This window comes from Bacillus sp. FSL W7-1354, from assembly GCF_038002405.1.
GTDB classification, from domain to species: domain Bacteria; phylum Bacillota; class Bacilli; order Bacillales; family Bacillaceae; genus Bacillus; species Bacillus paralicheniformis.
In genome coordinates, this window is sequence record NZ_JBBOCL010000001.1 from 1 (window position 1) to 114280 (window position 114280).

A 114280-nucleotide genomic window follows, 5' to 3' on the forward strand; every position below is an offset into this window, starting at 1 on the left:
TAATTTCTCGAAAAATGCACTTGCATTTTTTCAAATACATAGTATAATGATCTTTGTCACTAAATTGTCTGGTGATGATGGCGAAGAGGTCACACCCGTTCCCATGCCGAACACGGAAGTTAAGCTCTTCAGCGCCGATGGTAGTTGGGGGATTCCCCCTGCGAGAGTAGGACATCGCCAGGCAGGCATTATTCCGCAGTAGCTCAGTGGTAGAGCTATCGGCTGTTAACCGATCGGTCGCAGGTTCGAATCCTGCCTGCGGAGCCATTTATTGGAGAGCTGTCCGAGTGGTCGAAGGAGCACGATTGGAAATCGTGTAGGCGGCCAACGCCGTCTCAAGGGTTCGAATCCCTTGCTCTCCGCCACTTTAAATACATCTGGCCCGTTGGTCAAGTGGTTAAGACACCGCCCTTTCACGGCGGTAACACGGGTTCGAATCCCGTACGGGTCACCATTCTTTTTGGACAGCACGCTAAAAAGCATCAGGTTTACACCGAAGCTTTTTAAAGGAAGGCATGCTAAGATCACAACGTCCTGTTGCAACGCATGCACTTGTACGTCCTGTACTTCGGAGGATTAGCTCAGCTGGGAGAGCATCTGCCTTACAAGCAGAGGGTCGGCGGTTCGATCCCGTCATCCTCCACCATTTCTATGAAAATCATATTATCGCGGGGTGGAGCAGTTCGGTAGCTCGTCGGGCTCATAACCCGAAGGTCGCAGGTTCAAATCCTGCCCCCGCAACCAAATTAAATTCATTGCCAAAATGGTCCGGTAGTTCAGTTGGTTAGAATGCCTGCCTGTCACGCAGGAGGTCGCGGGTTCGAGTCCCGTCCGGACCGCCATTTAAATAAAGGCTCGGTAGCTCAGTTGGTAGAGCAACGGACTGAAAATCCGTGTGTCGGCGGTTCGATTCCGTCCCGAGCCACCATTTGCCGGTCTAGCTCAATTGGTAGAGCAACTGACTTGTAATCAGTAGGTTGGGGGTTCAAGTCCTCTGGCCGGCACTGTTTTGGAGGGGTAGCGAAGTGGCTAAACGCGGCGGACTGTAAATCCGCTCCCTCAGGGTTCGGCGGTTCGAATCCGTCCCCCTCCACCATGTTTTTAGGGGCATAGTTTAACGGTAGAACAGAGGTCTCCAAAACCTCCGGTGTGGGTTCGATTCCTACTGCCCCTGCCAATTTTAATTCACAATTTATGGCGGTTGTGGCGAAGTGGTTAACGCACCAGATTGTGGCTCTGGCACTCGTGGGTTCGATTCCCATCAATCGCCCTTCATATTGGGCTATAGCCAAGCGGTAAGGCAACGGACTTTGACTCCGTCATGCGCTGGTTCGAATCCAGCTAGCCCAGTTTTCATCTTTCTTTATCATCCTGCATATGATAAGATGAATATTAGTTAAAATGCGGAAGTAGTTCAGTGGTAGAACACCACCTTGCCAAGGTGGGGGTCGCGGGTTCGAATCCCGTCTTCCGCTCCAATTCTTAAAATGATGGCGGCATAGCCAAGTGGTAAGGCAGAGGTCTGCAAAACCTTTATCCCCGGTTCGAATCCGGGTGTCGCCTTATTTGCCTCGTGCCGGGGTGGTGGAATTGGCAGACACACAGGACTTAAAATCCTGCGGTAGGTGACTACCGTGCCGGTTCAAGTCCGGCCCTCGGCACCATTGATCACACACATGCCGGTGTGGCGGAATTGGCAGACGCGCACGACTCAAAATCGTGTTCCTTCGGGAGTGTCGGTTCGACCCCGACCACCGGTATCACTAAACATCGTATTGCCAAACGATGAAAGAGCGTTCCTTACAAAGGAACGCTCTTTTTATTTATTCTTTATCTTGGAACAAGTCCGTAAGAATTTTTTTTAAAGGACTGCGAGCTCCGGAAGCTGCGCTGCTGGCGGCTGTCTACTATGATCTCGGCTTTTTAAAAATTCAAAAGGATAAACACGAAGAAGCACTCGAGTATTTCGGCCTCTCATTTAAAACGGATGATATCGAAAAAATGCGCCTATTATGTACATGCAATGCATATACGAGTCAGCTAGGTCAACTTATAAGATAGGTGAGGTTGATAAGGCGCTTAAGTGGGTTCATTTTGTTTTTGAGTTTGCTCAGAAAACGAATAATATCAACTTTTCGCTCAAATTCTCGATTCTAAATATATGCTATAGCGCTCCTTTTCGCTGGTTAAAACGAGTCCAAGCGATGTAGTAAGGAAAGCAGTTACAATAAGTTTATTAAGAAGCCGTAGATGAACGAAAAAGGGCGCCGTAATTGGCGCCTTCTCATTTTATTGTTGTTTTCGGTTTAAAAGATTCATAATGACTATACACATCAAAATGAGGCCAATAAATGTTCCGCTACTATCTGGTTCTATGTTAAAAAAAGTTGGAAAAGCGAAATAGTTTATGACGAAAATTAGGATCGCCATTTTTAATAAAACTCTATATAACACTTAATTTTCCTCCCGCTCTATTGTCGCCAAGGCACACCGATGCCCTCGATAACCTCTCCGGTGAATGGATTCCTCGCGAAGTGGAAACCTATTCCATATTTTCCGTCCCCGGAAATCGCCCTAAAACCAGCACCTACTGCCCAAAGCGCTCCGGAAATCGCGCTTACGTAAGGTACAAATTTAGCGACTTTGATCAAGACTGCTCCAATTCCTGCTATAGCGGATGTTGCATCTTTAGTTTCGTTTATTACATTAACTATTTTTTTGGTTATACAAGAGCTGAGATAAAGGCTGTACCTAGTGCCAGCCCAACTCACTTTAGACCCCGTTACACCATGACAGCCAGCCAGCGCATTCGCACTGCTCTCTTTGTGAGCAGAAGCGGTTGAGCTTTCTAAAAGTGTTTTCTTTCCGTCCTTAGATACAGAATATTTCTTTGCCCGGACCTTCATATCCTTAGTATTTGCATTTAAGGTTTCTACTACGTATTCGTATATTTTACCGCCTTCTTCTATTCTGAATGATGATGCGTTTTCGGATATTTTGGTGAATTTAATCCCTTCTAAAGGATTCGGATCTTCAAATGTTTCTTTAGCGAAAACATTTGATGGAAAAGTGGCGACTAGTAAGATAATCGAACAAAGAGCCATAGTGAATAAAAATAATTTCCTTTTTAGCATGCTTATTCCTTCCTTGGTTTACAATTCTACCAGAGGGAGGATATTCAGTTAATGACTAGTTTTAATTTGGTGAATTTATCCTAGAGAGGGGGTGAAAAACGCCCAGTCTCTGACTAATTAGAATACGTTAATTGTCCGGTGTTTAAATGGAAGAACGAAGACGCCGTGGCTGGCGTCATTGAAACAGTTTGCCCAGGCTTTTCCGGTCTGCTTTCCGGCTGTTCCTTTCTTAATCGCGTTCACATCGCCAAGCAGTCGAGATAGTCCGTAGAATTTTATCTTGGACGACCTGTACAGAACGATTGTGTTGATACTCATTTTTCTTCGCCTATGCAGCTGTACGTATTATTAGCAATTTAAAATTTTTGCGCCAAATTTTGTACAAAGGCAGACAAAAACCTTGATATATCAATGGTTCTCTGGGTATATTCACCCTGACCACTGATATCGCTGAAAACCGTATTGCCAAACGACGAAAGAGCGTTCCATATAAAAGGAACGCTCTTTTTGTTTATTCCTCATCAAAAAGGAGAGCCGCCAACATAAACGCAATGACCAACTGTTGTCCGCACTCTTCATTCATCGCACCGTGAAATAAGGCACCTTGTCATCAGCAAGGTGCTTTTCTTTATGCAATGATATGTCCCGATCCTCCGATCGCCTTTTTACGTTTTGTTTACAAGTTGATCAAACTTTAGCGACATCTGCCCGCTATATTGAATACAGCCAGATCTCATCCAGATATAGACAAAGGAACAATGGAACACGTAAAGGATTAATTTTTTGAGGAGGAATACAGTTGTCAATTCGCATTAAATTGCCTGACGGGTCCGTCAGAGAATTTGAGGAGGAAGCAAGCATTGAAGATGTCGCTGCTTCTATTAGCTGTGGCCTGGAAAATGCGGTTGCAGGTAAATTAAACGGAAAGCTTGTAGATTTATCAACTCCGCTTCAGGACGGTGCGCTCGTTGAAATTGTCACCCGGGACTCGGCTGAAGGTCAGAAGTTCAAGCGTGAAAAAGCGCGGGGGACAGGGCGTATTGTGGCACTTGATGCAGCTCGGGGGCTGGCGGTCATCGGGATGTATTTGCAGCACTTCGCCTTGAACGAAACGAACGGTTCAATCGTTTCCGGGAATACGACGCTTCTATTTGTGCTTTGCGGCGGCATCTCCTATTCGATCATGGCCGGGCGCATGTTGGATCGAGGAATGGAGCCGGCCGCATTTCGGACGCGGATGCTTGCCCGCGCGGTATTTATCGATATTATAGGATACCTTCTCATCATGCTGAATACTCCGTTCGGGGTGATTTTGCCAGCTTATGCGGCACTGTTTGTGCTGGCGTTGGTGCTGATTCGTCGTTCGACACGTGTGTTAGTTACAACAGCAGCTGTTTTGCTTGCAGTGAGCCCGCCGCTGATGATTCTCGGAGGCAGCGTCCTGTCGAAAGCATACTTACTTGGTGATATGGCAGGCGGCCCGATGTCGGCGCTCGCACTTGCACCCGCTTTTGTCGCCGGTATGGCAATCGGGCGCTTCGATTTGACCAGGATGCGGACCGCACTCTCGCTAGTGGGCAGCGGCACAATCATGGTTATCGTCTCTAAAGTTTTGGGCACTTTCGTTCTTCCGGGGCTGAGCCGTTCATTCGAAGAGTGGCTCGTAAGTGTTCAAGGCACCGCCGGCGCTGAGCCGGATCAGTATGCAATCTGGCCGCACAACGTGGCACCGCCGTTGTGGCACAATCTTCTTTCGATCGCTCCGCACAGTGCGTCAACTTTCCAGACGATGCTGGGGCTTGGGGTTGCCTTTCTGGTGCTTGGATTGGTATGTCTCGTGCCGCAGAAAAACTCTGCCGTGTTAAAGCCGTTCGCGGGAGTCGGACGTGTGGCGTTGACGATGTATGCAGCTCAGTTTGTTGTTATATGGGCTCTTGAAATCTCGGGGGCCAAGTATGATATCGGGGCCATTCCATTCAGTGATCTGTTCGTCGCGGCCATGGTGACGGTGACAGGGTGGCTGATTGCACGGCTTCCTGCCGGTCCGCTTGAGACAGCGATGCGCCGCTTTGACCGGGCCTTCAGCACCTTGGGACCCGTCACGGGAACGACGACATCCAGGTAGGCGGTCTTTAACATTTTACCAGAAGAAACCGTCTAAGGAGGCAGTTCCTTCAGGCTGTTAGCCTGTCGGGAGCTCCGGAAGATATTGGAGGAGGAGGGCATGCTGAATCAGAGTGTGAGGCAGGCAAATGAAATGCAGCCAGAACTCCTCACTCTTGTAATGGTTTTCTCTTATCAAGTTTGCAATTTGAAAATATCACGAAATGGGGATGGCATTTTTCTATGTTTAAGAAATCGTTCACAAAGTGTTATCTGATCTTGGTTTTGTCGCTTATGATGCTGCTTGGAGCGATAACCCCCGGTGTTGCTATGGCGCAGACTGGCAAGGGGACGGCGTCCGGTCAGCAGACAAAAGTAAAGACTAAAAAATCTCAGAAGCTAAAACTGGACAACAATGTTGCTTCGATGACAGAGAAACGAACGCTTCATGCTGCGTTTAAGCTTCCGCAAGGTGTTGATGTGAAGAGCTTAAGCTGGACGTATGACGGCAAACCGCTGTCTCAATGGAAAAAATATAAGGTCCGGGATTACAGCGGTGCACCTTTCATTACTGTTAGCCATGTAAAAGTGACCAACGGCAAGGTTCATGCTAACATCAATTTCGATCTTCCATACGATACAGACAACCTGTCAGAGCCGCGATTGCAACGTCCGCTATACGCATCGCTGATGGGCACATATGATTTGGCGGCAACAGTGAACGGACGAGTCGTTGCCCATGCTCCCGTAAAATTGACGCCATATGACAGCTTCCGCACTTACGATGAGCTGAAACCGGAGATCGATGCCGTTACAGCAAAAGCTGCGCAAAAAAACAACAGATATATCAAAACGACTTCTATTGGAAAATCGGTCGAAGGCCGTGATATCTATTTGACAGTGCTTGCCAAAGATAAAGCCGCTGTCGATAAGTATCAGAAGGTGACTCACCCTGCCATGCTCAATGACCCGAAGAAATTGCAGGCCGACATTAAATCCGGCGCATTTGGCGACTATCAGGTGCCGATCTGGTTGAACAATATTCATCCGAATGAAGCGCCTGGAGTCGATGCGATCATGAATTACTTTAAGTCAATGGCATTGGATAAGAGCATGACGTACGATACAGTCCTGCCGAATGGCAAGAAAAGCAAGACAACGTTGAATATAGACGATGCATTGGAACATGTTTTTTTCCTGTTCGTTTATACGGACAACCCGGATGGCCGGGTTCATACAACACGTTCCAATGCTGAGGATTTCGATTTGAACCGGGATAATTCTTATCAAACCCAGCCTGAAACGCGCAGCGTAACGGAACAAATCGCGAAGTGGTCGCCGCTGTCTTTTCTGGATATGCACGGGTTCGATGCCAATTTCCTGATTGAGCCTTCTACTCCGCCTCATAACCCGAATGTTGAGTATGACCTTTTGATTGACCACATGGTGGAACAGGCAAAGGCTATGGGTGAGGCCGGGATTGCTAATACGAAGTATGACTACTATCACATCCCTTATGAAGAACATCGGAAAACTGCGAAAGATCCAAATTATGTGTCAAAAGGCACGGCTTCGGGATGGGATGATGCATCTGCAGCATATACCGCTGCATTCGCCATGTATCACGGTGCGATGGGTCACACGCTGGAAACGCCCGAGTCGAATGAAGAGTCTACCAAAGCTCTGTATTACAGTTCTGCGGCAGCTGCAAAATATGTAGCGGAAAAAAAAGAAGAGCTGTTCCTGAACCAATTAAAAATATTCGAGCGCGGCGTGGACAATATCGATGATCGCGCTGTCGATCATTACTTGGTCAACGCCAAAAACGAAGAGATCGGCCGACCGCGGCAAGGCAATCAAAACTTCTTCCCGGAATATTACGTACTGCCGGTCGATAAAAATATTCAAAAGAATGTGTTGGAAACCTATAAGATGGTTGAGTACTTCCTTCGCAACGGCGTAAAGATTGAACGATCAACAAAAGCGGTAACCGTTGACGGAAAAACATATCCGGCAGGATCATTTATTGTAAACATGCACCAGGCAAACCGCGGCCTCGCGAACTTGGTCTTGTATGATGGAATAGATGTATCTGATTATGAAATGATAGCCGGTGAGATGATTCAAAATTTCCATGATATGCGAGGTTTTGACCGTTATGTAATTCGAGATGCCGGGGTGTTCAAACGCAAGACTTCTGCCATCACCTCCGTGTCGTTTCCGGGGACTAAAATGCCAAAACGCTCAGCTTATGTGCTGATCCAGAACACAAGCAATGATGCGATAAAGGCAGTCAACGAGTTACTGGCAGCCGGCAAGACCGTTACAATGCTCACCAAGAGCGGATCAGGCTATCAAGCCGGCGACTTCGCGGTTGCCTACAAGGACCTGGCCCCATTGGCTTCCAAGTACTATCTCGACGTGAGCGCATCCGGCCATAAGAAACCAAGCGGCAAAGTCCTCAAGGCTTCTACTGTAGGAGCACTGGGTGAAGCGGCATATGTACTGAAAAATCTGGGCTTTAACGTCACCCCAGAACAGGCGGGCGCAGATGTGCTTGTCAATACGTTCGACTCTTCTAAATATGTTAATAAAGGAAAGCCTTACATTGCATTTGGAAACATGGGGATGACGAATGTTCAGAAGTGGATCCCCGGATTTTCTTTTAAAGGACCTGAATGGGAGAGATACGAAGGCGTCTTCTTGGCAAATGTCATGCAAGATCATGCTATTACAGCTCCTTACAATAAACAGGAATACTTCTACACAGTCACTGGTTCTTATATTACCGCTGTTCCTAAAACGGCAAAAGTGCTGGCCGTGATCGCTGATCAAGACCATTTCTTTAAGGCAGGCTGGTGGCCTGGACATGATGCTGCCAAAGGAAAGATTATGGCTTTCACGTATAAAGATCACAACAAGAACTTAACTGTTTTCGCTAACGATCTAACCAATGACGATCATCCGCAGCATCAATATCGGTTGCTGGCGAATTCGATTTTCAATGCCGGTCCCGGAAAAACCGAAAATGCTCCATCATCAAAACGATGAGAGGCTGAACAGCTGAAGTGCAAGCGGCTCCCGCTGTGGAGGCGCCTCTAAACAGCTGGATAGACAAGCTTTGGAACGAACATTGAACCATCGTTAGCAGTGCCATGATTTTAGATCATGCTGCCTTTCTTTTGAAGGGCAGTTTTTTCGTGTCTGACGGGTCTTCATCGTTTGCTTTGCTTCTAGTCAAAGGGCCGGAAGCTTTCCGTAAGTGCCTGCTTTTCATGTGCGACCATATGCTTCCAGCCTTTCTTCAATCCTTCCCATTTTTTTATGCAGAAACTTAAGGTTAATAAAGACGATAAGTGTTCCGGATATGACTGATAAGATCATCGCAGGAAAACTGAATTTTTCTATCTCTGCGGCAGCGGTCAGCAGATAGCAACAAAATGGCAGCATCAAGATCGACGTTAATATGCCGGGTACATAATGTTTAAATTTCAACCATAGGACGATGTGAACAAGGAAATGAACAGTAAAAGCAAAAAAGAAACCAAACCAGACGATATATTGATTAAAATAAATACTGATGACAGTTACACCAACAGCTAGTAAAAATTCTTCGAGCACAGCGCAAACAAAAGAAGCGGTTTTGGCATGTCCGAATGGAGCTTTTTTCAGTTGTTTCAGCTCGCTTCGATATCTTTTGCCCCATGCCTCGACCATCACCATCTCTTCAAAATCATGCAGTATAAATAATATCGGCAGCATCCAAGCCATAAATTGCATATTCTCCATTTACATTCCCCCTCTTATGTGCCACAATTGTGACATTTCATAGAGAACAAAGTCAATGAGCCAACGAAAAGTGCTACATTGCCATAAAAAGTGCGACAGGAGAGAGAATATGAAGCAAATGCCCTCAAAAACAGCTCAGCAATCTAAAAGCTGGCTGACGCTATCATTGTTGGAGCTTATGAAGGAAAAAAGCTTTTCAGACATCACCATTACAGAGATAGCAGAAAAAGCGCAGCTTGACAGAAGAACATTTTATCGGCATTTCCATTCAAAAAAAGATATATTAGACCGCTATTTTGAGCAGCTTTGCAGTGAGTATTCCAATTACATTGTTCAGGAAAAACATATTGACTTATCCAGTCTTGGACATGCATACTTCAACTTTTGGAGCCGACATGCCGATTTTTTACAAGCCCTTTATCAGAACCATTTGTTTTATTTGATTGTTGAGAAATATAATGAACTTCTACCGGATCTTCATAAAAAATTTAAAGAAGAAACCTTTCATTTTAAAAGCAAAATCGACTTGGAGTACGGGCTTTCATTCAGCGCAGGGGGCTTTTGGAACATCCTTTCAAAATGGTTTGAGAGAGGCCGGAAGGAAACTCCTGAAGAAATGAGTCATATTCTGCAAGGAATAGTAGATTCATTTTTAAACAAGCAAGCTTTCGAAAGGTGATCTCATATTGGTATATGAGTGGTTTAAGCGTTTAGCCTTCTTTCTTAATTTCTGCTTGTGCTTACGGCCAATCTTCGGTACCGTTAATGCAAAGACCCTTGGAATATAGAGAACAGGAGTGAGGCCGTTGGTGAATACGGTGAAGATACGAGGGGTGGCCATCGGAGAAGGAGCCCCGAAAATTTGCGTGCCGCTCATCGGAAAAACGCATGAACAATTGAAAGAAGAAGCTGCTTTTCTTCTAACTATTAATCCGGATCTTGCCGAATGGCGGGCGGATTTTTTTGAAGATGTCGAAGACGTTGACAAAGTGAAAAAGGTATTGGCTGACATCCGGGAGATCTTAAAGGATATCCCGTTGATATTTACATTTCGCAGCGCGGAGGAAGGCGGCGAAAAAGAAGTCAGTAAGGAATTTTACTTTTCCTTGAATCATGCCGTAGTAAAAACAGGGCTGGCAGATGTGATTGATGTCGAGCTGTTCAATGAAGAGCATCATGTGGAAAAACTGGTTCAAGCGGCTCATATGCAGCATGTCTTTGTCATTATATCCAACCACGATTTCGGGAAGACGCCGAGAGCGGAAGAGATCGTTTCCCGTCTCCGAAAAGCCCAGGATCTTGGCGCCGATTTCCCTAAGATCGCGGTGATGCCTGAAACACCGGCAGATGTGCTGGTGTTGCTTGAGGCGACTCATATGATGCATGAGCGGTATGCGAAGCGGCCGATTATCACGATGTCGATGGCCGGAAAAGGCTTGATCAGCCGGCTCGCCGGAGAGGTATTTGGCTCGGCCGTGACGTTCGGCGCAGCGAAAAAAGCATCCGCACCTGGCCAAATTGAGGCGACGGATTTGAAACATATACTTGATGTGCTTCATCGCAATTTATAATCATTGGGTGCGCCGCTCTGATCCCTTTTATAGTGAAAAAGATTCATATATTTTTCCATCCTTTTCACTTGCCAAATCGGTGTGTTACGATAAAAAATGAATTGAATAGCTTTACTAGGGGTGCCCGACTGCGGGCTGAGAGAGAAACATGTGTTTCTTAACCCTTTGGACCTGATCTGGTTCGTACCAGCGTGGGGAAGTAAAAAGGATTCGGGAGAAGATGGGGAATGGGTATGGTCCGTCTGTCTTCCAGTGATTTTACTGACTGTAAAACCAGGTTCATCATATGATCCTGGTTTTTTTGTGCTGGTGCTGTTCCGGAGTTTCGTCCTGATCAATTTTTTAGAGGGGAAGGATTTTTACATGAAACAGGAGTCAGTACAGCAAAAAAACATCTCGATTATGTCAAGTTTTTCAGGGAGCCGCAAAGTGTATGTCGAAGGGGCGCGACCTGACATTCAAGTGCCGATGAGAGAAATTTCGCTAAGTCCGACGACGGGTTCATTTGGCGCCGAAGAAAATCAGCCTGTCCGCGTCTACGACACGAGCGGTCCCTATACGGACGCGAATGCAGAGGTTGATATTCTTAAGGGGCTGAAACCTTTGCGGGCGACCTGGATCAGGGAGCGCGGCGATACCGAAGAATATGAAGGCAGAGAAATCAGACCGGAGGATAACGGTTATAAAAGCAAAGAGAAAGCGAGCAACAGCTATCCAGGGTTGAAACGAAAACCGCTGCGCGCGAAAAAAAGTCAAAATGTCACCCAGCTGCATTACGCAAGAAAGGGGATCATTACGCCCGAGATGGAATTTATCGCGATCCGAGAGCATGTATCTCCCGAATTTGTTCGTGATGAAGTGGCAAGCGGACGGGCGATTATTCCGTCAAATATCAACCATCCGGAAAGCGAACCGATGATTATCGGCCGCAACTTCCACGTGAAAATCAATGCCAACATCGGTAATTCCGCTGTCACCTCTTCGATTGAAGAAGAAGTAGAAAAAATGACATGGGCCATCCGCTGGGGCGCCGATACGATGATGGACTTGTCCACAGGTAAAGATATTCATACAACGAGGGAGTGGATCATCCGCAATTGTCCAGTTCCTGTAGGGACTGTGCCAATTTATCAGGCGCTTGAAAAAGTAAACGGCGTCGCGGAAGATCTCACTTGGGAGATTTACCGCGATACATTAATCGAGCAGGCTGAGCAAGGCGTTGATTATTTTACGATTCATGCCGGCGTCCTTCTTCGGTATGTGCCGCTGACGGCAAAGCGCGTCACTGGAATCGTATCCCGCGGCGGGGCAATTATGGCGCAATGGTGTTTGGCTCATCATGAGGAAAGCTTTCTGTACACGCATTTTGAAGAGATTTGCGAGATTATGAAAACATACGATATCGCATTTTCGCTCGGGGACGGCCTTCGGCCCGGCTCGATTGCGGATGCGAATGATGAGGCCCAATTTGCCGAATTGGAGACGCTCGGCGAGCTGACGGAAATCGCCTGGAAGCATGATGTTCAAGTGATGATCGAAGGACCGGGACACGTGCCGATGCATAAAATTAAAGAGAATGTCGACAAGCAGATGGAAATTTGCAAAGAGGCGCCGTTTTACACGCTCGGCCCGCTGACGACCGATATTGCACCGGGCTACGATCATATTACATCGGCAATCGGAGCGGCGATGATCGGCTGGTACGGCACGGCCATGCTTTGCTATGTGACGCCGAAGGAGCATTTGGGACTGCCGAACAAAGACGATGTCCGCGAAGGCGTCATAACATACAAAATCGCGGCCCATGCGGCTGACCTTGCCAAAGGGCACCCTGGCGCGCAAATCCGCGATGACGCGCTTTCGAAGGCGCGCTTTGAATTCCGCTGGCGGGACCAGTTCAATTTGTCGCTCGATCCGGAAAGAGCGCTTGAATACCATGATGAAACCCTTCCGGCGGAAGGCGCCAAAACAGCACACTTTTGTTCAATGTGCGGGCCTAAATTTTGCAGTATGAGAATTTCCCAGGATATTCGCGACTATGCCAAGGAAAACGACCTTGATGAACAAAAGGCAATTCAAAAAGGATTGGAAGAGAAGGCGAAGGAATTTAAAAAAGCAGGCGGCAGCATTTACAGTTAAAAACGGGCAATACTGCAGATGAAAGGGGAACCTTTCATCTGTTTTTTTATAATATGGGGTTGACAGGTCGGAATAATATGAATTAGTATGTTGTTTAATATTTCGGAAAATTTCATCAGCGCTGATCGGTCAACCGAAGGCTCTTATCTCAATTGGGATAAGAGTTTTTTATTTTCAGTTTAGAAAAGAAAGGGGAACAAGATGTCTTTATCAATTCGTGTAAATGAAAAAGCATTTGGAAGCGGCAACCTTAAAACAAGCGTGCTTCAAGACGTGAAACTGACGGTCGAAAACGGCGAATTTCTGACTGTCATCGGTCCAAGCGGATGCGGGAAAAGCACGCTCTTAAAAATCGCTGCCGGTCTTGACGGGAATTATGAAGGGCGAATCAGCATGAACGGAAGAGAAATCAAGGGCCCGGGGATTCATCAAGGTTTCATCTTTCAGGAGCATCGGCTTTTTCCATGGCTGACGGTCGAGCAAAATATCGCCGCAGATTTAAGCCTGAAAGAACCGGCGGTGCGAAAAAAAGTCGATGAATTGATTGAAACGGTGCGGCTGAAAGGCGCGGAGAAACAGTATCCGCGCGAGCTGTCCGGAGGTATGTCGCAGCGGGTCGCGATTGCCAGGGCTTTGCTCAGGGAGCCTGAGATTTTGCTGCTTGATGAACCCTTCGGCGCCTTGGACGCCTTTACGAGAAAGCATCTCCAGGATGTACTGACAGACATTTGGCGAGAAAAGAAGATGACGATGATCCTCGTGACGCACGATATTGACGAATCGGTTTATTTAGCCAACCGGGTCGCGATTCTTACCGCAAAGCCGGGGAGAATCCACAAGCTGATTCCGGTCGATCTGCCATTTCCGCGCAGCAGAACATCGCCCGTTTTTCAATCAATCAGACAAAAAGTTCTGAAAGAATTCGAGACAACGGAAACATTCAGCTTTCAGGAAGGTTCAGGGATTTGAGCAGAAAGGAGCGGAAAAACGTGAAAAAATGGCCGTTGTATATGCTGGGCTGCCTGATGCTTCTTGCGGGCTGTTCAGCAGCCCAATCAAGCGGAGGGGGCGGAGATTTAAAAGAGATCAACATCGGAGTGCAGCAAAGCTTAAGCCCGTTGCTCCTTGCGAAAGAAAAAGGCTGGTTTGAAAAAGAGTTCGCAAAAGAAGGGATTCAAGTGAAATGGACAGAGTTTCAAAGCGGTCCGCCGCAGTTTGAAGGTCTTGCCGCAGGTAAACTTGATTTTTCCCAGGTTGGAAATTCACCGGTGATCGCAGGGCAGGCGGCCGGCATTGATTTTAAAGAAATCGGTCTTTCGCAAGACGGTTTAAAGGCGAACGGCATTCTTGTGAAAAAAGGGAGCGGCATCGATGACATAAAAGATTTGAAAGGAAAGAAGGTGGCGGTGGCAAAAGGCAGCAGCGGGTTCGATTTTCTGTATAAAGTGATCGATAAAGCAGGTCTGGAGCCAACAGACGTCAACATCATTCAGCTTCAGCCTGACGAAGCCATGCCGGCATTTGACAGCGGCGCGATTGATGCATGGTCGATTTGGGAGCCGTTTTTGTCTCTTAAAACGATCAAAAGTGACGCGGCAATATTGGTTGACGGGGAACAAATCGACAAGTATTCCCCGGGTTTTACGCTTGTACGAAGCGAATTTGCCGAGAAGTATCCTGATGAGGTGATCCGTTTTCTGAAGGTGTATGACAAGGCCGTGAAATGGCATAAAAACCATAAGAAAGAAGCGGTTGAAGCGTATGCGAAAATTAAAAATCTCGACAAAAAGGTCGTTGAAAACGTGCTGAATAACACCGAACCGTTAAATGAGCCGATCACAGACCGCATTATTGAAACGCAGCAGGAGACTGCCGATTTTCAATTTAAATTAAAAGCGATTAACAAAGAGATTGATGTAAAAGAAGTGGTTGACAATTCATTTATTAAAAAAGCGCTGAAAGGAGGAGATGACAGATGAGGGCTGTTTCATCAAGCACCCCCTCGATCCAGCCGAAAGCAGGCGCAAAACTGAGACCGGCCGCTTTTCGGCTGGCATGGGGGAAGGGAATTGTATTACCTGTGATATTGATTTTATTATGGCAGCTTGTCGGGACATTTGAGCTCATATCAAAAACCGTGCTTCCGGCTCCTTTAGATATATTGCTTACATTTCGGGATCTCATCGTATCAGGAGAGCTTTTCACTCATTTAGGCATCAGCATTCAGCGCGCCGCGCTCGGCTTTTTCCTGGGAGCCGGACTCGGGCTCCTGCTGGGGCTTGTAATCGGCTTTTCAAAAATCGCCGAGGATTATCTCGATCCCTCTCTGCAAATGCTGAGAACCGTTCCGCATCTCGCCGTCACGCCGCTGTTTATCTTATGGTTCGGTTTCGACGAACTGTCAAAGGTGCTCTTGATCGCGCTCGGCGCCTTCTTCCCGGTATATATCAACACATTTTCAGGAATTAGGGGCGTCGATTCGAAACTGTTCGATGTGGCGAGAGTATTGGAGTTCCATTGGCTGAAGCAGGTGACTAAGCTGATTCTTCCCGCGTCGCTTCCGAACATCCTCTTAGGCATCCGCCTGTCGCTCGGTGTTTCGTGGCTGGGCCTTGTTGTTGCCGAACTGATGGGATCAAGCGCGGGAGTCGGCTATATGATTATGGATGCCAGACAGTTTTCACAAACCGATAAGGTGTTTGTCGGAATTTTGATTTTCGCAGCCGTCGGCAAGCTGACGGATTCATTCGTCAGAATTCTGGAGAAAAAGTGCCTTGGCTGGAGAAACAGCTATCAAGGTAATCAAAAGTAAAGGGGAGATCTTTTTGGACATTTTATGGTTTATTCCTACTCATGGGGACGGACGTTATCTCGGCACAGACACGGGAGGCAGAGCCGCAGATCACACCTATTTTCAGCAGGTAGCGCAAGCGGCTGACCGGCTTGGGTATACAGGGGTTCTTTTGCCGACGGGAAGATCGTGCGAAGATCCGTGGATTACCGCCGCCGCTCTGGCGTCAGTCACGAAAAATCTGAAGTTTTTAGTCGCTGTAAGACCCGGTTTGATGCAGCCGTCGGTTGCGGCGCGGATGGCTTCCACATTCGACCGGCTTGCAGAGGGCAGACTCCTCATCAATGTGGTCGCCGGCGGTGATCCGTATGAATTAGCCGGCGACGGCCTGTTTATCAGCCATGATGAACGGTATGAAGCGACAAATGAGTTTCTCGACATATGGCGGTCGCTTTTAAAAGGCGAGACTGTCAGCTATTCGGGGAAACACTTGAAGACCGAAAACGGCCGCTTACTCTTTCCGCCCGCCCAACACCCTCATCCGACGATCTATTTTGGGGGCTCGTCAAAGGCCGGGCAGGAGACTGCCGCCAAACACGCGGATGTCTATTTAACATGGGGAGAGCCGCCCCATCTCGTTAAAGAAAAAATCCAATCTGTCAAAAGACAGGCTGAAAAAGAAGGGAGGAACGTCCGTTTTGGAATTAGACTGCACGTAATCGTCAGAGAAACGGAACAAGAGGCGTGGCAGGCGGCAAATAGACTGATCAGCCACTTGGATGATGAAACGATTGCCGCAGCCCAAAACGCGATGAAACGGACGGATTCATCAGGGCAAAAGAGGATGGTTCAGCTTCATCAGGGAAACAGAACCAATCTTGAGATCAGCCCGAATCTTTGGGCGGGCATCGGACTGGTCAGAGGCGGAGCGGGGACAGCGCTCGTCGGTGATCCGGAAACGGTGGCCTGCCGGATAAAAGAATATGCTGACCTCGGCATCGAATCCTTTATCTTCTCAGGTTATCCTCATCTTGAAGAAGCGTACCATTTTGCCGAAAAGGTCTTTCCGCTCCTTCCGTTTCGCCCGAAACTTCAAAGAAAAGCGTCTGGCGAAGTCATCGGAAATGACCATTTTCCGACGAGGCAAAAGGAAAAAACGATTTAAATAAAAAAACTCCAGACATTCTGGAGTTTTTTATCTGTTTTTATAAAATGAAAACATATACGAAAGATGCTGAATAATGATCAGCACAAAGATGACGATGATCGGGAAATACGGGATCCTGGCTTGGAAAAACGGGTAAAAGATCAATAGAAGCGCTGCGACTGGCATCGCCACATACAGCACGATATAAGATGTTCTGCATGCTTTTGCGGTAATCATCTGTTCTCTTTCATCCTGTTCTTTAAATTCGTCAGGAACGAGCATAAAGCGCTGCTTGCGTGAACCGCTTTTTTTCTCCAAGTATGTGTAAATCGAAAGCACGAGCCCAAAGAGAAGGATGGGAATCAGGTTAAAAACAAAATGGAGCTCTGAAGCGTTTGTTTTCAAGCTTTTGGCGATTTGTTCCGATGTGTGAAAAAAGGTTATAAACGTCCAGCATGCGAGTCCGAACAGAAGGATGTGAAAGAAAGTCCGTGTGATCATATTCATTCGTGTTTGCCTCCCTCTAACCAAAATACGTCTTCCATTTTTAATTGAAATTCCTCGCAAATTTTCAAAGCCAAAAGAAGCGACGGGATGTAATTGCCTTTTTCAATGGCCGCAACTGTCTGCCTTGTAACTCCGATCGCGTTTGCAAGGGCTTCCTGTGAATACCCGTACCTTGCTCTCAATTCTCTAACCCTGTTGTTCATCCTACCACCTGCAATTCTTCGTTTATATAGTATATTTGACATATTGTTAAATGGGTTTGACATAATGTTAACTTGATTTTACAATGTAATCAACATCTTTTGATCTAGGATCGCCAGGTTATTAACTGTAACATTTAAATTTATACATAAAATTAACAGAAATGGAATAGAGAAAATAGAATTATCTCACTTTTTGAAAAAAGGGACTTTGAGGGTATTTTGGGGTTCGGATTTCAGGAGAAGGAGGGTCTTATTAGCTGGTTCTTTTTCCTTAACATCCTTGAAAGACACGAGATTTATAAAAAGAAAAAATGAGAGAGAAAGAAGGAGGAGAAATAAGACAAAAAGATTATAAAGACATCATAAAGTGGAAACGGGGCTTTCATCTTCTCTTCCAAGCCGAAAAGCGTGGGCCATTAGATTGAAAAACCGCGAGATCCTTAAATAAATAGTTGGAACGTAGTGTTTATGAAATAGGAAATTTCATAGATTTCAGTATGATTTTGGATATGTTACTCTTTGGTTACTTGATAGAAAGGAGGGGGAAAAATGACATACGCAGCACCTCAGGTTGACTATTCTGTCAATCCGTCGATCGAAGATCAGGCTTGGTTCTTGGTGTTTGTTGCAGTGCTTTTGGCACTTGGCGCAACTGTTGTTCTTGGCGCCGCTGTATGGTGTGTAGTTAACGGAAACGGCAGCTTCACAGGATCCGTCCAATGGGTCAGCGGTTTGAAAGTCAACATTGAATGTAGGAAATAGCCATACTTAACGTATCTGTTCACAACAAGAGACATATTTGATGAGGCTTAACCGTCTGTGGGGGGCGGTTAAGTCTTCCTGACATTAATCATACCCTGGAGGCATTATGTTTATTATAGATAACCTATCTAAAACATATAAAAACAATGTGACTGCCGTTAGCGGGTTTCATATAAAGATTGAAAAAAACCAGATTGTCGCGATAGCGGGTCCGAACGGTTCAGGAAAGACGTCGATTATTAATTCCATTTTAGGAATCATTACGCCTAGTGAAGGAACCATTTTTTTGGATGACCTGCAGAACACGACGGCGGAATTCAAGCAAAAGCTGGCGTATGTTCCCGATGAACTGCTTTTGCCGGATGCCCTTTCAGCTGCCGAATATTTGGATTTTGTTTCTTCTATGTATAATTGTACATCAAATGAAAAGCGGAGACAATTAATTGAGCTTTTCGATATGAAAGAGGCTTTGCAGGAGCCGATTGAAACGTACTCACACGGAATGAAAAAAAAGACGCAGCTGATCGCTGCTTTTATGCTGGAGAGCGAATTTGTCATCATGGATGAGCCGTTTCGCGGGCTTGATATTGAAGCGGTCATCAATACGAAAAAGCTGATGAAGCGCTATGCGGCCACACAAGGATCGATACTGCTTGCGACTCATGACATGCTTTCTGCGGAAGAATTGTGCGATAAGATTGCGATTATTTCCAAAGGCGTCAAGATGGATGAAGGAAAAGTCAAAGAATTAAAGGTTAAATACAGCTGTAATTCGCTTGAAGAAGTGTTCTTGAAAGCTTCGATGCTGAGTGATAGGGGTGCGCATTTTGATCAAATCATTCGAAATTTCTAAAATGATGCTGAAAATGTGGCAGAAGGAAATGGGCAAGCTCTTAAATACCGGCACCAAAAAAATGATCGCCGCCCTTTTTTTAATTTTGGCGGTTGCGATGGGGAGCATCATTGGCTACAGCTTTACGGGGATGTTTTTAAGCGCTTTTCTGAATGGAGAAATTCGCTCACTCGGGTTGTTCGTGATTTCAATGTTCATGAACGTCTCGATTTTTACGTTTGTTTTCTTCATTTTATTTAAAGTAAGGACGCCTGAACAGAACAGCTTCTCCATGCAGCTGAGCTGGTTCCCGCTGACGGCTTTCGAGAGGAGTCTCGGATATTTTATTCCGTTTGCCGGCGCGGTTTCATTCCTTGTCCTGTTTATCATGTCTATTCTGCTGATTCCGAATTTTGTCGCCAGCGGTGTAGGCTTTTGGTTCGCTTTTACGTTTTTTGCCCTGCTTTTTGTGCAGATCATTTTTTTCTTTTCGCTTCTCAACCTTGTTTATAACCTGGTGTATATGGTGATCTTGAAATTCGGTTTTCCGCTGCAAAAATTTTTTTCAATGTTTGTTCTTGTCGTATTAGCTGTTATTTACGGATTCACCTCTTTTGATCTGGGGAAGATTCAGAACGCTTATTCAACCTTTGATTATAATCTGACATATTTTGCAGCGCCGCTGTTTCTCGTGCTGAACGGTCAGTCGGCAGGCGCCGGAATCATACTGGTGGTGCTGATCTTGGCAACCGCAGTAACTGCTTCGTTTATGTCGCTGAATGTTGTGCCGATCCTCACTGAAAAAAAATCATCCAAACTGTTTTCATTTATTAAAATCCCGTCGTCAAAACCGCTGTCTTTGGCGGTGAAAGAAATAAAATCACAGGCCAGAAATGAAGAAAATATTTTAAACTTCATTTTTTTACTTTTGGCTCTATGCTTTTTAAAATACAAATTTCAGTTCGGATTTACCGGGGAGAGCTATTTGGTGCTTGGAGGCGTGACGGGCATCATCGCCTTCAATTCATATGGGAATGATCTGCGGATGATGCAGGTGTACAAGGCGATGCACTTGAAAATAACAACGGTTTTGTGGTCAAAGTATCTCGGGCTGTGTGTGCTTGGCCTCATTCAACTCTGCTTGTTTTCCGTGTTGACGTGGACTTTTCCTGAGAGCTTTGCGGTCTTTGTAAAGACGATTGCCGTGCTATTAAACGCAATTGCGATGTTCTATTTAGCGGGCATTATTTTTCCGCTTGACCGCAACAACCCTTATATGGGGATCTTCTCTTTCGGAATGCTCCTCATCTTTATGATTCCGCTGTTTTTCATCGTGAATTATGCGGTCGATAAAGTCACGGGCGAAGCGCTGCTGTTTCTCATACCGTGTCTCGAATTACTGCTGATCCTGCTGTTATACGGAGGGTTTAAATGGAGGTACCATTATGATCATTAGGATGTTGAAAGCATTGGTCGGAATCAAAAAAATTCCCTATTTTCCAGAGCATGTGAAGCTGGATCGGAAGCATATTTCAGATCGTGATCTCGATGCGGATTTTCCCATCAACCCGACAGCCTATCAAATGCTGAAAGAAGTCGACGGAAAAAAAGACGAACTGGAGATAGCCGGGGATCTGGCCGGCGTCTTTCGCGTCAGTGAAGAGGTGTTGCTAAAGGATTTGCACCAATTGCTGACAGGGCTCAACCGCAACTATTTAATCAATTGGAAGTACGGTGAACGCCCGTCTTTCCTCGGTTTTCTCTATCAGTTTTTCGGCCAGTACCATATTCGCTACAAGGAAAGGTTTTCAAGCGATTCTGATTCATTTCTGTTTTTGTACATGAAATTTCTTCATGTGATTTCTAAGAAAATTATTGTTTTCTGGCTCGTCTTTTTGATGCTGTCGCTTTCGGCTTACATTTTCGTTCCGGACGGTTCAATCATCAGCATTGCCGCTTATTTTTCCGTCATCTATTTCGGGTTGATCACCGGCACAGCACTTCATGAAGTGGTGCACGGCATCGCGCACCGGAAATTTGTCGGAAAAAACGGGCCTCAAGGGTTTTTAGCGGCTGATATGATGTCCGTCAAATTTATCAGGCCTGTCATATCGCCGTATGATAAAAAGTCGATTTGGATTACGGCGTTGGGGCCGCTTATACCAGGGGCGCTCGGAATAGCCGGCGTGCTGTTTACGATCTTTTTTCTTCAGGAAAACGCGGTCTCGGTCGGCATGCTTCTGTTCTTTTCCACTTATGCTCTGCATATGATGTATCTGCTTCCGTTTATGGGTGACGGAAAGTCGATTATGAAACAGCTGATGATCAGAGGAATTGGAGGTAAATCATCATGAATACAAACTCTTTAAAGCAGGGACTAATCTTTGCCAGTTTCTCAAGCTTTCTCGCATTTCCGATGCTTGCGGCTGCGCTTTTGTTTTATCATCTTTTTTCAAATCAAACGAGCAACGATATCCTGTTTAACAGTTTGTCGTTTGTCATGGAGAGCGAATCGGCTTTTTCATTCCAGGTGAAGCCCAACTTTTTCTTCATTATGATCGGGCTGTTTATCGGCATTTTTATTATAACGGCCGCGATTTCATCAATTTATCAGAAAAAAAAGGGTGAATCTTAAAAGAGCTTGCTACTTGAGGCAGGCTTTTTTTATTTGCATCGGAAGACGGGTTGTGATAAATTTAAATCGTAATCATTACGCTTTATTGAGAAGGAGGATACTCAGAGTGGCCAAGAAATCAAAAATTGCTAAAGAAAAAAAGCGCCAAAAGCTTGTTGAACAATATGCGGAACTCAGAAAAGAACTAAAAGAAAAAGGCGATTACAGAGCTTTTAGCAAGCTTCCGCGCGACTCGGCGCCATCAAGGCTGCATAACCGCTGCGAAGTGACCGGAAGGCCGAGAGGATATATGAGAAAGTTTAAAATGTCGCGGATCGCGTTCAGAGAGTTAGCGTATAAAGGCCAGGTACCAGGTGTGAAGAAATCCAGCTGGTAATCTGTCAATGTCCGGAAAAAAGCTGCCGATGTTCATATCGGCGGCTTTTTTTCGACAAATTTTTAATATACCCTTGACGAAATTTTAATAAACGTGTAACATAATAAAAGTCAAAACGATGATGTTGTTTTTAGAGATCATATGCGGGTGTAGTTTAGTGGTAAAACCTCAGCCTTCCAAGCTGATGTCGTGGGTTCGATTCCCATCACCCGCTCCATACATACTGTTTATAACGCAGTGTTTCGTTTCTCAGATTAAACGAAGCATTGCGTTTTTTCATGTATGAAATCATCGTAAAAAACCTGCTCTCTTTAAGAACAGGTTTTTAAGGAAAGACGGTTGAGATATGTTCGCCGCCGTGAATTTGTTCGAACATTTTTGTTAAAGACTCGAGCAGGTGGCGGGATTCTTCTATAGATAATGAGGGCCTGAAAAAGACGAGCTGCAAGGCATCTTTTGTATCCGTTCCTGCATGATGAAAGCTGAGGTTTCCGGTGATCGTGCCGAATGCTCCAGCATCATCGGAGAACGTGATGATCTCGCCGGGACTTCCGGGTTCGATTTTGATCGGACCGTTTAATTTCCGGGCATCATATATATGAACCGGTATCAAATATTTGAGGGAGAAAAAACGGCTCAAATCAATCGCTGAATTTTCCGGCTCAACAAAGCGCTGTTCTTTGATATCTTTCAGCATCCGTTCGAGTCCGCTTTCCCGTCCTGAATAAGACGGGTTCAGCTCACGGAAGGCATCATGCCATTCTTTAACGGCCGATTCATCTTCGGGACTGCGATCGGCATAGTCAAAAAACAGCGATTCCTGAAAAAGGCGGAGCCGGCCTTTGAGCATTTGCGGGGAGCCGGTGATCTCAATATCTTGATATAACACAGCGCCAACCTTAAATGAAGGAATGCGGTTTAAAATAGCAGGCGCGATTTGCAAACGAAGTTCCAATTTAAATTCATCTCCCGTGTCATGGTACACTCTATTATACAGAGAGCGAAAACGAAAACAAAGAAAGGAGGCTCTGCACGATGGATGTGAAAAAACTGAAACAGGATGTCATCGAATTCGCACAGGAAATCGGCATCGATAAAATCCGGTTCGCCAGTGCAGATACTTTTGAAACATTAAAAGAACGATTGATTGAGAACCGGACCCTCGGCTATGAATCAGGCTTTGAAGAACCCGATCTTGAAAAGCGGACGAACCCGGATCTGCTTTTGCCGAAGGCGAAATCGATCATCGCCATCGCCCTTGCTTACCCTTCAAAAATGAAAGATGCGCCGAGAAGCAAGAAAGGCGAACGGAGGGGCATCTTTTGCAGAGCTTCCTGGGGAAAGGATTATCATCATGTCCTGAGGGAAAAGCTTGATCAGCTGGAAGAATTTTTGAAAGCGCAGCGCAGCGATGTCAGAACGAAATCGATGGTTGACACCGGTGAGCTGTCAGACAGAGCTGTCGCAGAGCGCGCGGGCATCGGCTGGAGCGGAAAGAACTGCATGATCATTACGCCTGAATTCGGGTCTTACGTTTACTTGGCGGAAATGATTACGAATATTCCGTTCGAGCCTGATGAGAGAATCGAAGATCAATGCGGCTCATGCAACAAATGTATCGAGGCATGCCCGACCGGTGCGCTCGTCAACCCCGGGCAGCTCAACTCCCAGCGCTGCATCGCTTTTCAGACGCAGACAAAAGGTTTTCTGCCCGACGAGTTCCGTACGAAAATCGGGAACAGGATCTACGGCTGTGATACGTGCCAGATGGTATGCCCGAAAAATAAAGGGGTCGATTTTCATCTGCATCCTGAAATGGAGCCGGACCCTGAGATTGCCAAGCCGCTTTTAAAACCGCTTCTGACGATGTCGAATCGCGAATTTAAAGAAAAGTTCGGCCACGTGGCCGGCTCATGGAGAGGCAAAAAGCCGATTCAGAGAAATGCGATTATCGCACTTGCCCATTTTAAAGAAACGGACGCTCTCCCTGAACTGATTGAGATGATGCACAAAGATCCGCGGCCGGTCATCAGGGGAACCGCCGCATGGGCGGTCGGAAAGATCGGCGGAGCGGATGTGATGGGTGAATTGGAGCGCGCGCTCGCGCACGAGCAGGATGAAGAAGCAAAAGCTGAAATCCAAAAAGGCATCGGCCTTTTAAAAGAAACGAGTGCGACTAATTGAGGGCTGTCCTGACATATGTTTAATGATGAGAAATGAATTAACAAACATATGGTGGTGTAGCCCTTGAAACAGATCATCGAGCAGCTCCTGAAAGCCAGACTTCATTACTTAATCAACGGCAATGATGAAACAAACTGGCAGGATGCCGGGGGTTTTGAAGTCATTGAACGGAAGCGGAGGCTTTTTCAAAACCGCGGCGTGCAGATCGTGAAGGCCAATATGAAAGCAGCTGTAAAAGAGCACTGGCTTGATGAAGACGGCGCGTCGCATGTGAACTATCAAACCCATACCGCATACTTGTGCAAAGACGGGGATGATATGTATATGGAAGAACATATTGAAGACAGAAGCGCCATTTTGTATGATCAGATGGTCATCAAAGACTCCAAGGCCCCGCGTCCGGCCGCACAGTCTTATCCTGACCCTGAAAGCGGCGATGATGAGATGCGCGAATTGCTGGGAAGGGCGTTCCGCTATGACCGGCTGGCCGCGGTGCGCTATGCAGAAACGTATTGGAATAAACGAAATCCCGCTTACAAAAACTTTGAAGACAATTGCACAAACTTTATTTCCCAGTGCATAAGGGCCGGAGATGCGCCGATGCGCGGCTATCCGAACAGAGGAAAAGGCTGGTGGATGCAAAACCATTCCTGGAGTTACAGCTGGACTGTCGCTCATTCGCTCAGAACCTTTTTGAAGCAGTCAAAAGCCGGCCTCCGAGCGGTTCAAAAGCGGGCCGCGAAAGAGCTGATCGAAGGCGATGTCATTTGCTATGATTTTAACGGAGACGGAAGATTTGACCACGTGGCTCTTGTGACGGCAAAGGATAAAAGCAATATGCCGCTGGTGAACGCGCAAACGCACGACTGCCGGATGAGGTACTGGTCTTACGAGGATTCGCCTGCTTATACTTCATCGATTCGATATGCGTTTTTTCATATATCAGATGATACGACAAAATCGTAATGAGTGGTATAATAAACAGCGGATCAGAAAAACAGAGGTGAATACTTTTGGCATTGCATGTCGTACTATATCAACCAGAAATTCCTGCAAACACAGGAAATATCGCACGGACTTGTGCAGCAACAGATACAACGCTTCATTTAATCAGACCGCTCGGTTTTTCAACAGACGATAAAATGCTCAAGCGGGCAGGTCTTGATTATTGGGAATTCGTCAATGTCGTCTACCACGACTCATTGGACGAATTGTTTAATGCCCATCCTGACGGCCGTTTTTTCTTCATTACAAAATTCGGTCAAAAACCGCACACTTCATTTGATTATTCAGATCAAAACGAAGATCACTTCTTTGTCTTCGGACGAGAGACGAACGGCTTGCCGAAAGAGCTGATCGAACAAAACATGGATCGCTGTCTGCGCCTGCCGATGACAGAGCATGTCAGATCACTGAACTTATCAAATACTGCAGCAATCCTCGTGTACGAGGCGCTTCGCCAGCAGAATTACAGAGATTTGACTTAAGCTTTATCAGGAAAAGAGCCCTTTTTAACAGAGGGTTCTTTTTTTTACTTTCTAATGTAACAGTGTTATGTTACAATGTGTGTAAAGGAGCTGAAACAGATGGTTCAGGATGATTTAATTTCAAAAAAAGAGCTGCTGGATTTGACTTCGATCTCATACGGGCAGCTCTATAGATGGAAACGGAAAAATTTAATACCGGAAGAGTGGTTTATCCGGAAATCGACGTTCACCGGACAAGAAACGTTTTTTCCGAAGGAAGACATTTTAAAAAGAATCGAAACCATTCAAAGCATGAAAGAAAATCTTTCCCTTGATGAAATGGCGGAAATGTTTACACCCGGTCTGTCCGAACTTAGCGCGAGCCGCGGGGAACTGCTTGAAAAAGGCATCGTTTCACAAGCGGTCATGACGTTTTTTGAAGAATGCACCGGAAAGCGCGATGATCCATTTCATCTGACAGAAGCGCTTGCGGCTTATGTGCTGGAAGGCCTGCTCCAATCCGGCGACATCAGCCTGGATGAAGGAAAAATGGTGCTGGATGTCATCATGTCACACGAGGCGGAGAACAAAGGGAGGCTGATTGTGCTTCGGAAGCTCGGCATTGCAACATGTCTGATCACCGAGGGCAGCATCGTGTTGGAAAAAGGAGTCAAGGTCGCCGCTGACATCAATCTGGCAGCGAGCAGCGAAGAATTGAAAACAAAATTCATGTAAATGGAGGATCAAAAGATGGAGAATTTATTGATAAACGGATTTGGCAATTCAGGCGGAGGCACGTATCAAACGGTTGAATTAAACGGCAAAGGAACGATTAACGGCGATATTGACTGCGAAAGGTTCAGCTGCAGCGGCACCGGGACTGTAAACGGAGACGTGAAAGCGGGTGAGCTGAGAATCAGCGGCCACGCCAAACTAAACGGCGCAATCGCAGCTTCCAAGGTCAGAATCGACGGTTCTGCAAAGGTGGATGGCGATGTCGAAGCAGAACAGCTTAAAGTCTTAGGCTATGCCGGCATTAGCGGACATGTGAAAGGCGACGAAGCAATCGTTCGCGGAAAAACGTCAATCGGCAAAGACTGCGAAGTGGAACATTTTACTGCGGAAGGCTATTTTACAATCGACGGGCTTTTAAACGCGGAACAAATTGAGATTAAGGTTCACGGCGGTGAAAGTAAAGTGAAAGAAATCGGGTGCCGGCGGATCGTCTGCACTGCACATCAATCGAAGCTGTTCTCGTTTTTAACGCCGCTTATTTCTCCTCCGAGACTGTCTGCCGAGCTGATTGAAGGGGATCAAATTGAACTCGCCAATACGGCCGCGAAAGTTGTCCGGGGCAATTCGGTTATCATCGGCGAAAATTGCGACATCGACCTGATTGAGTATAAGGAAGATATCCGGGTGGCGGAAACGGCAAAAGTCGGAGAGAGAAGGAAAATATAGCGGAGGGATAGGACATGAAGAAACACGACTTGAAAATACACGGCTCCGGAAATGCCGGAGGCGGATCATTCCATCATGTTCTCATCAGAGGTGAAGGAACGATCACAGGAAACATTGAATGTGAAAAATTCAGTACACACGGCACAAGCGAATTGTCAGGCGATGCGACAATCAAAAGCTTTAGTGTACACGGGGAAACAGAGATCCGGGGGAGGCTGAAAGCTGACAAAGCCAGAGTGTACGGGACGGCGGATGTTTCTGAGGACGCCGACATCAGCGATGCAGCCGTAAAAGGCATTATCAATATCGGGGGTAATATGGCGGCTGAAACGTGCGATGTCAAAGGCGCACTGAACGTAAGAGGCGATTGTGAGGCAGAGGATTTTACACTGACGGGCAGCTTGGACGTAAAGGGTCTGCTGAACGCCGGCGCGATTGACATCGGCTTAAAGTTCGGAAACAGTTCGATTGGCGATATCGGCGGCACGCATATTAAGATTGTCAAAAAACGCGGGCTCTTGTTTAATAGAAACGGAGGTTTTCTCTCAGCAGGGACAATCGAAGGAGATGATATTTACCTGGAAAACACGGAGGCCCGCATGGTCAGGGGAAACCGCGTGCATATAGGGCCCGGATGCAAGATTGAGAAAGTTGAATACAAAAGCAGCTGCCGGGTATCTCCTAAGTCTGAAGTGAATAAAGATCAACAGGAATAAAACAGTGTTATGTTACGAAAAAAGGATGGCTTCAAAAGTGAGCCATCCTTTTTCCTTTGAATTTTATTTGCCGGGTTTGCTTTCGTATCCGGCAGTAAAAATGGATACGAGGAACGCGAGGATGACCCCCATCATGATCAACGTTCTCATTAAAATCCCTCCTCATCCTTATTCCCTTGTTGTCATCTGCACCGATGCCGTCAGCCGTACCGCAGGAGCACTTGCGGACGGAACTTTTCTGCTCTTATTATGAATGGTTTGCTCCATCCTTGTCAATTCGAGGAAAGTACATTTCATTTTTTATATGAAAAGCATCTAAAGGGACATCTCCGCATAGATTGAATGTAACAGTGATTCACTTGGCACCTTGCATTTATCATCATATAGGAGGTTCTTATGGATATATTAAAAAAGATTGAACAGTATAGAGAGGAAGAGCAGCGTCTGAAATGGGAAGGAACCTTCGCTGAATATTTAGAAATCGTAAAGGAAAATCCGACTGTCGCGCAATCTGCTCATTCCCGCGTTTACAATATGATTAAAGACAGCGGCATTGAAGAGAAAGACGGGAAAAAAGTATACAGCTTCTTTGACAAAGAGCTGTTTGGTCTTGAAGAGCCTTTGGAACGCCTAGTTGAAGAATACTTTCATCCGGCCGCGAAGCGCCTTGATGTCAGAAAAAGAATCCTGCTTTTGATGGGGCCTGTCAGCGGGGGAAAGTCGACTTTGGTCACCATGCTGAAAAGGGGGCTTGAAGCATACTCTCTTACAGATGAAGGGGCTGTCTACGCGATTCAGGGCTGTCCAATGCACGAAGATCCACTTCATCTAATTCCTCAGCATCTGCGGGACGATTTTTACAATGAATACGGCATCCGCATTCAAGGCAACCTGTCCCCGTTGAACATGATGAGACTGGAACAGGAATACGGCGGAAGAATAGAAGACGTGAAGGTTGAAAGAATCTTTTTTTCAGAGGATAAACGGACGGGGATCGGCACGTTCAGTCCGTCGGACCCTAAATCGCAGGATATCGCTGATCTGACGGGAAGCATTGATTTTTCGACGATTGCCGAATACGGATCGGAATCCGATCCGCGCGCATACCGGTTCGACGGAGAATTAAACAAAGCGAACAGAGGAATGATGGAATTTCAGGAGATGCTGAAATGCGATGAAAAATTCCTCTGGCATCTTTTATCGCTTACACAGGAAGGGAATTTCAAGGCGGGCCGGTTCGCGCTCATCTCAGCGGATGAATTGATCGTAGCCCACACGAATGAAACCGAATACCGTTCATTTATATCCAATAAGAAAAACGAAGCGCTCCATTCGCGGATTATCGTCATGCCGATTCCATATAATTTAAAAGTATCAGAAGAAGAAAGAATTTATGAAAAAATGATCGCTGAAAGCGATGTGTCTGATGTTCATATTGCGCCGCACACGCTAAAAGTGGCTGCGATGTTTTCGATTTTGACGAGGCTGAAAGAGCCGAAGCGGTCAGACATTGATCTTGTCAAAAAAATGAGGCTGTATGACGGAGAGAGTGTTGAAGGCTACAATTCTGTCGATGTCGAGGATTTGAAAAAAGAATACACTGACGAAGGAATGAGCGGAATCGATCCGCGCTATGTCATCAACCGGATCTCGTCGACGATCATCCGCAAAAACATGGAATCGATCAATGCGCTTGATGTCCTCCGTTCTTTAAAAGAAGGGCTTAGCCAGCATCCGTCGATTTCGGCAGAAGACCGCGAGCGTTATTTGAACTTTATTTCCGCCGCCAGAAAAGAATACGACGAAATGGCGAAGAAAGAAGTCCAAAAAGCGTTTGTGTACTCTTATGAGGAATCTGCGAAAACGCTGATGGACAATTATCTTGATAATGTCGAAGCGTACTGCAATAAAATTAAGCTTCGCGATCCGCTGACGGGAGAAGAAATGAATCCGGATGAAAAGCTGATGAGGTCAATAGAAGAACAAATCGGCATTTCCGAAAATGCGAAAAAGGCATTCCGCGAAGAAATTCTCATTCGCATTTCTGCCTATGCAAGAAAAGGGAAACGGTTTGACTATAATTCGCATGAGCGGCTCAGAGAAGCCATTCAGAAAAAGCTGTTCGCAGACTTGAAAGATGTCGTCAAAATCACGACATCGACAAAAACGCCGGACGAACAGCAGCTCAAGAAAATCAACGAGGTCGTCGCCCGTCTCATTGATGAGCACGGCTACAACTCGACTAGCGCAAACGAACTCTTAAAATATGTAGGAAGCTTATTAAACCGGTAACTTGAAGACCCGTCCGGAGAAGGGCGGGTCCTTTTGTCCCATTTTCAAAATTGTTTGTCAAAAGTTATTTGCACCTGCATAAGATAACAATAAACATTTTAGACTTGCATCCGCAGGGCTATAAACCGAAGCCATTTAAGGGGATTATCAATAAGGAGGGGAATTCATGTCCCATAAAGACAATGGCCATTTTATTATTTCTCAGGAAGACTGGTCCCTCCACCGAAAAGGGTATGATGACCAACAGCGTCACCAGAAAAAGGTGCAGGACGCGATCAAAAACAATCTGCCTGACCTGATTACAGAAGAAAGCATTATTATGTCCAACGGCAAAGATGTTGTCAAAATTCCGATTCGATCGTTAGATGAGTATAAAATCCGCTATAACTATGATAAAAATAAACATGCCGGCCAGGGAGACGGCGACAGCGAGGTAGGAGATATCGTCGCAAGGGACGGTTCGGATAAACGGGGCGCCGGCAAAGGCCAGGGAGCGGGCGATCAGGCCGGTGAAGATTATTATGAAGCTGAAGTTTCGTTAATCGATTTGGAAGAGGCGCTCTTCAGCGAAATGGAACTGCCGAATTTAGAACAAAAAGAACGGGATGATATCGTTGTCGAAGATATTGAGTTCAACGATATCCGCAAAACGGGTTTGACCGGTAATATCGATAAGAAAAGAACGATGCTCAGCGCTTTTAAGCGAAATGCAATGACGGGAAAACCTTCATTTTATCCGATCTACCCCGAAGACTTAAAATTTAAAACGTGGAATGACTCCGTAAAGCCGGAATCAAAAGCCGTTGTGCTCGCAATGATGGATACGAGCGGATCGATGGGCGTTTGGGAAAAATATATGGCGCGAAGCTTTTTCTTTTGGATGACACGTTTTTTACGGACAAAGTATGAAACGGTCGATATTGAGTTTATCGCCCATCACACTGAAGCCAAAGTGGTATCAGAAGAAGATTTCTTTTCGAAAGGGGAAAGCGGGGGCACGATTTGTTCATCTGTATACCGCAAATCCCTCGAACTGATTGAAGACAAATACCATCCGACACGCTATAACATTTATCCGTTTCATTTTTCGGACGGCGATAATTTGACATCCGACAATGCGCGTTGCGTTAAGCTTGTCGGAGAGATTATGGAGAAAGCGAATATCTTTTGCTATGGCGAAGTCAACCAGTACAACAGACATTCAACGTTAATGTCAGCCTACAAAAATATTAAAAACGAAAAATTCAAGTATTATGTGCTGAAACAGAAAGCCGATGTTTTTCAGGCTCTGAAGAGCTTCTTCAGCAATGAAGAACGGCATCAATATACATGAAAAAACGCGATTGAAACCTCCGGCAGCGGAGGTTTTTTGTTTGGAAAATATTTAAATCAAAATTTTAAGTGCAAGGTTATTGACATTCTTTATTACTTTAACTAATATTTAATCTTGTTAACTATTTATTTTGTTGTGCAGAGGTAAAAACAAATTTACCGCTTCCGATCTTTCTTGCTCAGTTTTGAACAACTTTTTCAGTACACGTCCCGCAAGTTGCTGGGCAGGAAATAGGAAAACGCAAAACCGCGGAAGCCGATCAAACCGGCTTCATCCAAAATATAAGGATATGAAAGGAGAAATAAACATGAGCAAAGGACGTTTAATTGCGACGAACATTATCGGACTCATCATCGTGCTTGCCATCTTAGCAGGAGGTGCGTATTTCTATTATGACAGCATCAGCTATGTGAAAACCGACGAAGCACACGTGACAGGCGAGATGGCCGACATTACGGCGCCTGCATCAGGGAAGCTCTCAGATTGGGATTTGAAAGAAGGATCAAAAGTTTCAAAGGACGAAAAAGCAGCGAAAATCAAAGGGGAACAAACGGTTGACGTGAAGTCGATCATGGACGGAACAATTGTCAAAAACGAAGCGAAAGAAGGCCAGATCGTACAAGCCGGTCAAACGCTTGCGAAAACCATTGACATGGATCATCTGTACATTACAGCTAACATTGAAGAAAACGACCTGAAAGACATCGAAAAAGGGGACAAAGTCGATATCGTCGTTGACGGTGATTCAGGCACTACATTTGAAGGAAATGTCGAAGAAATCGGCTATGCGACAAACTCAACATTTGACTTGCTTTCTCAAAGCAATTCAAGCGGAAACTACACGAAAGTGACGCAGAAAGTACCTGTGAAAATTTCAATTAAAAACCCGTCTGACAAAGTGCTGCCGGGAATGAACGCATCCGTGAAAATTTCAAAATAACCGGGGGAAATAAAAACGAGCGAAAGGAGGATGTCATAAGTGGCTTCTCAGAAAAAAGGAAATATGTCACTGCTCATCATTTTAATGGGCGGCTTGTTTCTGGCCATTTTAAACCAAACGCTACTGAATGTGGCGATGCCTCATCTCATGACAGAGTTCAATGTGAGCGCCACAACGATTCAATGGCTGACAACCGGATATATGCTTGTCAACGGCGTTTTGATTCCTTTATCAGCCTTCCTGATTATGCGGTTCGGCGGACGGAGCTTGTTTTTAACGGCGATGCTGCTGTTTACGGTCGGAACGCTGATATGCGGAATTGCGCCTAACTTCTCGACGATGTTAACCGGACGCCTCATTCAGGCAGTCGGCGGAGGCATACTTCAGCCTTTGGTCATGACCACGATTCTCTTTATCTTTCCTCCGGAAAGCCGCGGGAAAGGAATGGGAATCTTCGGGCTTGCGATGATGTTTGCTCCTGCTGTCGGTCCGACGCTATCCGGCTGGGTCATTGAAAACTACAGCTGGCGGATCATGTTTTACGGCCTTGTGCCGGTTGGTTTGATCGTCATCATTTTCGGTTTTTTCCTATTTAAAAATATGACGGAACCTAAAAAAATCAAATTGGACACAGCGGGCGCGATTCTTTCAATTGTCGGATTTGCGGCGTTGCTGTATGGTGTGAGCGAAGCCGGCTCAGACGGCTGGGATGATCCGCTCGTACTTTCCACAGTTGTGATCGGTGTAATCGGCATTGCCGCTTTTATCATCCAGCAGTTGAAATCGAAAGAGCCGATGCTTGACTTCAGAGTGTTCAAATACGATATGTTTTCACTGTCAAGCGTGATCAACGCCATCATTACAGTTGCTTTGTATGCAGGAATGTTCCTGATTCCGATTTACTTGCAAAACCTGGTCGGTTTTACAGCGCTTCAATCGGGGCTTTTGATGCTGCCGGGCGCACTTGTCATGCTTGTGATGTCGCCGATCTCAGGAATTTTATTTGATAAAGTCGGCCCAAGGCCGCTAGCGATTGTCGGATTATTGATCACTGTTGTGACGACCTACGAATTTACGACGCTTACGATCGATACACCGTATATGCACATCGTGTTGATCTATGCGATTCGGGCGTTTGGGATGTCCATGTTGATGATGCCGATCATGACTGCCGGCATGAACCAGCTTCCGCAGCATTTAAACAGCCACGGAACGGCGATGTCGAATACGCTTCGCCAAATCAGCGGTTCGATCGGAACGAGCTTGATCACGACGATTTATACAAATCGCACGACATTCCACTATGCATCAATGGCCGATCAGACAAATACGGCTGATCCGTCATTTATGAGCACATTGCAGTCAACCATTCAGTCAACAGCGCAATCGATGCATATATCTCTTGAACAAGCACAACAATATGTCGTGAAATATTTGACCGGACAGGCTCAGCTCAACTCGAATGTCATGGGCATCAATGACGCATTTATGTGGGCGGCCGGGTTCTGTGTCATCGGCCTCGTTCTCAGCCTGTTTTTGAGGGATGTCAGAAAAGACAAGCTGCGCAGGAAGAACAAGGCGGAGGAGCTGACATTGCTTCCGGCTCCTAAAGAAGCGAAAGAATCTTAAAATGAGGAGGTTCTGACATGAAAATTTATGTTGTTTACGACAGTGAAGGCGAGCATACGAAAAAGCTGGCTGAAGCCATTGCGGAAGGCGCAGGGGAACATGAGGCTGCAGACGTGCTGATCGATCATGTCAGCCAGGCGGATATTAGAAAGCTCGAAGAAATGGATGCTATCATCTGGGGCTGCCCAGGTCATTTCGGTACAATCAGCTCCGGATTAAAAACTTGGATCGACAGGCTGGGCTACCTTTGGGCGGAAGGGAAGCTGATCAATAAGATCGGCGCAGTCTTCTGCACAACAGCGACAACTCACGGCGGTCTTGAGGCGACAATGCTCAACTTAATAACACCGATGCTTCATCAAGGCATGATGATCGTCGGCTTGCCTGGAAATGTACCTGAAAATGCTTTATACGGGTCTTATTACGGTGCAGGCATCACGTGTCCTGTCGACAGTGACGAACTGATCGGCGAAGAAGGCCTGGAGCTGGGCCGGGCTTTAGGCAGACGCGTCGCCCAAGTGACAGACCGCTTTACAGCAGGACAGTGAGGAGCGATTTGACATGACCATTATATTGACCATCATCGCTGCTGTCCTCGTCATTATCGGTCTGGTGGTATTTAATGTGCGGTCGGCGTCTTCACAGGATAAACCCGAACATGAGGATAACGCGGCAGCTGAAGCTGGCATTCCTCATGTTCAGGAAGAAGAAGTCGCTGAGCAAGTTGAAGCCGATCAGCAAGATCCGTTCGAAATGAATGATCAAACCTATCGGGCGATTCTGCAAAAACTTCAACATCCAAAAGAGGAAAAAAACCATTCCGAGAAAACGGAAATGGACGATATGGATTACCGAAAAGCATTAAAATCCATGAAAAAGCGGGAACAGGATTAAAGGCAAATTCGCTGGGAACCAGCGGGTTTGCTTTTTTTTTGCATTTTTTTGTAATATTTGATTGCGATTTTCACTGTATCGGTGTACTATTGATGTAGTACACTGATACAGTGACTAGAGGAGGATATGTTTTGCGGTCTTTCAGCGGTTTATTTAAAAAAGATTTTCTCATGGCAAGGTTTTGGTTTTTGGTTTGGATGCTGTGCATGATTTGTGCGATTATTGCAAGCTTTTGGTTTGCTCATTATACAGGCGAATCAATGGCTCTTTTTGGGGCGCTAGTGACCATTTTATTATTTCATAGTCTGTTTTGTCCTTTAATGATCCTAGCTCAGCTCCGTCTGGAAGGGAAGACGCAGCTTTGGTTATATAATCCGAACAACAGTGCGTTATTGCTGGTGTCAAAGCTTGCTTCAGCTGCCGTATACCAATTGATTTCCCACGCTGTTTTATTCATTTTCGGGCTGGTTGTCAGAAGCGTTCTGCTCTCCAGCAGCGCCGGTCTGTTTTCCGTGTCAGATTTGCTTCTCGTCAATATCGCTGTCTTTTTAGGCTCCATCAGTTTTTCCACATGGGTGATGTTTCTGTGGACGGTATATGAAGCGCTCAGAAAATATCCGGCTATCAAAAAAATCCGCTGGATCATTCCCTTGCTGATCTACAGTGCTTACGGATTAATCGAGGCGCTGTTCATCGAGAGCGGCTTATTCCAGGAATTGCAGAAATTGTGGAGCATTTCTTTAAAGGCTGAATTCAAACTTCATTACGAACATTCAGGATGGACTGTTACATTTTCTCAAGTTGATTTGCCGGGTGTTCTCCTGGTGTATTACACAGTCTTAGGCGTCTGTCTCTTCTATCTCTCCTGCAAATTACTGAACAGAAGAGTTGAGGTGTAAAAGAATGGCAAATGAATTTTCTGCTTCAAAGCCGATCTATAGGCAAATAGCCGAACAGCTCTTTAAAAAAATGATCCGCGGAGAGATCAAACCGGGAGAAAAATTGCCTTCGGTCCGTGAGCTGGCTGTTCAGACACAGGTAAATCCGAATACGATTCAAAGAACCTACAATGAAATGGAAAGGATGGGCGTGGTGGAGACCAGAAGGGGACAGGGCACCTTTGTTGTTGAACATACGGAAGTCATCGATGATTTAAAGCGGGAGATGAGGTCGGAAGTTATCGGGCAATTTGTCCAGAGCATGGAAGAGCTTGGCTTGTCTAAACAAGACATGTTGTTGGAACTTGACCGTTTTCTTCAGAAAGGAGATCCCAAATGAAGATTGAGCTGAAAAATGTCACGAAGAAGTTTGGCAAAGAGTATGCGCTCAAAGAGGCCGATCTGTCACTTTCTCCCGGGAAAATTTACGGGTTGACAGGACCGAACGGCAGCGGCAAATCTACGATCTTGAAGCTGATCACAGGGCTCTCGTTTCCGGATTCGGGCTCGGTGCTGATCGGAGGGCGGCCGGCAGCCAGAAAGGAGACGAAGAACATCGCCTATTTAACAGAGCTCGATATGTTCTACGATCCATTTCGGGTCAAGGATATGATTCACTTTTATGAAACCCAGTTTTCCGATTTCCGTATAAATAAAGCGTGGGATCTGTTAAAGGACATGAAAATCGACGGGGATAAAAAAATCGGCAAGCTTTCCAAAGGCAACCGGGGTAGGCTGAAGCTCGCGCTCACATTGGCGCGCGATGCAGCAGTCGTGCTGCTTGATGAGCCGTTTTCCGGTCTTGATCCGATGGTGAGAGAATCGATCGTCAAAAGCCTTCTTACATATTTGGAGCTTGATAAGCAGACAATCGTCATCGCCACCCATGAGATTCATGAAATTGAACAAATTTTGGATGAGGTCGTCGTCGTCTTAAATGGCCGAATTGAAGAAAAAAAGGATGTCGAACAGCTGCGCGAGGAATCCGGAATGTCGCTTTTGGAATGGCTGAAACGGTTTATTGAAGAAAAAAATTGAAAAGGCTGGAGGAGAAACAGTGGAAACACTTTTGGAATTAAAAAATGTATCAAAAACGATCAGGGGGAAAAAGATTATCGACGGCTTGAGCTTTGACGTGCGGGCAGGCGAAATATTCGGCTTCCTGGGTCCGAACGGCGCCGGAAAAACGACGACGATCCGGATGATTGTCGGGCATATGAACATCACCGCCGGTGAAATCGCCGTGTGCGGCGTCAGCGTAAAAGAAAATTTTGAAAAGGCCGCGCGGCATATCGGAGCGATCGTTGAAAATCCGGAACTGTATAAATTTTTAACGGGCTATCAAAACCTTCAGCAATACGCGCGCATGACGAAAGGCGTGACGAAACAGAAAATTGACGAAATCGTCGAGCTTGTCGGATTGAAAAACAGGATCAACGATAAGGTCAAAACGTATTCTTTAGGAATGAGACAAAGGCTTGGCCTGGCCCAAAGCCTTTTGCACGATCCGAAGCTCTTGATTCTCGATGAGCCGACGAACGGGCTTGATCCGGCCGGTATCCGGGAAATTCGCGATCATTTAAGAAAGCTGACGAGAGAAAGAGGTATGGCGGTCATCGTTTCAAGCCACCTGCTTTCAGAAATGGAGCTGATGTGCGACAGGATCGCCATTATCCAGAACGGAAAGCTCCGGGATATTCAGCATGTGCACGGACCCGCTCGGGATGAAAAGAAGCGCTATTATATTCAAGCGGATGACAATCAGGCTCTGATGCGGGAAGCGGCTGCCTTCAAAAAGATGAAGGTTGACGAAGCGGAAGGCGGGATAGAGCTCAGCCTTCAAAAGGATGAAGTGCCTGATTTGATCAAACACTTGTCAGACAACGGTGTCCGCCTATATGAAGTGAAGGCTGTGAACAAATCGCTGGAAGACCGGTTCCTGGAAATCACCGCAGAGAAGGAGGAAGCTCAGCATGTTTAATCTCATCGTAAATGAATGGATCAAAATTTTTAATCGAAAAGGCACATATGTCATGATTGCGATTTTGCTGTTATCTGCCATCGGGCTGGGCGTTCTCACAAAGACGATCGGAGAGACAGACCAAAACCCGGACTGGAAAAAAGAATTGATGCAGGAAAATAAAGATATGAAAGAACAACTTAAAGGGGTCAATAATCCGGCACTTGAAAAAAGCTATGAACGGTCGACCGCCATTAATGAGTATCGAATCAAGCACGATTTGCCGGAAGACGGGGACTATTCGGCCCTGTCGTTCATCAGCGACGCGAGCAGCACCATTCCTCTCCTCGGTCTGTTTGTGATCACGGTGGCTGCAGGAATCGTTGCGAATGAATTCAACTGGGGAACGGTGAAGCTGCTTGTCATCAGGCCGATCAGCCGCTTTAAAATTTTGCTGGCAAAATATTTTACAGTTCTGCTTTTTGCATTGGCTTTGCTGTTCATTCTGTTCGCAAGCGCGGGTATCACAGGCCTTGCTTTATTCGGGGCAGGCGACGGCAGCCAGGTTCACTTGGCGTACGCCGATGGAACAGTTGAAGAAAAAAGCCTGCTGCTGCACTTGGCCGGCAGCTATTTGCTGAATTCAATATCGCTTTTGATGATGGCGACAATGGCCTTTATGATTTCAGCTGTTTTCAGAAACAGCTCGCTTGCCGTAGGTATTTCAATTTTCCTTTTGGCAATGGGCGGAACGGTGACAAACTTGCTCGCAACGAAATTTGATTGGGTGAAATACATCTTATTTGCCAACACTGATCTCACTCAATACTTTGACGGATCTCCGCTTGTTTCAGACATGACGCTGGGATTCTCGATTGTGGTGCTGGCTGTCTATTTTATCGTTTTTCATGTGCTCGCCTTTGGTGCATTCACAAAAAGAGACATCGCTTCATAAGCGGTTTTCGCAAAAAAAGCCTGACGCCGGTTTTCCGGGCGTCAGGCTTTTTTTAAATATAAAAAGACTGCTGACATTCGGTCAGCAGTCCTGTATGAAGATCAGCGGTTCACAGCTTACGCTTTTGTTACGTTAGCAGCTTGTGGTCCGCGGTTTCCTTCAACGATTTCGAAAGATACAGATTGGCCTTCTTCCAAAGTTTTGAAGCCTTCGCCTTGAATAGCAGAGAAATGAACGAATACATCGTCTTGTCCTTCAACTTCGATGAATCCGAAACCTTTTTCAGAGTTAAACCATTTTACTTTACCTTCTAGCATGAAATTTCCTCCTAAAGCGATAACGCTTAAATTCACTATTCTTGCTCTAAAACAAACTTCCAAGACGAAAACTCTTACAAAACTTTCTTCTTAAAGATAGTTCGAACAAAAATAATTACCTTTACTTTACCAGTGTTTAAGCGAAATTACAACTGCTAAACACAATTTTTTTAAAAAAAGTGAAATTTAATAATCAGGGCAAAAAATAAAGCATTGAAAAGCGGGTTTTTGAAATTTTCACAATTCTGATTGACAACATTTCAAAGAAGCTGTAAAGTTAGGTAAAACTTCATGCATCAACACTTCTTATTCAGAGAGGCGGAGGGAATTGGCCCTATGAAGCCTCGGCAGCGGGTTCTGCATACAGCAGAATACTGTGCCACATCCAACAAGCCGTACGGGCTTGGAAGATAAGAAGAGAGCGGACCACTCTATTTACTTCGTGTCGTCTAAGGCTTCTTCTTATTTTTTAAGAGGGAGCCTTTTTTGTTAGCCAAAAAGAGGAGGAAGATCATCATGATTACATTTGAAGGCGTTGAAAAGGTCTATGAAAGCGGCGGACAGAAGGTTCATGCGCTCAATGGAATCGACCTTCATGTAGATAAAGGGGAAATATACGGCGTCATCGGATTCAGCGGCGCAGGGAAAAGCACGCTGATCCGCTGTGTGAACTTCCTTGAAAAACCGACGGCCGGAAAGGTATTCGTCGGCGGAAGAGACTTGATGTCTCTGTCGAAAGCTGAGATTCGAGCTGTTAAAAGGAAGATCGGCATGGTATTTCAGCATTTTAACCTGTTAAATTCAAAGACGATTTTCGCTAATGTCGCTGAGCCGCTCGCGCTTGTCAAAACACCGAAAGCCGAAATCAAGCAAAAAGTGACGGAACTGCTCCATTTTGTCGGGCTTGAGGATAAAGCCCGCGATTATCCGGATCAGCTGTCGGGCGGCCAAAAGCAGCGCGTGGGCATTGCCCGGGCGCTGGCGACAAATCCGGAGGTTCTGCTCTGTGATGAAGCGACATCCGCGCTTGACCCGCAGACGACCGGCGATATTTTGAAGCTGCTGAAGCGCGTCAACGAACAATATAACATCACGATTTTGTTGATCACTCATGAAATGAATGTGGCAAAAGAAATCTGCGACAAAGTCGCGGTCATTGAAAAAGGAAGGATCATTGAATCAGGCAGCGTGTTTGACGTGTTTTCCGCGCCGGAAACCGAAACGGCCAAAAGCTTTGTCAAATCAGCCATCGACCACGAGATACCTGAATCGATTCAAAAATTAAATGTGAAGCATCTCTACCAGCTTCAATTTGTCGGCGAATCTTCCGGGAAGCCATTTCTTTCGCAAGTGGCAAAGCGGTTTGACGTAGAAGTCAACATTCTGCACGGAACGATTACAGAGCTTCAGGGAATTCCGTTTGGCAGTATGACGGTTGAACTGCAGGGGGAAGACGGTGAAATCGGGCGGGCGCTCGAATATATACGCAGAGAAAACATTCGCATCAGGGAGGTATAAGAATGCTTGTTACATATGACCAAATCATTGACGCACTGGTTCAGACGATTCAAATGACGGTTTTCTCGCTTTTATTTTCAAGCGTGATCGGCATTCCGCTCGGCATTTTGCTGGTTGTCACAAGGAAGGGGCATCTGCTTGAAAATCCGGCAGTTTTTACGGTTGTCAATATGATCATTAACATTTTCCGGTCCGTTCCGTTTATCATCTTGATGGTTGCTTTAATTCCGGTGACAAGGCTGATTGTGGGGACGTCCATCGGCACATCGGCAGCGATTGTTCCCCTGACTTTTTATGCGGGGCCTTACATCGCAAGGCTCGTCGAGAACTCTCTGCTTGAAGTCGATCCGGGAGTCATTGAAGCCGCTGAAGCAATGGGAGCGACTCCGCGGCAGATCATCTTCCGGTTTCTGATTCCGGAAGCGCTCGGTTCGCTTGTGCTGAGTTTTACGGTGGCAACGGTCGGATTGGTCGGAGCGTCGGCGATGGCTGGTGCGATAGGCGCCGGCGGTCTTGGGGATTTGGCGATCACATACGGCTACCAAAGGTTTGACACGCTGACGATGATCATCACGGTTGCAATTCTCGTCATCGTTGTGCAGGGATTGCAGACATCCGGAAACGTTCTGTCCAAAAAATTGAGAAGAAGATAAACAGAGAGGGAGACAGCTATGATGAAAAAGTTCACATTTGTTATCATTTTACTGCTGCTTGCGGGAGTGATCGCGGGGTGTGCGGCAGACTCTGATGCGAAAACCATTAAAATCGGCATCAGCGGAACGGATACAAGAATCTGGGACTATGTGAAGAAAAAAGCCGAGAAAGAAGGCTTAAAGCTTGAAATCGTCAAATATTCTGATTATGTTCAGCCGAACCAGGCTTTGGCAGGCGGTGACATTGACGCCAATGCATTTCAGACGATATCTTACTTTAATGCATTCAAAAAGGAACGCAATCTTGAACTATCGCCGATCGGCACAACGATCATCGCTCCGATGGGCATTTATTCCGAGAAGTATGATTCGCCTGACGATATACCAAACGGCGCGGAAATCGCTGTTCCGAGCGAAGCGACGAACATGGGCAGAGCCTTGCTCCTGTTGGAGTCCGCCGGCCTGCTTCAATTAAAGGACGGATTTGACGGAAACGGAACGCTTGATGCGATTAAAGAAAATCCTAAAAAACTCAAAATCACAACGGTGGCCGCAGAGCAAACGCCGCGCGTGCTTCCCGACGTCGCTGCATCTGTTATCAACAACGGCATAGCGGTTGACGCCGGCTTCCATCCTGTCAAAGATTCGATTAAACTGGAAGACGAAACAGCGACACCGTACATCAACATTATTGCGGCCAGAACAGAAGACCGGGACCGTGAAGATTTGAAAAAGATCGTTGAGCTGTACCAATCAGACGATATCGCTGAATTGATCAAAAAAGAGTTTGACGGTGCACAGCTGCCGACTTTTGTTCCACTGAAAGACATCGGCGAATAAAATGTCAGTCGCGCAATTGATTCCCGGGTCATATATTGAAATACATCGATAATTCCTACTTGACCAATCAGGTTTGTTGTACTATAGTTTTTAAATGTAAAAAATTCTGGGGGTGCTTTTGTTACCATGACATTATTTGTTGTTATTAATATTATCGTCATGCTCGGCCTGATGGCGCTCCTTTATATGATGCAAAAAAAACATGTTTCTTTTTCTAAGCGGGTATTTACCGCTCTGGGAATCGGCATTGTTTTTGGATTCGCTTTGCATTTTATATATGGTTCGTCTTCAGAAACGATTACGCAGACATCTGATTGGTTTAATATTGCAGGCGGCGGCTATGTGAAGCTTTTGCAGATGATCGTTATGCCGCTTGTATTCATCTCGATTTTGGGTGCTTTTACAAAGCTTAAACTGACGCACAATATCGGAAAAATCAGCGGATTGATCATCGGCCTCTTGATCGCGACGACAGCTGTCGCTGCTGCGGTGGGAATCGCGTCCGCACTTGCTTTCGACCTGCAGGCTGTCCATGTGGATCAAGGCCAGGCAGAGTCAATGAGAGGGGCGGAACTCGAACAGAAATCGCAGGACATGGAAGCCAAAACACTTCCACAGCAAATTGTCGAGCTTCTTCCGGGGAATCCGTTTTTAGATTTTACGGGAGCAAGACCGACATCAACGATCGCCGTTGTTATTTTTGCGGCTTTCCTTGGAATCGCGTATCTCGGGGTCAATCGAAAACAGCCTGAACAAGCTGAGCTTTTCAAAAAGATGGTTGATGCCGTGTATGCGATCATTATGCGTGTAGTGACGTTGATTCTGAGGCTGACGCCTTACGGTGTATTGGCGATCATGACAAAAACGATTGCAACGAGCGATCTCGACAGCATTGCCAAGCTCGGCAAATTTGTCATCGCTTCATATGTGGCGCTGATCGTCATGTTCATCATTCACCTGCTGCTCATTACATTCAGCGGTTTAAATCCTGTCACATACTTGAAAAAGGCGTTTCCGGTCCTTGTATTCGCGTTTACATCTAGATCAAGCGCAGGCGCTTTGCCGCTGAACATTAAAACGCAGCGCAGCCTCGGTGTTCCCGAAGGCATTGCAAACTTTGCCGGTTCCTTCGGACTGTCCATCGGACAAAACGGATGTGCCGGAATTTACCCTGCAATGCTCGCGATCATGATTGCGCCGACGGTCGGACAAAATCCGCTTGAGCCGTCATTTTTGTTCACGGTTATCGCTGTTGTTGCGATCAGCTCTTTCGGAGTGGCAGGCGTCGGCGGAGGTGCGACATTTGCAGCGCTTCTCGTCCTTTCGGCGTTAAATATGCCCGTAGCGCTTGCTGGACTGCTGATTTCGGTTGAGCCGCTCATCGACATGGGGCGTACGGCTCTTAATGTCAGCGGCAGCATGACGTCAGGACTTGTCACAAGCAAAGCAACAAATGAACTTGAAAAAGACACGTACCAAGACCGTACTAATATCATTGAAGCAGAAGTGTAAAAGAAGAACGGCCCGCACAGCTTGATTGCTCGTGCGGGCCGTTTTTTATGAATAGTTTTGGTCGTTATCGAACATCGTCTGGTTTGCAGTCTGATCGTTCATGACATTAACCGGGGCAGTCATATGGCTTGATTGATGCTGGTCGTTTGCCGTATGGCCTGACTGGCGATGTTCCTGTGACTGTCCTCCGGAATTGAAAGCCTGTTTGATCATGTCAGCCGGATTCATCATCATCTGGTTTCGGCCGTTACCTTGCTGTCGACCTCCCATGCCCTTCGCGAACATGCCTGTCAATCTTTTGCGGATTTCGGGAGAAAAAGCCGCGGTCAATGCAGCTGATCCTAAAACCAATACAGCGGGATGGATGCCTGATCTTCTTCTAAACAAAGGGTCAACCTCCTTTTTACGTATACCATCCCCAGTCCTGATCGGTTTTATTCTTCAAGCTGTGCCGCGAGATATAAGCGGTTACTTTCGAAAAATTCGAAAATTTTATGGTAGGCTTTTATTTTATTTTCTCTTTTAGAAAAACCGTGCCCTTCATTTTCCAAAACAAGATACTCAATATTCCGCCCCATGGCTTTTAACCGATCGACGACCTGATCGGACTCTTCCTTTACGACGCGGGGATCGTTTGCGCCTTGGATGATCAGCATCGGCTGAGTCATATTCTCCAGGTATGTAACAGGAGAATCGGCTTTCAGTTTTTCATAATCCCGCTCAGGGTTGCCGACCCATTTTTCCATCATCGGCTGCCAGAAATCCGGTACGGATTCGACAAACGAAAACAGATTGCTGACTCCGCATATATCGACGACGGCGTGGAAATACTCTGGATGCCTTCCGTGAAGCAATAGCGACATATACCCTCCGTAGCTGCCCCCCATTAAAAAAAGTTTTTCGCGGTCCGCAAGCTTTTGATCGATAAGCCAGTCGATGCCTGCAGTCATATCGAGGCGCGGTCCGTCTCCCCAATCTTGTTCAACCATTTTAAAGAAGGAATAGCCGTAATTCGCTGATCCCCTGAAATTAGGGGCGAATAACTGGTAGCCCATTTTCGCAGCGAGTTGAAAGAGATCATAGAACATAAAGGTTTCTGCATCTTGCGGTCCGCCGTGCGGCCAAATAATCGTCCAGCCGTTCGCTTCTTCCGGGCCCGGCTTAAACAGCAGCCCTTCTATTGCGAGACCGTCAAAAGAAGGATATGTCACAACCTCCGGATATGACAGCTCCTGTTCGGAGAAACCCGGAACCGAATGTTTCGTTAATTGCCGCCATTTCGTCTGTCCTTTCGTTAATACATAGAGATTAGCCGGCCTGGTCGGCGTTGAGCCGAGAATGTACAGCGTGCCCGAAGAGGCGCAGTGTATTTTCGAAATGGATGTGCAAGGACAGTCCACCTGCCGGCTTCCTCCTGTTGCTGTGTTGTACTCATACATCACCTCTTTGACGCCTTTTTTTCCAATCAGATAAAGGAAAGTTCCACTCGGATCAGCGTGGATGGCTGTTAAATCAGTTTTGTCAATCGAAAGCACCGGCGCAAAAATACCGGATGAAACGTTGTACAAGGCAAGGTATGAAAACTCGGCTTCGTAGTTTGTCGTGACGAATAACCGATCATCAGATGCAAAGCGGGAAGAATAAACCATATGAGGCAGCGTCTCATCGGGGACGATTCCTGTCGTCACACCTTCGGCGGTATGGATCATGCAGACATTGTGGCTGTTGACATAGTAGACATGGATGCTGACGGCTTTCTCGCCCGGGCTTACATCAGCCAGTATTGAAGTTCCGTCTTTTCCTTCAAAAATAAGCTCTTCTTTTTCAGCGAGACAATCGTATCTGTATGTATTTAAAAATGTCGGATTGTCCTTTGTAGAGGAGTAGTAAACGGCGTTTTGGACAGGGATGGGCTCGAAGTGGCGGTCCGTTTGATTTCCGTTTAATGAATGGAACGACCCGTTTTTTGACGAAAGCTTGTACAGTCCGCTTTGTTCGTTTCCGTCATGGTCAAAACCGGCATAGAGAATAGAGCCGTCGGGATTGTAGGCGATTCCTTTTGCATCCTGATTCAAGAATGACAGCTGGTACGGGTATGCATCGGGAAGATCCATCGCCCACAGGTTTGATGTTCCGTTGAGATTTGTATCAAAAACAAGCTGCGTCTCATCGGGATGTACCGCAAAGTCTTTAATTCGCAGCACATGCAAAATGCTTTTTGTTTTTTCCATTTTATATACACCTCCGGATTTATTTGGGTATTTTTACATTCAATAAGATCATAACAAAAGTCGCGTATAAAAAATATGCTTTAGACAAATAAATAACACGAAAAAGAAAAAACCTATACGTCAATCATTAAAGGAGGCAATTTTAATGTTCAGTATGAAAAAAAGCGCGATTGTTGCTTTGCTCCTTCCGTTTTTGTTCACAGCCGGATGCGGCATGGCAAACCAGGGGGCGGATAACAACCGTCGCAACCAGGACAATGCGCTTCAAAATGTAACAAACAGAGATAACGACCGCACGAATGTCAATGACGGCAGAAACGTCAACGACCAAATGAATGTGACAGACAACCGCGATGCCAATCGGAACAATAATAATATGGAAGTGGCGGATAAAGCTGCAGACAAAGTGACGGAACTGAAAGAAGTCAGAAGTGCAAACGTCATTACGACAAACCGCAACGCTTATGTAGCGGTCGTTTTGAAAGGCAATCCGAAAGGCGACGTAACGAATGAGCTGAAAGGGAAAATCTCGAAAAAGGTTAAAGAAGCAGACAATAACATCAACAATGTATTCGTTTCGGCAAATCCTGATTTTGTTGACCGGATGAGAAATTATGGCGACAGAATCCAAAATGGCGAACCGATCGAGGGCATGTTTGAAGAATTCGGTGAAACGATCAACAGAATTTTCCCGAATCAAAGATAATGAAAAGCCGCAATGAGCGGCTTTTTTTGTTGGCTGCTTTTCATACAGGCCACTTCCTGAACCTTCCCGCATAGTGTGTAGTACAGTGAAGCACATTGCGGATGGAGGGATGACATGTGACGGGAGAGATGAAAGCAGCCTTTATTTTAATTATGGCGGGCACTCTATCCGCTTCGTTATTGGCTGTTTTTGTCGTGTTCAGCCAAGAGAGCCCAGAGGCAGCTGTTCTTTCTGGGAAAAAAGAAAAACTGAAAGAATCGCTGGAAATGGTTAAATATGAAAGTGTCAGCATTTATTACGCTGAAGAAGATAGGACGATTCTGGAGCTGACAAAGGAGACGCTTCAGGAAGCAGCTGACATGAATCGAGAACTGTTTGCGAGTCCTCTTCAAGACAGCGTTGATTTGATCTTTTTTTCAAACCGCGATGATATGGAGTCATTTTCAAAATTAAAGGATATCACCGGATTTTACTCAAATGATATGCGGATGATCGGGCTGTTGCTCGAGGAGAAAAAGCATCTGAATAGCGGCGAGGGATTCGCCGTCTTCCTGTACAAACGGGTGCTGATACATGAGTATACCCATTATGCTTTTCACGTCAAGCTGAGAGAACTGAATGCCGACCCGGCAGCTTATCCGCTTTGGTTTCACGAGGGAGTGGCGGAATGGGTTTCTGCGCATGACGCCGTAGAAATCCGGACTTTGCCGTCAGCCGTTCCTTTAAGCAAGCTGAAGACCGACAGGCAGTGGCAAAAAGCACGCATTGGATATGAAACCGATATTTATTTGCAAAGTTATTATTTGATCGAAGAGCTCGTGGAGAAAAAAGGAAGGGATGTCATCCTCGACATGATCGAGGAAACGGCTGCTCGGGGAAGTTTTGAAGACGGATTTAAGGCCGCCGTCGGTCAGTCTTTACTGGGCTTTGAAAAAGAATTCAAACGGAAATATGAAGCGAAAAAAACGGCACGGAACGTTTCTCTTCCGTGCCGTTTTCATTATCAATGAATAGGTCTCTGCTGCCCGTTCGGAGGCATTTGCGGCTGACCTTGCACCGGAGCGAATGCTGAAGTCATCTTCTGCATGTCTTGCGGTGCAAGCTGAGGAACTTGATAGTACCCGTGTTTGTTCTGATAAAGGAAAATTTCATAAGCCATTTCGATATAGTGAGGAATCTGGTCTGCGAGAACCCTTCTGCAGACAGGGTTTGTCACTTCGGGAGCCGCCATGGCCAATGCCGAACAATTGGTTTTCATCAAGCCGAGCATAAAGCTGCTGATACAGGCGTCATCAATCGCCTGCACGGATTGCTTCGGCTGTTTTGGCTGGGCATCTTTTAACCCGTAGACAAATTGGCGATCCTCTTTCATCATATATGTTGCCGTTTCCTGGCTCGGCTTTTGCCCCGTTCTGAAACATTCTGTTGTGATGTTGTACTGAGACGAAATAAACCGGTGCTGCCTGTCCAAAATATCGAGCAGCTCCGGATCTTTGACATGCTCTCTGAACATCATATATTGCTCAAGAACGCCGATCATACCGGACAACACTTCATGCATGTCAAACACTTCGTGGCCCCCGTGATTCATATGCTGCATTCCTTCATTGCCTTGATTGATTTGCATTTGCGGCTGGTTTTGCTGTTCCACTCTAACGTATCCTCCTTAAATGTAATTCAACTATTATATTTCGTTTTTGCCGTCATGTTTATTCAAAAAAGGAATAATCGATAAACTGGATTTAAAGGGATTTTATTCTAACCGTCGAATAGTTTAGTTCAGAGAAAATATTATGGGGGTCTTGTGTTCAAAGACAATATATCATCTCATTGGTCGAAAGTGGAAATGAGGTCATTTTGGCGTCAAACTGAAAAAAACTGAGGATCAGGAGAGGAAATTCTGGCCGGTTTTGAGATCCCTCGTACCTTTGTAAACGGAGCACATATCTGCCGGGCGATGATGAAATGTTCATGCATGCTTCCGGCAGTTAAAGGAATTCGATGAGTGGATGGATGTTTGATATCCAAAAAACAAATGAGCCGAAACAGGTCGGATTCAAATAAAGGCTGCCGGAAGAAGAATAAAAGACGGATGTCGGTCTTGTGTTCATGCACTTTTGTTTAAATATGGACTGAAAAACAATCGATTTGCAATGCCCGGGTGGATATCGGCATGAAGAACTTTGGCATTTAAAGAAGGTGCCTGGAAACTTTTTATTGCCCCTGCGCGATCTGTAAAGGATTCTCCCTCCGTAAATGATTTCAGCTGCCAATCATCATGAAAATGCAAAAAAGGTGTTTTCCTTTTTGATTTTGCACTTAGAAAAGGAGGAGTTTTGTAATGCTGGGCTCAAGTGAGACGGTTGGAAAAATGTCAGGTTTATTTGGTAATGATTCTGTGTATCCGAAGGTGCAAACAGAAGTATATAAAAAAATCAATGAACTGAGTGGTTTTCATAGGCTGGATGATATTTATCTTTCCTTGATCGACCAGTATATGTTTCCTTGTCTGATCCTGAATGACCGGGGAGAAATTGTCGCGTCCTCAGAAAGTGCCGATCAATATTTGAAAAGTTCAAAAGGCAACATTCATCAAGCTTTTCCCGCGAGCTTATCCGTGCAGGTCAATGCCGCTTTACAACGGGCAAAAAAAGAGAAAAAAGTGTCGTTTAAAAACGTTCCGATTTATTTAAGCGGAGAACTATCCTTTGTTCATTTGACATTAAAAAGTTTCTTCCGCCAGTATCACAAGCTTTATGTACTGTTTATCGAAAAAGCAAAAGAAGAGGCTGCCCGCGCGCCGGTATCCGGCGGAGAGGACGGCCAGCTTCATCTCCAACATCTGTACCGGACGGTAAAAGAGCTCGAAGCGTCCAACGACGCTTTGGTGTCCGCCAATCAAAAGCTTCAGGAAGAAAACAAAAAATTAACGGCGCTAAACAGGGCGTTTGAAAAGAAAGTGAATGAGCTGAACACCCTTAAAAATGATCTGAACAATCTGCTGACGAGCACGAACATCGCCGCCGTTTTTTTGGATCAGGAATTGAAATTGAAATTATTTACGCCAGAAGCCGCCAATATGTTCGACCTGAAAAAGGAGGACCTTTCAAGGCCTGCCGATAAGCTGACAGAGAGGTTCAACTATGAGGAGTATGCCGATGACTTAAAGCGGATGCTTTATGAAAACAAGACGGTCGTAAAAGAGTTCGAAATGCCAAACGGCGGCTGGTATGCCGTGAAAATGATGCCTTATTATGCTTCGGGGAAAAAGATTGAAGGCATTGTTGTCACGTTCACGAATGTCACTGAACTGAAAAAGACAAACGAGGCCCTGCACATCAGCTCACAGGCTATTGATCAAAGTCCGGCCAACATATTGCTCACTTCGGTCGACGGTTCGGTTACTTATGCAAACAAACGCTTCTGCCGGATGCTCAGAAAACAACAGGATGACATCATCGGCAGGGATGTATTTGACATTTACCGCAAGCATTTTCACTGTGATGATCTCCATCGCTACTGGAAGCACGTCCTTGATAAGAAACCATGGTCAGGGGATCTTCATTACCAGGATGGGGAGCAGCAGGACAGGTGGGAGCAAACCTCCCTTGTTCCTGTGGAGGACAGCGCAGGGAACGTGCATCAGGTGATGCTGATATCCGAGGACATTACAAACCAAAAGCGGTCTGAAAAAATGCTTATGAAATCGGAAATGCTGTCAGCGGTCGGGCAGCTCGCTGCCGGGATCGCTCATGAAATACGGAATCCCCTCACATCTCTGAAAGGGTTCCTCCAGCTGATGATCCAGTCTAAAAAATATCAAAAAGACTATGCGGAAGTGATGATGTCCGAATTCATCAGGCTTGAAGCGATTATCAACGAATTTCTCGTATTGGCCAAAACAAAATCGACTACATTTGATCCGGTTCAGGTCAACTCGATTGTTGAAGATGTCTGCATGGTATTGGAGTCGCAGGCCGTGCTGAACAATGTGCGGATCGAGAAACAGCTGAGCGGAGATCTCCCTGAGATTCTTGCTGTATCAAATGAACTGAAACAGGTTTTCCTCAACATATTAAAAAATGCGATCGAGGCGATGGAGGATGTTGAAGGCTTTATCACAATACGTTCCTACTTTGAAAAAGACAGCGTATTCATCACCTTTGAAGATCAGGGAAAGGGCATCTCAAAAGATGTGCTTGAAAAGCTTGGGGAGCCATTTTATACAACGAAGGAAAAAGGAACCGGGCTCGGATTAATGGTTACATTTAAAATTATTGAAAATCACGGCGGAAGCATTCATTTTGAAAGCGAGGAAGGAAAAGGAACGACCGTAAAATTGAAGCTTCCGATTAAAGAATGAGAATGCGGTCATCCCTGTTCTCATTCTTTTTTGAAAATTTTACAAAAAAATTATATGTTCTTTATCATTATCAGATAAACTTGACAGGAAGCAAAAAACGGGAGGCGAATATATGGTCAATGTTCTAAAGTGTCGTTTTTTAGCTGGTTTGACGATCACCCTTATGATGATTGCGTCTTTTTTAGCGCCGTTTGCGGACGTATCGCGCGCTTCAGAAACGATTACCGTAGAAGAAGCGATTAAGCACAACGAAGGGCATGCAGCCGTTGAAGGGTATGTCGTCGGGCATACTGTGTCGAGCGGCCATTATCGTTTCAGCGGAAATTTCGCCAACGATTATAACATCGCAATCGCAGATAAAAAAGAGGAAACATCACCTGAGAACATACTCCCCGTGCAGATACCCGCATCTTTCAGAGACCAGTTCGGTTTAAAGACAAACCCTCATCTCATCGGAAAAAAACTCATCATTGAAGGCGAACGCTCTACATATTTTAATTCCCCCGGTTTGAAATCCGTTCAATCCATCACATTTTCCGGAGGCGATGCGCCGCCAGTCCAGCCGGAGATCAAAACGATAGCCGAGGCGCGCAAGCTTTTAAATGAAACGGTCAAAATCAAAGGAATCGTCACTGCGGATCAAGCAGCTGTCGGAGGAGGAAAACTGTCCACATTTATTCAGGACGACACGGCGGGAATCAATATTTATTCCGCTGTACAAGACGATTTTCCGGAGCTGAAAGAGGGGATGTCTGTCTCGGTCACAGGGAAGATCACGACATTCAAAGGTTTGACAGAAATTGTTCCTGTACCGTCAGGCATTGAAGTAACCGGAGAAGGAGCGGTACTGCCTGACCCTGTTCCGTTGACCATTAAAGATGTGCTCGATCACGGAACGGCAGCTGAATACGAAGGCCGGCTTGTGAAGATGAAAGGCTTTATTGAAACAAAGCCGGATGCGCCGGCAGGCGGCGGCTATAATATCACGATGATCGATGAAAACTATCATCCGCTCACACTAAGGGTGATGGAACAAACGAACGCCGCCGAATCGATAGAACAAGGACAATGGTACGAAATTACCGGCGTGTTAAGCCGTTATGATACGGTGCAGCTTCTGCCAAGAAAGCAGGACGACCTTCAGATATTAGACGGCGTCGCGCATCCTCCCCCCGCTGCTGAAGGGGAATACGAAAGTGTTGTCGAACGAGTTGTTGACGGGGATACGATCCACTTAAAAGAGCCGGTTCTCGGATCTACAAAAGTCCGCTATGTCAACATAGATACAGCCGAAACTTATCATACGCCGAAAAATGAATTAGATGAAAACCAGCTGAAACATGGAAACAAGGCGAAGGAATATTTGCAGTCTATATTGGCTCCGGGAGACAAAGTCACTGTGAAGGTGGGCAAAGAAGCAAAAGACAGCTACGGCCGCCTGCTTGCCCAAGTCATCACTGAAGACGGCGTCAATACGAATTTGCAGCTTGTCCAAAAGGGGATGGCTGTCACCTATTTCATTTGGCCGATTGGAAGCGATGAAGACTATCAATTGTTTCAAAGCGCCGTCAAAAAGGCGAAAGACGAGAAAATCGGCATTTGGAATCCCGCTGATCCCCTCCTCGAAATGCCGTTTGAATTTCGTGCCAGGGAGCAAGGCAAAGGGCTGACGCGGCACGTCGGAGACTCTGCGGAAAAAACGTATGTTGCGCCTGAAAAGTGGCGAGAGATTCCGGTGGAAAGACGAATTTTCTTTGCGACGGCTGAAGAAGCGGAAGCTGCAGGCTATTCGAAAAAAGAGCAAAGCGGCAATATTCCGCTGCGTCTGTTAAGCATGAATGATCTGCATGGAAAGATCGATCAGCAATATGAGCTCGATCTAAACGGCGATGGCCGGACGGATGGAACATTCGGCAGGATGGATTATGCAGCAGCATTAATCAAAGAAAAAAAATCCGAACGTGAAAATACGCTGATCGTCCATGCAGGCGATATGATCGGAGGAAGCTCGCCGGTTTCTTCCCTGCTTCAAGACGAACCGACAGTTGAAGTCATGGAGGAAATCGGATTTGACATTGGAACCGTCGGGAACCACGAGTTTGATGAAGGGACCGAAGAGCTGCTGCGCATGTTGAACGGCGGCGAACACCCTGAAGGGAAAGGGACAAAAGGTTATGACGGACAGAATTTCCCGCTTGTCTGCGCCAATTGCAAGTTGAAAACAAGCGGGGACAGCTTTCTTCCTCCATATGAAATCATTGAAGTTGAAGGAGTGCCTGTCGCTTTTATCGGCGTCGTGACACAGGCGGCTGCCAATATGGTCATGCCCGAAGGGATTCGCTCAATTGAATTTACAGATGAAACAAAGGCCGTCAACCAGGCTGCAAAAGAATTGAAAGCGAAAGGGGTCCGGGCGATAGCGGTGCTCGCCCATATGACAGCTTCCCAGGACGGCGGAGTTGTGACCGGTGAATCAGCCGAACTTGCCAAAAAAGCAGATCCCGAGATCGATGTTATCTTTGCCGGCCACAATCATGAAGTGGTCAACGGCCAAGTCAATGATATTTTAATCGTTCAAGCATACGAATACGGGAAGGCAATCGGTGTTGTCGATCTTGAAATCGATCGGGAATCGAAAGACATTGTTCAAAAGAAAGCGGAAATCGAATATGTGAATCAGGAAAAGCTCAAGCCTGATCCGGCGGTCGGTCAGATACTGGATAAATATGAGCAGATGGTTGCGCCGATCATCGGTGAGAAAGTCGGTGAAGCAGCGCACGACATGGCAGGAGGCTATTCAAATGACGGAGACACCCCTCTCGGAAATCTGATTGCTGACGGCATGCGGCACGCGATGAATTCAGATTTCGCATTGATGAACGGGGGCGGGATCCGCCAAGATTTAAAAAAAGGAACGATTACATGGGGAGACTTGTTCAATATCCAGCCTTTCGGCAATGTACTCGTCAGGCTTGAAATTAAAGGAAGGGATTTATACGATATTATAGACGCGCAAATATCCCCATCATACGGTCCGGATTACTCGATCAGCGGCTTTACCTACACATGGGACCCGAAAACAAATAAAACCGCGGATATCTTTCTTGAGGACGGAACGCCAATTGATTTAGACCGGACATATACGCTGACCGTAAACAATTTTATGGCATCTGCTTCGGGCAGCAAGTATTCGCCGATTTCCCGGCTTGGAAAAAATTCGGTCACAGGGCCGGAGGATATCGAAGCCACAGTAGAATTTGTCAAAAGCTTTAAAGAACCGATCGCTTATGCTGCCGAAGGACGAATCAAAAAATTAGCAGAAGATGATTCGCGTCCGGGAGAAGAGCTAGCTGATCCTGATGATGAAGAAAAACCCGGAAGCGGAGGCGCTGATCCGAATGACGAAGAAAAACCGGCTGGAGATAAGGGCGATGGAGAAAAGCCCGGCTATGACAGCGGAGAAAAGCCGGTTCATGGCGATACGTCAAAGAGCGGAGCTGCTCCTGTTGCAGGCGTGACGATCGGTGAAGGGGCGGATGCGCCGGAGGAGAAGATGGACGGTCTGTCAAATGATGCGTTTCTGTCAGATTCGCGTGAAGAGCACAAGCTGCCCGATACGGCGGCCTTTTACGGCGGTTTCCTTTTGTACGGCTTCCTGACATTTATGTTTGGAGCGATTCTTTATATGCGGAAAAGGGGTATTGCAAAACTATGAAAGTCAAGATGTTATCGTTTCTGCTTATGACGGCGGGGCTTGCCATTTTTGCATACGGCGGCTGGAAAATATTCGATATGAACAGACAGACCGATATTTCTTTAACTGCAGCAAAAGAAGCCATTGCATCGAGTCAATCCGTCCGTTCAGCAAAGCATCCCTCAGCGCCCGCATCGTTTAAACCCGACAACGGCGAAGCGGCAGGCATCCTCCATATTCCCAGACTGGACGCTGAGCTTCCCATCGTTGAAGGAACTAGTCCCGATGATTTGAAAAAAGGTGTCGGTCATTATAAAGACAGCTATTATCCAAAACAAAACGGGCAAATTGTTCTTTCGGGGCACAGGGATACGGTTTTTCGCAGAACAGGAGAGCTTGAAATCGGAGATAAGCTGAAAATCGAGCTTCCATACGGAAGCTTCGAATATGAAATCACACACACGAAAATTGTTGATCAAGATGATACATCCATCATCACGCTGCAGCACGAAAAAGAAGAACTGCTGTTAACGACATGCTATCCGTTTTCTTATGTCGGAAATGCGCCTGAGCGCTATATTATGTATGCAAAACCGCTTTAAGGCTGTCCTTAATGGACTGCCTTTTTTATGTTTAATCAATCGTGCCGAACAGTCGTCCGATTTCGTCTTTCAAGTCATCCGGCAGCGGTGCTGTGACAGTGACGGGTTCTTTTGTGATCGGATGGGTGACATTGATTTCGATCGCGTGAAGAGCCTGCCTCGGAAAAAGCCCCTCTGAACCGCCGTATAAAGTGTCGCCTGACAAAGGATGACCGATGCTTGCAAGGTGAACACGTATTTGGTGGGTTCGGCCTGTCTCCAGCTGCAGCCTGCATAGTGTAACATCGTGCCGGCTGTCATACTCTTTCGATTCAAAATGGGTCACGGCGGGCTGTCCGGAATCGGACACCCTTCTTCTGACGGGGTGGTACCTGTCTCTGCCGATCGGCGCCGAAATGGTTCCTGTTCTTTTTCTGAATTTCCCTTCCGCTACAGCTAGATATGTACGCGACAGTTCTTTTCTTTGCAGCTGTTCGTCTAAAAGGGCGTGGGCGAGGCGGTGCTTTGCAAAAACGACAGCGCCGCTCGTATCCTTATCAAGACGGTGGACGTGCCGGACTTTACGCTCCTCGCCGTTCATTTGAAAATAAAACGCCACAAGATTGCTCAGCGTGCCGGTCTGGCCAGCTTCATTCGGATGTGTCGCCATTCCCGCCGGCTTATTGACAATGAGCATATGATCATCTTCAAACAGAACGGGAAGTTCCCCGTATTCAGGGACGATTCCGCTTTCTTCCTCCTCCCTGAGATCGATCATCACGCTGTCTCCGCTCTCCAGCCGAACGTTATGATCTACGGGTTTATGATTCACTTTAATTTTCTCGTTTGCGACCCAGTATTGAATGACAGGCTTCGATGCTTTCGCTTCTCTTTTTAGAAATGCAAATAAATGTTCGCCGTCATGCCGGCTGCCTGCACTAAAGATTAAGCCGTGGTTTTTTTGGTTCATTTTTACTGCTCCTTTCTGTAAAAAGCGTTCAGCCATTAGGAAACACTTACCTTCACAGCCCATTGTTTATGTATGATATTCTGATTGAAGAGATTTGAACAAGGGATGAAGGGTGATCAATTTGCGAATTGTAAAGGCAGCAACTGAAGAACAAGAAATTTATATAGAAGAGCTTGTATCAGAGCTGTATCAAATATTTCCATTGTACTTGAATAAACAAAAAATAAAAGAACTTAAAAAGCAGGGCATGCTTGAATTGAAAGAGGATGAATACAAAGGAACGCTCGATGAGGCGTTTCAGATTATGACAAGCCTGCAATTGATCCATGCCTTATTAACTAAGGCGAAGCGCCGGTGGATGCTGAAAGACCGTGATTTGTTCGATAAAAACTGCCGCAAGCTGAATGACTGCGGTTTGTACTTCCCTCTGACATCCGCCGACTTTCATATCGTGAATACCGAGAATAAAATGCTGATGTAAAATCGGCTTTTGCCTGAATTGAAAGAGCTTGTTCCGTTTTCGGAAAAGCTCTTCTTTTTATGAAAAGATGATATAAGAAATAAGCTGAAAACACAATGAAATGGTGCCAACTTCCTTTTTAGCATGTGCGCGACCTGTACATACTAACAATCGAAAGGGGTGCAGTCTATTGACGACAATCAGCAATGCAATGTCTAAGCAAGTGGCGACAATTTCTTCCAATCAAACGGTTCAAGAAGCGGCTGAGTTGATGAGCCGTCATAATATAGGGGCGATCCCGGTCGTAGATCAAGGCGTGTTAAAAGGAATGATCACAGACCGTGATATCACACTCAGAACGACAGCGGAAGGCCAGGATGGACAGACACCTGTTTCAAACGTGATGACAACAAATGTTGTTTCAGGGAATCCGAACATGAGCCTTGAAGAAGCATCACAGCTGATGGCTCAAAGTCAAATCCGCCGTCTGCCGATCGTCGATAACAACCATTTAGTCGGGATTTTGGCGCTCGGGGATCTGGCGGTAAACGAAATGTCCAACGAATCTGCCGGACAGGCGCTTACGAACATCTCCACTCCGGCACGGACTCAGTAAGAACCGGAAGAGCTTGCCTCTTACAGCAGGCTCTTCTTCATTTATACATACCGGTTTTTAGTGTCTTCTCTTTTCAAGGGGCGGCAAGAAGGATACAATGAATGGTGCAAACAGTCAAAAGGAGTTGGGCTAAAGCGCGATGATTAAAGCAGTGGTTTTTGATTTTGACGGTCTTATTTTAGATACAGAAACGCATGAATATGAAGTGCTCCAGGAAATTTTTGAAGAACACGGCTCAGAGCTGCCTATGTCGGTTTGGGGAAATGTCATCGGCACGGCCGCCGGATTCCAGCCGTTTTCTTATCTGGAGGAACAGCTGCAAAAAAAGCTGGACCATGAGCAATTGACGAAATTGAGGCAAGAGCGTTTTACGAAAAGAATGGAAAGCGAAAAAGCGCGTCCCGGTGTGGAAGCTTATTTGTCCGCGGCGAAAGAGCTCGGTTTAAAAATCGGCTTGGCGTCAAGCTCGGATTATAAATGGGTGTCTCAGCATTTGAAACAAATCGGCCTGTACGATGATTTCGAGTGCATCAGAACGGCCGATGATGTTGAGGAAGTCAAACCGAACCCGGAACTCTATTTAAAAGCGGCGGAGTGTCTCGGTGTGAATCCTGAGGAGTGCATTGCATTTGAAGATTCTGTTAACGGATCAGTCGCCGCGAAAAGAGCCGGAATGAAATGTGTGATTGTACCGAATAAAGTAACGAAAAGCCTGCTGTTCGAGCATTATGACCACCGTTTGGAATCAATGGCGGAAATGGAGCTGGAGCAGCTGATCGAAAAAATTTCCAATCCATCATAAAGAAGGCAGAGGAGGAATGGGACGTGTCTGAAAAACTGGATCTTTCCCGCTTTGAAAAAAAGATTGTCATCCGCAATATTGAAGAAAAAGATATCGACAGCATCATCGGGCTTCAAGAGCTATGTTTTCCGGGAATGATCCCATGGAAACGGGAACATCTGGAAAGCCATTTGGAACACTTCCCGGAAGGCCAGTTTTGCGCAGAGCTTGACGGAGAAGTCATCGGTTCCTGTTCAAGCCTGTTGATCAACTTTGATGAATATGATGACAGACACACATGGCAAGATATTACAGACGACGGGTATATTACGAATCACAATCCCGACGGTTTAAACATGTACGGGATCGAGGTCATGGTTCATCCTGAATACAGACGGATGAAGATCGGCCACCGTCTCTATGAAGCGCGTAAAGATCTGGCAAGGCGCTTGAATTTAAAGAGCATTATCATCGGCGGCAGGATTCCAAACTATCATAAGTACGCTTCCGAGATGACGCCGAGGGAGTATGTCGAACAAGTCATCCACCACCAGATCTATGATCCGGTTCTTTCGTTTCAACTGTTGAACGGATTTACGATGATGAGGATCAATCCGAACTATCTCCCGGATGACAGAGCATCAAGCAAATATGCGACATTGATGGAGTGGAATAATGTCGACTACTTGCCGCAGACGAAGCGCTATTACAAATCAGCTTTTCCGGTGAGAATCTGTGTGATTCAATATGAGATGAAGCAGATTCATTCCTTCGAGGAGTTTGCCAACCAAGTCGAATACTATGCAGACGTGGCTTCAGACGCGGGAGCGGATTTTGCCGTCTATCCCGAAATCTTTACGACGCAGCTGATGTCGTTTCTTGAAGAGCGTTCACCGAGCCTGGCTGTTCAGCGGATCACTGAATATACAGAAGACTATATCAGCCTGTTCACAGATCTTGCCGTTAAATACAATGTCAACATTATCGGCGGTTCCCACTTCGTTGAAGAAGAAGGGAAGATCTACAATATCGCTTACTTGTTCAGAAGGGACGGAACTATCGAAAAGCAATATAAGCTTCATATTACCCCGAATGAACGAAAATGGTGGGGCATCAGCAGGGGGGACGAGGTGCGCGTCTTTGACACAGACTGCGGCAAAATCGCGATCCAGATCTGCTATGACATCGAGTTCCCGGAGCTCGGCAGAATCGCAACCGAAAAAGGGGCGAAGATTATTTTCACCCCTTTCTGCACGGAAGACCGCCAAGGCTATTTGCGAGTCAGATACTGCGCTCAAGCAAGAGCGGTTGAAAATCAGGTGTACACGGTTATTTCCGGTACGGTCGGCAATCTGCCGCAAACCGAAAATATGGATATCCAATATGCACAATCCGCGATTTTTGCTCCTTCAGATTTTGAATTCGCAAGGGATGGAATCGTCGGAGAATGCAATCCGAACATTGAAATGGTGGTCATCGGCGATGTCGACCTGGAAATTCTCAGAAGGCAGCGGCAGGACGGAACCGTCCGGCAGCTCAAGGACAGACGCCATGACATCTACCGGATTCATTATCAAAAATAGCAGATTCGTGTGCCGGCCGTTTTAGGCCGGCTTTTTCATGTTGACTTTTATCTTTATTTTTCATATATTGTAACTATTAAAAGGAGGTGGAAAAGATGAATCAAACTGGTAAGCGTATGACGGATATGCAAGCTCATCTGTATATTTGTCGCGCGATTTTTTCCGGGGTATGCGTATTACGGGATCAGTCTGCCCTTTTTTACACATTCAATTGGAAAAAATACCAGTGAGAGACATCTGCCCACAATCGGATTTTTGATGCTGACGGCGGGGTGTAAGCTCTGCCGTCTTTTTTTATGCTCGGTGTCTCTTTACGGAGTGCGGAGGAAAAATAGATGATGATATGCAGTTTGCAACATGTCGGGCAAACATACGGAGGACATACGATTTTCAGCGGGCTGTCATGGGACCTGCACCAAGGGGAGCGAATCGGTCTGATCGGACGAAATGGGGAAGGGAAAACAACGTTGTTGAAGCTGATCGGCGGCCAAGCGAAACCTGATGAAGGCCTTGTGACTTGGAAAAAAGGATTATCAACGGGGCTCTTGGAGCAGAATCCCGCATGGGACGGCAGCCAAACGGTAAAAGAGCTGCTGTATGATGTTTTTTCGTCATTATGGGACACACAGCAGAAGCTTTCCCGGATTGAACGGCAATTGGCCGTTGAAAAGGACGAGGAAAAACTCAGTCTTCTATTGGAAAAGTACGGGGCTTTACAAGATGAATTTCAGCGGAAAGGCGGCTACGGCATCAGTGCGCAAATCGAACGGGTAGCGCACGGCTTAAATATCGAGCGGCTACTCGATGCCGAGTGGCGGGAGTTAAGCGGAGGAGAACGGACGAAAGCGGGTCTTGCCAGGCTTCTCTTGGCAGCTCCGGATCTGCTTTTACTGGATGAACCGACAAACCATTTGGATTTGACAGCGATCGAATGGCTGACGTCTTTTTTAAAGCAGTACAAAGGCACAGCAGTCATTGTATCGCATGATCGCTATTTCCTGGATGAAGCGGTCACCTCAATTCTTGAAATCGACCAGGGAGAGCTTCACTTTTCCAAAGGCAGCTATACACATTATGCCGATGAACGGGAAGAGCGCCTCATGAGAGAATTTCATGACTATCAGGATCAGCAGAAGAAAATCAAAAAAATGAAGGACACGATCAAGCGGCTGAAGGAATGGGCGAATCGCGCCAATCCTCCGAATGATGGCCTGCACCGGCGAGCCAAAAGCATGGAAAAAGCTTTGGAGCGCATGGAGAAGGTGAAGAAACCCGTACTGGAACGCAAAAAGATCGATTTAGCTTTCACCATGGATGAACGAAGCGGAAAAGATGTCATCAGGCTTGAGGATGTCTGCAAAAGCTTCGGTGAGCGGTTGCTTTTTGACAATCTCAGTATGCATGTCCGTTTTCAGGAGCGCGCGGCCATCGTCGGAGAGAACGGCAGCGGCAAAACGACGCTGCTCAACATCATTAGCGGAAAGGAAACTCCGGATAGCGGTGACGTGCAGCTTGGCAGCAATTTATCGGCCGCATATCTGACGCAGCATGTCGGCGAAATGGAGGAAGAGCGCACGGTTTTAGCCGAATTCCGTGAACATGTTTCTGCATCAGAAGGCGAAGCCAGAATGTTGCTTGCAAAGTTTTTGTTTTTCGGCCAATCCGTCTTTCAAAAAGTGAAAAATTTAAGCGGAGGCGAACGGATGCGGCTTCGCTTGGCCCAGCTCGTTCACCAAAACCATAATGTGCTGATCCTCGATGAGCCGACAAACCATTTGGACATCGAATCGAAGGAGATGCTTGAAGAAGCATTAAGCCAATTTCAAGGGACGATTATCGCGGTTTCGCACGACAGATACTTTCTTGACCGGCTTTTCAATGTCACCTGGTGGCTTGACGGCAGAAAACTCGTCAAGTATGAAGGGAACTATACATTCGCAAGAGAGAAGCGGCGGCAGGGTTGACACATTTTTATCACATTTGATAGGATATTGCTACAGTTATAGAAGGCAAAAGCATGGAATATATGCACGGACTGTATATATTCTCTTTCGATATCTTAATTCTGCTTGATTTTGTTGTATGGGTATGCATACAAGTTAGGCAGCATTCAAACGCCTGGTTGACACAGGTTATTTGAGTGCTGCCTTTTTTTATTGTCTTTCTGCCATAACTGTGAGAAAAGAAGAAATAATGGAGGTTTTAGTATGGCTTTTCGAAAACCGGATGAAATAGCGGATGCGGCAATTGAAGCAGGAATGAAAAAAATACAGCTCCCGCTGCCGTCTCTGCTTGTATTGGGGTTTTTAGGCGGCGCATTTATCGCGCTTGGGTACTTGCTTGATATCAGGGTAATCGGCGACCTGCCGAAAGAATGGGGAAGCCTGTCCAGTCTGATCGGAGCTGCCGTATTTCCTGTCGGTCTGATCCTTGTGGTGCTCGCTGGCGCTGAATTGATCACAGGGAATATGATGTCCGTTGCGATGGCTTTATTTTCAAGAAAAATATCACTGAAACAATTGGCGGTTAACTGGGGAATCGTTACGATTATGAACTTAATCGGGGCACTGTTTGTTGCTTACTTTTTCGGACATTTGGTTGGATTGACTGAAACAGGCCCTTATTTAGAAAAAACGATCGCCGTTGCACAAGGGAAACTCGATATGAGCTTCGGCAAGGTTCTCATTTCCGGCATCGGCTGTAACTGGCTTGTATGTCTTGCGGTATGGCTTTCTTTCGGCGCACAAGACGGAGCAGGGAAGATCCTTGGCATCTGGTTCCCAATTATGGCTTTTGTCGCAATCGGATTTCAGCACGTTGTCGCCAACATGTTTGTGATTCCCGCAGCCATTTTTGCAGGCTCGTTCACATGGGGGCAGTTTATCGGAAACATCATTCCGGCTTTTATCGGCAATGTCATTGGCGGATCCGTGTTCGTCGGTCTCATTTATTTTATTGGATACCACAAGAAAGACCGCTCCAGAAAAGAAATGAAGCGGGTATCATAAACAAAGGGCAAACATACAAATGCCGTCCGTTTTTGGAAAAAGATGATGATGAAATGGGATTAGGCGGGTGTACTTCAAAGTAAGAAAAAAGCAACGGAGGCTGAACAGCATGACAATGAGACAGCAGAATGTGATACACAAGGAAAAGCTCATGGCTCATTCAGCCTGTGGAAGAATTCGTGTCCTTCCTTAACCAATGCTTATCGCACCTATTAAAATCGGAATAGACGGACATCCGCAACTCCCCGCAGGCAGTAGAGACAATGTATGTCTTCTTTTGTCTGCGGTTTTTATTTGCCCGCGGCAGAAAAAATGATGCCCTTTGAAAGGACAGTGAAAAAGACAGTTGCATTCGCCTAAACCAGCAAGACCGAAAGGCTGCCGGTCATATAAAAATCCTGAAACATGCCCATTGCTTGAGCACTGCCAAGATCAAAGAACCGCCAGAAAGTCATCATCCGACATGTACGGGAGGCCCGCAAAATCGTTTGTCTGTTTCAGGGGAAACGGAATGTGAGTGAACAAGTTCTCCTTACAGCCGCATCCCAGTACATGAAGAAGATTGCCGCATACCTAGCCAAGTAGGGCCGGGTATGCGGGATCTCTTTTACTGCAAACGGGCTGGAAACACCGTTGAAAACAAACGGAATTTTCTATATGATTGATAGTATTAATGAGAACGGTTATACATAAAAAGAAGGTGCATCATGGAGTTTGTGCTTGTTTTACTGCCGGTTTTCGGGATATTTGCGATCGGGTTCATCGGACAAAAGCTGCTTCATTTTGATATTCAGAACCTATCTAAAATGTCCCTGTATTTAATGTCTCCGTTTTTAGCGTTTGATACGTTTTATGAGAACAAGCTGACGATGGATTATATCTATATGTCTGTCTATTGTCTCGGCCTCTGTTTCATTTTGATTCTATTTGTCTACCTCATTTCATATGTTCACGGGTATTCCAATCAGGAGCGATGCGCTCTCGTTTTATCATCCGCTTTCATGAATAACGGAAACTACGGCACTCCCGTCGTCCTGCTTGTCTACGGCACGGCCGGGCTTGATATCGCCGTTGTGCTGATGGTGCTTCAGCAGCTTGTCATGAGCACGATCGGCATATATTATGCAGCGAAAGGAAGCCCTGAAGCGGGCGGATTTAAAATTGTGATGACAAGGGTTATCCGGATGCCGGTCGCATACGGTGCCCTGCTCGGCATATGCTTTCAGCTGGGGCATATTTCGATTCCCGAACAGTTAATGACGGGAATTAAATTGGTGGGGGACGCCGCGATTCCGACGATTATGATTATTCTCGGCATGCAGCTTGCGGTGATTTCCTTTCAACATATCGAATACCGGAAAATTTCTTACTCGCTTTTGCTGAAACTATTCGTGTCTCCGCTCATTGCCTTGGGGTTTGCGCTGATTCTTCCCGTCGACGGGCTGGTTAAACAGATCATGGTGTTGGCGGCGGCCATGCCGACAGCGGCGAATACGACTTTGATGGCGGTGCAGTTTGAAACAAAGCCGGAAATCGTTTCAAGCGCGACGTTTATCAGTACAATGCTCAGCATCGTCACCCTTCCGGTCGTGCTGTGGCTGCTTTCATTATGGGGCTGACCTCTTTTTTCGGTCAAAACCAAAAAACGGCGGCTGAGGACTGGCAAGCCGCCGTTCCCCAGAGGTTACCCGCCTATTTGCAATGCGATATTTCCAAACTGTTCCCCGTCTTTCATCCGTTTAAAGGCTGCAACCGCTTCTGATAAAGGAAACACTTGATCAAGCACCGGCTTAAGGGAATGGCGTTCGATAAAATCAATCATTTGCCGAAATTCTTCGAGGCTGCCCATCGAAGTGCCGATGATGCTGATCTGCGGGAAAAAGAGCGAGCGCAGCGGAAGCTGGATGCTGTCTCCCGAGCTGGCGCCGAAATTGATGATCCTTCCGTTCGGCTTGATGACATCGAAATAATTCGCAAAAGTTGCCGGACCGATGCTGTCGAGGATTAAATCAACCCGTTCCCCGCCCAAGCTTTCTTTCCACAGACCGCGGCTTTCAATTGCGAGATCCGCCCCATAGCGGAGCGCTTCTTTTCTTTTTTCTTCGCTTCGGGAGGTTACAGTCACCCGCGCGCCTGCTGCCTTTGCCATGAGCACTGCGTTTGTGGCGACGCCTCCGCCGACTCCCGGTATTAAGATGTGTTCGCCTTTTTTTAAATGTCCTTTCGTAAATAAAGCCCTGTAAGCGGTCAGAGCGGATAAAGGCAGGACGCCTGCTTCCTCCCAGGAAAGGTGCGCCGGTTTTTTCAACACGTGCTTCGCCGGGACGATGACATGGTCTGCGAAGGTTCCGTCAGATGGGCCGCCGAGAATGTCGGGTACTTGCGGAACAGAATCCGTATATTCCCAGCCGATGCTCGGATTGATGATCACCTCTGTATGAACGGCGAGGCCCTGAACGCCTTCGCCTGTCTCTTCGATCGTGCCAGCTCCGTCGGAGCCGGGTATAAATGGGGCATCACCCGCCTCCCTGGATTGAAAAAGGAACAAGTCACGGTGGTTCAGCCCGGCCGCTTTCAGTCTGATTTTGACTTCACCCGGACCGGGCTTTTTGTCGGAAACGTCTGTATATTTCAGTCCCGAAAGGCCCTTGATTCCTTCATGGATGATCGCTTTCATAAAAAATTCCCCCATTCGAGTTGGTTGTGTTAAATTATGGACATGACTGAAGGTAAATGTAAAATGATTTGCCCGGGCACTGTGAGAGGCTTCTGTTTATAAAGGATTGCAATGAGGCGGAAATTCCATTAGTGTAATACAGAAGCAAGATAGCAAGTGAAGGAGATGGAACATGAGTTTTCACGATCAACAAATTTTACCTGCGGTACGTAATATGAAGCAGTTTGATACATTCCTGGACAGCCCGTTTTCATACGGGGTCCTGCTTGACATCCACCTTGGACAGCTGGGAGGCGTCATCAGCGCGGCCAGATCCCATGGGAAAAAAATGTTTGTGCACGTCGATCTGATCCAAGGAATTAAGCATGATGAATACGGTGCGGAATTCATTTGCCAGGAAATGAAGCCGGCGGGCATTCTCTCTACAAGATCAAGCGTTATCGCAAAAGCAAAGCAGAAGAAAGTGTATGCGATCCAACGCATGTTTTTAATAGACACAAGCGCCATGAAGAAGAGTATTGAATTGGTGAAAAAGCACAGACCCGACTATATAGAAGTGCTTCCCGGAGTGGTGCCGGAACTGATCAAGGAAGTCAAAGAAATAACCGGCATTCCGATCTTTGCGGGCGGGTTTATCCGTACCGAAAAAGACGTCGAGCAGGCGCTTGCAGCAGGGGCATCCGCAGTCACCACCTCAGACACTGATCTATGGAAAAAATACTGGAAGTAAAAATTTAAAATGTGAAAAATTATTGACAACGCTTTCACTATACGATACGATCTTACTAAGTTAATACATTGTGACGGAGACCCGGAGACCACAGCAGTTCTTTACTCAGTATGATGTAAAGAAAGTTTGCTGTGTTTTTTTATGGTCTTTTAGACACAGTGAAGAAGGTGAACCCATGGTGTTCATCTTAGAATAACACTTCATAATAGATTTTAGGAGGGATAGCCTTGACAGCATTTTGGGGGGAAGTTATCGGAACGATGCTGCTCATCGTCTTTGGAGCTGGAGTTTGTGCAGGAGTTAATTTGAAAAAATCGCTGTCCCATCAATCCGGATGGATTGTGATCGTCTTCGGCTGGGGGCTTGGCGTGGCCATGGCGGTATATGCCGTCGGCGGCATCAGCGGAGCGCATTTAAATCCCGCCGTTACATTGGGGCTGGCATTTGTCGGAGATTTTCCTTGGAAAGAAGTGCCTTCCTATATTTTGGGACAGATGATCGGCGCATTTTTAGGAGCGGTGCTCGTTTTTCTTCACTACTTGCCGCACTGGAAAGAAACCGAAGATCAAGGCGCGAAGCTGGGAGTATTTTCGACAGGGCCGGCGATTCCAAATACATTTGCAAACCTGTTCAGTGAAACATTGGGGACTTTTGTTCTCGTTCTCGGACTTTTAGCGATCGGTGCAAACAAGTTTACTGACGGACTGAATCCGCTCGTTGTCGGATTTCTGATCGTGGCGATCGGGCTCTCGCTCGGCGGAACAACAGGCTATGCGATTAACCCTGCCCGCGATTTGGGGCCGAGAATCGCCCACTTTGTCCTTCCGATTGCAGGCAAAGGAAGTTCAAATTGGAAGTACGCGTGGATTCCTGTTTTAGGACCGGCGCTCGGCGGTTCATTTGCAGGCGTTTTTTACAACGCCGCATTCAAAGGGCACATCACCAACACATTTTGGATTGTAAGCGTTATACTAGTTGTGATATTGTTAGGTTTCTATATTCATATGAAAAAACAATCGGTTGATCAATCGGTCAACATTTAAAAAAAAACGCAAATCTTAACAGACATATAAGGGGGAGTTTCCAAAAATGGAAAAATACATTTTGTCTCTTGATCAAGGCACCACAAGCACAAGGGCGATTGTTTTCAACAAAGCAGGCGAAATCGTCCATATTGCGCAAAAAGAATTTCAGCAATATTTTCCAAACCCCGGCTGGGTTGAACACAATGCAAATGAAATCTGGGGCTCCGTTCTGTCGGTGATCGCTTCTGCGCTTTCAGAATCGGGAATCGAAGCCGCGCAAATTGCCGGAATCGGGATCACCAACCAGCGGGAAACGACCGTTGTTTGGGATAAACATACCGGTAAACCGGTCTACAATGCGATTGTGTGGCAGTCCCGCCAATCGGCGGAAATATGTCAGGAATTGAGAGAACAAGGCTATGAAGAAACGATCAGAGAAAAAACAGGCCTTTTAATCGATCCTTATTTTTCAGGCACGAAGGTGAAATGGATTTTGGATCATGTGGAAGGGGCACGGGAGAAAGCGGAAAACGGCGACCTTCTCTTCGGTACGATCGATTCTTGGCTGATCTGGAAAATGTCCGGCGGAAAAGCGCATGTGACAGATTATTCAAACGCCTCAAGAACACTGATGTTCAACATCTATGACCTCAAATGGGATGATGAACTTCTCGATATTCTCGGCGTACCGAAATCGATGCTTCCTGAAGTCAAGCCTTCATCGCATGTATACGCTGAAACGGTCGATTATCATTTCTTCGGCAAAAACATTCCGATTGCAGGTGCAGCCGGCGACCAGCAGGCAGCATTGTTCGGGCAGGCTTGCTTTGAAGAGGGAATGGTTAAGAACACGTATGGAACAGGCTGCTTTATGCTGATGAACACCGGCGAGAAAGCGATCAAATCAGAGCACGGCCTGCTGACGACAATCGCTTGGGGCATCGACGGAAAGGTGGAATATGCGCTGGAAGGCAGCGTCTTCGTCGCTGGTTCCGCTATTCAATGGCTCCGTGATGGGCTGAGAATGTTTAAGGACGCCAAAGAAAGTGAAAAATACGCTGTAAGAGCAGAATCTGCCGATGGTGTTTATGTGGTTCCTGCATTTGTAGGTTTAGGCACGCCTTATTGGGACAGCGATGTCCGCGGCGCTGTATTCGGACTGACCAGGGGTACGACGAAAGAGCATTTTGTTAGAGCAACGCTTGAAGCGCTTGCCTATCAAACGAAAGACGTTCTTGACGCAATGATGGAAGACTCCGGGATCTCGGTGAAAACGCTGAGAGTCGACGGCGGAGCTGTCAAAAACAACTTCCTGATGGATTTTCAGGGCGACATTTTGGATGTCCCTGTAGAACGTCCTGAAATCAATGAAACAACCGCGCTCGGTTCAGCCTATTTAGCGGGTCTTGCCGTCGGGTTCTGGAGTGATCGTTCCGAGATCAAAGACCAGTGGCAGCTTGACAAACGTTTTGAACCGAAAATGGAAGAAAAAGAGCGTGAGAGTCTGTACAGCGGGTGGAAGAAAGCTGTAAATGCAGCTAGGGCTTTTAAATAAGCCGCATGTATGTTACAATCTAATTAAGTTAATAGAAACGGTTGGAGAAGAGGAGAGACCGCAGGCACCAAAGCAGTATCAGCGCTTTGGATGTTTGTGGTCTCTTTTTCTATTTTTTTACCGTGACAACAAGGGAGGACATGAACATGGAATCATTATTTTCAAGCCGCAAACGGGACGATATTTTACAGAATATGACGAAGCAGAAGTATGACGTGTTTATTATCGGCGGAGGTATTACAGGCGCAGGGACGGCATTGGACGCCGCATCGCGCGGAATGAAAACGGCGCTTTGCGAAATGCAGGACTTTGCGGCCGGAACGTCAAGCCGCTCCACGAAACTCGTACACGGCGGACTTCGCTATTTAAAGCAATTTGAAGTGAAAATGGTAGCCGAGGTCGGCAAAGAGCGGGCGATCGTCTATGAAAACGGTCCGCACGTGACAACGCCTGAATGGATGCTGCTTCCGATGCATAAGGGAGGCACTTTCGGCAAATTCAGCACTTCAATCGGGCTGCGAGTGTACGACTTTTTAGCAGGTGTCAAAAAAGCTGAGCGGAGGAGCATGCTGAATGCCGAGGAAACGCTTCAAAAAGAGCCGCTTGTGAAAAAGAACGGCCTGAAAGGCGGCGGCTATTATGTCGAATACCGGACGGATGACGCCAGGTTGACGATCGAAGTCATGAAAGAAGCGGTTAAATTCGGAGCCGAGGCCGTCAATTATGCGAAAGTAAGCGATTTTATTTATGAAAACGGCAAGGTCACCGGCGTGGTCATTGAAGACGTCTTCACGAAAAAAACGTACCGTGTCCACGCGAAAAAAATCGTGAATGCCGCGGGTCCGTGGGTTGACCGTCTGCGGGAAAAAGACCATTCAAAAGAAGGCAAACACCTTCAGCATACAAAAGGCGTGCATCTTGTTTTTGATCAATCGGTCTTTCCTTTAAAACAAGCCGTTTATTTTGATACGCCCGACGGCCGCATGGTGTTCGCGATTCCGAGAGACGGAAAGGCATATGTCGGCACAACGGACACCGTCTACAACGAGGATCTGGAACATCCTCGAATGACGACTGCAGACAGGGATTATGTCATTAATGCAATCAACTATATGTTCCCTGAACTGGGAATCAAGGCCGAAGATGTCGAATCAAGCTGGGCGGGGCTCAGACCGCTGATTCATGAAGAAGGAAAAGACCCGTCCGAGATTTCCCGGAAAGATGAGATCTGGACTTCTGAATCCGGACTGATCACGATTGCCGGTGGAAAGCTGACCGGCTACAGAAAAATGGCTGAGCATATCGTCGATCTTGTCAGAGACCGATTAAAAGAAGAGGGCGGCAGAGACTTCGGTCCTTGCAGAACAAAAACGATGCCGATCTCAGGCGGCCATATCGGCGGCTCCAAAAATCTGGAGGATTTTATTCAAGTGAAAGCAGCCGAAGGGATCAAAGCCGGACTGTCCGAAGAGACGGCAAAACAGATCGCCGCACGATACGGTTCAAACGCAGACCGCCTGTTTGATCGTGTCCCATCCCTGAAAGATGAAGCAGCAGAACGCCGCATTCCTGTCCATGTACTGGCAGAAATGGATTACGGGATCGAGGAAGAAATGGCTGCCGTCCCGGCAGATTTCTTCGTCCGCAGAACGGGTGCGCTGTTCTTTGATATCAATTGGGTCCGCACTTACAAAGACAGCCTTACCGACTACATGAGCGAGAAGCTGAACTGGGATGGCGAAACGAAGGCCCGGCATGTCCAGGCATTGGAAGGACTTCTTCACGACGCTGTTGTCCCGCTGGAAAGCAGATGATGTATCGGGTCAAATGCCCTTGATGGAATTTCGTTAAAAATCAACCGAATGGCCTAACGTGAGGCTGTCTTGATCAGGCAGCCTCATTTTTTTCGTTCGGCATGCTAAATTTGGACAAAGCGGCTGTTTGTCGATATGATAAAAGAAAAGCTGCAATTACTTAGCTAGAACATTGGAGGTAATCATGAGCTGGAGAACGAGCTATGAACGCTGGAAAAACAAAGAAAACTTAGATTCCGAATTAAAATCGCTTCTTTTGGAAGCTGAAGGAAATGAAAAAGAACTAGAGGATTGCTTTTATAAAAAACTTGAGTTTGGTACAGCCGGCATGCGCGGAGAGATCGGACCCGGTCCGAATCGCATGAACGTTTATACGGTTCGCAAAGCATCGGCGGGCCTTGCCGCATACATAGGAGCGAACGGCAAAGAAGCAAAAAAGCGCGGCGTTGTGATCGCGTACGATTCCCGCCACAAGTCGCCTGAATTTGCAATGGAAGCTGCTAAAACGCTCGCGGAAAACGGCGTTCAAACGTACGTGTTTGACGAACTACGCCCGACACCTGAACTTTCCTTTGCGGTAAGAGAACTGAATGCGTTTGCAGGTATTGTCATCACGGCGAGCCATAACCCGCCTGAATACAACGGCTATAAAGTCTACGGAGAGGACGGCGCGCAGCTTCCGCCTGCTGATGCCGACAAACTCATCGGCTATGTCAATGCGATTGAAAACGAATTGGAAATCGAAGCAGGTGATGAAGCTGCCTTAACCGAAAAAGGGTTGATCCAAATAATCGGCGAGGAAATCGATCAAGCGTATCTCGATAAACTGACATCGATTTCTGTCAATCCTGATCTGGCAAAGGAAACTGAAGTCAAAGTCATTTTCACCCCGCTGCACGGCACGGCAAATAAATCCGTGAGACGCGGCTTGAAAGCTCTCGGGTATGAGCATGTCACAGTCGTTCCGGAACAGGAGCTGCCTGATCCTGACTTTTCGACCGTGTCTTCTCCTAATCCGGAAGAGCACGCCGCTTTTGAATATGCGATCAGGCTCGGAGAAGAAAAAGGAGCCGATATTCTGATCGGAACCGATCCCGACGCGGACCGCCTCGGCGTTGCTGTAAAGGATCAAGAAGGCCGTTACGCGGTGCTGACAGGAAATCAAACCGGCGCGCTGCTTTTGCATTATCTGCTATCGCAAAAACAGCAGAAAGGCACGCTGCCTGATAACGGAGTCGTTCTAAAAACGATTGTGACGAGCGAAATGGGGCGCGACATTGCCGCTTCTTTCGGACTTGACACGATCGACACGCTGACCGGCTTTAAATTCATCGGAGAAAAAATCAAACAATTTGAAGCATCGGGCGAATATGCTTTCCAATTCGGTTATGAGGAGAGCTACGGTTACTTGATCGGCGATTTCGCAAGAGACAAGGATGCCGTCCAGGCAGCACTGCTTGCGGTTGAGGTATGCGCCTTCTATAAAAAGCAGGGAAAATCGCTGTATGATGGGCTCCTCGAATTGTATCAATTGTTCGGCTTCTATAGAGAAGGCTTGAAGTCCCTGACCTTAAAAGGAAAAGAGGGAGCGGAGCAAATCGCAGCCATCCTCAGCACATTCAGAGAACAGCCGCCTCTTTCCATCGCCGGAAAAGACGTTGTATCCGCAGAAGACTATTTGACAGGGGAGCGGACGCTGCTGAAGGAAAACAAAACAGAAACGATCGATCTTCCGACATCCAATGTTTTGAAATATTTCCTTGAAGACGGCTCATGGTTCTGCCTCCGTCCATCTGGCACAGAGCCTAAAGTGAAATTTTATTTCGCAGTCAAAGGCCCAACCAATGAAGACAGTGAAGCGCTTCTCCATCAATTGACAGATGAAGTGATGAAAAAAATCGATGATATTGTAAAAGCGACTTCAAATTGATAATCGCTGAAAACCCGCCTTGCTACACGGCGGGTTTTCAATTTTTATTGATAAGCGGCCATAAATAATGTAATATATATTTAACAATAAGTTAGATATAAATTGCATATGAAAGGGGAAAATGGCTGACATGAAATGGATTAAAACCGGGGATGAATACGTAGAAAAGAAAATGACGCAATTTTTTAGCGAAGCCGGTACGATTGTCGCTGCTATCTTATTTTTGGATATGATCATCCGGGGCCTCATTTTAGGGAGACCGGCATCCGAATACATCGTCAGTGCCATCGGTTTTGCAGTCTATGCAGGCTGGATATTGTTCCGCTATCTTTTGTCGGGGTTTGAATATCCGGAGATTGCAGGTCAAGCGGCGTACAGGAAAAAAAGAAAAGAGATCACGGCTCTCAGCCTCGCTTCCGGCATCATATTTGCCATTTTAGTGCTTATTTTTACCGGCATACCAAAACACCCCGGCAGTTGGTTTGACTTTATTATGATGGTGATGTTGTTTGTATTTTTTCATTTTCTGATCAACTTTATCTCGTTGCGCAAATCCTTTCGGAAAAATCAAGATCTATTAGATGATTAATTGAAAACGGCGGGTGAGCATATGGTTAACCGGGTCAAACTCGCCCGGGTCGAAAAGTCTTTGACACAAGCCCAGCTTGCCGAGCGGGTCAATGTGACAAGACAGACGATCGGGCTGATCGAAAAAAATAAATACAATCCGACATTGCACCTTTGCCTCGCGATCGCAAAGGCGCTGGACAAAACGCTTGACGATTTGTTTTGGGAGGAAGAAGCTTAACGATTCGCTTTGTCCCTTCTCGGTCAAAAGTCTTAGAAAAGTTCATCTCATGAGGTGGCCTTTTTTTTATCAAATATCGATATAATAAAAGAAACTCCGGGTTAAGGGGATGAATTTTTTGCGGGAAGACACGCAGTTTGAAAAATTGAAAACGCTCAAAGAAATAGCGGAAGCTTTAAACGAAGGGAACCATCTAAAAGAAACGCTACATGCTGTTTTAAAAAAGCTGCTCAGCTTAACGGGACTCAAAACGGCGTGGCTTTTTCTGATCGATGAAAAGGGGCGCTTTGAACTGGCCGCTTCGGTCTGCCTGCCTCAGGCGCTTTCTTACCGGCACAACCGTTTATTATGCGAAGGAAGCTGCTACTGTCTTGAACAATATAGGGACGGAAAGCTGGACAGGGCGAAAAATATCATTCATTGCCGGCGAATTACGACGGCCATGAGACAGAAGACCGGAGATCCGGAAGGCATCACACATCATGCAACCGTCCCCCTCAGCGATCAGAAGAAACGGTTCGGTTTGCTGAACGTTGCGGCTCCGGACAAAATTCATTTCAGCCGCGGGGAACTGGCGCTCCTCGAAGCTGTTGCTTTGCAAATCGGGATGGCGATCAAACGGATGCGGCTTGCTGAACAACAGCAAAAACACATGCTGCTGACCGAAAGAAACAGATTGGCTCAGGACTTGCATGATTCCGTCAATCAAATGCTTTTTTCGCTCAGCTTGACCGCTAAAGCGGCGGGGGAAATGACAGACCAGCCTGAGATCAGGGAAATGCTCGAGTTTATGCAACATCTTTCTCATGAAGCACTGCTTGAGATGCGGGCGTTAATATGGCAGCTGAGGCCCCAAGGCCTTGAAGAAGGGTTGGCGGCGGCTCTTGAAAAATATGCGGAAGTGCTCGGCCTTCAGGTGATCTTCACGCTCAGCGGTGTGCTCCGGCTGCCGCCTGCTGCTGAGGAATTGATGTGGCGGCTGAGCCAGGAAGCTCTCAACAATTGCAAAAAGCATGCCAGTGCTAGCCGCATACAAGTGAAAATCGATGTATTCCAATCGTCTGCCGTCTTGGAGATCGAAGATGACGGCAAAGGGTTTCAGTACGATCCTGACGCGGGGCTTCCGACGCTTGGGCTGAAAGGAATGAAGGAGCGGACGGAAAAAGCGGGCGGCACGTTTTTGATCGACTCCGCAATCGGTAAGGGGACGAAAATCCGGGCGGTTTTGCCTTTGAATGAGAAGGGGGAGGCAGGATGGAAAAGGTGAAAATCATCATTGCCGATGATCATCATATTGTCAGAAAAGGCCTCTTATTTTTTTTCAAAACAAAAAGCGATTTTGACGTTGTCGGAGAGGCATCAACAGGAATTGAGGCGCTCGATGTCTTGCGAAGACGGGAGGCAGACATCGTATTAATGGATTTATCAATGCCTGAAATGGACGGAATTGAGGCGACAAAGCGAATAAAAAAGGCATATCCGTCTGTCAAAATCATAGCGCTGACAAGCTATGCGGATGAAAGCTATGTGATTCCCGCCATCCAGGCTGGAGCCTCTGCCTATCAGCTCAAAGACGCCGAACCTGATGAACTTGTCGAGACGATACGTGCTGTTTATGGAGGGAGATATTCCTTGGATCCAAGCATCATGTCCCACGTCTTTCACCATATGTCACAGGCTGATGAGAAAGAAAAAATACATCAATTGACAAAAAGAGAAAAAGATGTTTTATTGGAAATTACAAAAGGGAAAAGCAACAAGGAAATCGCCGCTTCTTTATTTATCAGCGAAAAAACAGTGAAAACTCATGTATCCAATCTGCTGTCAAAGCTTGGCTTATCCGATCGCACGCAAGCCGCGCTCTTTGCAGTTAAACACGGACTACAACAAAATGACGGGAGATGATCAAATGAAAATAACCGTAGTCAGCGGAACCGCAAGAAAACAGGGCAGAACGCGGATCGCCGCTTCCTATATCGCCCGCACGTATCAGGCCGAGCTTATCGATCTAAGCGAGTTCATCCTACCGATTTTCAACGGAGATGAAGAGCAGAGCTCGCTGGAGAATGTTCAAAAACTGAAAACTTCGGTCAAAGAAGCAGACGCTGTCGTTTTATTATCTCCCGAATACCACAGCGGTATGAGCGGCGCTTTGAAAAATGCGCTCGATTTTTTAAGCAATGAACAGTTCTCGGGCAAACCGGTGGCGCTTTTTGCTTGTGCAGGAGGCGGCAAAGGCGGGATGAACGCGCTCGCCAATATGCGTATTGTCGCGCGCGGAGTTTATGCGAACGTCATCACAAAGCAGCTTGTGCTCGATCCGATTCATATTGATGAGGAACACCATACGGTTACTGAAGCAGCCAAAGCCAATATCAAAAATGTAATGGAAGAGCTTCTGCTCTTTGCCGAATTTCAAAAAGCCTGACGCTGATTAGAGCGCCAGGCTTATTTTATTTTACGTAAAAACAAGCACGCCGTTTTCGTGTTCTTGTCCCGAAAATGAGGCGTGATCAATGTATTGCAGCAGATCATAAAGCCTTTTTTCGACAATGGCGTCATCTCTTTCAAAATTGTAGGCGTGCAAAAAATGCTCGATCCGCTTTGATAATAAATCGTCTTCTGTCCGCACCATCAGGATCAGCAAGTTGTCCCACTGCGAGCGGTGCGTATAATACAAAGCTTTGTCATAGTCAGCGTAATTCAATTTCGCCACTCTCCCTTCTTTCTGAGGAGTCATGATTATTTTATGTGGCGGGGGGTTTTTTTCTCCGGGCAAAACTTGGTCTCCCTTGTTTGACGGCCTAGAAATATGAGGATGGTATACGCTATACCGCGAAAAAATGTCTGCATGACATTCTCCGTTTCCGGTCAAGCTAACGTATGTACAATACATGCGGAGCGAATGGAAATGAAAAAACGATATTGCACGTACTTTTTTTGCATATTAACGCTTTTGTCATTCCCGGCGAAGAGCCACTTTCAAGCAGGTGTTTCCGATGCGCCAGAACGGTGGGAGAGAATCGCCTGGAGCGCCCTTGAAGAAAAATACGAAGGTGCAAAGCTTGAGGATTATGAATATTTAGGGCGCACTCAAGTCAATGATGAAGAGACAAAAGATGTCTTCAGGGTAACCGTCAATCAGGAAGGCAAATCATTTTCGGCGCACGCCGAGGTGTATTTTCACCCGGTGACCAATGCGATCATCAACGTGAATATTTTCACTTTATAACAAAAAAAACGAAGGAAGCAGCTTCCTTCGTTAACTCAATAATTTACGTATATGGTCCTGATTAACGATAATATCCTGCAGAGTGTATTGATCCAATACGTCCAAATAGGCGGAAAGGGCTTTGTTTAAAACATGCTTTAATCCGCAGATCGGAGAAAGTATACAATGGTTTTTTTCTCCGTTAAAACACTCGACAAGGTTAAAATCATCTTCTGTATTTCTTATGACTTCACCGATATTAATCAGTTCAGGCGCTTTTCCGAGACGAATCCCGCCGTTGCGGCCCCGAATCGTTTCAACGTAGCCAAGCTTGCCAAGCTCGTAAATCACCTTCATAAGGTGGTTTTTTGAAATGGAATAAGATTCGGCGATGTCTTTTATATTGACAAGCTCGTTTGAGTTTTTGGTTGCTAGAAAAATCAGTACTCTCAATGAGTAATCCGTATAATTTGTTAATTTCATCGCATTACCTCAATCAAACAAGTTTCCATTATCTTATCACATTTGCCTTCGGTTATGAGGGTGAAGCGGAAATTGTTACAAAAATATAAAACATTCATTGAAAATATTGCTTTAATTCCATTAAAAGTCTAGTATAAAGATGTATTCAAAATACATCTTTAATCAAAAGTAACAGTCCCATTTAAAAAAAGATCTTATTGCACCTTTAAAGATGTATTTTAAATATATCTTTAAAGTGACTGGAGAGGAGAAAGCGTTATGCTATCTGAAAAAACCATGCAAATTGTCAAATCGACCGCCCCTGTTTTAAAAGAAAAGGGAACAGAGATCACCACTTGTTTTTACAAGCGGATGTTTAATGCGCACCCTGAATTGAAAAATATCTTCAACATGTCCCGCCAGCAAACCGGCGGACAGCCGAAAGCTTTGGCTTTTACTGTTTTGCAGGCGGCTGAGAACATCGACCGGCTCGGAGACCTGCTGCCGGTTGTCAAACAAATCGGACATAAACACAAAAGTTTGCATGTGAAACCAGAGCACTATCCTATTGTCGGTCAGCACCTTTTGGAAGCCATTGAAATCGTGCTCGGCGAAGCTGCGACAGAGGACATTCTCCAGGCATGGGCAGAAGCCTATGAAGAGATCGCCCGCGTATTTATTGAAGTCGAAAAACAAATGTATGAAGAAGACAAAAAGCAGGATGGAAACTGGGAAGGATTTAAACCGTTTGTCATCATGGATAAGCGGGTCGAATCCGCTACGATTACTTCCTTTTACTTGAAGCCTGCCGATGGAACGGATTTGCCCGCTTTCAGTCCCGGACAGTACGTATCTGTCCGCATTAAAATTCCCGGCGAACCATATTTCTTAACAAGGCAGTACAGCTTGTCAGATGCCTGGAATAAAGACTACTACCGCATTTCAGTCAAACTGGAAGCGGAGGAAGGGCAACCGGTCGGAAGGGTATCAAGCTATCTGCATGAGAACATGGTGATCGGGGGCAGCTTGGAAGTGAGCGCTCCGGCCGGAGATTTTACCCTTTCCGAAGGAACGGATCGTCCGGTTTACTTCATCAGCGCCGGATCAGGCATCACGCCTGTCATGAGCATGGTGCAAACATTGGCTCAAAAAGAAAGCAGCCGCGAGATCACATTCGTGCACGCTGCGAAATCTGAACAGCACCACGCTTTCAAGGAAGAAACGGAGAAGCTGCTCGGCGCCAATCCGGCGAACCGTCTCCTGTTTGTCTACAGCAGGGGTGCTGAAGCGACGGAAGATCATATTGTAAAAGGCCGGGTGAATGAAGAGCTTTTGAAATCGATCGTGAAAGATCCAAATGGCGAATTTTATGTATGCGGTCCGCTTTCATTTATGAAAAGCGTGATTGAAGGATTGCAAAATCTTGGCGTTCAGATGGAAAACATCCGCTATGAGAGCTTTGCTTCATCCCTTGACATGCAAATAGCGAACTAACCAAAGAGGCAGCTGTCAAACCGACAGCTGCCTTTCATCTTTTCAAATCCCGGCTCATACAATAAAGAGAAGTCCAACCGGGGGGGATTTGAGTATTGAGCATACGGGAGCAAAAAGAGCTGCAGCGGGCGATAGCAGAAATTACGGAGATCGCGGAAGGATTCGGCCTGGATTTTTATCCGATGAGATATGAAATTTGTCCGGCTGAAATCATTTATACATTCGGCGCATACGGGATGCCGACAAGATACAGCCATTGGAGTTTCGGCAAGCAATTTCACAAAATGAAGCTTCACTATGACTTTGGCTTGAGCAAAATATATGAGCTTGTCATTAATTCAAATCCGTGTTACGCGTTTTTACTGGACAGCAATTCATTGATTCAAAATAAGCTGATTGTCGCACACGTTCTGGCTCATTGTGATTTCTTTAAAAATAACTGCCGTTTTCAAAATACGAAGCGCGATATGGTTGAAAGCATGTCGGCGACAGCAGAGCGGATTAAACATTATGAGACGGTCCACGGCTCAAAAGAAGTCGAAGCATTTCTCGATGCGGTGCTGGCGATTGAAGAACACATTGACCCTTCGCTCGTGAGGCCGAAGCTGTCGTGGAGCATAGATGACGAAGAGGAAGAAGAAACAGACGCGTCGCCCACTCCTTATGACGACCTCTGGGAACTGGATCACAAAGGATCGAAAGAGAAGAAGAAAAGGACGAAAAAAAAGTTTCCGCCGAAGCCGGAAAAAGACATTCTGCTGTTCATTGAAGAACATTCGCGGGAGCTGGAGCCTTGGCAGCGCGACATCTTAACGATGATGAGAGAGGAAATGCTGTATTTCTGGCCGCAGCTTGAAACGAAAATCATGAATGAAGGATGGGCGTCCTATTGGCATCAGCGAATCATCCGCGAGCTTGATCTGACATCAAGTGAAGCAATCGAATTCGCCAAGCTCAACGCGGGAGTGGTTCAGCCGTCCAAAACGGGCATCAATCCTTATTATCTCGGATTGAAAATATTTGAGGACATAGAGGAGCGCTACAACAACCCGACAGAAGATATGAAGAAGATGGGTGTAAAGCCGGACTCGGGGAGAGAAAAAATATTTGAAGTCAGGGAGATCGAATCAGACATTTCATTTATCAGAAACTATTTAACGAAAGATCTTGTAATGAGGGAAGATCTCTACTTGTTTCAAAAACAGGGAAGGGATTATAAAATCATCGACAAGGATTGGAAGGCTGTGCGCGATCAGCTTGTCAGCATGAGAGTCAACGGAGGATTTCCTTATTTGACAGTTGAGGATGGAGATTACTTAAAGAACAATGAATTATACATTAAGCATTGGTATGAAGGGATCGAACTCGATTTAAAGTATCTTGAAAAAGTTCTGCCTTACCTTCACCAGCTATGGGGAAGAAGCGTGCATGTCGAAACCGTGCTCGAAGATAAGCCCGTCATGTTTTCCTATGATGGAAAGGCTGTCCATCGCAGATATTTATAAAAAGTTTCAGGCTGCATTCGGGCAGCCTTTTTTTATTTTAAAGCGCAGCGACGTCCGTCACTATGCAGTTTTACGAGTTAATAATAAAAATGTAAAATAAAGTATTTAACACTATTTCTAGTATTGTAATTTTGGCTGCAGGAAAGTGCGAAAATGTAGTATTTAAGTTACTTTTGAAATGTAAATGAAATATTATCGACCCTTAAAAAATTTTTTTAAAAACGAATAATTAAGGAATTTGACTTAGTAAGTCAAGACTATACCTGATGGAAACCCCTCCTTATAATAGAAACAGAGGAAGGCTGAAGCAGCCGTTCTCAAAAATCATGAAACTGCTAATTTTTGCCTTTAAAAATATAAAGAATTCTGCTAGTGGGAGGACAACATGAAAAAACAAGTAATAACAGTAGCATCAGCGGTTGTTTTAGGCTCGACTTTATTTGCGGGAGCGGCTTCCGCGCAAACCATAACGGTGAAAAAAGGGGATACGTTATGGGGATTTTCGAAGAAGTACGGTACAAGTATCAGCAAGATTAAACAGGAAAACAAGCTGAAATCCGATATCATTTACATAGGGCAGAGGTTGTCGATCAATGGAAGCAGCTCATCGTCTGCAAAAGCGTCGCAAGCTTCATCAGCTACGCATAAAGTGGTCAAAGGAGACAGCCTTTGGAAAATTTCTCGGACATACGGCATGACCGTCAATGAACTGAAGTCTCTGAATGGTTTAAAAACAGATTTAATCCGGATCGGACAAGTATTAAAAGTTAAAGGGACGAAAAGCGTAAAAGCTGCATCAACGACAAAGCCTTCTTCTTCAAGCAAAACAAGTAAGGCACCTGCGCAAACCTCTTCAGCGCTGAATACGTCAAAGCTTGTTTCAGATGCAAAAGCCCTTATCGGAACGCCTTATAAATGGGGCGGAACATCTACATCAGGATTTGACTGCAGCGGATTTGTCTGGTACATCCTCAATAAACAGACAAATGTGGCGAGAACGAACACAGCCGGTTACTGGAATTCGATGAAGAGCGTATCAAGCCCTGCAGTAGGTGATTTCGTATTCTTCACGACATATCAGCCGGGACCTTCGCATATGGGGGTTTACATCGGAAACAATCAATTCGTTCATGCCGGTTCTGACGGCGTAACGATCAGCGATATGACAAACAGCTATTGGAAGCCCCGCTATCTTGGAGCAAAACGCTTCTAATGTTGCAGGGACAAGCCCGTTCATCATGATGAACGGGTTTTTTTCCGTTTAGAAACGGAACTCGGCTAAAAACGCTAAAAAGTGTTCGACCTTCTCATTATCTTTCAGACTAATTGCATATCCCCCTGCAACAGGAAGCTTCATGAAATCGCACGGCACCTCTATTAATCTTCCTTCCATCAGCTCGCGGCGCACAGTCGACAGCGGCAAAAATGATATACCGAGTCCTTCTGAAATAAATCGTTTCGTAATATGCGTTTGGCTTACGAGCATTGTTCTGACAAACGGAAATTTGATCCTCAGCTGCCTGACGAGGTCGTCCCAGTATTCGGGGTGATTATGGGTCAACAGCAAATATTCTTCAAGCAAATATTCGACATCGAGCGGCGGCGCTTGTTCTGAATCGCGGCCGTCATGAGGGGCAACCAAAATCACGGGATCGCTGTACATGGAATAGCAGTTCAGGTTTGACGATTGCACGTTTAAGCAGCTTAATCCGATATCTGCATGGCCGGCTGAAATCAGGGGAGCGATTTCAGCTGATTCGGCGATCTTTACTTTGATCTCCGAATTCGGATGCAGCGCTGTGTATTTTTTTAATACAAATGGGAGAATCGTATCGGCGATAAGCGGTGAAACCGCTAGATTCAATGTCTGCGAATAGCCCTGTCTGATTCTGTGAAGCTCTGCCATGCTCGATTCATAGTCTTCCAGCAGGCGAAGGGCGAAAGGAAGGTAAGCGCGGCCTTCTTTCGTTAAATGAATGCTTCTTCCTTTGCGGGTGAACAGCTGGCACCCGAGTTCTTCCTCAAGCAGTTTAATTTGAACGGTGACGGTCGGCTGAGAAATAAATAAGGTTTCCGCCGTCTTTCTGAAATTTTCGTATTTTGCGGCAGTAACAAAGGTATGAAGCCATTTAAAATCCATTGCAGTCCTCCTGATTAATTTTGTTAATCAAAGACATCAATATAATTCAATATTTTTTAAATATTATATCAACTATAATGATATTTACAAAGGAAAAAGGAGGAATTGATATGGTTTATCATGGATTAAAAGGGATTACTTGTGTTGAAACAGCCATCAGCCGCATTGACGGTGAAGAGGGAAAGCTGATCTACAGAGGGTACAATGCTGATGAACTGGCGCTTACATCCACATTTGAAGAAGTCGCTTATCTGATACTCAACGGGTCATTTCCGACGGAAGCGGAACTCAGCCAATTCAATGAGATGCTCGCTTCATTCCGTGTGCTGCCAGAAGCATGCCAGCGATTGATCCGCAGCCTTCCTGCCGAATTAGACGATATGGCGGTTCTTCGCACGGCCGTTTCTTCATTCGGGGATAAATCGTTTGCGTTCAAGCCGACAATGGAGCAGGCTCTCAGACTGATAGCAGCCGCCCCGTCGATTATCGCCTTCAGAAAAAGGCTGACTGATGGCAAAGAGCCTGTTCAGCCGCTGGATGAGCTTGGCTTTGTGGAACATTATTTTTACATGCTGAAAGGAAAGCGCCCGACAGAAGCTCAGAAAAAAGCGCTCGAAACGTACATGATTCTTGCGATGGAACACGGCATGAACGCTTCAACCTTTTCGGCAAGGGTTACGGTGTCTACGGAATCCGATCTTGTTTCTGCCGTCACATCTGCACTTGGCACAATGAAAGGACCTTTGCACGGCGGAGCGCCGTCAGCGGTTACCGATATGCTGGAAAGCATCGGGGAAAAACAGCACGCAGAAAGCTATATAAGAGAGAAGCTTGAAAAAGGCGAGAGACTGATGGGATTTGGACACCGCGTCTATAAAACGCATGATCCGAGAGCGAAGGCTTTAAGGGTGAAAGCTGAGGAAATTGCCGGGGGCGACCGGGATATCGACCTTGCTCTTCATGTTGAAAATACGGCGATCCGCCTTTTGGAAGAATACAAACCGGGGCGCAAGCTTTATACGAATGTCGAATTTTACGCAGCGGCTGTCATGAAGGCGATCGATTTTGATGCCGCATTGTTTACCCCTACTTTTTCGGCAGCGAGAATGGTCGGCTGGTGCGCCCATGTGCTGGAGCAGGCTGATAACAACATGATTTTCAGGCCGTCGGCTAAATATATCGGGGAATTGGTTTCTCAGTAATGCGGACACACGCCTTCTCAGCGAAGGGCGTGTTTTTTAATAGATTTTTGTATGTTTAAGTAGGGAATTATGCCGGTGTTCTTGAATGTATTCATCAAGAAAATCCTTTAAGGGGGAGACGATGAAAAAAGGATTCCTGATGTTGATCATGCTGTTTTTTCTGAGTGCATGCTCGGAAGGCCGGGATTTTAATGCTGAAAATGAAGCGGCGGCGACAAAAGAAGGCGGAAGCGGCGCCGAGGTCATCGCAGAGCGCTTGGATGTGCCTTGGACGATCGCTCACACTGGCGGGATTTTTTTCATTACCGAAAGAAACGGGGGAATCGTATCCATTGCCGAAGGCAAAAAGGAGCGCATGCAGCTTCAGCTGAAAAAGCCCGTTCATCAAGAAGGGGAAGGCGGGCTGCTCGGATTTGTGCTCCATCCTGATTTTAAAAACAATCAGGAGGCATACGTTTACCATACATACAAAGACGGGAGCCATCTGAAAAACCGGATCGTAAAATTGACGCTTGACCGCCTTACTTGGACGGAAACGGAGGAGCTGCTTGCTGATTTGCCAGGAGGCGTGATTCATAACGGCGGCCGGATGGCGATCGGGCCCGATCAAAAGCTGTACATCACGACAGGCGATGCGGGGGAAAGGGAATGGGCCCAGCAGCCTGAAAAGATGGCGGGTGTGATTTTAAGGATGGAGCTTGATGGTGCGGTCCCTGCTGATCAGCCTTTTCGCTCGTCTTATGTATACAGCTTTGGACACCGCAATCCGCAAGGCCTCGCATGGATCGGCCGGCAGCTTTACAGCTCCGAACACGGGCAGTCTGGACATGATGAAGTGAACAAAATTGAACCCGGAGCCAATTATGGCTGGCCGGTGATTGAGGGAAGCGATGAGAAGCGGGGAATGAAAGCGCCGCTCATCCATTCGGGAGAAAAAACGTGGGCCCCATCCGGTTTAGCGCAGAAAGGGGATGTCCTCTATATGGCCGGGCTGCGGGGAGAGGGGGTTTTCCGGGTCGATCCTGCGGAAGCCAAAGCGGTCAAATGGCTTGGCGGATACGGCAGAATCAGAGATGTAAAAGTAATCGGAGATGATCTGTATTTCATTACGAACAATGGCGACGGAAGAGGCGAAAAAAAACAGACAGATGACCGGCTCATCCGCGTGCCTCTGCCTGACCAGTAAACATGTCTCGCTGAGTTCTTGCGTTTAAGGATGCCGGTATCGTGGTAACTGTGCACTAAACAATGGTGAAGAGGTGAGACGAATGAATCCGGCAAACAGACAGACGGATGGACAGAAAGCGCAAAAACAAGAAAAACAACCCGGGGTTGAGCACAAGATGGTGCCCCTTCCGCTCTCGGAAGATCGCGACTACAAAGGAAGCGGCAAATTAAAAGGAAAAACCGCCATTATTACCGGAGGAGACAGCGGAATCGGCAGAGCGGCCGCCATTGCATACGCCAAAGAAGGTGCGGACATTGCCGTCATGTACTTGGACGAACACAAGGATGCCGAGGAAACGAAAGAACGAATCGAACAGGAAGGCGCAAAATGCCTCTTGATTCCCGGAGATGTCGGGGATGAAGCACATTGCAAAACATCTGTCGAAAAAGCGGTGAATCACTTTGGCAGACTCGACATTCTTGTCAACAACGCTGCCGAACAGCATCCGCAAAAAGGGATCGAAGATATTTCGACCGAACAGCTTGAACAAACGTTCAGAACGAATATTTTCTCCATGTTTCACATGACAAAAGCCGCGCTCCCGCATTTAAGGGAAGGAAGCGCGATTATCAATACCGCATCGATCACAGCTTATGAGGGCAGTCCGGCGCTGATTGACTATTCGAGCACAAAGGGTGCGATTGTCGCGTTTACCCGTTCGATGGCTGCATCCCTTGTCAAAAAAGGAATACGCGTCAACGCGGTAGCGCCGGGGCCCATTTGGACGCCGCTCATTCCGGCTACTTTTTCGCCGGAAAAAACGGAAAAACACGGTACAAATACGCCGATGGGAAGGCCCGGACAGCCTTCTGAACACGCTGCGGTGTATGTTCTGCTCGCTTCAGACGATTCTTCTTATATGACAGGACAGACGATCCACATCAACGGCGGAAGATATGTGACGACATAAGCTTTCAACCGGCTGCTATTGTAAGGCAGTCGGTTTTTTCTGTTTATTTTTTCGGAAAAATAAGAATTTGAAAGATCACTTTCAAAAAAGCTGCCCCGTAAGAGATAATAGAAACAGAAAGAGAAAGGATGTGTATGAATGAGCGATCGCAGAATGACAGCAAAATGGGCATCCAAACTTGGATTTGTTCTCGCTGCAGGGGGATCCGCCATCGGCCTGGGGGCGATTTGGAAGTTTCCCTATGTGGCTGGAACGAGCGGAGGAGGCGCATTTTTCCTTGTATTTGTCCTATTTACGATCCTGCTGGGATACCCCTTGCTTTTGGGGGAATTTATATTAGGCCGAAAAAGCCAATCGGATGCTATCGGCACCTATCAAAAAATAGCGCCGGGGACGCCTTGGGTGATCACAGGCTGGATCGGAATCGCCGCCTGCTTCCTTGTTCTGTCGTTTTACAGTGTGATCGGCGGCTGGATTTTGCTTTATATCATCAAAGCAGTAACCGGTTCATTGTCGGGTCTCACGCAGGACGGATACGGGGAGCTCTTCGGTTCGATCATCCAAGATCCGCTGCAGACACTGGCAGCGCAGCTTGCGTTTATCATCATGACGATCCTCGTCGTGGCGAAGGGTGTGCAAAAAGGAATCGAGCGCGTCAGTTCGATTATGATGCCGCTATTATTTATTTTATTTATTGCGCTCGTTTTAAGGGCTCTGACGCTTGAGCATGCGATCGACGGCGTGCGTTTTCTGCTTGTGCCCGATTTTGGCAGCCTGACGCCGCAGGCGATTCTTTTTGCGCTCGGACAAGCTTTCTTTACGTTGACGCTTGGCGTATCTGTGATGGTAACGTACAGCTCCTATTTGTCAAAGTCACAAAACCTTCCGAAGTCGGCGGTCTCGATCGTGATCATGAACCTTGCCGTCACGCTGCTTGCCGGTTTGGCGATTTTTCCGGCCGTCTTTTCATTTGGGCTTCAGCCCGATCAGGGTCCGACTTTATTATTTACGGTTCTGCCGGCAGTTTTTGACCGGCTTCCATTCGGGATGCTGTTTTTTATCGGATTTTTGACGGCCTTTTTATTTGCTGCCCTGACTTCGGCTTTTTCGATGATTGAGATCATTGTTGCCGCTATTACAAAAGGCGATCAAACAAAAAGGGGAAAATGGACGTGGGCGATCGGCCTTTTGATTTTTGCCGTCGGCATTCCTTCCTGCTTGTCTTACGGAGTGCTCGATGAGCCGTTCATTTTTAAGAAGACGTTTTTTGATGCGGCGGATTATGTCGTCAGCAATATTTTGCTGCCGCTTGGCGCGCTTTTTATTTCGATTTTTATTCCGCTGAAATTGTCCAAACACGATCTATATGAAGAAATGAAAAGCGGATCAAAAGCGGGGAAAGGCTTTTTTATCGTGTGGTTTTATCTTCTCCGTTTCCTTGTGCCGCTTGCAATTGTACTTGTCTTTTTAAATTTAATCGGAGTGTTTTCATTTTAAAAGATCAGGAGATGGGTGAATATGGTGTTAGACTTTCAACAGATGTTTCCGAGCGAGGATGGCAATCACGAGGCGCGGTATCAGCTGCTGGCATTGCTTGAAGCGGTATTGGCCGGAATGGACAGGCTGAAGGATCCCGCCCGGATGACGCTTGGCCGCGAGTCTGAAGTTTCCTCTGACTACTATCAAAGCGTCATTGAAGAGGCCGCCTTGCCGGAAAAAGGCTTCGGGGCGGAAAAAAGCGTTGAAGAGCTATTGAAATTGCTTGACGGCCACCGTTTTTTAAACAGGCATTATGTGGCCAACGCGACACCTTTGCCGAACACCGCCAGCATCGCCGGGAATCTTTTAATGGTTCTTTTAAACGGAAACAATTTATGGGATGTCGACGGCACCGCTGCAGCCAAGGCGGAAGTGCAGATCACGGCGATGCTTTCGGACATTGTCGGCTATGACAGGCACAAGAGCGGCGGTTTTACCACATGGGGCGGGCAGGGAGCTGTTTTTCAGTCGCTCAGGCTGGCGATCGCAAGCGCGTATCCTGAAGCGAATCAGCAAGGAACGCCGCATCACCTGTACGCGTTCTGTTCAGAGCTTTCGCATTTCAGTCTTTACAAATCGATGGAAGCTTCCGGAATCGGGACGGACCATTTGATCAAGGTCAAGACGAATCGCGATCATTCGATGGATCTGGCCGATTTGCGGGAAAAAATGCAAGCCGTGATTGAAAAAGGCGGACATCCGATTTATGTATTGGCAACGCTTGGCACAACTGACTCATTTGGCATCGATGATTTGGCCGGTATCAAAAAAGTGACTGAGGAAATAGAGGCCGCCTACGGTTTGCCTCCTGTCTATATTCATGCGGATACGGCGATGGGCGGGATGTACGGTTTTTTTAACAGATACGATTTCATCGGAAATCCGCTTCATCTTGAAGATGAGGTGCTTGAGACGCTTGCCCGCTACAAAAAACATTTTCAGCATTTGCACCTGGCGGACAGCTTGGTCTTTGATTTTCATAAACTTGGACAAACGCCGTATATCACAAGCCTTTTCTTGGTGAAAAACCGTGAGGCACTGAAAGTCGTTGATTTGGATCCGGATGAGACGCCTTATGTCGGTAACAGAGGGTTTGGCAGCTATCATACGAGCTATACGCTAGAGTGTTCGCGAATGGGAAGCAGCATACCGATTTATGCTTCTCTGCTCGCATTCGGAATCGAAGGCTACCAGGAGATCTTGGCCAATTACATCAGAGTTAACCTGGCATTTCGAAAAAAACTCCTGCAGGCTTTTCCGAATGCAGCCGTCACCAATGATGTATCACCTGTAACGACATTCCGCTTCTATCCGGGAAATGTCCGCTACGATGAAGAAATCAGCGGCGCCATCATGGAGGAAGAAGTGCGGAATATTAACAAATTCAATGAAAAAATCGCCGAAACATTGGGAAGGCACCGCAGTCACACCTATTTTGGCAGCACGAAAAAGCAAACATACGTTTATCCTGCTGACAGCCGTTTGCCCGTGCCGCTTTATGTCCAGAAATTCTACAGTGTCTCGCCTTACACGACGGTTGATACAATTGACCATTATATCGCCTTTTTAAAAGCGCATGTTGAACCGTCCGATGTAGCAGCCGGATAAAATTTAAACGGGAGGGTTAAACCTCCCGTTCTTTCTTTAGTCTTTATATGCGGTTCTTTTTTGGACAGGTATCCATATTTCGCTTTTAAACGTTGGGGAGCTGATATCTTGATCCTGATTCCAAAGGATTTCCGGCCCTTTCGTTTGCTCGTAATGTGAAGACGGGAACCATTCAGCATAAATGCGTCCCCAGACATTTTGAAGGGTGTCCGGAAACGGACCGGCCGCTTCAAATACAGCCCATGTCGAGGCGGGAACTTCAAGCTGTTCATAGCGGTCCGGGCATTCCTTCGTTGTCGCTGCACCGATATAATGGTCAAGTTCTCCCTGCTCTTCCATCCGGCCTTCGGAGAAGTTCGCTGATGCTTGAATCAGTCCAAGCGGCTCGACATTTGACAGCTCTTTTAATTCAGCGATGTTTTCACTGCTTAAAGCTTTCCACATCGAGGCGATTTCCGGATTGATTCCGTGAAAGACGACAGGGACCCTTTTTTTGATTCCAACGATCCGAAATGCCTTCTTTTCTACAATACGGTAGTTCATTTCGTTTCCTCCTCTAATTGTTAACTGGAAGGTCATCGGAGGATATGCTTTCAGTGTGCTGATATCGTGCCTTGCCTCTGTCGGCGTGATGCCGTGCAGCTTTTGAAATGCGCGCGTAAAAGCATCCGGCGAGTGATAGCCGTATTTCACAGCGATATCAATTACTTTTTGATTTGTGTTTTTCAATTCAAACGCTGCAAGGGTAAGCCGCCTGCGGCGAATGTATTCGGACAGCGAAACCCCGGCAAGAAAAGAAAACATCCTTTTAAAATGATATTCAGAGCAGTAAGAAAGCTTCGCAAGCGTTTGAAAGTCGATACTGTCCGCCAAGTGTTCTTCAATATACGCCATGGCTTGATTCATGTTCTTCAGCAAATCCATTTGATGACCTCCTATGTTTACAAGAATAGCAGGAGCAGAATCCCGGCATCCGACTTTCCGTGCCCGATTGTGCAGGATCATTCCCGAGACTGTCCGCCGCTCAACCATGCTGTCTTCAGCTTTTTGATGCCGTCTGCGATGCTTTTTTCAGAAAGTCCGCCAAACCCGAGGAGCACCGCGTGGGTTTCAGGAGGAGTCACATACGAGACAGAGGCTGGATATACTTTGACCCCTTTTTCCAGCGCTTTTTGGGTCAGCCACTCTTCGCTCGGGGCGTCTTTCACCTCAAGGATGATGTGAAGGCCGGCGTTCTCTCCTCTGACTGCGGCATGATCGCCAAATTCACGCTTGATGGCATCAAGGAGCGTTTTTCGCTTTTTTCGGTAGAGTGTTCTCATTCGGTTCAAGTGCCTTTGATAATCCCCGTTTTTCATAAAAAAAGCAATGGCATGCTGTACATGGCGGGAAACCGTTTGTTTAAATAAGGATGCCATGTTGAGCCCCTCTTTGACGAGCGGAAAGGGGAGAACCATATAGCTGATCCTGAGGGAGGGAATCAGCGATTTTGAAAAAGTCCCTAAATAGATGACCCGGTGGTTCCGGTCGAGTCCCTGAAGGGAAGGAATCGGCTGTCCCGCATAGCGGAATTCCCCGTCATAATCGTCTTCAATGATATAAGCTCCGGTCGATGCTGCCCAGTCAAGCAACTGCAGCCTGCGGCCGATCGGCATGATCATTCCGAGCGGAAACTGATGGGACGGGGTGGTGTATGCGAGCTGCGGCTGATATTGTTCAAGGTCTTGCACGGAAATCCCGCTCTCGTCGACTGCAATTGGCACCACATTGAAGCCGCCGGTTTTCAGGACCGTTTTCGATCGATGAAATCCGGGATTTTCAAATCCGGCGGTTGTGCCTTTAGGAAACAGATGGCACAGCAACTGCAGTAAAACCGGTGTGCCGGCTCCGATAATGATTTGCTCGGGTGAACAGACCACGCCGCGCGATTCTCTGAGGTAAACCGCAATCATTTTCCGCAGCGGAAGATCTCCGGCCGTGGGGCCGCTTTGAAAAAGTCCGTGCCCTGATTCATCAAAGGTTTTGGCGAGCGTTTTTTTCCATAGGGAAACGGGAAATGACGCGAGGTCTACATGGCCGTGGTGAAAATCGATCATGTCCGCCGCCGTCTCATGTTCTTCCAGTTCTTTTTCGGCAGGAGGAGGTGCAGCCTGTGCAAAGTCTCCTTCCGCTTCGGCCGCATACCAGCCCTTTCTAGGCTTGCTGAGCAGATATCCTTCTGCAGCCAGCTGTTCATACGCGTGTTCAACGGTTGTCAGGCTGATATTTAAATGTTTGGCAAGCATTCGTTTGGAGGGAAGCTTTGTTCCAGGCTTTATGTACCCCGAATGAATGCTTCGTTTGAAAAACGCGTACAGCTGCTGATAAAGCGGCTCGCTGCCGCTGCGGCTTAAAAAGGGGGTTATATCCATTCAATCATCCCTTTCAATTCATCTGGTATGTATTATTTTATCAAAACTGGCCATTTTAAAAAGGTCAGTTTCCGGGTTAAAGTAGTTTCATAACCAACAGAAGGGAATGACGATGTTGCTCGATTGTAGGGAATTGCATTGTGAAACAGAGCTCAAGGAAGTCTATCCGATTATGAGACAGCTCCGCCCCCATTTGGATGAAACGTCTTTTTTGGAGCTCGTCAAAGAAGCTCGGGAGGCTGAAAGCTACACATTATTTGCGCTGTACGACGGTGATATTCCGGTGGCTTTGGCCGGCTTTTTGCCGAGGGTTTCTTTGAACCAAGGCCGGCATGTTTGGGTAGCGGACCTGGTGACGTGTGAAAAACACCGTTCAAAAGGCTATGGAAAGAAGCTTTTAGGCGCTGTTGAAGAGTGGGCCAAAGGGAACGGATTGGCTTCAATCGCTTTATCCTCAGGCTTACAGCGGGCAGACGCTCACCGTTTTTACGAAGAGAAAATGGGGTATGAAAAAGCGAGCTACCTATTTCGCAAGGCTCTGAAATGAAAAACTCCCCGGTATAACCGGGGAGTTATTAAAAGCCGAGCTGCAGATTCGTATCGATGGAGACGATGGTCCATACGCAAACGAGAATGAAAATGTTCAGGACGACGCCGAGAAATCCGAGACCGGTCCGTCCTTTTTTTATGAACAGCTCGATAATTCCGAGCGGAACGGCGGCCATCGCAAAAGGAAGCATCTTATACGAATATGCGATCGTGTCGCTTAAAATGGCCAAGTTTAAGACGAACAGGGACAGAATGGCCGTGCCGACAGACACCCATCCAAATACGTTGTGCTCCTTAAAGATTCTTACCAGTTCCATAATTCCACCTCACCTACTTTAGCTGCTTTGACAGGCCCTTTTTTGATCAGCCGTTCAACCTCTTTTGACGGTCCGGTAATGACGGCTCCATACACGTTCACACCATTCTGTTCCACATAGTCAAGCCGTTTGGAAAGCTTCAGGTCTTTCCTGCCTGAAATGGTTTCAGCCCATTTCTTGTTCTTGATCATGTAGGAAAGCGCCGCTTTAAACTGCTCGTCATCGTTTTCGGCAGGTTGCTGAATTTCAAAAATCCGGTTTGAATCTTTTCCGGGAAATCCGATCGGCTCTGCGTATGGATGATCTTTTAAATCGCCCTCTGTTTCAATCGCATTCCACAGAACGCGAACATCATAGCCTTTTAATTTTTCATACAGCTCCTTTGTCGGGTATGCTTTTTCAAAGGAAAGGAAAGCTTCGGTTACGGTTCCGTCAGGCAGCTGTTTTAAAATCGACTCGGCTTTGGACACTGATTTTTCTTTGATGCCGTCAGGGTAGACAAAATGACGTTCTTCTTTTGAAAGCTCCTGATTGTATTGATGAATCTGCGGAGACTTCAGCTGATCGAAGAACATTTCCACTTCTTCATTTCCAACTACTTTTGTGACGTTTCCGATTTGCTTCTTTAACGGGAACTGTGTTTCGATTCCAAAGAGTTTTACTTTGTTGACAAGGGCTTCAGTATCGACTTGAATATTCGGGTTTGTGACGGCAACTGTCATTGAAGCGGTTTGCACCAGTTCATTCCCTTTGCTTTCATGCCCGCCCAACCCGTAGTATAGATAGCTGCCGAGTGTGCAGATCGGCAGAATAATAAGCGTAGAAATAACAGCAAGGGTGGAAATCCGCATATATGATTTATTTTTTCCGTATCTTAAAATCGCTTTTTGCTTTTCAGGACTGATCGCCAAATCCCAGTCTTCGTCTTTCATTTCCTGTTCCAGCATGTCCTGGTATTCTTCAAGCTGTTCAAGCTCTTCTTCGACCCGGAGCATTTCCGATTCGGAAAGTTCGCCGTTTTTATATTTTTCCCAACGTTTTTTAAAATCTTCATTCATCGTTAACACCTCTGTTGTAAAGTGCTTTCAGCCGCTGTCTGGCACGAAATAAAACACTTTTAAAATTAGCCTCTGAGATATTCATCAAGCTTGACGCTTCCTTGTAGTTCAATTCTTTTAAATAGTACAGCGTAAGCGCTTCCCGGTAGTTATCGGGGAGCTGGTTCATATATAAGGTTAACACTTCCTTGATTTCGACCTGGTGAGCAGGGCTTTGCACCGCGTTTTGAAACAGGTTTCCGATCATGTCGTCAGAAATCGTCACTTCCTTTTTATGCTTTCTGACATAGTCGATAAACGCATTGCGTGCCACTTGAAAAAGCCATGGCTTCACTTTGCTGTGGTCGTAAGAATGGATGTGTATGTAAGCTCTCATAAAGGTTTCCTGAAGCAAATCCTCTGCTAGATGTTTATCTTTCGTCATGGAGAGCAGGAACCTGTAAACATCATTCATATACATTTGGTAAATTTCGTCGATAGTCACTGCCTTTTCTCCCCTCTATGTTATAAACGCATAAGAAAGGTTTGAAGTTGCACTAAATATGCCCACGGCTCATTTTTCCTCCAATTTCTTACCTTTAAAATCATCTACCCTATATAATAACTGAACACGTTCAAAAAAACTAATCTTCATGGCGATTTTAACGACTGAACGGCCGAAATATAAAGCACAGCAGCAAAATAAGCCTTTAAGCATATCAGATCTTTATTATATGCTAAAAGGCTATTTGATTAGAGGATATCCTTCATTATCAGCTGTTTTTATCGTCTGTCAAAAATATTGGCCGTGACCGCGGCGGCCTTCTGCGGCCAGCGCATCGGCTTTCGTTCGATGGACGGTGCCGAATGGGTGGTTGGGCGGAGCATAGATTGAATAGAGTTTCAGCGGAGTATTGCCTGTATTGGTGAGATTGTGCCATGTTCCGGCAGGGACGACGATAGCGGTGTCATCGTAAATATTTCTTTTAAATTGCAAATGATGTTTGCTCGGCCCCATTTGAACGATTCCCCTGCCTTGTTCAACACGAAGGAACTGGTCAACGTGAGGGTGCATTTCTAATCCGATGTCTTCGCCGGGGTTGAGGCTCATCAGGGTAACTTGCAAATGCCTTCCTGTCCATAAAGCGGTCCGAAACGTTTTGTTCTGTTTGGCCGCTTCGTTGATGTTAGCGGCAAACGGCTTTTGTCCATAATCTCTTAATACGATGCGTTCTTCGCTGCCGGGTGTTCGAAAAGCGCCTGCATAGTCTGATTCGTGAAACCAAACCGGGTTATAAGAAAAAGGAATATAATATGGGTATTGATTTGGATGCATTTGTTCTAGGTCCCTTCATTAGCTTTATTGGGATCATCGTATGCAATAGGCATATGAAGTGTCCCGCTGTAAGATGGTTTTTAGTCAAAACACGTTTTTTTAAAAAAGCTTCCGGGAAAATATGATATCAGACTCACAACAGGAGGGAGAGGAGCATGGAATACATCAACATATCCGGTACATCGATCGAATCGTCGCGCATCGGTCTCGGAACATGGGCCATCGGAGGTTTTATGTGGGGCGGAAGCGATGAAAAAGAAGCGATTCAGACGATTCATGCTGCGCTTGATGAAGGAATCAACCTGATTGATACTGCTCCGGCATACGGTTTCGGGCAGTCGGAAGAAATCGTCGGTAAAGCCGTACAGCAATACGGAGAGCGCGACCGAGTCATTCTCGCGACAAAATCAGGACTTGATTGGAAGCAGGAACAGCTGTATCGCGACGGATCGAGGGAGCGGATCATCAAGGAAGTTGACGATTCGCTGAAAAGGCTCAATACGGATTACATCGACCTGTATCAAGTGCATTGGCCCGATCCGCTCGTCCTGATCGAAGAAACGGCGGAAGCGATGAAAGACTTGTATGATGCGGGGAAAATCAGAGCGGTCGGCGTCAGCAATTTTTCCCCGGAGCAGATGGACACATTCAGAGCTGCGGCGCCGCTTCATACCGTACAGCCGCCGTACAACATGTTTGAAAGGGAAATCGAGCAAGACATTCTTCCGTATGCGCAAGATCAAGGGCTGACGACGCTATTATACGGAAGCTTGTGCAGGGGGCTCCTGTCAGGAAAAATGAATGAGGACTACACGTTCAAAGGGGACGACCTTCGAAAGCGGGACCCTAAGTTTCAAAAGCCGCGCTTTAAAGAATATCTTGAGGCCGTCAGGAAACTTGATGAGTTTGCAAACGAGCGGTTCGGCAAATCGGTTCTCCATCTGGCAGCAAGATGGGTGCTTGATCAGCCTGGCGCAAGCATTGCTTTATGGGGGGCAAGACGCCCTGATCAAATCCGTCCCGTCAGCGAAATCACCGGCTGGAGTTTAACGGAAAGTGATCAAAAAGCAATTGACGACATATTGGACAATACGATTTCAGAACAGATCGGGCCTGAATTCATGGCGCCGCCGACAAAAGAAAAAGTCTGAAAACCGGGGAGGAAATTCCCCGGTTTTTTTCGTGAAAAATCATTTTTTAGTACCAGGTAATAAAAAAAATTGTTATAATAATAAAGGGAAACCTCATACGACTACATCAATAAAGGAAGTGCCATATGTATAAATTTACTGGTTATGCTGCAAAAGCGATTCTTTCTTTGCGCGGCGGAATTAAAGTATACAATAAAGAAAATCTTCCTAAAGACACAGGTTTCGTTATTGCGTGCACACATGCAGGATGGGTGGATGTCGTCGCACTGGGTGTCGGCATTTTGCCTATGGAAATTCATTACATGGCGAAAAAAGAGCTTTTTGAAAATAAATTAAGCGGTTCTTTTCTTTCAAGCATCAACGCATTTCCCGTCGACAGGGAAAATCCCGGGCCAAGCAGCATCAAAACCCCGATCAAGCTGTTGAAAGAAGGAAAAATCGTCGGCATTTTCCCAAGCGGAACAAGATCATCTGAAGATGTTCCATTGAAAAGAGGGGCTGTCACGATCGCCCAGATGGGAAGAGCGCCGCTTGTGCCGGCCGCATACAGCGGTCCTTCCAACGAAAAAGAGCTTTTCAAGAGAGGCAAAATGAAACTGGTCATCGGCGAACCGCTCAATCAGGAAGATTTCGCTCAATATTCGTCAAAAGAAAAGCTGGTCAAGATGACGGAGGCTTTGAATGACAGTATTAAAGCTTTAGAGAAAAAGCTGGAGCAGCTATAATTCAAACATACGCAAGGAAAAACAGCTTCTCACGCACAGAAGCTGTTTTTTAATTTTTTGGGCAGTATTTTAGAACGATATTTATTGGTGAGGAGCTTATATATGAAATGGTATTTGAAAGCAATAAAAAACTATGCAGGATTTACAGGAAGGGCGAGACGAAAGGAATTTTGGCTGTTTTGCTTTTTCTCATACATGATTTTGGTCCTCTACGGTTTTTTTAAAGCCATTCTGCATCTTCCGGAATATGAAATAGAGACATTTTTAGGGATGGTTTATTTGCTTGCCATTCTTGTGCCGGGCTTGGCTGTCACGATCCGCAGATTGCATGATACGGGTAAAAGCGGCTGCTGGATCTGCATCGGTCTGATCCCTCTCATTGGGCAATTTATTTTGCTGATCATGCTTTGTCAAAACAGTGTAAAAGAGGAAAATCAATACGGGCCGAACCCGAAGGGAGCTATCTAAGCGAAAACCGCCTGTCCCCAGGCGGTTTTTTAGTTGTTTGGGGCAGTTGATTTTTCTAAAAACAAAAGCAGTTCCCGCCAAAATGTTTGAGCTGCAATGGCATCGGCTTCAGTTTTTCCCCCATAGGCTATTTTTCGGCTTTTCCGCCCGGATGTCGGAAAGTATGGAGGCCTGATATTATGGCCGGCATCTTCGAAATATAGATGTTTAACAGAATAGGGAAATCTCTTCTTTTTCAGCCGTTCAACGATTTTCTCGTTCATAGAGGCGGAGGGCCATACCAAATCATCCGTACCTGAAGTTAACAGAATAGGCCCATTAATATGTTCCGCTTTTATAATTGCTGGATGATCCTCTTTCACTTTCCGTAAAGCTTTTTTGTAAAGATCAGTAAAAGCATGAGGCTGTCTTGTGAGCTTATGTGTCACCATATTCCACAGCTGAGAAAGCGAAAACAATGGCAGCGGGGCAAAGGCGAGCGGTGCGCCGTCCAGACTCCAGGAAGATGTCTGCCGAAATTTTTTTAATCCAACGCCTTGAAAGACGACCCCGCCGCCTACATGAGAAACCGCAAAACGGATTTCCGGAAAATGGGAACCTATCAGCAGCGCCAGTTCGCCGCCTTTTGACCTTCCGCATATTCCGATCTGACGATGATGAAGTCCTTCTTGGCGTCCGAGCCAATCGATCGCTTTCCGGAAATATTCAAGCGGGATTTCAACCAGTTTTTTAGGAAGCTGTTTGTATTGAAAATAAGGGATTGCAAATGTTGCATATCCGTAATTTGCTAACATGCCTGCCATTGTTTCATCAAGACCGCCGTCAGATCCCCCTAATACGATGACTGCGGGAGGCCGGTTGACAGCAAGCGGACGAAAAAATGTGCCGGACAACCCATTTTCGCTTACTTCCTGTCTCTCTACTGTTTCAGAAAGCAGCACTCGTTTTATTTCTTTACTCAGGATCGTGCGTTCTTTTTGCTTCACCTCAATCCTGTAAACGGAGGAATTAACCGATTTTTTATGGAACGAGCAGGAGGATTCAACCGCCTGCATTGACCAAAAAAGCCCCATTTGATCTTTAGACTGGTAGGTTCCTTTTATTGGGGCTGCTGCTGCAGGGTCGACTTCTCCCAATCGATTCGCTTGAAAAACAGCATGTGATCTCCACTCTGCGTCAGCTTCATCTTTCACAGTCAAGATGATTTCAATGATATCAAACGGTCGGAGTCCGCTTATCTTCAGGTTTATTTTTTCATCCCATTTGGAAACTGCAGGTATGTGCAAAACCGGTTGCAGAGTAATCAAGACGGCACTTCCTTTTCAAGTTTTGTATAAAATAAATCGACGCACTCCTCAACATAGTCATCAATACGATCATCGAACGACTCCTTGAATGCGGGCAAATGTTGAAACATAATGTATTGATTCAGCAAACCGAAAAACATTTGGCTTAAAATTTGAAAATTGCCGCCTGAAATTTTTTTTTCGGCATAGAGGTTGGCAAAATAAGTCTCTAAAAAGCGATTGAGACGGCGGGGAATATCCATGATTAATTCGCAAACTTCCTTATCTTGTACTGCATCATTAAAGTAAAGTAAAAAAACAGTACCTTTTTCCAGGTTTTCTTTTAGATATGCTTTCGCAATGAATGAGAGGTCTTGTCGTAAATCGCCGCTCAGTATTCCTTCAAGTTCTCCAATAAAATCTCCCGATGACACATGTTGAATAACACTTTCCCGAAATAAATTCTGTTTATTTCCGAAGTGTCTAAAAAGGGTCAAATGATTGACGCCTGCTTTTTGGGCAATTTCCCTGGTGGATGCGGCTTGATATCCTTTTTCTTTGAAAAGGGCAAGCGCCGCTTCGATTAATCGATCCCTTGTAGATTGTGCTGACATAAGTCCCTCCTGAAATGCAATCACTTGATTACATGATAATTGAATTTTGTTCTGTAATCAAGTGGTTACATATTTTGAATGCAAAAAAAAGAGGATACAAATTCATTGTATCCCCCGGTTTGTTCACAATGTTATTCCGCTTCCTCAAGCAGCGGCGTTTCCGCAGCTTTTTTCACCTCAACGTATGAAACGTGGTGGCCGTCGATTTCGTTGATCGTGAATTCAAATCCCTGATCGGTGATCATGTCGCCTTTTTGGACGTCATATTTTTGTGTCAGGAACCATCCGCCGATCGTGTCAATTTCCTCATTGTCGAGCTGAATGCCGAGCAGATCGTTGACTTGGTTGACGAGCACTTTACCGTCGAGAATGTAATGGTTTTCGCCAATCTTGCGGATTTCATTAATTTCATCGATATCGAATTCGTCACGGATTTCGCCGACGATTTCTTCAATGATGTCTTCGACCGTCACGAGTCCGGCCGTTCCGCCGTATTCATCAGAAAGGATCGCCATATGAACGCGTTCTTTCTGCATTTTCAGAAGCAGATCGTGGATCGGAACAGTCTCGATCACATGAATGATCGGATTGATAAACTGTTCAATCGTGTCTTCTTTGGAGCATTCTCCGCTGATGCAGGCCGTCAGTATTTCCTTGACATTGATGACGCCGACGATGTTGTCCTTATCTCCGTCTTCTACGGGATAGCGGGTATAGCCTTCGACCTTCGTGATGTCGATCATCTCGGCGATTTTCATATCATTTGGAAAGCTGACGACTTCTGTTCTCGGGATCATGATTTCCTTGGCAAGACGGTCATCGAATTCAAAAATTTTGTTGACATATTTGAACTCAGATTGATTGATTTCGCCGCTTTTGTAGCTTTCTGACAGAATAATTCGCAGCTCTTCCTCTGAGTGCGCCATTTCATTTTCAGAAACCGCTTCAAGGCCAAACGCTTTCGTCAGCAGCCTTGCAGATCCGTTCAGCGCCCAGATGAATGGGAACATGATGCGGTAGAACCAGATCAACGGTTTTGCAAAAAGGAAGGAAACGGCTTCCGCTTTTTGGATCGCAAGCGTCTTCGGAGCGAGCTCGCCGACAACCACATGCAAAAACGTAATCAAGCTGAAGGCGATCACGACTGAAACGATGTGTGATACAGAGCTCGGAATGTTCCACTTCACAAATAGCGGTTCAAGCAGCCGGGCAACTGTCGGCTCCCCGAGCCAACCGAGACCGAGAGCCGTCAAAGTGATGCCGAGCTGACAGGCCGATAAATATTCGTCTAAATGCGTAATGACTTTTTTCACCGAAACCGCTGTTTTGTTTCCTTCAGCAATCAATTGATCAACCCGCGAGCTTCTGATTCTGATAATCGCAAACTCAGACGCTACGAAAAATGCTGTTAAAGCAATTAATACAGCAACAAAAACCAAATTAACTATTTCCAATTAGGACCTTCACTCTAGCGTGAGAATGAAGGTAACACCTCCTGTTTAGTAAAAGATTAACTAAAGCAGCAGTAAAAAGGACTGGATGACCGTCATTTTTTCAGGAGAAAGCCGGCTTTTCAGAATCTTCCGTTCATCGGGATTCAGCCGTTTCCATCTGTTTATGAGCACGGAAATATTGTCATTGACATGATCAATTTCCGTTGTCAGGCTTCCAATTTCATCATCATTCACAGTTGAAGAGGGAAACTGGTTTTCCAGCCTTACTTTAATGTCGGACAGGGCCAATCTCTGCTGCTTGCAGTCCATAATAAACTTCAGCCGTTTGAGAGCGGCTTCATCGTAATAACGGTAGTTTGAACATGATCTGTCAGGCGTTAACAGCCCGAGATTCGTATAATAATCGACAGTCCGTTTTGTTACGCCTGCAGCAGCTGCTAATTCGCCAATGCGATATTTCTCTGCCCCATCTGCATCCCTCCTCAACCATCACGTTATAGTTATAAAACATTTTAATATATTAGAAGCTGTTTATACAAGTTAATTGATCAAAAAAAGGCGTAAAATTGATGCGAAAACCTTTATTTATCTAAATATTCGAGAAAATATTGTTAGATTTAAAGTTTAGACATTTGACTGACTCTTTTTTAATAAAGTAAGATAATAGTATATATTTGGCTTGGAGGTGGTTAGATGGGGCCCTCTGCATAGTCATTTTTACAGAACGCACATCAGCCTTATTAAGGGAATTTGAATTCATCAGGAGGTGACTCCTTGTCCTTTGTGAAGGATAAGGTTAAATGGACGATATTGTTAGTCTGATAATCATCGGGATTCTGATTGCATTAACCGCTTTTTTCGTGGCATCGGAATTTGCGATTGTCAGAGTCAGAAGCTCCCGCATTGATCAGCTGATTGCTGAAGGAAACAAAAAGGCGGTTCGCGCAAAACAAGTGGTGTCGGATTTGGATGAATACCTTTCAGCTTGCCAGCTCGGCATTACGATTACAGCACTCGGACTCGGCTGGATGGGGGAGCCTACGGTTAAAAAGGTGCTGCATCCGGTCTTTGAAAGCTTGCATGTTTCTGGCGCTGTATCGCACGCTCTTTCAGTTGCCATTGCATTTTTAGTGATTACATTCCTGAACGTCGTGGTTGGAGAACTTGCCCCAAAAACCATCGCGATTCAAAAAGCCGAACAGATGACACTGTGGCTGGCGGGACCTCTGCACTTTTTCAATGTTGTGATGTTCCCGTTCATTTGGACGCTGAATGCCTCAGCCAGAGTGCTGACCGGGTTATTCGGTTTGAAGCCTGCTTCGGAAAAGGATGAATCCCATTCGGAGGAAGAGCTGCGAATCCTGTTATCAGAAAGCTACAAAAGCGGAGAAATCAATCCGTCTGAATATAGATACGTTAATAAAATCTTTGAATTCGACAATCGGATCGCCAAAGAAATTATGGTGCCGCGCACTGAAATCGCCTCTGTCCCGGTGGATATGCCGATCGATGAGGCCATTTCGGTCATGCTGCAGGAAAAGTATACGCGCTGGCCTGTCTATAAAGGCGATAAGGATCATGTCATCGGCATGATCAATACGAAACAGCTGTTTACGGATATGCTCATGATGTCAGAGGCTGAGAAAAAGCGATTGTCCCTTGAAGCCTATGTCCGTCCGGTTATTGAAGTCATTGAAACCGTGCCTGTTCAAAAGCTGCTGATCAAAATGCAGCGGGAGCGGATTCACATGGCGATCTTAACGGATGAGTACGGCGGGACATCTGGTCTTGTGACGGCCGAGGATATTCTTGAAGAAATCGTCGGGGAAATCAGGGACGAATTCGATGAAGACGAAAAACCGCTTATCGAAAAAGTCTCCGATCATGAATACATCATGGACGGCAAAGTGAGAATCGATCAGGTCAATGAGCTGTTTGAAGACGATCTCGAGGAAGAGGAAGTCGAAACAGTCGGCGGACTTGTGCTGAAAGAAAACATAGATATCGCGGAAGGCCAGGCGGTGCATATCGGCTCCTATACGATAACGGTTCTCGAAATGGAAGGGCGTCTGATTAAGCACGTCGAAGTTAAGCGGGAACAAACAACAGAACATGTAGAGCTGGCACCGGCAAATCCGGTCGTCGTTAACGAAGTCACCTTGAGCGAAAAATAGCTCAAGGTGATTTTTGATTTTAAGAAAAAAGTCATTTGAACAGGAACTTTTGTTCGTATATAATGGGAACAAACGTTCTGTTTGAGAGGTGATTGATTTGCTGTGGTACGAAATCATTTCGGAGGAAGAGAGGAAAACGTATATTAAGCGGATCGAATTTCATTTGCGGAATTGGAAAAATTACAAAGCCGCCGTGCTCAATTTAGAAAGGAGGATGGAGAAGGAGCAAAAGAACGGGCTCACCGTCAAAGAAAGAAACGCTGAATATCAGATCGACGCGGAAAAAAGGCTCTATCAATTTTTGCTTGATTCGATGGAAACGGCTGTCTCCGAATTGGATGAGCTCGAGCGGAAGTTGGTGGAATGCCGGTATATTCATAATTGGAGCATGGGAAAATGCGCGATGGAAATCGGCTACAGCGAAAAAACGCTGTTTTTAATGAAGAAATCGCTGCTGGACAAACTGCTTGTCAGCTTGGCGGCGATCACGAATATTTAACGGATGCGAGGGCTTGTCTCAAACAAGCCCTTCTTTTCTGCGCCGCTTCAGTTTTTTTTCAGGTTCTTGACGCGATGATGACACGGGAGAGGGCAGCTTTTCTTTTATGATAAAGACAAGCTTTAAACAGCGGGGAGGTTTGACACATGTAATGCCGGTCATTTTTTGAGACAAACGCTTCAGGAAAGGAGAGGAAGAACATGGATTTTTCTGAAATTGCGCTCGTTCCGCTGATTACGGGATTGGTGCATACGGTAAAGCTTGTCGGCATTCAGAAACGATTTCTCCCCATCTGTGCAATTGTCTTCGGCATCTCGATTTCTCTCTTGTTTACTGCAGGGGACTGGAAGGAAGATATGATGATCGGAACTTGGCTTGGCTTGTCATCAGTTGGATTTTACTCCGGCTCAAAAAACGTCTTGAAACCATTATCAAAGGAGGAGATTGAACATGAAGATTTATTTGGATCCGGGACACGGCGGAAGTGATCCGGGAGCATCGGGAAACGGTTTGCAGGAAAAGGACGTGACGCTTGCGATTGCTCTCAAAATGAATGACATTCTATTAAAAGAGTATGATAACGCAGAGACGAGGCTGAGCAGAACAACAGACAAAACGGTCACGCTTCAGGAGCGCACAGATGATGCCAATTCGTGGGGGGCCGATTTATTTGTCTCCATTCATACAAACGCTTTTGACGGTACGGCGTACGGGTATGAAGATTATATCTACAGCGGCTTGACCGATGAGTCGGTTACTGCTCTTTATCAACGGATCATTCACGGCGAAGTGATCAAGCAGAACGGACTCAGGGACAGGGGAATGAAGAAGGCGAACTTTCATGTTCTTCGGGAAACAGCGATGCACGCCATATTGACGGAGAACGGCTTTATCGATCATCCCGAAGATTCGGCAAAAATGAAAAGCGCCGCTTGGATCGAACAGACGGCGCGGGGACATGCAGCCGGCATCGCACTCTGCCTCGGTCTGACACACAATGAGTTTCCCCTGTATAAAGTGACGATGGACGGGGGACAAATTGGAGCTTACCAAGAAAAAGACGATGTTTTGAACGTTATTTCTGCGAATTGGGACAGCTTTCAAACAGCGGCCATTGAAAAAGGATAAAAAGGGAAGAATCCATTTTGAAGCATTCAAAATGGATTCTTTAATGTGTTTGTATCTTTTTTAGTTGTCCGTGGTGTTCCTTTCTGAACAATGCCATTCAAATCAGGGCACAGCTTTTGCGACGGCGGGCGCAAGAAAAATGACAACCGGAAGTACATGTGCAAGCGCCTGTTCATAGCCGAACGAGCATCATTGTTTCATCATCTTCACAAAATCAGCATGCTGCCGGCCCAGAACCCCCCGAGTGAGCATGCCATTGTAAGCAGCATGTAAACCGCTGAATCCTTTACACGTTTTGCAGCCAAAAGCTGAACCGCTTCGACGCTGAATGTGGAAAATGTTGTGAAGCCTCCGAAAAATCCAGTTCCGACCAAGATAGAGACCGTTTGATTGTCAATGCCGAGGCTGACGAATATGCCGAGGGCGAATGAGCCGACAATATTGACCACCATCACGCTGACAGGAATGCGCGGGCGCGGAAACATCGCCATGAGCATATTGCCGAGCCAAAATCTTAAAACGGAGCCGAATCCTCCGGCGATCATAAATCCAACTGCCATCATGATTGATACCGCTCCTTTTCTTTCCCTGACGATCCGCTCATCCTTTTGCCGATCATGATGCCCAAAAATGCGGAGCACACCCCGCAGGCAAGCGACACGATCAAGTACAGAACCCCGATGTGCGGAGCGGCCGATTGCAGCAAAAATACGGTCTCTTTAGAAAAAGCGGACATTGTCGTATATCCTCCGCAAAACCCCGTTCCTAAACATAACTGGACGAGCGGCTTTTTTGCCCGAGCCGCAAAAAAACCTGTCAAAAGGCCGAGGAGAAGGCTTCCAGACGCATTTTCAATAAAAGTCGGCCAAGGAAAACCGGCGGTGCCGCCATGCAGATTGACGAAGTAGCGCAGCAGCGAGCCGAGGGCTCCTCCGATAAAAACGGCAACAGATGATTTCATACTCTTCCTTCTTTCTCAAAAATAATCCGGGTAGTCGGTAATGATCCCGTCGATTTTCCAGCTTTTCAGGCGGCGTCCCGTTTTCTTCCCGTTGACCGTCCAGGCCAGCGCCTTCAAATCACAGCTGTGAATCGATTTGATCAGAAAAGGGCTGACCATCGTAGCTTTCAGGCTGACGTACCGGGCAAACTCCGCGATTTGCCGCAGCCGGGCGCGCGGCAGCATTCCGAATCGCGGCCTGATCAAAACGGCGGTCGGAATCGAAGGATACATGTGATGAAGCGCCCTCATGGCGCCTGCGTCAAACGACTGGACAATCGTGTTCATCGAATGGCCGAACCGGCTGATCAGTTGTCCGGCCGCTTTTTCGATTCCGGGCTGGGTTTTGGACGACTTGATTTCGATGAGAAGGCCCGTCTTGTTGTGATATTTCCCTAGAACAGCTTCAAGTGAAGGGATTTTTTCGTCCTGAAATTCCGGGCTGAACCAGCTTCCCGCATCAAGCTTTTCGAGCTCATTCATCGTATACTCGCGAACGAACCCGGTACCGTTTGTCGTTCTGTCAACTTTGTCATCGTGGATGACGGCAAGTCTGCCGTCTTTTGTCAGCTGTACATCGAGTTCGATAAAATCAGCCCCGAGCTCCACCGCTTTTTCAAAAGCGGCAAACGTATTTTCAGGGGCGTAAGCCGAGGCTCCGCGATGTGCGATAATATGCAAGCATGTCAGCTCCTCTTGATAAAATCTTTCCATCACAAGGATACCCGATTTTGACGATGCAAGTAAATCATTTGACTGAAGCGGACAAAGGGCAGGGAGAAGAGACAAGCGACAAATTTCGGCAAAATGGTACAAAAGGATCATTTACTAAAGATTCTGATATTTTATAATGGACAAAAGGAGGCGAGATGATGGGTAAAGGGAGAATTAAAGTGGAAGAACGGATTAAGATCGAAACCGATGCTGAAATGTTTAAAGCGACTCTCCTTGATCAAACACAGTCTCAGAAGAAGAAATAACGGTGTTGGCCCGAATCACGTTGTCTCTGGAACAATAAAATATGATGATCATCAGGCTGCCGAAGTGTTCGGCAGCCTTTTATGTGTGTCGACGGTTATTTTTGGTGCACAATAAAATGAGAAATTTTTTTCTCGTTTTAGTATAATTAAAGCTTGATGAGTGAAATAAGGGAGAGAAAGCAATGTTCGAAAAGTATATGACAATGGATTTCGCTGTCGATATCGGAATCAGCATCGGTATCCTTCTTTTATTTTTCGTGTTTCGAAAAATATTTACGAAGTACTTGTTCAACTTAATACTGAAATTGACGAATAAGACGAAAACAGACTTTTTCAATCAGGTGGTGCTGGCCTTTGAAAAGCCGGCCCGGTGGTTTTTTGCGATACTCGGTATTTATCTGGCCATCATATATTCCCCGTTTTTTGATGGGCATATGGCGATCGTTCATAAACTGTACAGAGTGTCCGTGATTTTGGTTATTGTAAGCGGGCTATACAACTTAACGGCGGCTTCGTCGGTTTTATTCGATAAAATCAATAAGCGGCTTGAGCTTGATATGGATGATATTCTTGCGCCGTTTTTGTCCAAGATTCTCCGCTTTATCATTGTAGCGCTCGGAATCAGCGTTATCGCCGGAGAGTTCAATTATGATGTCAACGGATTTGTTGCCGGACTCGGGCTCGGCGGCTTCGCTTTTGCTCTTGCGGCAAAAGACACTGTCGGCAACTTTTTCGGCGGAATTGTCATTATTATGGAGAAGCCCTTTACAATCGGCGATTGGATTGAAACAAATATCGTCACCGGATCTGTTGAAGATATATCGTTCAGAAGCACGAAAGTCCGCACGGCCGGAGAAGCTCTCGTGACCGTCCCCAACTCGGTGCTGGCTAACGAAGCGATCATGAACTGGACGAAAATGCGAAAGCGTCAGGTCACCTTTACGCTCGAAATCGATCCGTCCACCCCGCGCGAGAAAGTCGAACGATGTGTGGAGCGTTTCAAAGAAATGCTCAAGTCGCACGAAGGGGTCAACCCGGATGTCATTATGGTCAATTTTGACGTCCTGAAGGATACGCATTTAAGCATCTTCTTCAATTACTATACCAATACGACGGTCTGGGCCGAAAACTTGGACGTCAGACAGGATGTCAACTACCGCATTCTTGATATTATGAAAGAGGAGCAGGTTGATTTTGTTTCTCCGGGTCACAGCCTCTTTGAGTTGAAGAAAATGAAAGATCAGCAAGGAGATGCTTAGGTAACGCTTTTGGAAGGGAGACAAGCCAAATGGAGGAAAAAGCCCTGAGATTTGTGGAGATGATCGAAAATGCCGAGCGCATTACCGTTTTGACAGGCGCCGGTATGAGCACGGAATCAGGTATTCCCGATTTTCGTTCAGCCGGCGGCATATGGACGGAAGATCTGTCGAGAATGGAAGCGATGAGTCGTGATTATTACGAACGATATCCAAAATTGTTTTGGCCGAAGTTTAAAGAGCTTTTTCAAATGAAAATGACCGGAACTTATCAGCCGAATGACGGGCACCTTTATTTAGCCGATCTCGAGAAAAGCGGTAAGGATGTCAAGGTATTCACGCAAAATATCGACGGACTGCATCTCAAGGCGGGAAGCCGGCATGTATATGAACTGCACGGTTCGATCCAAACAGCCGCATGCCCAAAATGCGGGGCGCGCTATGGTCTTGACCACATTCTTCAAGAAGAAGTGCCAAGATGCCATCGCGTCAATGGCAAGGGGAGAGAATGCGGATTCATATTAAAAACGGATGTCGTGCTGTTCGGCGATGCCGTTCAGCATTTTGACACGCTTTTTGAAGTCCTCAACGAATCCGACCTGCTTTTGGTGATCGGCACTTCACTTGAAGTGGCGCCTGTCAGGTTTGTTCCTGAAGAAGCGCACTTGATCCCAGGCTTGAAGAAAGCGATGATCAATCTCGATAAGACACCTTACGATCATTTATTTGATATTGTCATCCATCAAAAAATCGCCGAGTTTGTTCGGAAGCTTAACTGTTAAAAAGGCGCTCCAGACCGGAGCGCCTCAGACTGTTGACAAAATAGGTCGGATTTTTATAATCCGACCTATTTTTGTCCAATTTATTCTGTTTTTTCGATGAGAATGCTGGCGAATTGGACTTTTCCAAGTCCAATTCGCCAGCTTTTTGAGATTCATGGCAGCGAAAACAAGCATCGCCTGCATGGACAATTTTTTCTTACCCCGTAGGGTTGTCCAGCGCAGGCCATGCTTGTGTTTTAAATCCGCAAAAACCCGTTCGATCGTTTCTTTGCGTTTGGCGTAGATTCGCCTATTCTCATCCGTGTGGCGAAGATGGTCGGCTTCATCCAAATGATCCTGCCAGAGATGCCTGTGAATCATCTTTCGATGATTTCGACTTTCCGTACATTGCTTCAAAAAAGAACAGTGTTCACATCGGTTTGGATCTGATGCATAAATCCGATAGCCTTCACGGTTGGTTGTGCGATATGTCAGAACATGATCGTCAGGGCAAATATAAGCATCGTAATATTCATCGTATACATATTCATGTTTTCTCATGAACCCTTTTTTAGTTTGTGGTCGGGTGTAGGGCATGACGGGATGGACATTTTGATCACTTAGAAATTTTGCGATAAACGGCGTTTTATATCCGGCATCAACTGCGACCGTATGAGGCTTGGCGACGTGCTCTTTCACCTGTTGAAACAGGGTCGTGAACACTTGGCTGTCATGAATATTGGCAGGCTCAACAACCGTCCCCAGCACAAATCCATTCCGGTCACAAGCTGTATGAAAACCATAAGCAAAAAGACGTTCCCGTTCACCTTTTACAAAATAACCGCTCTCAGGATCTGTCGTACTTTCTTTTATTTCTCGTTCTTCTAAGCATTGCCTGGGCTTTAAGGGCTTTTTGCCGTTGGCTTCGCGATCGGCATTAATTTCTCGATCTAATTGTTCCTGATAAGCTCTTGTTTCTTTTCTCACAATCTTCTTCACAAACTTTTTCTTATTCGCATTGGCTTTGACATGGGTTCCATCGATAAAGGCGACCGCCGGGTCGACAAGACCGAGATCCATGGCCTGACGCAAGATTTTATAGAAGATTGTTTCAAATAGGTCCGTATCATGAAAACGGCGCTCATAGTTTTTACTGAAGGTTGAAAAATGAGGGATTTTTTCAGAAAATCCATATCCAATAAACCAGCGATAAGCGACATCGGTTTCGATCCGTTTAATGGTTTCGCGCATCGAGCGGTGGCCAAACACGTACTGAATCAGAACCATTTTGATCAATACAACGGGATCAATGCTTGGGCGCCCTTTTGAAGAATAAAGGGGAGCAACTTTTTCATAAATAAAAGAAAAGTCCATGGCTTCTTCTATTTTCCTGACCAGATGGTCTTCCGGGACAAGTTCACTTAAGGCAAAGACTTCAAGCTGTTCGCGCTGATCTTTAGAGTGCTTAGACAACATGGAAAAACCTCCAAAAACTAGATTTCACTCACATTTTAACAAAAAAAGCTTGTCGATCAAGCCACTTTTTGTGGCTTTGTCGACAAGCTGAGGCGCTCCAGACCGGAGCGCCTTTTTCTGAGCTTCATCACAATTTTTTATAATAAAAAACGGATGTATCGAAGCTGCCGTCTGCAGATTCCGCGTATGCGGGAATGCGGCCGGCTTCGGCAAAGCCGAGCGAAGCGTAAAGAAGGTTGGACGGGTCTTTTTCCCTTGTATCCAGCACGAGAAGAGATCTGCCTTCTTGTTTCGCCCTGTCGATCGCTTTTTCCATTAATGATCTGGCGACGCCCTGCCGCCTGAAGGCGGGATCTGTCATTAACTTGCAGATTTCCGCTCTGTGGCGGCCGTTTTGTTTTGTGCATAAGTGCAATTGAACACTTCCTGCGATCCGGCCGTTTTGTTTGGCAATCCATAGCACCGAATCCGGTGTGACGGCTGTTTTCCAATAAGCCTCCGCCAGCTGCTCATCAAGCGGGGGCAGAAAGCCGATCGATGCCCCGTCATCGACGACCCGGATGAGAAGCTCGGCCAATTGATTGGTATATTCGGCAGTCGAATGCAGCTCTTCAATTTTCATTTATTCACCCCATGATATAAAGATAACTGCATCATAATCAGAAAACGGTTTGTTTGGCAACAAGTGTGTCAGATAATCACACTTGCGGGAGGAAATAAAAAAATCCCCTTCAGCAGGGGATCAGGCATGGGGGGTTATTCATGAACGGGTGTCATCGATTCATCAAGCGTTGCAAATGAATACCCCATGTTTTTTAAATTTGTCAGCAATAACGGCAACGATTGAACCGTTGAAGGAATATCGTGCATCAGGATCACGATCGGCTGTTTTGTCTGCCGCTTTTCCAGCGTATTCAGCTGGTTCATGACTTCCGGAACGAATTTTTGGCTTCTGTATTTCCAGTCCATGCTGTCAATATTCCAGTCCCAATAAACAAATCCGTTCTTTTTCAGCACTTTTTTCTGCGCTTCGGTCAGCGAAGGTTTGCTCCCGTAAGGCGTTCTGATTAAATGGGTTTCAACCCCGGTGATAGACTTCAGCGTTTTTTGAGCCTGCTTCATTTCCAGCTGAGGAGAATTGGCGCCTTTATAAAATTGCTTTTGGTCATGGGTCACTCCGTGAAGTCCAAGTGCATGGCCCTGCTGCTTCATATTGAGAACGGCTTTTTTGTGAAGCTTCATGTTCGGTTCGAGCATGAAGAACGTCGCTTTAGCGTCATGTTCGGATAAAATTTGCAGCAGCCTTTGGCTTACGGCTGAAGGCCCATCGTCAAACGTCAAATAAACCGTTTTTTCCTTCAATTTTTCTTGCTTTTTTTCCGCGGCAGCTTTTTGCTTCTCTTTTTCCTGCTTGCGCTTTTCGATCTGCTGTTTTGTGCTCAAGTGATCGAGAAGTTCGCCTTGCGTTGCTTTTTTGAGCGGAACGCTGTCTCCTTCATGCCTCATTTGGCTGTTTTCCGACACCGTAAGCTCTTTTTTCTCAGCGGCGGCAGAGGACTGTGAAAGGTCCCACACGTACAGGAGAATCAGACACAAAACAAAAAAGCACGCTGCTTTCGTCAACAGATAAGCTACAGATGGGGCAGTTTTTTTTGATACTTGGCGCATGTCACTCTCTCCGTATCATTTTTCTCGTTCCAATGCCATTATAGAATGCTAGTCTCATAAAATAATGGATCACAATGTTTAAGTATACAGGATTGGAAAGAAGATGAATACAGGATGAAGGGAAAAAGATATCAAATTTTAATAGAAAATGCTGAACGATGGGGAATGCTGTTTTTTTGATCATGAAGGCGGAGAAAAGTTTTTGGAAATATTGCACTATTTTGAAGGGCAGGGTCGTGTTAGAATGGAATGGAGAAAATTCAGAAGTCAACAAAAAACAAGGGGATGGAGAAATGAAAGTTCTTTTTAACGGCCGGCTGATGGAACGGAGCGAGTGTGCGGTTGATATTGAAGACAGAGGCTACCAATTTGGAGACGGCGTCTATGAAGTCATCCGCATTTACAATGGAATCTTGTTCACGCTTGATGAACACATTGCCCGCTTATATAAAAGCGCAGCCGAAATCGGAATCGACTTGTCTTTTTCAGAAGCCGAGCTGAAAAGCCAGCTGAAAGAGCTCGTCGACATCAATCAAATGCGGGACGGCGGGCTGTATCTTCAAGTGACAAGGGGAAAAGCCCCGAGAAAGCACCAATACGGGGCAGGGCTTACGCCTCAGGTGACGGCTTATACATTTCCTATTCAAAAGCCTGAAAAAGAACAGCAAAACGGCGTTACAGCTATTACTGCGGACGACATGCGCTGGCTGAGATGCGACATTAAGAGTTTAAATCTGTTGTACAATGTAATGATCAAGCAAAAAGCGCATGAAGCTTCTTCATTCGAAGCGATCTTAATTCGCGACGGGTTGGTGACGGAAGGGACGTCCTCAAATGTTTACGTCGTCAAGCAAAACGTTATCTACACCCATCCTGTGACAACGCTCATCTTAAACGGCATCACGCGGATGAAAGTGCTTCAGCTGTGTGAGCAACACGGCTTGAACTATGAAGAAAAAGCGGTGACAAAGGATGAATTGCTGAATGCAGATGAGGTGTTCATCACGTCAACGACAGCCGAAGTCATTCCGGTCACATCGATTGATGGGCAAACTATCGGCTCCGGAGCGCCCGGACCGCTCACCAAAAATGTGCAGACCGCATTGCAAAACAGCATTTTGTCAGAGACAGCCAAACCGGTTTAACAAAAGAAAAACGCCGCTTCCAAGGGGAAACGGCGTTTTTTTACTTGCGGAAACCGAACAAAATTGAAAAGAGCGGCGATAAATATAGGAAAAACACAAACGGCAAATATTCAATAACGGGAACGCCGAGCGCGCTGGACATGAACGCGCCGCTGACTCCCCAAGGAATCATCGGATTGATTAATGTCCCTCCGTCTTCAAGCGATCTCGACAAATGTTTCCGGTCGATTCCGAGCTTGTCATACAGCTTTTTAAAGGACTGTCCGGGAATCAAGATCGATAAATACTGTTCGCCTGTCGCCAGGTTCATGCCGATGCTTGATGAAACGGTTGAGAACACAAGCTGGCCTTTCGTATGAATGCCCTTGATCACACCTTCAAGCAGGCTTGTAATCAGGCCGATCTTTTCCATGAGACCGCCGAGCGCGAATGCGATGATAATCAGGGAAACAGAGCCCATCATCGATTGAAGGCCGCCGCGGTTTAAAATTTTCTCAACGGCTTCAGTGTCGGCTGAGAAAACAGGACCATTCTGCATCGCTGACAAAAACGATGAAATGCTGGCGTCAGGCTGTATCAACGCGGCAAGAATTCCGGCGGAAACGATCCCCGCTGCAAGCGACGGAATGACGGGCGTTCGTCTGACAGCAAGTACAATCACAAGAAGAGGCGACAGAAGCGCCCAGACGCTGATGTTGACTGTACTTTCTATTCCGTTTATGATCGCTTGAATGTTTTCGGTAGAAGCCGGTGCCGCCGTTAAAGAACGGCCCATGAAAAAGAAAAGCAAAATCGTGATCAAAAGAGCGGGGATCGTCGTTCCTGCCATATGTCTAATATGCTTGAAAATGGGAAGCTCTCCGACCCCTGCGGCAAAATTGGTCGTGTCAGACATCGGAGACATTTTGTCGCCGAAACAGGCGCCGCAAATCACAGCTCCCGCCGCCCATGTCAGTGGAACGCCGGCCGCCGCGGCCACGCCGATGAGGGCGACGCCGATCGTGCTGACCGTCGTAAAGCTGGAGCCGACCAATGAACTGATCACAAGACAGCTGAAAAGTGCGGTGAGCAGCAGGTGCTGCGGTTCAATCAGATTCAACGCGTAAACCGTTACCGTCGGAATCGCGCCGCTGTACTCCCAGACTCCGATTAAGATGCCGATTAAACAAAGGACGATAATCGGCTGAACGCCATTCCGGATGCCTGAGACAATGCCGCTTTCAAGGTCTTTCCAGGAATGGCCTTTCACCGCGCCGACCGCAGCTAAAAAACCAACGCAAATCAACAGCGGTATGTGCGCTTCTGCTTTAAATATGAATAAGCAGGTGAAAATAATGAACAATATGGCTAAAAACAATAGAGCCGATATGGAAAACGATAGACGTTTTTCGTTTGACAAGTCACACACCTCATTAGAAGAAATATCTCTCTTTAATACTTTGATGCTTTTGTGCATAAACGTATTATAACAGAAAAATAGATTATATACTTAAATTAAAATATTTCAAACATTTTTCAAAGGTTCGCCCATTCTATTTTGAAAGCGCTGACTTTTTTAAGATATAATAGATTGGAGATAGGCATGTACTTGATACACGTTTCACTGATCCTTTAGCCAAAATAGGGGGAAATGCGAATGTCTTACACTGTTCAGAAAAGCCGGTTTTTAGATGAGGAAGCGATCTGGTTGGAAAATGATGATTTAGAGGCTGTACTTGTGCCCGGGTGGGGAAGCAATTTAATTTCACTGAAGTGGAAGCCGAGCGGTTTGAAATTGTTGAAAACGCCTGAAACAAAGGAAGAATATAACGCGAATCCGTTTTTATTCGGAATTCCTGTTCTTTTTCCTCCCAACCGGATCGATCACGGAAGATTTACATATGCGGGAAGAACGTACGAGCTGCCGATCAATGAAAAGCCGCTCGAAAACCACCTGCACGGATTTCTTTACGATAAAAAATGGACGGTCGAAAAAGTGGAGGCAACAGAAGAGAGGATCATCGTGCAGACGAAGCTGGACTCTGATGATCATCCCGATATTAAAGCGATCTTTCCGCACTCGTTTTCCATCACCATCACTTACACGTTAGAAGGACAGCATCTGAAAATCGATGCATCGGCTGTCAATCGCGGTCAAGACCCGATGCCGATCGGATTGGGGTACCACACATCTTTCCGCTATCCTTTAAACGAAGCAGGAGATAAAGAAAGGTGTCTGTTTACTCTTCCTGCCTCAAAGCGATGGACGCTGACAGACCGCATGCTGCCGACAGGCGAGTATCGGGTGACAGAGGAGTTCAAAGCGGGAAAAATGGCAGCGGGAGAAAGGCTTGACGATATATTGGCAGCTGAACAAGACCAGGAAGGAAACAGCGCGGCCGTCATTGCGGACAGCCTCGCCGGCATTCGCGTCCGCT

At 46.3% G+C, this 114280-nt stretch carries 113 protein-coding genes, 17 tRNA genes, 1 rRNA gene and 2 riboswitches (1 of these 133 cut by a window edge); of the genes, 99 read left to right on the top strand and 32 right to left on the bottom strand.

Annotation, left to right across the window (positions count from 1 at the left end; all coding sequences use genetic code 11):
- The first annotated feature begins 67 nt into the window (after positions 1-67).
- The 17 genes from rrf (at position 68) to MKZ04_RS00085 (ending at position 1760) form a co-directional block, all read left to right on the top strand.
- Positions 68-183 (top strand): 5S ribosomal RNA (gene rrf, locus MKZ04_RS00005).
- Positions 184-192: 9 nt separating this feature from the next.
- Positions 193-267, top strand: a tRNA-Asn gene (locus tag MKZ04_RS00010).
- Between the two features lie 6 nt (positions 268-273).
- Positions 274-365: transfer RNA gene (locus MKZ04_RS00015), tRNA-Ser, on the top strand.
- A gap of 14 nt (positions 366-379) precedes the next feature.
- Positions 380-454, top strand: a tRNA-Glu gene (locus MKZ04_RS00020).
- A gap of 116 nt (positions 455-570) precedes the next feature.
- Positions 571-646 (top strand) — tRNA-Val (locus MKZ04_RS00025).
- Positions 647-667: 21 nt separating this feature from the next.
- Positions 668-744: transfer RNA gene (locus tag MKZ04_RS00030), tRNA-Met, on the top strand.
- Between the two features lie 21 nt (positions 745-765).
- Positions 766-842 (top strand) — tRNA-Asp (locus MKZ04_RS00035).
- Positions 843-852: 10 nt separating this feature from the next.
- Positions 853-928, top strand: a tRNA-Phe gene (locus tag MKZ04_RS00040).
- 3 nt (positions 929-931) lie between these two features.
- Positions 932-1004, top strand: a tRNA-Thr gene (locus MKZ04_RS00045).
- Between the two features lie 7 nt (positions 1005-1011).
- A tRNA-Tyr gene (locus tag MKZ04_RS00050) sits at positions 1012-1096 on the top strand.
- A 7-nt stretch (positions 1097-1103) separates the two neighbouring features.
- Positions 1104-1177, top strand: a tRNA-Trp gene (locus MKZ04_RS00055).
- A gap of 20 nt (positions 1178-1197) precedes the next feature.
- Positions 1198-1270, top strand: a tRNA-His gene (locus MKZ04_RS00060).
- 8 nt (positions 1271-1278) lie between these two features.
- Positions 1279-1350: transfer RNA gene (locus MKZ04_RS00065), tRNA-Gln, on the top strand.
- Between the two features lie 53 nt (positions 1351-1403).
- Positions 1404-1478 (top strand) — tRNA-Gly (locus tag MKZ04_RS00070).
- A gap of 14 nt (positions 1479-1492) precedes the next feature.
- Positions 1493-1563: transfer RNA gene (locus MKZ04_RS00075), tRNA-Cys, on the top strand.
- 12 nt (positions 1564-1575) lie between these two features.
- Positions 1576-1664 (top strand) — tRNA-Leu (locus MKZ04_RS00080).
- A 14-nt stretch (positions 1665-1678) separates the two neighbouring features.
- Positions 1679-1760 (top strand) — tRNA-Leu (locus tag MKZ04_RS00085).
- Between the two features lie 711 nt (positions 1761-2471).
- Here the strand turns inward: MKZ04_RS00085 and MKZ04_RS00090 are convergent.
- Together MKZ04_RS00090 and MKZ04_RS00095 are read right to left on the bottom strand one after the other, a co-directional pair.
- The gene (locus tag MKZ04_RS00090) at positions 2472-3134 is read right to left on the bottom strand and encodes a hypothetical protein (RefSeq protein WP_105979146.1); all 663 of its coding nucleotides are present in this window, start codon (positions 3132-3134) and stop codon (positions 2472-2474) included.
- Positions 3135-3251: 117 nt separating this feature from the next.
- Entirely contained in the window at positions 3252-3452 is a 201-nt protein-coding gene (locus MKZ04_RS00095; protein WP_341044984.1) for a hypothetical protein, read from the bottom strand.
- A gap of 481 nt (positions 3453-3933) precedes the next feature.
- Between MKZ04_RS00095 and MKZ04_RS00100 the strand changes: the two genes are divergently transcribed.
- Positions 3934-5259 (top strand): TGS domain-containing protein, encoded by a 1326-nt coding sequence (locus tag MKZ04_RS00100; RefSeq protein ID WP_195536102.1) that lies wholly within the window; start codon positions 3934-3936, stop codon positions 5257-5259.
- Positions 5260-5480: 221 nt separating this feature from the next.
- Complete coding sequence (locus MKZ04_RS00105) at positions 5481-8288, top strand: M14 family metallopeptidase (protein ID WP_341044987.1); 2808 nt, start codon at positions 5481-5483, stop codon at positions 8286-8288.
- A gap of 222 nt (positions 8289-8510) precedes the next feature.
- Here the strand turns inward: MKZ04_RS00105 and MKZ04_RS00110 are convergent, their stop codons facing one another.
- On the bottom strand, positions 8511-9026 hold the full coding sequence (locus MKZ04_RS00110) for an HXXEE domain-containing protein (RefSeq protein ID WP_341044989.1): 516 nt from the start codon (positions 9024-9026) through the stop codon (positions 8511-8513).
- A 109-nt stretch (positions 9027-9135) separates the two neighbouring features.
- Here MKZ04_RS00110 and MKZ04_RS00115 point away from each other — a divergent pair, with 109 nt between their 5' ends.
- The 7 genes from MKZ04_RS00115 to ssuD all read left to right on the top strand — a co-directional run bounded on the left by MKZ04_RS00115 (position 9136) and on the right by ssuD (position 16692).
- Entirely contained in the window at positions 9136-9705 is a 570-nt protein-coding gene (locus tag MKZ04_RS00115) for a TetR/AcrR family transcriptional regulator (RefSeq protein WP_020450652.1), read from the top strand.
- A gap of 127 nt (positions 9706-9832) precedes the next feature.
- Entirely contained in the window at positions 9833-10597 is a 765-nt protein-coding gene (aroD, locus tag MKZ04_RS00120; RefSeq protein ID WP_341044991.1) for a type I 3-dehydroquinate dehydratase, read from the top strand.
- A gap of 106 nt (positions 10598-10703) precedes the next feature.
- Positions 10704-10812: riboswitch (TPP riboswitch) on the top strand.
- Between the two features lie 148 nt (positions 10813-10960).
- The gene (thiC, locus tag MKZ04_RS00125; RefSeq protein ID WP_096748451.1) at positions 10961-12736 is read left to right on the top strand and encodes a phosphomethylpyrimidine synthase ThiC; all 1776 of its coding nucleotides are present in this window, start codon (positions 10961-10963) and stop codon (positions 12734-12736) included.
- Between the two features lie 201 nt (positions 12737-12937).
- Positions 12938-13705 (top strand): ABC transporter ATP-binding protein, encoded by a 768-nt coding sequence (locus MKZ04_RS00130; protein ID WP_023856466.1) that lies wholly within the window; start codon positions 12938-12940, stop codon positions 13703-13705.
- Between the two features lie 41 nt (positions 13706-13746).
- A complete protein-coding gene (locus MKZ04_RS00135; RefSeq protein WP_186826200.1) occupies positions 13747-14715 on the top strand; it encodes an aliphatic sulfonate ABC transporter substrate-binding protein in 969 nt (322 codons plus the stop codon).
- Entirely contained in the window at positions 14712-15548 is an 837-nt protein-coding gene (locus tag MKZ04_RS00140; RefSeq protein WP_023856468.1) for an ABC transporter permease, read from the top strand. Before MKZ04_RS00135 ends, MKZ04_RS00140 begins: the two co-directional genes overlap by 4 nt.
- A 13-nt stretch (positions 15549-15561) precedes the next feature.
- Positions 15562-16692 (top strand): FMNH2-dependent alkanesulfonate monooxygenase, encoded by a 1131-nt coding sequence (gene ssuD / locus MKZ04_RS00145; RefSeq protein ID WP_341044994.1) that lies wholly within the window; start codon positions 15562-15564, stop codon positions 16690-16692.
- Positions 16693-16722: 30 nt separating this feature from the next.
- On the opposite strand, the gene MKZ04_RS00150 is transcribed toward ssuD, so the two are convergent.
- Both MKZ04_RS00150 and MKZ04_RS00155 read right to left on the bottom strand, forming a co-directional pair.
- Positions 16723-17181, bottom strand: a complete 459-nt coding sequence (locus tag MKZ04_RS00150) for a hypothetical protein (protein ID WP_020450659.1) — start codon at positions 17179-17181, stop codon at positions 16723-16725.
- Entirely contained in the window at positions 17178-17384 is a 207-nt protein-coding gene (locus MKZ04_RS00155) for a helix-turn-helix transcriptional regulator (protein WP_020450660.1), read from the bottom strand. The genes MKZ04_RS00150 and MKZ04_RS00155 overlap by 4 nt, the downstream gene beginning before the upstream one ends.
- Positions 17385-17933: 549 nt before the next feature.
- Here MKZ04_RS00155 and MKZ04_RS00160 point away from each other — a divergent pair.
- The 7 genes from MKZ04_RS00160 (at position 17934) to MKZ04_RS00190 (ending at position 22206) form a co-directional block, all read left to right on the top strand.
- Positions 17934-18146: a hypothetical protein gene (locus MKZ04_RS00160; protein ID WP_020450662.1), complete on the top strand. Its 213-nt coding sequence runs from the start codon at positions 17934-17936 to the stop codon at positions 18144-18146.
- A 106-nt stretch (positions 18147-18252) separates the two neighbouring features.
- Positions 18253-18999, top strand: a complete 747-nt coding sequence (locus MKZ04_RS00165; protein ID WP_341044997.1) for an ABC transporter ATP-binding protein — start codon at positions 18253-18255, stop codon at positions 18997-18999.
- Positions 18965-20434 (top strand): hypothetical protein, encoded by a 1470-nt coding sequence (locus MKZ04_RS00170; protein ID WP_341044998.1) that lies wholly within the window; start codon positions 18965-18967, stop codon positions 20432-20434. Before MKZ04_RS00165 ends, MKZ04_RS00170 begins: the two co-directional genes overlap by 35 nt.
- Positions 20424-21332 carry a PqqD family protein gene (locus tag MKZ04_RS00175; protein ID WP_020450665.1) on the top strand — a complete coding sequence of 303 codons (909 nt, stop codon included), beginning with the start codon at positions 20424-20426 and terminating at the stop codon, positions 21330-21332. Before MKZ04_RS00170 ends, MKZ04_RS00175 begins: the two co-directional genes overlap by 11 nt.
- Positions 21329-21613: a hypothetical protein gene (locus MKZ04_RS00180; protein ID WP_011197680.1), complete on the top strand. Its 285-nt coding sequence runs from the start codon at positions 21329-21331 to the stop codon at positions 21611-21613. Before MKZ04_RS00175 ends, MKZ04_RS00180 begins: the two co-directional genes overlap by 4 nt.
- Before the next feature lie 106 nt (positions 21614-21719).
- On the top strand, positions 21720-21989 hold the full coding sequence (gene rpsN / locus MKZ04_RS00185) for a 30S ribosomal protein S14 (RefSeq protein ID WP_341044999.1): 270 nt from the start codon (positions 21720-21722) through the stop codon (positions 21987-21989).
- A 143-nt stretch (positions 21990-22132) separates the two neighbouring features.
- Positions 22133-22206 (top strand) — tRNA-Gly (locus tag MKZ04_RS00190).
- A gap of 108 nt (positions 22207-22314) precedes the next feature.
- On the opposite strand, the gene MKZ04_RS00195 is transcribed toward MKZ04_RS00190, so the two are convergent.
- On the bottom strand, positions 22315-22944 hold the full coding sequence (locus MKZ04_RS00195; RefSeq protein ID WP_341045000.1) for a hypothetical protein: 630 nt from the start codon (positions 22942-22944) through the stop codon (positions 22315-22317).
- A gap of 80 nt (positions 22945-23024) precedes the next feature.
- On the opposite strand from MKZ04_RS00195, the gene queG reads away from it, so the two are divergent.
- From queG to MKZ04_RS00285, 18 genes are all read left to right on the top strand, one after another.
- Complete coding sequence (gene queG / locus MKZ04_RS00200) at positions 23025-24173, top strand: tRNA epoxyqueuosine(34) reductase QueG (protein WP_328066539.1); 1149 nt, start codon at positions 23025-23027, stop codon at positions 24171-24173.
- A gap of 63 nt (positions 24174-24236) precedes the next feature.
- Positions 24237-25139, top strand: a complete 903-nt coding sequence (locus MKZ04_RS00205) for an amidase domain-containing protein (RefSeq protein WP_023856472.1) — start codon at positions 24237-24239, stop codon at positions 25137-25139.
- 47 nt (positions 25140-25186) lie between these two features.
- Positions 25187-25660, top strand: coding sequence for a tRNA (uridine(34)/cytosine(34)/5-carboxymethylaminomethyluridine(34)-2'-O)-methyltransferase TrmL (gene trmL, locus MKZ04_RS00210; RefSeq protein WP_020450670.1), 474 nt, complete (start codon positions 25187-25189; stop codon positions 25658-25660).
- 99 nt (positions 25661-25759) lie between these two features.
- A complete protein-coding gene (locus tag MKZ04_RS00215) occupies positions 25760-26374 on the top strand; it encodes a YhbD family protein (protein WP_023856473.1) in 615 nt (204 codons plus the stop codon).
- A gap of 15 nt (positions 26375-26389) precedes the next feature.
- Positions 26390-27100: a polymer-forming cytoskeletal protein gene (locus MKZ04_RS00220; RefSeq protein WP_023856474.1), complete on the top strand. Its 711-nt coding sequence runs from the start codon at positions 26390-26392 to the stop codon at positions 27098-27100.
- A 14-nt stretch (positions 27101-27114) separates the two neighbouring features.
- Positions 27115-27816, top strand: a complete 702-nt coding sequence (locus tag MKZ04_RS00225; protein WP_023856475.1) for a hypothetical protein — start codon at positions 27115-27117, stop codon at positions 27814-27816.
- Positions 27817-27853: 37 nt separating this feature from the next.
- Positions 27854-28069: a hypothetical protein gene (locus MKZ04_RS00230; protein ID WP_145625161.1), complete on the top strand. Its 216-nt coding sequence runs from the start codon at positions 27854-27856 to the stop codon at positions 28067-28069.
- 143 nt (positions 28070-28212) lie between these two features.
- Positions 28213-30108, top strand: coding sequence for a serine/threonine protein kinase PrkA (prkA, locus tag MKZ04_RS00235; protein ID WP_020450674.1), 1896 nt, complete (start codon positions 28213-28215; stop codon positions 30106-30108).
- A 166-nt stretch (positions 30109-30274) separates the two neighbouring features.
- Positions 30275-31441: a sporulation protein YhbH gene (gene yhbH, locus MKZ04_RS00240; RefSeq protein WP_020450675.1), complete on the top strand. Its 1167-nt coding sequence runs from the start codon at positions 30275-30277 to the stop codon at positions 31439-31441.
- 307 nt (positions 31442-31748) lie between these two features.
- On the top strand, positions 31749-32381 hold the full coding sequence (locus tag MKZ04_RS00245) for an HlyD family secretion protein (RefSeq protein WP_020450676.1): 633 nt from the start codon (positions 31749-31751) through the stop codon (positions 32379-32381).
- A 63-nt stretch (positions 32382-32444) separates the two neighbouring features.
- The gene (locus MKZ04_RS00250) at positions 32445-34010 is read left to right on the top strand and encodes a DHA2 family efflux MFS transporter permease subunit (protein ID WP_217626294.1); all 1566 of its coding nucleotides are present in this window, start codon (positions 32445-32447) and stop codon (positions 34008-34010) included.
- A gap of 17 nt (positions 34011-34027) precedes the next feature.
- The gene (locus MKZ04_RS00255) at positions 34028-34558 is read left to right on the top strand and encodes an NAD(P)H-dependent oxidoreductase (protein WP_212110342.1); all 531 of its coding nucleotides are present in this window, start codon (positions 34028-34030) and stop codon (positions 34556-34558) included.
- 13 nt (positions 34559-34571) lie between these two features.
- Positions 34572-34904 (top strand): hypothetical protein, encoded by a 333-nt coding sequence (locus MKZ04_RS00260; RefSeq protein WP_039072544.1) that lies wholly within the window; start codon positions 34572-34574, stop codon positions 34902-34904.
- Between the two features lie 131 nt (positions 34905-35035).
- Positions 35036-35803, top strand: coding sequence for a hypothetical protein (locus MKZ04_RS00265; protein ID WP_051303785.1), 768 nt, complete (start codon positions 35036-35038; stop codon positions 35801-35803).
- 4 nt (positions 35804-35807) lie between these two features.
- Positions 35808-36182, top strand: a complete 375-nt coding sequence (locus MKZ04_RS00270) for a GntR family transcriptional regulator (protein ID WP_023856479.1) — start codon at positions 35808-35810, stop codon at positions 36180-36182.
- Entirely contained in the window at positions 36179-36880 is a 702-nt protein-coding gene (locus tag MKZ04_RS00275; protein WP_023856480.1) for an ABC transporter ATP-binding protein, read from the top strand. The genes MKZ04_RS00270 and MKZ04_RS00275 overlap by 4 nt, the downstream gene beginning before the upstream one ends.
- Before the next feature lie 19 nt (positions 36881-36899).
- Positions 36900-37823: an ABC transporter ATP-binding protein gene (locus MKZ04_RS00280; protein WP_023856481.1), complete on the top strand. Its 924-nt coding sequence runs from the start codon at positions 36900-36902 to the stop codon at positions 37821-37823.
- On the top strand, positions 37816-38757 hold the full coding sequence (locus MKZ04_RS00285) for an ABC transporter permease (RefSeq protein ID WP_023856482.1): 942 nt from the start codon (positions 37816-37818) through the stop codon (positions 38755-38757). The genes MKZ04_RS00280 and MKZ04_RS00285 overlap by 8 nt, the downstream gene beginning before the upstream one ends.
- Before the next feature lie 116 nt (positions 38758-38873).
- Here the strand turns inward: MKZ04_RS00285 and cspB are convergent, their stop codons facing one another.
- Positions 38874-39074 carry a cold shock-like protein CspB gene (cspB, locus tag MKZ04_RS00290; protein ID WP_003155376.1) on the bottom strand — a complete coding sequence of 67 codons (201 nt, stop codon included), beginning with the start codon at positions 39072-39074 and terminating at the stop codon, positions 38874-38876.
- A gap of 303 nt (positions 39075-39377) precedes the next feature.
- Positions 39378-39491, top strand: a riboswitch (SAM riboswitch).
- A 99-nt stretch (positions 39492-39590) separates the two neighbouring features.
- Here cspB and MKZ04_RS00295 point away from each other — a divergent pair.
- The 4 genes from MKZ04_RS00295 (at position 39591) to MKZ04_RS00310 (ending at position 43597) form a co-directional block, all read left to right on the top strand.
- The gene (locus MKZ04_RS00295; RefSeq protein ID WP_023856483.1) at positions 39591-40592 is read left to right on the top strand and encodes a methionine ABC transporter ATP-binding protein; all 1002 of its coding nucleotides are present in this window, start codon (positions 39591-39593) and stop codon (positions 40590-40592) included.
- A 2-nt stretch (positions 40593-40594) separates the two neighbouring features.
- Positions 40595-41245 (top strand): methionine ABC transporter permease, encoded by a 651-nt coding sequence (locus tag MKZ04_RS00300; protein ID WP_020450685.1) that lies wholly within the window; start codon positions 40595-40597, stop codon positions 41243-41245.
- A gap of 21 nt (positions 41246-41266) precedes the next feature.
- Positions 41267-42085 (top strand): MetQ/NlpA family ABC transporter substrate-binding protein, encoded by an 819-nt coding sequence (locus MKZ04_RS00305; protein WP_023856484.1) that lies wholly within the window; start codon positions 41267-41269, stop codon positions 42083-42085.
- Positions 42086-42211: 126 nt separating this feature from the next.
- Positions 42212-43597 carry an L-cystine transporter gene (locus tag MKZ04_RS00310; RefSeq protein ID WP_020450687.1) on the top strand — a complete coding sequence of 462 codons (1386 nt, stop codon included), beginning with the start codon at positions 42212-42214 and terminating at the stop codon, positions 43595-43597.
- Positions 43598-43642: 45 nt separating this feature from the next.
- Here the strand turns inward: MKZ04_RS00310 and MKZ04_RS00315 are convergent, their stop codons facing one another.
- Both MKZ04_RS00315 and MKZ04_RS00320 read right to left on the bottom strand, forming a co-directional pair.
- On the bottom strand, positions 43643-43984 hold the full coding sequence (locus tag MKZ04_RS00315) for a hypothetical protein (RefSeq protein WP_020450688.1): 342 nt from the start codon (positions 43982-43984) through the stop codon (positions 43643-43645).
- A 47-nt stretch (positions 43985-44031) separates the two neighbouring features.
- Positions 44032-45828 (bottom strand): S9 family peptidase, encoded by a 1797-nt coding sequence (locus MKZ04_RS00320; RefSeq protein ID WP_341045011.1) that lies wholly within the window; start codon positions 45826-45828, stop codon positions 44032-44034.
- A 145-nt stretch (positions 45829-45973) separates the two neighbouring features.
- On the opposite strand from MKZ04_RS00320, the gene MKZ04_RS00325 reads away from it, so the two are divergent.
- Positions 45974-46534, top strand: a complete 561-nt coding sequence (locus tag MKZ04_RS00325) for a YhcN/YlaJ family sporulation lipoprotein (RefSeq protein WP_035339130.1) — start codon at positions 45974-45976, stop codon at positions 46532-46534.
- 116 nt (positions 46535-46650) lie between these two features.
- Positions 46651-47544 (top strand): hypothetical protein, encoded by an 894-nt coding sequence (locus tag MKZ04_RS00330; protein WP_050821047.1) that lies wholly within the window; start codon positions 46651-46653, stop codon positions 47542-47544.
- Here MKZ04_RS00330 and MKZ04_RS00335 read toward each other — a convergent pair.
- Positions 47538-48185, bottom strand: coding sequence for a spore coat protein (locus tag MKZ04_RS00335; RefSeq protein ID WP_020450692.1), 648 nt, complete (start codon positions 48183-48185; stop codon positions 47538-47540). The genes MKZ04_RS00330 and MKZ04_RS00335 overlap by 7 nt on opposite strands.
- A gap of 690 nt (positions 48186-48875) precedes the next feature.
- Between MKZ04_RS00335 and MKZ04_RS00340 the strand changes: the two genes are divergently transcribed.
- The 3 genes from MKZ04_RS00340 to MKZ04_RS00350 all read left to right on the top strand — a co-directional run bounded on the left by MKZ04_RS00340 (position 48876) and on the right by MKZ04_RS00350 (position 55193).
- Positions 48876-50897, top strand: coding sequence for an ATP-binding protein (locus MKZ04_RS00340; RefSeq protein WP_020450694.1), 2022 nt, complete (start codon positions 48876-48878; stop codon positions 50895-50897).
- A 112-nt stretch (positions 50898-51009) separates the two neighbouring features.
- A complete protein-coding gene (locus tag MKZ04_RS00345) occupies positions 51010-54612 on the top strand; it encodes a 5'-nucleotidase C-terminal domain-containing protein (protein ID WP_341045015.1) in 3603 nt (1200 codons plus the stop codon).
- Positions 54609-55193, top strand: coding sequence for a class D sortase (locus MKZ04_RS00350; RefSeq protein WP_023856493.1), 585 nt, complete (start codon positions 54609-54611; stop codon positions 55191-55193). Before MKZ04_RS00345 ends, MKZ04_RS00350 begins: the two co-directional genes overlap by 4 nt.
- A 31-nt stretch (positions 55194-55224) precedes the next feature.
- On the opposite strand, the gene MKZ04_RS00355 is transcribed toward MKZ04_RS00350, so the two are convergent.
- Positions 55225-56142 (bottom strand): RluA family pseudouridine synthase, encoded by a 918-nt coding sequence (locus MKZ04_RS00355; RefSeq protein ID WP_035339123.1) that lies wholly within the window; start codon positions 56140-56142, stop codon positions 55225-55227.
- A gap of 112 nt (positions 56143-56254) precedes the next feature.
- Here MKZ04_RS00355 and MKZ04_RS00360 point away from each other — a divergent pair, with 112 nt between their 5' ends.
- From MKZ04_RS00360 to MKZ04_RS00390, 7 genes are all read left to right on the top strand, one after another.
- A complete protein-coding gene (locus tag MKZ04_RS00360; protein WP_026579999.1) occupies positions 56255-56623 on the top strand; it encodes a DUF5365 family protein in 369 nt (122 codons plus the stop codon).
- A gap of 190 nt (positions 56624-56813) precedes the next feature.
- Positions 56814-57218, top strand: coding sequence for a CBS domain-containing protein (locus MKZ04_RS00365; protein ID WP_373367315.1), 405 nt, complete (start codon positions 56814-56816; stop codon positions 57216-57218).
- A gap of 139 nt (positions 57219-57357) precedes the next feature.
- Positions 57358-58020 (top strand): HAD family hydrolase, encoded by a 663-nt coding sequence (locus MKZ04_RS00370; RefSeq protein ID WP_035339121.1) that lies wholly within the window; start codon positions 57358-57360, stop codon positions 58018-58020.
- 23 nt (positions 58021-58043) lie between these two features.
- Positions 58044-59582 carry a bifunctional GNAT family N-acetyltransferase/carbon-nitrogen hydrolase family protein gene (locus tag MKZ04_RS00375; RefSeq protein ID WP_020450701.1) on the top strand — a complete coding sequence of 513 codons (1539 nt, stop codon included), beginning with the start codon at positions 58044-58046 and terminating at the stop codon, positions 59580-59582.
- A gap of 335 nt (positions 59583-59917) precedes the next feature.
- The gene (gene abc-f, locus MKZ04_RS00380) at positions 59918-61546 is read left to right on the top strand and encodes a ribosomal protection-like ABC-F family protein (protein WP_341045017.1); all 1629 of its coding nucleotides are present in this window, start codon (positions 59918-59920) and stop codon (positions 61544-61546) included.
- Between the two features lie 243 nt (positions 61547-61789).
- Positions 61790-62590, top strand: a complete 801-nt coding sequence (locus MKZ04_RS00385; protein WP_224066885.1) for a formate/nitrite transporter family protein — start codon at positions 61790-61792, stop codon at positions 62588-62590.
- A gap of 707 nt (positions 62591-63297) precedes the next feature.
- A complete protein-coding gene (locus MKZ04_RS00390) occupies positions 63298-64209 on the top strand; it encodes an AEC family transporter (protein ID WP_020450706.1) in 912 nt (303 codons plus the stop codon).
- 65 nt (positions 64210-64274) lie between these two features.
- On the opposite strand, the gene MKZ04_RS00395 is transcribed toward MKZ04_RS00390, so the two are convergent.
- Positions 64275-65267, bottom strand: a complete 993-nt coding sequence (locus tag MKZ04_RS00395) for a quinone oxidoreductase family protein (RefSeq protein ID WP_146874432.1) — start codon at positions 65265-65267, stop codon at positions 64275-64277.
- A gap of 172 nt (positions 65268-65439) precedes the next feature.
- Between MKZ04_RS00395 and MKZ04_RS00400 the strand changes: the two genes are divergently transcribed.
- From MKZ04_RS00400 to MKZ04_RS00445, 10 genes are all read left to right on the top strand, one after another.
- Positions 65440-65997, top strand: a complete 558-nt coding sequence (locus MKZ04_RS00400; protein WP_026579996.1) for a glycerol-3-phosphate responsive antiterminator — start codon at positions 65440-65442, stop codon at positions 65995-65997.
- Positions 65998-66224: 227 nt separating this feature from the next.
- On the top strand, positions 66225-67040 hold the full coding sequence (locus tag MKZ04_RS00405; RefSeq protein ID WP_020450709.1) for an MIP/aquaporin family protein: 816 nt from the start codon (positions 66225-66227) through the stop codon (positions 67038-67040).
- 46 nt (positions 67041-67086) lie between these two features.
- A complete protein-coding gene (gene glpK, locus MKZ04_RS00410; protein WP_025811824.1) occupies positions 67087-68577 on the top strand; it encodes a glycerol kinase GlpK in 1491 nt (496 codons plus the stop codon).
- A gap of 146 nt (positions 68578-68723) precedes the next feature.
- The gene (glpD, locus tag MKZ04_RS00415; protein ID WP_095289875.1) at positions 68724-70391 is read left to right on the top strand and encodes a glycerol-3-phosphate dehydrogenase; all 1668 of its coding nucleotides are present in this window, start codon (positions 68724-68726) and stop codon (positions 70389-70391) included.
- Positions 70392-70575: 184 nt separating this feature from the next.
- Positions 70576-72321, top strand: coding sequence for a phospho-sugar mutase (locus MKZ04_RS00420; RefSeq protein ID WP_341045021.1), 1746 nt, complete (start codon positions 70576-70578; stop codon positions 72319-72321).
- Positions 72322-72451: 130 nt separating this feature from the next.
- Positions 72452-72910: a DUF6773 family protein gene (locus tag MKZ04_RS00425; RefSeq protein ID WP_025811820.1), complete on the top strand. Its 459-nt coding sequence runs from the start codon at positions 72452-72454 to the stop codon at positions 72908-72910.
- Between the two features lie 21 nt (positions 72911-72931).
- Entirely contained in the window at positions 72932-73129 is a 198-nt protein-coding gene (locus MKZ04_RS00430) for a helix-turn-helix transcriptional regulator (RefSeq protein WP_026579993.1), read from the top strand.
- A gap of 118 nt (positions 73130-73247) precedes the next feature.
- Positions 73248-74396 (top strand): GAF domain-containing sensor histidine kinase, encoded by a 1149-nt coding sequence (locus MKZ04_RS00435; protein ID WP_341045025.1) that lies wholly within the window; start codon positions 73248-73250, stop codon positions 74394-74396.
- Entirely contained in the window at positions 74384-75034 is a 651-nt protein-coding gene (locus MKZ04_RS00440) for a response regulator (RefSeq protein WP_031305082.1), read from the top strand. The genes MKZ04_RS00435 and MKZ04_RS00440 overlap by 13 nt, the downstream gene beginning before the upstream one ends.
- Before the next feature lie 4 nt (positions 75035-75038).
- Positions 75039-75557, top strand: a complete 519-nt coding sequence (locus MKZ04_RS00445; protein WP_025811812.1) for an NADPH-dependent FMN reductase — start codon at positions 75039-75041, stop codon at positions 75555-75557.
- 30 nt (positions 75558-75587) lie between these two features.
- Here MKZ04_RS00445 and MKZ04_RS00450 read toward each other — a convergent pair whose 3' ends face one another.
- Positions 75588-75836, bottom strand: a complete 249-nt coding sequence (locus MKZ04_RS00450; protein WP_023856510.1) for a YhdB family protein — start codon at positions 75834-75836, stop codon at positions 75588-75590.
- A gap of 198 nt (positions 75837-76034) precedes the next feature.
- Here MKZ04_RS00450 and MKZ04_RS00455 point away from each other — a divergent pair, with 198 nt between their 5' ends.
- Positions 76035-76361, top strand: a complete 327-nt coding sequence (locus tag MKZ04_RS00455; protein WP_306453675.1) for a YqzG/YhdC family protein — start codon at positions 76035-76037, stop codon at positions 76359-76361.
- A gap of 30 nt (positions 76362-76391) precedes the next feature.
- Here the strand turns inward: MKZ04_RS00455 and nsrR are convergent, their stop codons facing one another.
- Positions 76392-76823, bottom strand: a complete 432-nt coding sequence (nsrR, locus tag MKZ04_RS00460; RefSeq protein ID WP_023856512.1) for a nitric oxide-sensing transcriptional repressor NsrR — start codon at positions 76821-76823, stop codon at positions 76392-76394.
- 258 nt (positions 76824-77081) lie between these two features.
- Between nsrR and hmpA the strand changes: the two genes are divergently transcribed.
- From hmpA to MKZ04_RS00475, 3 genes are all read left to right on the top strand, one after another.
- The gene (hmpA, locus tag MKZ04_RS00465) at positions 77082-78296 is read left to right on the top strand and encodes an NO-inducible flavohemoprotein (protein ID WP_095289877.1); all 1215 of its coding nucleotides are present in this window, start codon (positions 77082-77084) and stop codon (positions 78294-78296) included.
- Between the two features lie 95 nt (positions 78297-78391).
- Positions 78392-79801, top strand: a complete 1410-nt coding sequence (locus MKZ04_RS00470) for a SpoVR family protein (protein WP_025811808.1) — start codon at positions 78392-78394, stop codon at positions 79799-79801.
- 385 nt (positions 79802-80186) lie between these two features.
- Positions 80187-81014, top strand: a complete 828-nt coding sequence (locus MKZ04_RS00475; RefSeq protein ID WP_025811807.1) for a C40 family peptidase — start codon at positions 80187-80189, stop codon at positions 81012-81014.
- Between the two features lie 48 nt (positions 81015-81062).
- Here MKZ04_RS00475 and MKZ04_RS00480 read toward each other — a convergent pair whose 3' ends face one another.
- Positions 81063-81941 (bottom strand): LysR family transcriptional regulator, encoded by an 879-nt coding sequence (locus MKZ04_RS00480; RefSeq protein ID WP_341045026.1) that lies wholly within the window; start codon positions 81939-81941, stop codon positions 81063-81065.
- A 110-nt stretch (positions 81942-82051) separates the two neighbouring features.
- On the opposite strand from MKZ04_RS00480, the gene MKZ04_RS00485 reads away from it, so the two are divergent.
- The 5 genes from MKZ04_RS00485 to MKZ04_RS00505 all read left to right on the top strand — a co-directional run bounded on the left by MKZ04_RS00485 (position 82052) and on the right by MKZ04_RS00505 (position 88428).
- Positions 82052-83143 (top strand): citrate synthase/methylcitrate synthase, encoded by a 1092-nt coding sequence (locus MKZ04_RS00485; RefSeq protein ID WP_341045028.1) that lies wholly within the window; start codon positions 82052-82054, stop codon positions 83141-83143.
- 121 nt (positions 83144-83264) lie between these two features.
- Entirely contained in the window at positions 83265-84329 is a 1065-nt protein-coding gene (locus tag MKZ04_RS00490; RefSeq protein WP_341045029.1) for a PQQ-dependent sugar dehydrogenase, read from the top strand.
- 82 nt (positions 84330-84411) lie between these two features.
- A complete protein-coding gene (locus tag MKZ04_RS00495; protein ID WP_328066547.1) occupies positions 84412-85281 on the top strand; it encodes an SDR family oxidoreductase in 870 nt (289 codons plus the stop codon).
- A 138-nt stretch (positions 85282-85419) separates the two neighbouring features.
- Complete coding sequence (locus MKZ04_RS00500; protein WP_020450728.1) at positions 85420-86778, top strand: sodium-dependent transporter; 1359 nt, start codon at positions 85420-85422, stop codon at positions 86776-86778.
- Between the two features lie 21 nt (positions 86779-86799).
- Positions 86800-88428 carry a pyridoxal phosphate-dependent decarboxylase family protein gene (locus MKZ04_RS00505; RefSeq protein WP_328066548.1) on the top strand — a complete coding sequence of 543 codons (1629 nt, stop codon included), beginning with the start codon at positions 86800-86802 and terminating at the stop codon, positions 88426-88428.
- Between the two features lie 36 nt (positions 88429-88464).
- Here MKZ04_RS00505 and MKZ04_RS00510 read toward each other — a convergent pair whose 3' ends face one another.
- Together MKZ04_RS00510 and pdxR are read right to left on the bottom strand one after the other, a co-directional pair.
- Positions 88465-89352, bottom strand: coding sequence for an AraC family transcriptional regulator (locus MKZ04_RS00510; protein WP_328066549.1), 888 nt, complete (start codon positions 89350-89352; stop codon positions 88465-88467).
- 77 nt (positions 89353-89429) lie between these two features.
- A complete protein-coding gene (gene pdxR, locus MKZ04_RS00515; protein ID WP_341045031.1) occupies positions 89430-90839 on the bottom strand; it encodes a MocR-like pyridoxine biosynthesis transcription factor PdxR in 1410 nt (469 codons plus the stop codon).
- A 112-nt stretch (positions 90840-90951) separates the two neighbouring features.
- Here pdxR and MKZ04_RS00520 point away from each other — a divergent pair, with 112 nt between their 5' ends.
- Positions 90952-91386 carry a GNAT family N-acetyltransferase gene (locus tag MKZ04_RS00520; protein WP_095289894.1) on the top strand — a complete coding sequence of 145 codons (435 nt, stop codon included), beginning with the start codon at positions 90952-90954 and terminating at the stop codon, positions 91384-91386.
- Positions 91387-91414: 28 nt separating this feature from the next.
- Here MKZ04_RS00520 and MKZ04_RS00525 read toward each other — a convergent pair whose 3' ends face one another.
- From MKZ04_RS00525 to MKZ04_RS00540, 4 genes are all read right to left on the bottom strand, one after another.
- A complete protein-coding gene (locus MKZ04_RS00525) occupies positions 91415-91705 on the bottom strand; it encodes a hypothetical protein (RefSeq protein WP_003180123.1) in 291 nt (96 codons plus the stop codon).
- Positions 91693-92763 carry an anti-sigma factor gene (locus MKZ04_RS00530; protein WP_011197691.1) on the bottom strand — a complete coding sequence of 357 codons (1071 nt, stop codon included), beginning with the start codon at positions 92761-92763 and terminating at the stop codon, positions 91693-91695. The genes MKZ04_RS00525 and MKZ04_RS00530 overlap by 13 nt, the downstream gene beginning before the upstream one ends.
- On the bottom strand, positions 92756-93247 hold the full coding sequence (gene sigM / locus MKZ04_RS00535; RefSeq protein WP_011197692.1) for an RNA polymerase sigma factor SigM: 492 nt from the start codon (positions 93245-93247) through the stop codon (positions 92756-92758). The genes MKZ04_RS00530 and sigM overlap by 8 nt, the downstream gene beginning before the upstream one ends.
- A gap of 288 nt (positions 93248-93535) precedes the next feature.
- The gene (locus tag MKZ04_RS00540) at positions 93536-94078 is read right to left on the bottom strand and encodes a cupin domain-containing protein (protein WP_328066551.1); all 543 of its coding nucleotides are present in this window, start codon (positions 94076-94078) and stop codon (positions 93536-93538) included.
- Between the two features lie 155 nt (positions 94079-94233).
- On the opposite strand from MKZ04_RS00540, the gene MKZ04_RS00545 reads away from it, so the two are divergent.
- The 3 genes from MKZ04_RS00545 to MKZ04_RS00555 all read left to right on the top strand — a co-directional run bounded on the left by MKZ04_RS00545 (position 94234) and on the right by MKZ04_RS00555 (position 96422).
- Entirely contained in the window at positions 94234-95229 is a 996-nt protein-coding gene (locus MKZ04_RS00545; protein WP_026579983.1) for an aldo/keto reductase, read from the top strand.
- Between the two features lie 125 nt (positions 95230-95354).
- Positions 95355-95954 (top strand): lysophospholipid acyltransferase family protein, encoded by a 600-nt coding sequence (locus MKZ04_RS00550; protein ID WP_020450740.1) that lies wholly within the window; start codon positions 95355-95357, stop codon positions 95952-95954.
- 102 nt (positions 95955-96056) lie between these two features.
- A complete protein-coding gene (locus MKZ04_RS00555; RefSeq protein WP_020450741.1) occupies positions 96057-96422 on the top strand; it encodes a DUF805 domain-containing protein in 366 nt (121 codons plus the stop codon).
- 29 nt (positions 96423-96451) lie between these two features.
- Here MKZ04_RS00555 and MKZ04_RS00560 read toward each other — a convergent pair whose 3' ends face one another.
- The 4 genes from MKZ04_RS00560 to MKZ04_RS00575 form a co-directional block, all read right to left on the bottom strand.
- Positions 96452-97729, bottom strand: coding sequence for an acyl-CoA thioesterase/bile acid-CoA:amino acid N-acyltransferase family protein (locus MKZ04_RS00560; protein ID WP_026579981.1), 1278 nt, complete (start codon positions 97727-97729; stop codon positions 96452-96454).
- Complete coding sequence (locus MKZ04_RS00565; RefSeq protein ID WP_308438557.1) at positions 97726-98346, bottom strand: TetR/AcrR family transcriptional regulator; 621 nt, start codon at positions 98344-98346, stop codon at positions 97726-97728. Before MKZ04_RS00565 ends, MKZ04_RS00560 begins: the two co-directional genes overlap by 4 nt.
- Before the next feature lie 107 nt (positions 98347-98453).
- On the bottom strand, positions 98454-99776 hold the full coding sequence (locus tag MKZ04_RS00570; RefSeq protein ID WP_020450744.1) for a hemolysin family protein: 1323 nt from the start codon (positions 99774-99776) through the stop codon (positions 98454-98456).
- Between the two features lie 60 nt (positions 99777-99836).
- Complete coding sequence (locus tag MKZ04_RS00575) at positions 99837-100262, bottom strand: MerR family transcriptional regulator (RefSeq protein WP_341045035.1); 426 nt, start codon at positions 100260-100262, stop codon at positions 99837-99839.
- A gap of 314 nt (positions 100263-100576) precedes the next feature.
- Between MKZ04_RS00575 and MKZ04_RS00580 the strand changes: the two genes are divergently transcribed.
- From MKZ04_RS00580 to MKZ04_RS00595, 4 genes are all read left to right on the top strand, one after another.
- Positions 100577-101950, top strand: coding sequence for a hemolysin family protein (locus tag MKZ04_RS00580; protein ID WP_003180145.1), 1374 nt, complete (start codon positions 100577-100579; stop codon positions 101948-101950).
- Between the two features lie 97 nt (positions 101951-102047).
- Positions 102048-102449, top strand: a complete 402-nt coding sequence (locus MKZ04_RS00585; RefSeq protein WP_003180147.1) for a hypothetical protein — start codon at positions 102048-102050, stop codon at positions 102447-102449.
- A gap of 200 nt (positions 102450-102649) precedes the next feature.
- Positions 102650-102937 (top strand): hypothetical protein, encoded by a 288-nt coding sequence (locus MKZ04_RS00590; RefSeq protein WP_003180149.1) that lies wholly within the window; start codon positions 102650-102652, stop codon positions 102935-102937.
- Positions 102900-103577, top strand: a complete 678-nt coding sequence (locus MKZ04_RS00595) for an N-acetylmuramoyl-L-alanine amidase family protein (protein WP_009328972.1) — start codon at positions 102900-102902, stop codon at positions 103575-103577. The genes MKZ04_RS00590 and MKZ04_RS00595 overlap by 38 nt, the downstream gene beginning before the upstream one ends.
- 206 nt (positions 103578-103783) lie before the next feature.
- On the opposite strand, the gene crcB is transcribed toward MKZ04_RS00595, so the two are convergent.
- From crcB to MKZ04_RS00610, 3 genes are read right to left on the bottom strand one after another with little or no spacing between them, the layout of a single operon-like run.
- Positions 103784-104140 carry a fluoride efflux transporter CrcB gene (crcB, locus tag MKZ04_RS00600; RefSeq protein ID WP_039072566.1) on the bottom strand — a complete coding sequence of 119 codons (357 nt, stop codon included), beginning with the start codon at positions 104138-104140 and terminating at the stop codon, positions 103784-103786.
- A complete protein-coding gene (locus tag MKZ04_RS00605) occupies positions 104137-104538 on the bottom strand; it encodes a fluoride efflux transporter FluC (RefSeq protein WP_146873862.1) in 402 nt (133 codons plus the stop codon). Before MKZ04_RS00605 ends, crcB begins: the two co-directional genes overlap by 4 nt.
- Positions 104539-104553: 15 nt before the next feature.
- Positions 104554-105258: a glycerophosphodiester phosphodiesterase gene (locus MKZ04_RS00610; RefSeq protein ID WP_326251201.1), complete on the bottom strand. Its 705-nt coding sequence runs from the start codon at positions 105256-105258 to the stop codon at positions 104554-104556.
- Between the two features lie 191 nt (positions 105259-105449).
- On the opposite strand from MKZ04_RS00610, the gene MKZ04_RS00615 reads away from it, so the two are divergent.
- From MKZ04_RS00615 to MKZ04_RS00625, 3 genes are all read left to right on the top strand, one after another.
- Positions 105450-105557 (top strand): YhdX family protein, encoded by a 108-nt coding sequence (locus tag MKZ04_RS00615; protein WP_003180159.1) that lies wholly within the window; start codon positions 105450-105452, stop codon positions 105555-105557.
- A gap of 182 nt (positions 105558-105739) precedes the next feature.
- A complete protein-coding gene (locus MKZ04_RS00620) occupies positions 105740-106816 on the top strand; it encodes a mechanosensitive ion channel family protein (RefSeq protein ID WP_341045042.1) in 1077 nt (358 codons plus the stop codon).
- A gap of 29 nt (positions 106817-106845) precedes the next feature.
- A complete protein-coding gene (locus MKZ04_RS00625) occupies positions 106846-107595 on the top strand; it encodes an NAD-dependent protein deacylase (RefSeq protein ID WP_023856530.1) in 750 nt (249 codons plus the stop codon).
- A gap of 24 nt (positions 107596-107619) precedes the next feature.
- Here the strand turns inward: MKZ04_RS00625 and MKZ04_RS00630 are convergent, their stop codons facing one another.
- The 3 genes from MKZ04_RS00630 to MKZ04_RS00640 form a co-directional block, all read right to left on the bottom strand.
- Entirely contained in the window at positions 107620-109050 is a 1431-nt protein-coding gene (locus tag MKZ04_RS00630) for an IS1182 family transposase (protein WP_341045044.1), read from the bottom strand.
- Between the two features lie 127 nt (positions 109051-109177).
- Complete coding sequence (locus MKZ04_RS00635) at positions 109178-109672, bottom strand: GNAT family N-acetyltransferase (protein WP_025811792.1); 495 nt, start codon at positions 109670-109672, stop codon at positions 109178-109180.
- 134 nt (positions 109673-109806) lie between these two features.
- Positions 109807-110718, bottom strand: a complete 912-nt coding sequence (locus MKZ04_RS00640; protein WP_023856532.1) for a polysaccharide deacetylase family protein — start codon at positions 110716-110718, stop codon at positions 109807-109809.
- A gap of 293 nt (positions 110719-111011) precedes the next feature.
- On the opposite strand from MKZ04_RS00640, the gene dat reads away from it, so the two are divergent.
- Positions 111012-111863, top strand: coding sequence for a D-amino-acid transaminase (dat, locus tag MKZ04_RS00645; protein ID WP_341045046.1), 852 nt, complete (start codon positions 111012-111014; stop codon positions 111861-111863).
- Positions 111864-111903: 40 nt separating this feature from the next.
- Here dat and nhaC read toward each other — a convergent pair whose 3' ends face one another.
- A complete protein-coding gene (nhaC, locus tag MKZ04_RS00650; RefSeq protein WP_341045048.1) occupies positions 111904-113262 on the bottom strand; it encodes a Na+/H+ antiporter NhaC in 1359 nt (452 codons plus the stop codon).
- Positions 113263-113499: 237 nt separating this feature from the next.
- On the opposite strand from nhaC, the gene MKZ04_RS00655 reads away from it, so the two are divergent.
- Positions 113500-114280: the 5' portion of an aldose 1-epimerase gene (locus MKZ04_RS00655; RefSeq protein WP_043054255.1), read on the top strand. The gene runs 200 nt beyond the window's last position; the window shows 781 of its 981 coding nt (coding positions 1-781); it begins with the start codon at positions 113500-113502; its stop codon lies off the right edge, out of view.

Excerpts from the sequence above, each read along its gene's own strand:
- MKZ04_RS00420 (WP_341045021.1), top strand. The coding sequence starts at position 70,576 with ATGAGCTGGAGAACGAGCTATGAACGCTGGAAAAACAAAGAAAACTTA.
- MKZ04_RS00525 (WP_003180123.1), bottom strand. The coding sequence starts at position 91,705 with ATGGAACTGGTAAGAATCTTTAAGGAGCACAACGTATTTGGATGGGTG.
- glpK (WP_025811824.1), top strand. The coding sequence starts at position 67,087 with ATGGAAAAATACATTTTGTCTCTTGATCAAGGCACCACAAGCACAAGG.
- MKZ04_RS00340 (WP_020450694.1), top strand. The coding sequence starts at position 48,876 with ATGCTGGGCTCAAGTGAGACGGTTGGAAAAATGTCAGGTTTATTTGGT.
- MKZ04_RS00295 (WP_023856483.1), top strand. The coding sequence starts at position 39,591 with ATGATTACATTTGAAGGCGTTGAAAAGGTCTATGAAAGCGGCGGACAG.
- MKZ04_RS00630 (WP_341045044.1), bottom strand. The coding sequence starts at position 109,050 with ATGTTGTCTAAGCACTCTAAAGATCAGCGCGAACAGCTTGAAGTCTTT.
- MKZ04_RS00355 (WP_035339123.1), bottom strand. The coding sequence starts at position 56,142 with ATGAACCAAAAAAACCACGGCTTAATCTTTAGTGCAGGCAGCCGGCAT.
- MKZ04_RS00310 (WP_020450687.1), top strand. The coding sequence starts at position 42,212 with ATGACATTATTTGTTGTTATTAATATTATCGTCATGCTCGGCCTGATG.
- dat (WP_341045046.1), top strand. The coding sequence starts at position 111,012 with ATGAAAGTTCTTTTTAACGGCCGGCTGATGGAACGGAGCGAGTGTGCG.
- MKZ04_RS00555 (WP_020450741.1), top strand. The coding sequence starts at position 96,057 with ATGAAATGGTATTTGAAAGCAATAAAAAACTATGCAGGATTTACAGGA.
- abc-f (WP_341045017.1), top strand. The coding sequence starts at position 59,918 with ATGATGATATGCAGTTTGCAACATGTCGGGCAAACATACGGAGGACAT.
- MKZ04_RS00110 (WP_341044989.1), bottom strand. The coding sequence starts at position 9,026 with ATGGAGAATATGCAATTTATGGCTTGGATGCTGCCGATATTATTTATA.
- MKZ04_RS00220 (WP_023856474.1), top strand. The coding sequence starts at position 26,390 with ATGGAGAATTTATTGATAAACGGATTTGGCAATTCAGGCGGAGGCACG.
- MKZ04_RS00510 (WP_328066549.1), bottom strand. The coding sequence starts at position 89,352 with ATGGATTTGCTGAAGAACATGAATCAAGCCATGGCGTATATTGAAGAA.
- MKZ04_RS00395 (WP_146874432.1), bottom strand. The coding sequence starts at position 65,267 with ATGAAAGCGATCATCCATGAAGGAATCAAGGGCCTTTCGGGACTGAAA.
- hmpA (WP_095289877.1), top strand. The coding sequence starts at position 77,082 with ATGCTATCTGAAAAAACCATGCAAATTGTCAAATCGACCGCCCCTGTT.
- MKZ04_RS00175 (WP_020450665.1), top strand. The coding sequence starts at position 20,424 with ATGATCATTAGGATGTTGAAAGCATTGGTCGGAATCAAAAAAATTCCC.
- MKZ04_RS00325 (WP_035339130.1), top strand. The coding sequence starts at position 45,974 with ATGTTCAGTATGAAAAAAAGCGCGATTGTTGCTTTGCTCCTTCCGTTT.
- MKZ04_RS00640 (WP_023856532.1), bottom strand. The coding sequence starts at position 110,718 with ATGCGCCAAGTATCAAAAAAAACTGCCCCATCTGTAGCTTATCTGTTG.
- MKZ04_RS00505 (WP_328066548.1), top strand. The coding sequence starts at position 86,800 with ATGGTGTTAGACTTTCAACAGATGTTTCCGAGCGAGGATGGCAATCAC.
- MKZ04_RS00545 (WP_026579983.1), top strand. The coding sequence starts at position 94,234 with ATGGAATACATCAACATATCCGGTACATCGATCGAATCGTCGCGCATC.
- MKZ04_RS00370 (WP_035339121.1), top strand. The coding sequence starts at position 57,358 with ATGATTAAAGCAGTGGTTTTTGATTTTGACGGTCTTATTTTAGATACA.
- pdxR (WP_341045031.1), bottom strand. The coding sequence starts at position 90,839 with ATGGATATAACCCCCTTTTTAAGCCGCAGCGGCAGCGAGCCGCTTTAT.
- MKZ04_RS00520 (WP_095289894.1), top strand. The coding sequence starts at position 90,952 with ATGTTGCTCGATTGTAGGGAATTGCATTGTGAAACAGAGCTCAAGGAA.
- MKZ04_RS00365 (WP_373367315.1), top strand. The coding sequence starts at position 56,814 with ATGTCTAAGCAAGTGGCGACAATTTCTTCCAATCAAACGGTTCAAGAA.
- MKZ04_RS00180 (WP_011197680.1), top strand. The coding sequence starts at position 21,329 with ATGAATACAAACTCTTTAAAGCAGGGACTAATCTTTGCCAGTTTCTCA.
- MKZ04_RS00485 (WP_341045028.1), top strand. The coding sequence starts at position 82,052 with ATGGTTTATCATGGATTAAAAGGGATTACTTGTGTTGAAACAGCCATC.
- MKZ04_RS00250 (WP_217626294.1), top strand. The coding sequence starts at position 32,445 with ATGTCACTGCTCATCATTTTAATGGGCGGCTTGTTTCTGGCCATTTTA.
- MKZ04_RS00475 (WP_025811807.1), top strand. The coding sequence starts at position 80,187 with ATGAAAAAACAAGTAATAACAGTAGCATCAGCGGTTGTTTTAGGCTCG.
- MKZ04_RS00385 (WP_224066885.1), top strand. The coding sequence starts at position 61,790 with ATGGCTTTTCGAAAACCGGATGAAATAGCGGATGCGGCAATTGAAGCA.
- MKZ04_RS00530 (WP_011197691.1), bottom strand. The coding sequence starts at position 92,763 with ATGAATGAAGATTTTAAAAAACGTTGGGAAAAATATAAAAACGGCGAA.
- MKZ04_RS00550 (WP_020450740.1), top strand. The coding sequence starts at position 95,355 with ATGTATAAATTTACTGGTTATGCTGCAAAAGCGATTCTTTCTTTGCGC.
- MKZ04_RS00260 (WP_039072544.1), top strand. The coding sequence starts at position 34,572 with ATGACCATTATATTGACCATCATCGCTGCTGTCCTCGTCATTATCGGT.
- MKZ04_RS00625 (WP_023856530.1), top strand. The coding sequence starts at position 106,846 with ATGGAGGAAAAAGCCCTGAGATTTGTGGAGATGATCGAAAATGCCGAG.
- queG (WP_328066539.1), top strand. The coding sequence starts at position 23,025 with ATGGATGTGAAAAAACTGAAACAGGATGTCATCGAATTCGCACAGGAA.
- MKZ04_RS00245 (WP_020450676.1), top strand. The coding sequence starts at position 31,749 with ATGAGCAAAGGACGTTTAATTGCGACGAACATTATCGGACTCATCATC.
- MKZ04_RS00225 (WP_023856475.1), top strand. The coding sequence starts at position 27,115 with ATGAAGAAACACGACTTGAAAATACACGGCTCCGGAAATGCCGGAGGC.
- MKZ04_RS00425 (WP_025811820.1), top strand. The coding sequence starts at position 72,452 with ATGAAATGGATTAAAACCGGGGATGAATACGTAGAAAAGAAAATGACG.
- MKZ04_RS00440 (WP_031305082.1), top strand. The coding sequence starts at position 74,384 with ATGGAAAAGGTGAAAATCATCATTGCCGATGATCATCATATTGTCAGA.
- MKZ04_RS00115 (WP_020450652.1), top strand. The coding sequence starts at position 9,136 with ATGAAGCAAATGCCCTCAAAAACAGCTCAGCAATCTAAAAGCTGGCTG.
- MKZ04_RS00430 (WP_026579993.1), top strand. The coding sequence starts at position 72,932 with ATGGTTAACCGGGTCAAACTCGCCCGGGTCGAAAAGTCTTTGACACAA.
- MKZ04_RS00320 (WP_341045011.1), bottom strand. The coding sequence starts at position 45,828 with ATGGAAAAAACAAAAAGCATTTTGCATGTGCTGCGAATTAAAGACTTT.
- MKZ04_RS00350 (WP_023856493.1), top strand. The coding sequence starts at position 54,609 with ATGAAAGTCAAGATGTTATCGTTTCTGCTTATGACGGCGGGGCTTGCC.
- MKZ04_RS00345 (WP_341045015.1), top strand. The coding sequence starts at position 51,010 with ATGGTCAATGTTCTAAAGTGTCGTTTTTTAGCTGGTTTGACGATCACC.
- MKZ04_RS00095 (WP_341044984.1), bottom strand. The coding sequence starts at position 3,452 with ATGAGTATCAACACAATCGTTCTGTACAGGTCGTCCAAGATAAAATTC.
- MKZ04_RS00285 (WP_023856482.1), top strand. The coding sequence starts at position 37,816 with ATGTTTAATCTCATCGTAAATGAATGGATCAAAATTTTTAATCGAAAA.
- MKZ04_RS00500 (WP_020450728.1), top strand. The coding sequence starts at position 85,420 with ATGAGCGATCGCAGAATGACAGCAAAATGGGCATCCAAACTTGGATTT.
- MKZ04_RS00400 (WP_026579996.1), top strand. The coding sequence starts at position 65,440 with ATGAGTTTTCACGATCAACAAATTTTACCTGCGGTACGTAATATGAAG.
- glpD (WP_095289875.1), top strand. The coding sequence starts at position 68,724 with ATGGAATCATTATTTTCAAGCCGCAAACGGGACGATATTTTACAGAAT.
- MKZ04_RS00605 (WP_146873862.1), bottom strand. The coding sequence starts at position 104,538 with ATGAAATCATCTGTTGCCGTTTTTATCGGAGGAGCCCTCGGCTCGCTG.
- MKZ04_RS00390 (WP_020450706.1), top strand. The coding sequence starts at position 63,298 with ATGGAGTTTGTGCTTGTTTTACTGCCGGTTTTCGGGATATTTGCGATC.
- cspB (WP_003155376.1), bottom strand. The coding sequence starts at position 39,074 with ATGCTAGAAGGTAAAGTAAAATGGTTTAACTCTGAAAAAGGTTTCGGA.
- MKZ04_RS00615 (WP_003180159.1), top strand. The coding sequence starts at position 105,450 with ATGGGTAAAGGGAGAATTAAAGTGGAAGAACGGATTAAGATCGAAACC.
- MKZ04_RS00635 (WP_025811792.1), bottom strand. The coding sequence starts at position 109,672 with ATGAAAATTGAAGAGCTGCATTCGACTGCCGAATATACCAATCAATTG.
- MKZ04_RS00105 (WP_341044987.1), top strand. The coding sequence starts at position 5,481 with ATGTTTAAGAAATCGTTCACAAAGTGTTATCTGATCTTGGTTTTGTCG.
- nsrR (WP_023856512.1), bottom strand. The coding sequence starts at position 76,823 with ATGAAATTAACAAATTATACGGATTACTCATTGAGAGTACTGATTTTT.
- MKZ04_RS00495 (WP_328066547.1), top strand. The coding sequence starts at position 84,412 with ATGAATCCGGCAAACAGACAGACGGATGGACAGAAAGCGCAAAAACAA.
- MKZ04_RS00160 (WP_020450662.1), top strand. The coding sequence starts at position 17,934 with ATGACATACGCAGCACCTCAGGTTGACTATTCTGTCAATCCGTCGATC.
- MKZ04_RS00480 (WP_341045026.1), bottom strand. The coding sequence starts at position 81,941 with ATGGATTTTAAATGGCTTCATACCTTTGTTACTGCCGCAAAATACGAA.
- MKZ04_RS00305 (WP_023856484.1), top strand. The coding sequence starts at position 41,267 with ATGAAAAAGTTCACATTTGTTATCATTTTACTGCTGCTTGCGGGAGTG.
- MKZ04_RS00135 (WP_186826200.1), top strand. The coding sequence starts at position 13,747 with ATGCTGGGCTGCCTGATGCTTCTTGCGGGCTGTTCAGCAGCCCAATCA.
- MKZ04_RS00155 (WP_020450660.1), bottom strand. The coding sequence starts at position 17,384 with ATGAACAACAGGGTTAGAGAATTGAGAGCAAGGTACGGGTATTCACAG.
- crcB (WP_039072566.1), bottom strand. The coding sequence starts at position 104,140 with ATGATGGCAGTTGGATTTATGATCGCCGGAGGATTCGGCTCCGTTTTA.
- MKZ04_RS00150 (WP_020450659.1), bottom strand. The coding sequence starts at position 17,181 with ATGAATATGATCACACGGACTTTCTTTCACATCCTTCTGTTCGGACTC.
- MKZ04_RS00490 (WP_341045029.1), top strand. The coding sequence starts at position 83,265 with ATGAAAAAAGGATTCCTGATGTTGATCATGCTGTTTTTTCTGAGTGCA.
- thiC (WP_096748451.1), top strand. The coding sequence starts at position 10,961 with ATGAAACAGGAGTCAGTACAGCAAAAAAACATCTCGATTATGTCAAGT.
- MKZ04_RS00140 (WP_023856468.1), top strand. The coding sequence starts at position 14,712 with ATGAGGGCTGTTTCATCAAGCACCCCCTCGATCCAGCCGAAAGCAGGC.
- prkA (WP_020450674.1), top strand. The coding sequence starts at position 28,213 with ATGGATATATTAAAAAAGATTGAACAGTATAGAGAGGAAGAGCAGCGT.
- MKZ04_RS00215 (WP_023856473.1), top strand. The coding sequence starts at position 25,760 with ATGGTTCAGGATGATTTAATTTCAAAAAAAGAGCTGCTGGATTTGACT.
- MKZ04_RS00275 (WP_023856480.1), top strand. The coding sequence starts at position 36,179 with ATGAAGATTGAGCTGAAAAATGTCACGAAGAAGTTTGGCAAAGAGTAT.
- MKZ04_RS00620 (WP_341045042.1), top strand. The coding sequence starts at position 105,740 with ATGTTCGAAAAGTATATGACAATGGATTTCGCTGTCGATATCGGAATC.
- MKZ04_RS00255 (WP_212110342.1), top strand. The coding sequence starts at position 34,028 with ATGAAAATTTATGTTGTTTACGACAGTGAAGGCGAGCATACGAAAAAG.
- MKZ04_RS00445 (WP_025811812.1), top strand. The coding sequence starts at position 75,039 with ATGAAAATAACCGTAGTCAGCGGAACCGCAAGAAAACAGGGCAGAACG.
- MKZ04_RS00540 (WP_328066551.1), bottom strand. The coding sequence starts at position 94,078 with ATGCATCCAAATCAATACCCATATTATATTCCTTTTTCTTATAACCCG.
- MKZ04_RS00270 (WP_023856479.1), top strand. The coding sequence starts at position 35,808 with ATGGCAAATGAATTTTCTGCTTCAAAGCCGATCTATAGGCAAATAGCC.
- yhbH (WP_020450675.1), top strand. The coding sequence starts at position 30,275 with ATGTCCCATAAAGACAATGGCCATTTTATTATTTCTCAGGAAGACTGG.
- MKZ04_RS00300 (WP_020450685.1), top strand. The coding sequence starts at position 40,595 with ATGCTTGTTACATATGACCAAATCATTGACGCACTGGTTCAGACGATT.
- MKZ04_RS00580 (WP_003180145.1), top strand. The coding sequence starts at position 100,577 with ATGGACGATATTGTTAGTCTGATAATCATCGGGATTCTGATTGCATTA.
- MKZ04_RS00090 (WP_105979146.1), bottom strand. The coding sequence starts at position 3,134 with ATGCTAAAAAGGAAATTATTTTTATTCACTATGGCTCTTTGTTCGATT.
- MKZ04_RS00165 (WP_341044997.1), top strand. The coding sequence starts at position 18,253 with ATGTTTATTATAGATAACCTATCTAAAACATATAAAAACAATGTGACT.
- MKZ04_RS00455 (WP_306453675.1), top strand. The coding sequence starts at position 76,035 with ATGGAAATGAAAAAACGATATTGCACGTACTTTTTTTGCATATTAACG.
- MKZ04_RS00590 (WP_003180149.1), top strand. The coding sequence starts at position 102,650 with ATGGATTTTTCTGAAATTGCGCTCGTTCCGCTGATTACGGGATTGGTG.
- MKZ04_RS00595 (WP_009328972.1), top strand. The coding sequence starts at position 102,900 with ATGAAGATTTATTTGGATCCGGGACACGGCGGAAGTGATCCGGGAGCA.
- MKZ04_RS00130 (WP_023856466.1), top strand. The coding sequence starts at position 12,938 with ATGTCTTTATCAATTCGTGTAAATGAAAAAGCATTTGGAAGCGGCAAC.